Raw genomic sequence first — 93382 nt, 5'->3', positions numbered from 1 at the left:
TTCATAGTGTTTCGGTGGTTATAGCGTGAGGGAAACGCCCGGTTACATTCCGAACCCGGAAGCTAAGCCTTACAGCGCCGATGGTACTGCAGGGGGGACCCTGTGGGAGAGTAGGACGCCGCCGAACTCCTTTTAGAGCTCTGGCTCTTGGGCAACAGCCCAAGAGCCAGAGCTTTTTTGCGTTGAGGTAAGGTCAGGGGGCATCGTTGGCACGTTTCCCACAGGAGGCTCCCGGGTGGAGGTCCAGGAGACCCGCGTCCAGACAGACCGGGTCCTCACCATCCCCAACATCCTCAGCATGGCGCGTCTCCTCGGAGTCCCGGTCTTTCTGTGGCTGATTCTCAGGCCTGAGTTCGGGGGCCCGAACAGTGACGGGTGGGCGCTGCTGGTGCTGGCTCTGAGTGGAGTCAGTGACTACCTGGACGGCAAGCTCGCGCGGCGTTGGAACCAGATCAGCAGCCTTGGCCGGCTGCTCGATCCCGCGGCAGACCGGCTCTACATTCTCTCGACCTTGGTCGGCCTCACCTGGCGCGAGATTCTGCCAATCTGGTTGACTGCTGTACTTCTGGCTCGTGAGCTCGTCCTGCTGATCATGGTGGGCATCCTCCGGCGGCACGGCTATCCGCCGCCGCAGGTGAACTTCCTGGGGAAGGCGGCCACGTTCAACCTGATGTACGCCTTCCCGTTGCTCCTGCTCAGTGACGGAACTACATGGATCTCGTCACTCGCTGCTATTTTCGGATGGGCGTTCGCTGGATGGGGTACAACGCTCTACTGGTGGGCAGGAGTCCTCTACGTGGTACAAGTCCGCCGCCTGGTCCGTGCGGACGCCATGGCCGATTGAACTCGCCGATTGTTGCGGCCGTAGCGGCTCGATGGCCCTCGGCGGAAAAGTGCGGGACAATCTGACGGGTGAAGTCGGCTAGACCGTCGTCTCTTTGAGGAGGACGCTTCCGACATGAAGGCCGTCGTGATGGCCGGAGGCGAAGGCACACGCCTTCGCCCCATGACCTCAAGCATGCCCAAGCCGCTCCTGCCCGTGGCCAACCGCCCGATCATGGAGCATGTGCTGCGGCTGCTCAAAAGGCATGGGCTGAACGAGACCGTCGTAACTGTCCAGTTCCTGGCCTCATTGGTCAAGAACTACTTCGGTGACGGCGAAGAGCTCGGAATGGAGCTCTCCTATGCCAACGAGGAGAAGCCACTCGGTACCGCAGGAAGTGTCAAGAACGCCGAAGAGGCGTTGAAGGACGATGCTTTCCTTGTCATCTCCGGTGATGCCCTGACCGACTTCGACCTCACCGAGCTGATCAATTTCCACAAGGAAAAGGGTGCGCTCGTCACTGTTTGTCTGACGCGTGTGCCGAATCCCCTGGAATTTGGTATCACGATCGTCGACGAAGAAGGAAAGGTCGAGCGCTTCCTCGAGAAGCCCACTTGGGGACAGGTCTTCTCCGACACCGTGAACACGGGCATCTATGTGATGGAGCCCGAAGTCTTCGACTATGTCGAGCCCGATGTGCCCGTGGACTGGTCCGGGGATGTCTTTCCGCAGCTGATGAAGGAAGGCAAGCCGATCTACGGCTATGTCGCGGAAGGGTACTGGGAGGACGTTGGCACGCACGAGAGCTATGTGAAGGCGCAGGCCGACGTCCTGGAGGGCAAGGTCGACGTCGAGATCGACGGCTTCGAGATCTCCCCGGGTGTGTGGGTGGCCGAGGGTGCCGAGGTGCATCCCGACGCCGTGCTGCGCGGCCCGCTCTACATCGGCGACTACGCCAAGGTCGAAGCCGGTGCCGAAATTCGGGAGCACACCGTCGTTGGCTCGAACGTCGTTGTGAAGAGCGGTGCGTTTCTACACAAGGCCGTTGTCCACGACAACGTGTACGTGGGGCAGCACAGCAATCTGCGTGGCTGCGTCGTCGGAAAGAACACCGACATCATGCGTGCTGCTCGGATCGAGGACGGCGCGGTCATCGGCGACGAGTGTCTGATCGGTGAAGAATCGATCGTTCAGGGCAATGTGCGGGTCTACCCGTTCAAGACCATCGAGGCCGGTGCCTTCGTCAACACCTCGGTCATCTGGGAGTCCAGGGGCCAGGCGCATCTGTTCGGCGCTCGCGGGGTGTCCGGCATCCTGAACGTGGAGATCACGCCCGAGCTCGCGGTGCGCCTGGCCGGTGCCTACGCGACGACTCTGAAGAAGGGCTCCACCGTCACCACGGCTCGCGACCACTCCCGTGGCGCCCGCGCGCTGAAGCGGGCGGTCATCTCCGCACTGCAGGCCAGCGCCATCGACGTACGGGACTTGGAGAACGTACCGCTGCCCGTTGCCCGGCAGCAGACCGCGCGGGGCAGCGCCGGCGGGATCATGATCCGGACCACGCCCGGGGTGCCGGACTCAGTGGACATCATGTTCTTCGACGGGAACGGCGCCGATCTGTCGCAGGGCAGCCAGCGAAAGCTGGACCGGGTGTTCGCGCGGCAGGAGTACCGGCGTGCGTTCCCCGGTGAAATCGGAGACCTGCACTTTCCTGCCAGCGTCTTCGACTCGTACACAGGGTCGCTGCTGCGCAATGTCGACACGACCGGGATTGCCGAGTCCGGGCTGAAGGTCGTCGTGGATGCATCGAACGGCAGTGCAGGGCTTGTCCTGCCCAGTCTGCTCGGCAAGCTCGGAGTGGACTCGCTGACCATCAATCCCGGGCTCGACGAATCGCGGCCCACGGAGTCCGCCGATGTGCGGCGGTCGGGGCTGGTGCGGCTCGGTGAGATCGTGGCGTCGTCGCGGGCCGCCTTCGGGGTGCGGTTCGACCCGGTCGGCGAGCGGCTGTCGCTGGTCGACGAGAAGGGGCGGATCGTCGAGGACGACCGGGCGTTGCTGGTCATGCTCGACCTGGTGGCCGCTGAGCGGCGCAGTGGCCGGGTGGCGCTGCCGGTGACCACGACGAGGATTGCCGAGCAGGTGGCGGCGTACCACGGGACGCAGGTGGAGTGGACGACGACCTCGCCCGACGACCTGACCAGGGTCGGAGGCGACGACTCGACCATCTTCGGCGGTGACGGCAAGGCCGGCTTCATCATCCCGGAGTTCAGCAGTGTCTTCGACGGTACGGCGGCCTTCGTACGGTTGATCGGGCTGGTGGCGCGGACACAGCTCACGCTCAGCCAGATCGACGCCCGGATTCCGCGGGCGCACGTCCTCAAGCGGGATCTTGCGACTCCCTGGGCCGTCAAGGGACTTGTGATGCGGCGCGTGGTCGAGGCGGCCGGAGACCGCTTCGTGGACACCACTGACGGTGTGCGGGTGGTGGAGACCGACGGACGCTGGGTGATGGTGCTGCCCGATCCGGCCGAGGCGGTCACCCACCTGTGGGCGGAAGGGCCGGACGATGCCTCCGCCCAGGCCCTGCTCGACGAGTGGTCGGCGGTCGTGGACAGCGCCGGCCGCTGAAAAGCGCAGCACGCGCGCGTGCCGGACAGGTGTCCCCCAGGGGGCCTGTTCGGCACGCCGGTGGGGCCATTCGGAGGTAGTGGTCGCGACATGCGACGATGTGCGGCATGCCGCAGCAGCCCCCCGTTCGGAGCACACCTACGCGCCCCTCGCGCCCGGACGCTTCCATGTCGCTGCTCACCAACGTCATGGACCACAGCCTCGACGACGGTTACGCCGAGGCGGCCGCCAGGAAAAAGGCCGCGGGCAACGGGGGCCTGCCGAAGACCCTCCAGGCGAAGCTCGGCCTGGCCGCCGGGCTGGTGCTGGCGGCTCTTGTTGTGACCGTGGGAGCGGCACAGGCGCGCGTGGCGGCTCCCGTCGTCGCCAAGGAGCGCGAGGAACTGATCGCCCGCATCGACCGGGAGACCACGACGGCGGACAAGCTGGAGGGCTCCGTCGACAAGCTGCGCGACGATGTGAGCGCGCGGCAGCGGGCGGCCTTGAAGAAGAGCGGCGGCGGGGACCAGAGCGAGCTGGTGGGCATCCTGTCGGGCGCGGTCGAAGTGCACGGTCCCGGCGTGAAGCTGGTCGTGAACGACGCCAAGGAAGCCACCAGCGGCGGCAACGGCAACCCGCGCGAGACCTCGGACTTCTCCGACACCGGCCGAGTCCGGGACCGCGACATGCAGCGCGTGGTCAACGGGCTGTGGGAGTCGGGGGCCGAGGCCGTTTCCATCAATGGCCAGCGGCTGACGGCTCTTTCGGCGATCAGGGCCGCGGGGGACGCGATACTGGTCGACAACAAGCCACTGGTTCCCCCTTATACGGTGCTGGCCGTGGGGAACGGCAAACAGCTGAGCAGCAGGTTCCAGAACAGCGCCGACGGACTGTATCTGCATGCCCTGCAGGAGAACTACGGCATCCGGACCAGCATCTCCGTGGAGGGCGACCTCCGGCTGCCGGCCGCACCGAGTGTGATCGTACGTACAGCACAGCCGAAGACCGAGAAAACTGAGAAGGGCACATCGTGATCGCCGTACTGGGCCTCGTCGTGGGAGTCGTGGCCGGCCTGTTGGTCCGGCCTGAGGTTCCGGCGGTGGTCGAGCCTTATCTGCCGATCGCCGTCGTCGCGGCGCTCGACGCCGTCTTCGGTGGTCTGCGGGCCATGCTCGACGGGATCTTCGACGACAAGGTCTTCGTGGTGTCGTTCCTGTCCAATGTGGTTGTGGCCGCGCTCATCGTGTTCCTGGGCGACAAGTTGGGCGTGGGTGCCCAGCTGTCCACCGGTGTGGTCGTGGTGCTCGGAATCCGGATCTTCTCGAACGCCGCGGCGATCCGTCGGCACGTGTTCCGGGCGTGAGGCCGATGAGCGACAAGGAAGAGACGCCGGAGAACAGGCTGCGCAAGGAACTTCCGGAAGAGGTCCCCGCGACGGCTTCCGACGAAGAGATCGCTACGACGGCTTCCGACGTGGCGGAAGCCCCGGCGGAGGACAAGCAGCCCTCTCTTACCGGGCGGCAGCGGCTGGTGAAGGGGCTCTGGCCGCCGCGAGTGACCCGCGCCCAACTCATCGTCGCCGTGCTGCTGTTCGGCCTCGGCTTCGGTCTGGCCGTCCAGGTCGCCTCGAACAGCAACAGCGACAGCGCGCTGCGCGGCGCGCGTCAGGAAGATCTTGTTCGCATCCTGGATGAACTCGATGACCGTACCCAGCGTCTTGAGGACGAGAAGCAGGGACTGGAGAAGCAGCGCGACGAGCTGGAGAACAGCTCCGACCAGGCCGAGGAGGCGCGCAAGCAGACCGTCGAGAAGGAGAAGCAACTCGGCATTCTGGCGGGCACGGTGGCCGCGCAGGGGCCCGGCATCACGATGACCATCGAGGACACGAAGGGGACGGTCCAGGCGGACATGCTGCTCGACGCGATCCAGGAGCTGCGTGCTGCCGGGGCGGAGGCGATCCAGGTGAACAGCGTGCGGGTCGTCGCCGGCACCTATCTCACCGACTCCGGCAAGAGCGTGATCGTCGACGGGAACAAGATCAAAGCCCCCTTTCGTTTCAAGGTCATCGGCAAGCCGGCGGACCTCGAACCGGCGCTCAACATCCCTGGAGGCGTGGTGCAGACTCTTGAGAAGGAGCAGGCCACGGCTACCGTCGAGCGGTCGAACAAGATCATCGTGGACGCCTTGCGAGCGGCGAAGCGGCCTGACTACGCTCGGTCGTCCTCCCAGTGAACCGGGGGTGCATGGGGGACGTCCGGCGAGGGCATGAGGTTGCGGGGGGTCGGCGCACCGAATGGGTGGTGCGTGGTGGAAACTGTCTGGTGGATACGGACGTTGTGAGGATGTCCGGGTCGGCCGGTGTATGCAATCAGGGTTCGTCCTGCCCCACGGGCGGGTCTGTTTCGGTCAAGGGGAATCGCCCGTGAAGTTGTTTGCGAAGTTGTTCGGCAAGAGCGCGCGAGAGGGTAGCGACAACGCGACCGCTCGTCATCGCGCACAGCCCGACGCAGAGGGTCAGCGCCCGCTGTTCCGGGACCAGGTCCCTGGTCCGGGTGGTGACATTCCCGGTGGTCAGGGCGCGCCGTCTGTTGACCCTGCGCAGTCCGGCGGCATAGGTTTCGGGCAACCGTCAACCTCAAGTACGGGTGGAGGGTTTTCCCCAATGTCGGCCCAGGTGTGTACGAGGTGCGGTAACCGCAACGCGGAGAACAGCCGCTTCTGCTCCAACTGCGGCGCGCCCCTGCGGGCCGGCGCCGCGCCCGAGCGGCCGTCCGAGACGACGTCCACGATCTCGATTTCCGGCATCGAGGCCTACGACGCCGAGGTCACCGGTCAGACGCAGATGCCGGCGCTTTCCCCCGAGGCGCAGGCGGCCGTCGACGCGCTGCCGCTGGGCTCCGCGCTGCTGGTGGTGCGCCGCGGGCCGAACTCGGGCAGCCGGTTCCTTCTGGACGGCGACCTGACCACGGCCGGGCGTCATCCGCAGAGTGACATCTTCCTGGACGACGTGACGGTCTCGCGCCGGCACGTGGAGTTCCGCCGTGGTGCGGACGGCTCGTTCACGGTGGCCGACGTGGGCAGTCTGAACGGCACGTACGTCAACCGCGAGCGGATCGACCAGGTCGCTCTGAACAACGGTGACGAGGTGCAGATCGGAAAGTACCGGCTGGTCTTCTATGCGAGCCAGCGGGGCTACTGACCCTTCCCCCAGACCCCGTCCGGGGGGACCCCAAGGGAATGCCCATGCTTCGAACACCGAGCGGCGGTGCCGGGCACGGCACCGCCGCCACGGACAGTGGTCTGATGAGCATCGGCACGGTGCTGAACGTGCTGCGTGACGAGTTCCCCGAAGTCACCATCTCCAAGATCCGTTTCCTGGAGTCGGAGGGGCTTATCGAGCCGCAGCGCACCGCGTCGGGGTATCGCAAGTTCAGCGCGGACGACGTCGAGCGCCTCGGTCACGTCCTGAGGATGCAGCGGGATCACTATCTGCCCCTCAAGGTGATCCGCGAGCACCTGGACGCCATGGAACGCGGTGAGGCGGTCCCGCTGCCCACGGTGGGCCGTCCGCGCGACGGCGAGCCTCTCCTGGAGATCTCCGAGGGGCCCACGGCGGCCCGGATCGGGAAGGCCGAGCTGCTCGCGGCCGCCGGGATCGGCGAGCGGGAGCTCGAGGAATGGGAGTCGTACGGCCTTGTCGCGCCGCTGCCGGACGGGGCGTACGACGCGGAGACGGTGAACGTGGCGTCGCTCGTCGTGGAGCTCGGGCGGTTCGGGATCGAACCGCGGCATCTGAGGGCCATGAAGGCCGCCGCCGACCGTGAGGCCGGGCTCGTGGACCAGGTGGTGGCCCCGCTGAAGCGCCACCGCAATCCGCAGACCAGGGCGCATGCTCAGGCGCGTACGAAGGAGCTGGCGGCGCTCACGGTGAAGCTGCACGCCGCCCTCGTGCAGACCTCGCTCGGCGTGCGACTGCCCTGAGCGCGGCGCGTCCGCGGAGGCCGGATCGGCCTCCCGTTCTCGGCTCGACTACCCAAACGTCCCGGGCAGGTCCTAGGGTTGCTGTGTGAACGAGCTCGATGTCGTAGGTGTCCGGGTCGAAATGCCCTCCAACCAACCGATCGTGCTCCTGCGCGAAGTGGGAGGCGACCGTTACCTCCCCATCTGGATCGGGCCGGGGGAGGCGACCGCCATTGCCTTCGCCCAGCAGGGCATGGCCCCCGCACGACCGCTGACCCACGACCTGTTCAAGGACGTGCTGGAGGCCGTCGGTCAGGAGCTCACCGAAGTGCGCATCACGGACCTGCGTGAGGGCGTCTTCTACGCGGAGCTGGTCTTCGCGAGCGGGGTCGAAGTCAGTGCCCGTCCGTCCGACGCCATAGCGCTGGCCCTGCGCACCGGAACGCCGATCTACGGCAGCGACGGTGTGCTCGACGACGCAGGCATCGCGATTCCGGACGAGCAGGAGGACGAGGTGGAGAAGTTCCGCGAGTTCCTCGACCAGATCTCGCCGGAGGACTTCGGGACAAGCAGTCAGTGAAGCGTGGTCGGCCCGGTGGAGTCAGGCTCCGCGGCGGGCCGGTTCGCCGTCGGTCACGGCTCAAATGCCGGCAATTGCCAACGGCGAGTGAGAGCGTCCTGCGGCCCCCTCCGAGCGCATTCGGCTAGCCTTTCCCCGCGGTTGGGTGCGGGAAACCACTCTTAGGGTGATTATCACTCGGCGTGCCGAGTGTGGCGATCGTTGACGCACCCCTGGTGACTGCCTACCGTCGAGAAGGCAGGTCAAGGACGGAGGTCGGCGTGAGAAGCAGCGGCGACGGTACGGCTGGGGGTGCCCCCGGACGCAGTCTCGGGGAGAGCGGTCCGTACCCGCTTCACGGCAGCGCGGCCGATCACGCTCCGCAGCGACCGGAGGCCGTGCCGAGCAGCGGAGGGGCGACGTCCATGGCGTCCGAGGAGATCGGCTATCGCGGGCCGACGGCCTGCGCGGCCGCCGGCATCACCTACCGGCAACTGGACTACTGGGCCCGCACGGGGCTCGTCGAGCCGAGCGTGCGACCCGCCTACGGGTCGGGGACACAGCGGCTGTACAGCTTCCGGGACGTCGTCGTCCTGAAGATCGTCAAACGGTTCCTGGACACCGGTGTGTCGCTGCAGAACATCCGCACCGCTGTGGTGCACCTGCGTGAGCGGGGCTTCAGGGACCTGGAGCGCATGACGCTGATGAGCGACGGCGCCACGGTCTACGAGTGCACCTCGCCCGACGAGGTCCATGCGCTGCTCCAGGGTGGTCAGGGGATCTTCGGGATCGCCGTCGGTGTGGTGTGGCGGGACGTCGAGAGCGCGCTCTCGCAGCTGCACGGCGAGCGGATCGACACCGGCGAGACCCTGGTCGGGCACAACCCGGCGGACGAGCTGGCGCGGCGGCGGAACCGGGCGGTCTGACCGCTTCTCCTGCGGCTCCGCAGGGGCCCGGGCGGCCGTACGACGGCATTGTCAGTGGCGTAGGGCAGCATCGGAGATGTGAGAAACGCGCCCACGATCCTGCATCTCGACATGGATGCCTTCTACGCCTCGGCGGAGCAGGCATCCAAGCCGAGTCTGCGCGGGAAGGCCGTGGTCGTGGGAGGGCTCGGGCCGCGCGGGGTGGTGGCCACCGCTTCGTACGAGGCGCGGGTCTTCGGGGTGCGGTCGGCGATGCCGATGGCCCAGGCTCGGCGGCTGGCGCCGAACGCCGCGTATCTGGTGCCGCGCTTCGGCTTCTACCGGGCGATCAGCGAGCAGGTCATGGGGCTGCTGCACTCGCTGTCGCCGCTGGTGGAGCCGCTGAGCCTGGACGAGGCCTTTGTGGATCTGGAAGCCGGGGAGGCGGCCTGGGACGCGGCGTCGGCGCGGCTGGTGGGGGAGAAGCTGCGCGCCGACATACGGGTTGGCACGGGGCTCACCGGGTCCGTGGGTCTCGCCGCGTCCAAGATGGTCGCGAAGATCGCCTCGGAGGAGGCCAAGCCGGACGGGCTGGTGCTGATCGAGCCCGGGACCGAGCGGGCGCTGCTCGGTCCGATGTCGGTACGGACGCTGCCGGGGGTGGGACCGGCGACGGGGGACCATCTGCGGCGGGCCGGCATCACGACGGTCGACGAGATCGCCGAGGCCGGTGAGGACGAGCTCGTCCGGCTGCTGGGCAAGGCCCATGGGCATGCGTTGTACGCCATGGCGCTGGCTCACGACGACCGGCCCGTGGTGGCCGAGCGGGAGGCCAAGTCGGTCTCGGTCGAGGACACGTACGACGTGGACATCCATGACCGGGTGAGGGTGGGGCTGGAAGTGCAGCGGCTGGCCGACCGGTGTGTGCGGCGGCTGCGGGGTGCGGGGCTGTCGGGCCGGACCATCGTGCTGAAGGTGCGGCGCTACGACTTCTCCACACTGACTCGTTCCGAGACGCTGCGGGGGCCCACGGACGATCCGGCGGTGGTGCGGGAGGCTGCCGCCCGGCTGCTGGATTCGGTGGACACGACGGGGGGTGTGCGGCTGCTGGGGGTCGGGGTCAGCGGGCTGGCCGACTACACGCAGGAGGATCTGTTTGCGCAGGCTGCGGGGGAGGGGGCGGAACATTCGGTGGAGGAGGGGGACGAGGAGCCCGTCGAGGAGCAGCAGGTGGTGGTCGAGCGGCGGTGGCCCTCGGGGCACGATGTGCGGCATGCCGGGTTCGGGCACGGGTGGGTGCAGGGGAGTGGGCTCGGGCGGGTGACCGTGCGGTTCGAGACGCCGGGGTCGGAGCCGGGGCGGGTGCGGACGTTTCGGATCGATGATCCTGAGCTGGAGGCGGCTGATCCGTTGCCGTTGGTGGCGGGGAGACCGGGGCTGTAGTGGACGGAGTTTCGTGCGTGACCGGCGTTGGGGCTGGGCCGGGGGGTGGGTGCGCAGCCCGGCGCTGCGGGGTGCCGCCTTGCTTTGGGTCGGGAGCCGCCCCTGCGGCACGACTGCCCGCAGGCTACGTGGGTTGCGTCAGGCGTCCGCGTCCTCCGTGCCCGCGAGCTTGCCGAAGTCGCGGTCCGGGAACGGGGGAGGAGCGGCGATGTCGAGGCCGTAGTGGTGGTAGAGCTGGAGCTCCTGTTCGGGGGAGAGATGGCGGCCGACGCCGAAGTCGGGGGCGTCCTTGATGAGGGACCGGTCGAAGGGGACGTGGAGGGTGCCCTCGATCAGTTCGCTGGGCTCCAGAGGGACGAAGGCGTCCCGGGAGAACAGGCCGGTGCGTATGGCCGCCCACTCCGGCACACCGGTCGCGTCGTCGAGGTAGACCTCGTCGATGGTGCCGAGCTTGGTGCCGTTGCGGTCGAACGCCTTGCGGCCGATCAGGTTGCGCGGATCGATGTCGGTCTGCACGGGCCCTCCACTTGGTCGCAACTCATCCGTAAGCACTACAAAAGAGCACATCGGGCAGCGCGGCCACTCGAACGATCGGGTGCTGCGCTCGCTGGTAGGCTGACAGCGGCTGCTGACCCCGTGCGGGAGAGTCCTCCGGACACCATCGGAGGCGCCGAAGGAGCAAATCCTCCCCGGAATCTCTCAGGCCCACGTACCGCGCGGACGAGGTCACTCTGGAAAGCAGGGCGGGTGTCGACGGCTTCCGCTCTCACCGACGGTGAAAGCCGGGCACCCTCGGGTGTTCCGGTGAAGCTCTCAGGTTGAGATGACAGAGGGGGAGGCCGTCCGGGGACCCGCGCCGTGGTGCCCCTCGAAGGTCGTGTCAGACCAGGAGGCCTCCGCAATGACCGCCCATCGCATTCCGCTTTCCGAGCTCGAACAGGGGATCCCCTTCGAGCAGCGCCATATCGGGCCTGATCACGAGGCACGGGCCAAGATGCTCGCGCACGTCGGATACGGCTCGCTGGACGAGCTCACCGCCGCCGCAGTGCCGGATGTGATCAAGAACTCGCATGCCCTGGAGCTTGCGGGCGCGCGTACCGAGGCCGAGGTGCTGGCCGAGCTGCGGTCGCTCGCCGACCGGAACCAGGTGCTCGATTCCATGATCGGGCTCGGGTACTACGGGACCTTCACTCCGCCCGTCATCCTGCGCAATGTCATGGAGAATCCCGCCTGGTACACGGCTTACACGCCGTACCAGCCGGAGATCTCGCAGGGGCGGCTGGAGGCCCTGCTCAACTTCCAGACCATGGTCGCCGACCTGACCGGGCTGCCCACCTCCGGTGCCTCGCTGCTCGACGAGGGCACCGCCGCCGCCGAGGCCATGGCGCTGTCCCGGCGCATGGGCAGGAACAAGAAGGGCCTGTTCCTGATCGATGCGGATGTGCTGCCGCAGACCATCGCCGTGATCGAGACCCGTGCCGAGCCGACCGGTGTGGAGGTCGTGGTCGCCGACCTGAGCGACGGCATTCCGGCCGAGGTCGCGGGGCGTGAGATCAACGGCGTGCTCGTCCAGTACCCCGGCGCCTCCGGTGCCGTACGCGACATCAAGCCGGTCATCGACCAGGCGCACCAGCTGGGTGCGCTCGTCACCGTCGCCGCCGATCTGCTCGCGCTGACCCTGCTGAAGTCGCCCGGGGAGCTCGGTGCGGACATCGCGATCGGGACCACCCAGCGGTTCGGTGTGCCGATGGGCTTCGGCGGGCCGCACGCGGGCTACATGGCCGTACACGAGAAGTTCGCGCGCAGCCTGCCCGGGCGGCTCGTGGGGGTGTCCGTGGACGCGGACGGGCACCGGGCGTACCGGCTCGCGCTGCAGACCCGTGAGCAGCACATCCGGCGGGAGAAGGCCACCAGCAACATCTGCACCGCCCAGGTGCTGCTCGCCGTCATGGCCGGGATGTACGCCGTGTACCACGGCCCGGATGGGCTCAAGGGCATCGCGCGGCGCACCCACCGGTACGCCACGATCCTTGCCGCGGGGCTCGAGGCCGGTGGTGTCGAGGTCGTGCACGGCTCCTACTTCGACACGATCACCGTGCGGGTGCCGGGACGCGCCGGCGAGGTGGTGGCCGCCGCGCGGGAGAACGGCGTCAACCTTCACCTCGTCGACACCGACCATGTGTCGATCGCCTGTGACGAGACCACTGCGCGAGCCCAGCTGGGAGCCGTGTGGACCGCGTTCGGGGTCGAGGGCGACATCGAGGCGCTGGACGCGGCGACCGGGGACTCCCTGCCCGCCGGTCTGCTGCGGACTGACGACTACCTGACCCACCCGGTCTTCCGGCAGTACCGCTCCGAGACCGCGATGCTGCGCTATCTGCGCAGGCTCGCCGACCGCGACTACGCGCTCGACCGGGGCATGATCCCGCTCGGCTCCTGCACCATGAAGCTCAACGCGACCACCGAGATGGAGCCGGTCACCTGGCCCGAGTTCGGTCAGCTGCACCCCTTCGCGCCCGCCGAGCAGGCACAGGGCTACCTCACGCTCATCCGTGAGCTGGAGGAGCGGCTCGCCGAGGTCACCGGATACGACAAGGTGTCGTTGCAGCCCAACGCCGGATCCCAGGGCGAGCTGGCCGGGCTGCTTGCGGTGCGTGGGTACCACCGGGCCAATGGCGACGAGCAGCGGACCGTGTGTCTCATTCCGTCGTCCGCACACGGTACGAACGCCGCGAGTGCCGTCATGGCGGGCATGAAGGTCGTCGTCGTGAAGACCGCCGAGGACGGCGAGATCGACGTCGAGGACCTGCGGGCGAAGATCGAGCAGTACCGCGACGAGCTGGCGGTGCTGATGATCACGTACCCCTCGACACACGGGGTGTTCGAGGAGCACGTCGCCGACATCTGCGCGCAGGTGCACGAGGCCGGCGGGCAGGTGTACGTCGACGGCGCCAACCTCAACGCCCTTGTGGGGCTTGCCAAGCCGGGGCACTTCGGCGGTGACGTCTCGCATCTGAATCTGCACAAGACCTTCTGCATTCCGCACGGTGGCGGCGGTCCGGGCGTCGGGCCGGTCGGTGTGCGTGCGCACCTGGCGCCGTATCTGCCGAACCACCCGATGCAGCCCGCGGCCGGTCCGGAGACGGGCGTCGGGCCGATCTCGGCGGCTCCGTGGGGTTCCGCGGGCATCCTGCCGATCTCGTGGGCGTACGTCCGGCTCATGGGTGGGGAGGGGCTGAAGCGGGCGACCCAGGTGGCGGTCCTGAGCGCCAACTACATCGCCAAGCGGCTCGAGCCGCACTACCCCGTGCTCTACACCGGCCCCGGCGGGCTGGTCGCGCACGAGAGCATCATCGATCTGCGGCCGCTGACCAAGGCGACCGGAGTGACGGTGGACGATGTGGCCAAGCGGCTCATCGACTACGGGTTCCACGCGCCGACGATGTCGTTCCCGGTGGCCGGCACGCTGATGATCGAGCCGACCGAGTCCGAGGACCTCGTCGAGCTGGATCGGTTCTGCGACGCGATGATCGCCATTCGTGCGGAGATCGAGAAGGTCGGGGCGGGGGAGTGGCCCGCGGATGACAATCCGCTGCGGGGCGCTCCGCACACCGCCGCCGCACTGGGCGGTGAGTGGGAGCACGCCTACTCGCGCGAGGAGGCCGTGTTCCCGGCCGGGGTCTCGGCCGCCGACAAGTACTGGCCGCCGGTGCGCCGGATCGACCAGGCCTTCGGTGACCGCAACCTGGTCTGCTCGTGCCCGCCGATGGACGCATACGAGGACTGAGGCAGTAGTAGTGGATGAGGGCCCCGCTTCGGCGGGGCCCTTTCCCGTCATGCCGTCGCGAGTGAGATCTCCGTCGACTTGATCAGGGCCACGACGGGTGTGCCGGCCGACAGGGCGAGGTCCGTGACGGCGTCCTTGGTGATCGCGGAGGTCAGTTCGCCTCCGTCGACGGCGACCTTCACGGAGGCCATCGCGCCGCCGGTGGCCACGTCGGTGACCGTGCCGGGCAGCTGGTTGCGGATGGACAGGCCCTCGACCGGGGCGGTGGCGAGGGAAACCTCGGTCGACTTCACGAGGGCGCGTACGGCAGTGCCCGAGGCGAGGCCGAGGTCCTCGACGGACTCCAGGGTGATTGCCGCGGTGATGTCCTGGCCGCCGGTGAGGCGGACCTTGACGGTGGCCATCACCTCGCCGGGGGTGACGGCGGTGACGGTGCCGGGGATCTGGTTGCGGATGCTCAGGGTCATGAGCATCAACTTACGGCGCTTTGCGAGTCATGCCGGGTATGCATGTGTCTGAGTCGCTTTGACCGTCGCCCAGACCGGTGCGCCCGGGTGCAGGTCGAGTTCGGCGGCGGCGACGGTCGTGAGGTCGGCGGCCAGGGGGAGTTCGCCGGTCAGGTCGGCGCGGATCTGGTCGCCGTGGGTCTCCAGGCCGGCCACCTCGCAGCGCCAGTGGTTGCGGGCGCTGGAGCCGGTGGGCGGATCGCGGAAGAGGGTGACCGCGCTCGGCGGGAACGCCACGAAGGCCGGGCCGGAGAGGATCTCCGTGGTGGTGATGGCGGGGCCGATGTCCAGACGGACGGTGTGGCCGTCCGCGTGGCCCTTGTACAGGTTCAGGCCGACGAGCTGGGCGATGTAGTCCGTGCGGGGGTGACGGGCGATGTCGGAGGGGGTGCCCTCCTGGACTGCGCGGCCGTCCTCGATGACCACCAGGCGGTCGGCCAGCACCATGGCGTCCAGCGGGTCGTGCGTGACGAGGACGGCGACTGCCTCGAACTCGGCCAGATGGCGGCGGAGTTGGGCCCGTACCTCCAGGCGGGTGCGGGCGTCGAGGGCGGCGAGTGGTTCGTCGAGGAGCAGGAGGCGGGGGCTGGTCGCCAGGGCGCGGGCGAGGGCGACGCGCTGGGACTGGCCGCCGGAGAGGTGGCGGGGTTTGGCGGTGGCGTGTTCGGTGAGGCCCATGCGGGCCAGCCACTCGGCGGCCTGGGCGCGGGAGGCCGCCTTGGTGGCGCCCTGGCAGCGGGGGCCGAAGGCGATGTTGTCCAGGGCGGTGAGGTGGGGGAAGAGGAGGTAGTCCTGGAAGACGACGCCGACGGGGCGGGACTCGGGGGGCGTACGGTCCAACTCGGCGCCGTCGAGGCGGAGGTGGCCGGCGGTGAGTGGGACGAGGCCGGCGAGGGCGCGTAGGGCGGTTGTCTTGCCGGCGCCGTTGGGGCCGAGGAGGGCCACTACGTCGCCGGGGGCGGCGGTGAGTTTGATGTCCAGGCGGAAGGTTGTGCGGTTGACTACCAGGTGGGCGTCCAGGCCGTCGGGGGTGCGGTGTGTTTTCGGGTGCGGGTGTGTGGTGGGCACCCGGCCTTCGGCCGGGTTTGTCTTCCCGCCCGCACCGCCCGTACCACTTTCGTGGTTGGGGGCGGGTGGCCCCTGTGGGGGCTCAGCGCCGTCGGCGGCTGCCGCGTGGGTATTCGTCATCAGGCCGTCATCCAGTGCGGGTTCGTCATGGCGCCGTCATCCAGCGGTCCCGCAGCCCCGCCAGCACCGCGATCGACACCGCCAGCAGGACCAGGCTGAGGGCGATGGCGGCTTCCGGGTTGTTCTGCAGGGCCAGGTATACCGCCAGTGGCATTGTCTGGGTGCGGCCCGGGAAATTGCCCGCGAAGGTGATCGTTGCGCCGAATTCGCCGAGCGCCCGCGCCCAGGCCAGTACGGCGCCCGCCGCGATGCCCGGCGCGATCAGGGGCAGGGTGACCCTGCGGAACGCGGTGAAGCGGGAGGCGCCCAGGGTGGTGGCCGCCTCCTCGTAGCGCGGGTCGGCGGCGCGCAGCGTGCCCTCCACGCTGATGACGAGGAACGGCATCGCCACGAAGGTCTCCGCGACCACGACCCCCGCCGTGGTGAAGGGGAGCGTGATGCCGAACCAGGAGTCCAGCCACTGACCGACCACGCCGTTGCGGCCGAGGGCGAGCAGCAGGGCCACGCCGCCGACCACGGGGGGCAGGACGAGCGGCAGGGTCACCAGGGCGCGTACGAAGCCGCGTCCGGGGAAGTCCGCGCGGGCCAGCAGCCAGGCCAGCGGGACGCCGATCACCAGGCTCACCGCGGTCGCCGCCGTGGCGCACACCAACGACAGTCGCAGGGCCTGCCACACCTCGGCGCTGGTCAGCTGGTCGGGCAGGGTGCTCCAAGGGGCCCGTAGGAGAAGGGCGATCAGCGGCAGCAGCAGGAATGCCAGGCCGATCAGCGCGGGCAGCAGCAGGGGCAGCGGAACCCCGCGGCGGGCCGTGCGGACGCGCCCGCGCCGCGGGCCGCCCTGGAGGGTGTCGGCCGCGGCGTCGGACGTGTCGGTCGAGGTCACGGCTTGAGGAACCCGGCCCCGGACAGGACCTTCTGGCCCTCGGTGGACTGCACGAGGGCGATGAACGCCTTGGCGGCCTCGGGGTTCTTCGCGTTCTTGAGCAGGGTGATCGGGTAGGCGTTGACGGCGCTGGTGGACTCGGGGAACTCGACGCCCTGCACCTTGCTGCCCGCCGCCTTCACATCCGTCTTGTAGACGACGGCGGCGTCCGCCTCCTTCAGCACCACCTTGTTCAGGGCGGACTTGACGTCCTCCTCGTAGGAGACCGGGGTGAGCTTCAGCTTGCTGGCGTCCAGCGCCTTCAGGGCGGCGGCGCCGCACGGCACCGTCTTGTCGCACAGCACGACCTTCAGCGAGGACTTGGTGAGGTCCTTCAGGGAGGAGACCTTGTCGGGATTGCCCGGCAGAGTCGCGATCTCCAGCTGGTTGCGGACGAAGGTGGCCGGCTCGGTGGCGTTGTCCTTCTTGTCCGTCACGATCTTCATCGTCTTCGGGCTGGCGGAGGCGAAGACATCGGCGGGGGCGCCGCCGGTGATGCCGGCGGCGAGGCTGTCACTGCCGCCGAAGCTGAAGGTGACCTTCGTGCCGGGGTGGGCCTTCTCGAACTCCTTGCCCAGGGTCGTGAAGCTCTCCTGGAGCGAGGCCGCGGCGAAGACGGTCACGGTGCCGGACAGCTTCGGCGACGAGGACGCCGACGCGGAGGAGTCCGACTTGGCGGACGAGGAGTCGTCGGAGGAGGAGCAGGCGCTCAGGGCCAGCAGCGCTGCGGCTCCTGCACCGGCCACCTGCAGGGTCCGGCGCGCGGAACGGGTCATCACGGGTGCACTCCCTCTGACTTACTTCTACGGGGAAGAGGCCGTCGGTCTCTTCCGATGCGCAGATCATACTGGCGCATATGCGAGGTCTAAGTCTCCTGTCGCATCGCATGAGCTGGGGTGAAGGGCGACTGGGGCCGCATGTGCGTTCGTACGGGAGTGATGTCGTGGGTCAGATGCGGTCGATGTGCACGTTGGTCGACTTCACCCGGGCGGTGGCCTCCATGCCGACCTCGAGGCCGAGTTCCTCGACGGCCTCTCGGGTCAGCAATGAGACCAGGCGGTGCGGGCCGGCCTGGATCTCGACCTGGGCCGCCACGTCGCCGAGTTTGATCGCTGTGACGATGCCGGGGAAGGCGTTGCGGACCGAGGTGTAGGAGGTCTCCTCCTCGGCGCTGCCCGCCTTGGCGAGTTCTACGGAGAAGGCGGCCAGGTCCCGGCCCTCGATCAGCCGCCGACCGCCCTCGTCGCGATGGGTCGCCACCCGGCCGGCGTCCGCCCAGCGGCGGGCGGTGTCCGGGCTCACGCCGAGCAGTCGTGCTGCCTGGCCGATTGTGTAGCTCTGCATGCGGCTCACGATAAAGCCGCGAACGGGCCACGGCGGACGTGGGGTTGAGCGTTGGGTATAACGCGATATAGCGTTAGTCCGGTGAATGGGATTCGGGGTGTGGGTATGTCGGGTGAGCTGTCACGGAGTGGCGAGGCGTCGCTCGAACTGAGGGCCTCGCATGCGGACCGGGACCGGGTCGTGGATGTGCTGCGCATCGCGGCCGGGGACGGCCGGCTGACCGCGGAGGAGCTCGACGAACGTGTGGAGGCGGCCCTGTCCGCCCGCACGATGGGGGAGCTCGCCGTCCTGACGACGGACCTGCCGACGGTGGCAGCCGGGGTCACGGCCGAGGTGAAGGACGTCGACCGCATCGATCAGAAGGGCGGTTCGGCCCGGCGCGGCGACCGGTGGGTGGTGCCGCGGCGGCTGGAGATAGCGTCCGAGTGGGGCGATGTGACGCTCGACTTCACTCATGCGGTGATCACGCACGACACCCTGCACATCGACCTCGACATGCGCGGCGGGGCGCTGCGGCTGGTGACGCGGCCGGGTGTGGTGGTGGACACCGACTCGCTGGTGACCGACTACGCCAGGATCAAGGCGCGTCCGGCCGCCGGCCAGGACGTGCCCGTGGTGCTGCGGGTGGTGGTCGGTGGGCGCAAGAGCTTCGGCCGGGTGGTCGTACGGCCGCAGCGGCGTGGGTTCGTCAGGAGAGACCCGACGCCCTGAGTACCGCCTGTGCGGTCTCGTCGTCGATGCGGTGGCCGAGCGTGCGCAGTACGTCCGTGCCCTGGCGCAGCGTGCCGCGTTCGAGGGAGCGCCGTACACCGGTGTCCAGTTCGTGCCACACCAGCGGGTCGGCGGCCAGGATGCGGGGGTCGAGCTCCAGGCGGTGGCCGTCGGCATCACGCAGGACCAGATGCGAGGAAGGGCCGCTGAACTGGCCCACGGCGACCAGGGCGTCCGTACGGACCGTGCGCCGGCGGCCCAGGCCGCGTACCGCCAGCCAGCCCGGGCCCGCCGTGACCCGGGGCGGGAGCAGGACGGTGAAGACGGCGGCGGACAGCGTGAGCCAGAGCAGGGCGCGCAGCGGGGTGAGGGTGTCGGCGTCCCAGTCGACCAGCATCGTCATGGCGCAGAAGACGAGGGCGCAGCAGGCGGCCAGTCGGGCACTGCCGCGCCAGTGGCGGTCTCCGGCCGGGTTCGGCGGTCTGCTCCGTTGCATGGGGTGAAGGTAAGCCGCCGGGGGCGGGCGGGCGCGGTCGCTTACGGTGCTCTGACGCCGTGGGGGCGGATCTTGACGGGATCCTTACGCGGGGCTGATGATCTGCCGTCGATCGTCTGCGGCGCCGTCGTGGCTGGTCGCGCAGTTCCCCGCGCCCCTCAAAAAACGGGGCGCGGTAGAACCGTGCAGCCGGTGGCTCAGCCCGTGTGGACGCGTGGTCTGCGGGCGCGGTCCGGTTCTGCTTCGCGGAGGACCTCTCGGGTGACCGGGGCGACCTCGCCCTGGCCGAAGAGGAAGAAGCGCAGGAAGTTGGCGAAGGGGTTGCCCTCGGTCCACTCGAAGTAGATGTGCGGGGTGCACTTGGTGGAGTCGCGGACGTGGAGCAGCAGGGCGGCCAGCGCGTTGGGGATGGAGGAGGACTCCAGGGTCAGGACGCGGTAGCGGTTGTGCAGGACCTCGCCGCGTACCGTCAGGCCCGCCTCGAACTCTGAGGGGTCGACGACCGTGACCTCGACGAAGACGAAGTCCTCGCCGGGGAGGTCGTTGTCCTCCAGGATCTGCTGGATCTTGTCGCGGTACTCGGCCTTGTCCCGCTGGTCCGGCTCATTGGCGATGAAGCGGATCTTGCGGCTGGACATGTCCCGGATGAAACGTTCCGCCATGTCGTCCAGTTCCACGTGCGTGACACGGAGCTCGAAGGCGCGGGCGAGCCGGGAGAGGAGGGAGACGAGGATGATGCCCGCGATGAAGCAGGCGCCGATCTTGACGCCGTCGGGGCGCTCGATGACGTTGGCGACGGTGACGTAGAGCAGGACCGCCGAGACGGCGGCGAAGCCGATGGTCCAGTTCCGCTGCTGGGCGCGTCGGGCCGCGATGGTCACCGCGATCGCCGCCGAGGACATCAGGACCAGGACGCCGGTGGCGTAGGCGCCGCCCTGGGCGTCGACGTCGGCGTTGAAGATCCAGGTGACCAGGAAGCCGATCAGCGTGAAGACGATCACCATGGGGCGCACGGCGCGGGCCCAGTGCGGGGCCATGCCGTAGCGGGGCAGGTAGCGCGGCATCAGGTTGAGCAGGCCGGCCATGGCGGAGGCGCCGGCGAACCACAGGATGGCGATGGTCGAGACGTCGTAGACCGTGCCGAAGGCGTTGCCCAGGTACTCGTGGGCCAGGTAGGCGAGGGCGCGTCCGTTGGCCTGGCCGCCGGACTTGAACTCCTTGGCCGGGATCAGCACGGTGGTGATGAAGCTCGTCGCGATCAGGAACACGCTCATGATCAGGGCAGCGGCCGTGAGGAGTTTCTTCGTGTCCCGGATGCGGCCCTTCGGGCTCTCCTCCGTGTCGCCCGTGTCGCCCTGGACGTGCGGCATGACCGCCACGCCGGTCTCGAAGCCGGAGAGGCCGAGCGCGAGCTTGGGGAAGACCAGCAGGGAGACGCCGATCATGGCGAAGACGTTGCCGTGCTCGGCGGTCAGGGCGCTGGTCCAGTCGGTGACCACGTGGCCCGCGGTGACGACGTGCCAGAAGCCCACGGCCACGACGACGACGTTGAGGCCGAGATAGACCACCACCAGCGCGACCGCGACGCCGATCGCCTCAAGGAATCCCTTGAGGAACACCGCGCCGAGCAGGGCGACGAGGATCAGCGTGATCAGCATTTCCTTGCCGTGCAGGACGCTGGTCAGGTGCGGGTTCTCTACGAGGTGGGTCGAGGCGTCGGCCGCCGACAGCGTGATCGTGATCAGGAAGTCGGTGGCCGCGAAGCCCAGCAGGGTCAGGACGAACAGCTTGCCCTTCCAGAAGGACAGCAGTCGCTCCAGCATCGCGATCGAGCCCTCGCCGTGCGGGCTCTCCTCGGCCACGCGCCGGTAGACCGGCAGCGCGCCCGCGAGCGTCACGATCACGAGGACGACGGTCGCCACCGGCGACAGGAGGCCGGCGGCCAGGGCTGCGATGCCCGGCTGGTAGCCGAGGGTGGAGAAGTAGTCGACGCCGGTCAGGCACATCACGCGGTACCAGCGCTGCCCCTTGTGTGCGGGCTCCGGCTCGGCCTGCGGCGCCTTCTGTACGCCCTTGCCCATGTCGGACAGGCCCTCCAGCATCCAGGAGCGCAGGCGACTGGGCGGCGGGTGTTCGGTCGTGGCCATCGGCGTGCTCCTGATGTGCGGCTCAGCGTGTGGGTTCCGGCCATCACGCGGACGGCGGCACCAGCGTAAGCGGAGAGTGACGTGCGGGCCTACGGATCAAGGGGCTGTGCGCGTCAAGCTTCCGTTAAGACGAGCCGTGTCGGCGTTGGCCGCACATCAACAATCGGGCGTCGGCTGCCGCCGGACGTCGATTGCGCTGTATGGGGGAGGACGGCGGTGGGCAGGGGCGGACATCCGGCGTCATGCCGTACGAAGTCTGCCGGTCACCTCGCTGAAAGGTGATCCGGAGACCGGGCTGCCGGCCGGTACGACGGGAGGCGGCGCGTAAAGAGGGCGGGCGAGCGGGAGGCTTGTTGCTCCCGTCGCCCGCCCCCTGCGCATGCGGACGGTGACAGTGCTCGGTCCGGCGGCTCGGTCTAGCGCCGGCCGGGCTTGCTGCCGTGGTTGACGTTCTTCTTGCGGCGGGCCTTCTTCTTGCGGGCTCGCTTCGACATATGGGTCAACTCCGTGGAGGGTATGGGGTGTTCAAGCCGTGCTGCGGCTGACGAGGAGGTCGGCGAGCTTGCCCAGGCGCTTGACCGTGCGCTCCTCGGTCGCGCCGGGGGCGGGGTCGACGCGTGTGTCGCGGTCGTAGTAGGCGCCGTTGACGATCTCGACGGCCGGGTCGCACAGCCGGACCACGTGCGCGGCGCCTTCGCCGGGCGAGATGCCTTCATGGGCGTAGAGGGGCAGCAGCGCTGTGTCACATACCCCCGGGTGCACGGAGACCGCGGTGACGCGCGGGTCGGCTGCGAACACCGTCAGAGCCAGCTGGGACTGGGCGTAGGCGGCGAGGCGGGAGTAGCGGCGGGCGCGGTTCGGGTCGGACCACTGGATGGACCCTGTGCGGTGCAGGGCGGAGGACACGTTGACGACGCGGCCGCCCGGGTCGCTGGTGAGCGCCGGTTCCAGGAGGCAGGTGAGCAGATAGTGGGCGAGGAAGTTGACCTGGAAGGCGATCTCGTTGCCGTCGGCGGTGACCGTGTGCCGCTCCGGGGCGGCCATGCCCGCGTTGTTGACGAGCACGTCGAGGTGCGGGTGCTCGGCGGCCACCTTGCGGGCGAGGGTCTCGACCTCGTCGAGGCGGGCGAAGTCGGCGGCGAACGTGCACAGCCGGTCCCCGTCGATGCCGGCGGTGGCGACCAGGGCGTCGGCGGCGGCGAGGGCATCCTCGGCGGTGCGGCCGTGCAGCAGGACGGTGGCGCCGCGTTCGGCGAGCTGCCGGGCGGTTTCGTAGCCGATGCCGGAGGTGGCGCCGGTGATGAGGACGGTGCGGGAGGAAAGGGTTGAGTCGGACATGATCCCATCCGGGCAGTGGTATGTGACATGGCACTCTGATGAAGGGCGCCGCGTCACATGCGGGAGTGAAAGGAAAGAAGCGGGGCGCCGTGTGGCATCACGGCGCCCCTGGGTTCACGGAAAGCGCGTCAGAACGACGCAGGCGTTTCCGGTCGGCGCGGCGCACGACGGGGCTGCCGAGTGGGACTCGGGGGCCGGTCGAAGAGGAGCCAGGCGCTGTTCACAGACTCCATGGAAGCCGTCCCGCACACCCCGGGCAAGCCCGAACCCCCTTCCCTGACGGGCCTCTGACGTGCGCATACGTGTCCTTGACGGCTGGATACGAGCGGCCGCGGGTGCGGCTCAGCCAAGGCCGGGCACCCCCGAGATCAGCAGGTCGATCAGCTTGATGCCGGCGAAGGGCAGCACCAGCCCGCCGAGGCCGTACAGGAGCAGGTTGCGGCGCAGCAGGTCGTGCGCGGAGGAGGGGGTGTAGCGCACGCCGCGCAGGGCGAGCGGGATCAGCGCGACGATGATCAGGGCGTTGAAGATGATCGCCGAGGCGATCGCGGAGGTCGGGCTGTGCAGGCCCATGACGTTGAGGGACGTAAGCCCCGGATAGGAGCCGGCGAACATCGCCGGGATGATCGCGAAGTACTTGGCCACGTCGTTGGTGATGGAGAACGTCGTCAACGCGCCCCGGGTGATGAGGAGTTGCTTGCCGATCTCGACGATCTCGATGAGCTTGGTCGGGTTGGAGTCGAGGTCGACCATGTTGCCGGCCTCCTTGGCGGCCGACGTGCCGGTGTTCATGGCGACGCCGACGTCCGCCTGGGCGAGGGCGGGCGCGTCGTTGGTGCCGTCGCCGGTCATCGCGACGAGCTTCCCGCCCGCCTGCTCGCTTCTGATCAGCGCGAGTTTGTCCTCGGGGGTGGCCTCGGCCAAGTAGTCGTCGACGCCCGCCTCCTGGGCGATGGCGCGGGCGGTGAGCGGGTTGTCGCCGGTGACCATGACCGTACGGATGCCCATGCGGCGCAGTTCGGCGAAGCGGTCCCGGATGCCCTCCTTGACGACGTCCTTGAGGTGGATGAGGCCGAGGACGCGGGGGCCGTTCCAGTCGTGCACGGCCACCAGCAGGGGCGTTCCGCCGGCGGCGGCCACCGAGTCGGCGAAGTGCCGTGCCTCGGACGGGACTTGACCCCCGTACATCTGCACCCAGTCGATCACCTGCTGGGCGGCGCCCTTGCGGATGGCGCACACGGCGCCGTTGTTCCAGCGCAGATCGACGCCGCTCATGCGGGTCTGCGCGCTGAAGGCGACCCAGCGTGCGTTCGCCAACTCGCCCTCGGCGGGGGCCCGTAGGCCGTACGCGTTCTTGGCCAGGACGACGACCGAGCGGCCCTCGGGTGTCTCGTCGGCCAGTGAGGAGAGCTGGGCGGCGTCCGCGAGTTGCTGCCCGTCGATGCCGGGCAGTGGGACGAAGGCGGCGGCCTCGCGGTTGCCGAGGGTGATGGTGCCGGTCTTGTCGAGCAGCAGGGTGTTCACGTCGCCCGCCGCCTCGACCGCCCGGCCCGACATGGCCAGCACATTGCGCTGCACCAGGCGGTCCATGCCGGCGATGCCGATCGCGGAGAGCAGGGCGCCGATCGTGGTCGGGATGAGGGTGACGAGCAGGGCGACCAGGACGGTCGTCGACTGGGCTGCGTTCGCGTACTCGGCCATCGGCTGGAGGGTGACCACGACCAGCAGGAAGATGATCGTGAGCGAGGCGAGCAGGATGTTCAGGGCTATCTCGTTCGGGGTCTTCTGCCGGTTTGCGCCCTCGACCAGGGCGATCATCCGGTCCAGGAAGCTGTGGCCGGGGCGGGCGCTGACGCGCACGACGATGCGGTCGGACAGGACCGTCGTGCCGCCGGTGACTCCGCTGCGGTCGCCGCCCGCCTCGCGGATGACCGGCGCGGACTCACCGGTGACGGCCGATTCGTCGACCGCGGCGACGCCGTCGACGACGTCGCCGTCCGCGGGGATCATCTCGCCCGCCTCGACGAGTACGACGTCCAGTGGCTTCAGGGCGGTGGCGGCGACGGCCTCGGTGCGGGCGCTGCGCAGGTTGGTGCCCCAGCGCCAGTCGAGCAGCCGCAGGGCGACGGTGTCCGTGCGTGCCTTGCGCAGCGATTCCGCCTGGGCCTTGCCGCGGCCTTCGGCGACGGCCTCGGCGAGGTTGGCGAAGACGACTGTCAGCCACAGCCAGGCGCTGATCACCCAGGTGAAGACGGCCGGGTGGAGCAGGGCCGACAGAGTGGTCAGGACGGCTCCGGCACTCACCACGAACAGCACCGGGTTCCTGGCCAGGACCCTCGGGTGCAGTTTGCGCAGCGCCTCGGGGAAGGAGCGGACCAGCTGGGCGGGTTCGAACAGCCCGCCTGGGGCGCGGCGCCGGGAGCCTCGTGCGGAATCAGGCCCGGGGGCGGGGTGCGGACGGGACGGCGGGGCCTGTTCGGGGGCAGCGGGAAACATGGGGACCTTTGTGAGACGACGGGTGGTCGGCTGTGGGTCCGTGCGGTGCCGGGGCCCCGGCACCGCACGGCGGCGCACGGACGCCTGGGCGTGGGAAGAACGCACGCCGTGCGCCGGCGCCGGTCGGCGGACCGGCACCGGGCCGCCTCGAACGGCCGGACGGGTGTTCCGGCGCCCTCAGATCACGGACACCCGCGGCGGCTTCGGCGGCCGACAGGAAATCTAGCCGCGCCCAGAGCCCCAACCGCCCTGCTCAACGCGGAATTTGCGGCTCCCATACGGGCCCGGCACGACCGCCGTCAAGGTCCCGTCAAACCCGCCTGAGAAGGCGTCAGGAGAACGTCAACGCCACTCATGGGTGGCCGAATCCGGTCGCAGACTGAGCGGCACGGGGGACGGGCGACCGTCCGTGGCGTGACATGGGAGGGACCGTGGCGATCACGGCCGGAACATCGCGGAGACCTCAGCCGGAGGCTGCCGCGCAGCCACGACAACAGGCGGTCGTCCCGCCCGGGGGCAGCCCCGGTCCGCGGCCGCGAGGGGGGTCGCGGACGGGCGCCCCGGGGCAGGACCTTCGGAAACGGGCCGTGGCCGCGCGGGCCGCTCTGCGCCGTCGCTACTGGGCCACCGTGCCCGCGCGACTGCGTCTCCTGCGCGCGGCCACGGTCCTGCTCGCCACCGCGCTGGCCGCGCTGCTGCTCGCCGCCGGTCTCGCCGCCACCGGCACCTGGGACAGCGTGGCCGGACGCGACGCACCCCGCACCACCAGCGCCGCCGACCTCGACCTCGCCCTCAACAACATGGACGCCCAGGCCGCCAACACCCTGCTGTCCAGCGGAAACGCGGGCAAGGGACGCCTGCAGACCCCGTACGAGAAGGCGGCCGGTTTCTACGGCGACGCACGCCGCGCGATCGGGCACGACCTGCGCACCCTCTCCGTCGCCGCCCAGGGGGACCGCACCGACGAGAAGACGGTGGAGTCCCTCACCGACAACTTCGCCGAGTACCAGGAACTCATCGGCCGCGCTCTGGAGAACGACGGCCGGGCCGGCGGCAAGGCGGCCGCGCTCGCCGACTACCGCCGGGCGACGGATCTGCTGAAGAGTCAACTCCTGCCGGATTCAAGGAAGTTGGTGGATTCCAACGACTCGGCGTTCAACGCCGAGTACAGCGCCGCCCGTTCCGCGCTCTCCGGCCGGCTCGCCGCCGTCCTCGCGCTCGGGCTGCTGCTGCTCGCCGTGCTCGGCCTCCTGCAGTGGTACCTGGCGCGCACGTTCCGGCGGATCCTCAACCCCGGCGTGCTCGCCGCCACCGTCTGCACGCTGCTCGCGGTGATCCTCGGCTCGCAGCTGCTTTCCGCCACGGCAGGTCATCTCCGCGGAGCCCGCCGCGACGCCTTCGACTCCGTCGTCGCCCTCTCCCGCGCCCGCGCCATCGCCTACGACGCCAACGCCGACGAGAGCCGCTTCCTCCTGGACCCCCAGCGCCGCGAGCAGTACGCGCGGTCGTACCTCGCCAAGTCCCAGCAGCTGTACGGGATCGAGGGCGCGACCCTGACGTCTTACGACTCCCGACTCGCCACCACCTGGCAGGCGTACCGGGCCGACCGCCACGACCTGCGGTTCACCGGCGAGTTCCGGCGGGAGCTGGACAACGTCACCTTCCCCGGGGAGCGGGCGGCCGCCGAGAAGACCGTCGACACGTACGCCGTCTACCAGAACGACGACCGGCACATCCGCACACTGGTCGCGTCCGGCCGGGAGCGCGAGGCCGTCGCGTTCTGCATCAGCTGGGAGCCGGGGATGTCCAACGAGCACTTCGGGGCATGGATGACCGCCCTCGACAAGGTGACCGACATCAACCGCGCCCACTTCGCGTCCTCGGTGCGGGACGGCCGCTCGGCCGTGAGCGGTCTGCTGCCGTGGACGGGCGGTCTGCTGCTCGCCGCGATGGCGCTCACCGCCCTGGGGCTGCGGCCGCGGCTGGCGGAGTTCCGCTGAGGCGCAGAGCCGTTTAGGCGCCGGCAACTGGCACCTCCCAAGGGGCGCGGGGAACTGCGCGACCAGCCACGACGGTGCTGCAGACGATGGACGACGCACACCGCGTCGCGCTACGCATCCGCCAGCCGCGCCTCCTCCAGGTCCAGGGACCGCTGCAGGCGGCGGCGGGTCGTGTCGCTGATGGCGTGGTCGTCGTAGAGGCGTTGCAGTTCGGCCGCCTCCACCGCTATCAGGTCGCGGCGCAGGTGGCGGTAGACCAGGTCTGCGGACTCGGTCGGTGCGTGGGTGCCGTTGCTGTCGGCGAGCCGGTCGCGGGCGTCGTCGAGGCGGGCGTTGAGGCCCCGGCGGAGTCGGTCCAGGACCACGTCCGGCACCGCCTCCAGCTCCGAGAGCTCCTCCAGCCGCTTGATGCCCGCACCGGCCAGGCTGCAGCGGGCGGCGGCCTCCTCGCGCTCGGTGTGGTCGGGCTCCAGGGCGATGCCGGAGCGGCGGACCACGGGGGCGAGGGTGAAGCCCTGGACCACGAGGGTGACGACCACGACCGAGGTGGTCAGCACCAGCACCAGGGGCCGCTCCGAGAGGGCGGTGCCGTCCTTCGTGGCCACCGGGATGGACAACGCGGCTGCCAGTGGCACCACGCCCCGGGTACCGGCCCAGGTCAGGACCACGGGCACCCGCCAGTTCATCCGCTGGATACCGCCCTTGCGCTGCACCACCGCCGACAGCGGCGCCAGCCACAGCAGTCGTACGGCTATCAGAGTGGCCGCCACCGCCAGCGCGTACAGCGGCCATGCCTGGTCGCCGTGGGACAGCGCCCGTACCTGGGCGGGCAGCGCCAGGCCGATCAGGGAGAACACCACGCTCTCCAGCAGGAAGACCACCGTGCCGTACACCGCGTGCAGCTGGAGGCGGATACGGGCGTTGGTGAGCCGGTCGCCGCGGCCGCCCAGCACCACACCGGCCACCACCACGGAGGTGACGCCGGAGGTGTGGGCCGCCTCCGCCAGGACATAGGACGCATACGGCGTGACCAGGGCTATCACCGTCTCCAGGACCGGGTCCTCGGTGCGCCGGCGGATCAGCGCGACCACGCCTGCGACCGCCGCCCCGATCAGCGTTCCGCCGCCCGCGAGCAGCAGGAACTCGCCGCCCGCGGCTCCCCAGTCGGCCGCCGCCGAGGCCACCGCGACACTTACCGCGACCCGGAAGAGGACCAGCGAGGTCGCGTCGTTGAACAGGCTCTCGGCCTGCACCAGGACCTGCACCTTGGGCGGTAGCGCGAGCCGTCTGCCCAGCGCGGTGACCGCCACCGGGTCGGTGCTGGCCAGGACCGCGCCCAGGACGAGGGCCATCTGCCACGACAGCGGCGTCACCAGCGAGGCCACAAAGCCCACGGCCGCCGCGGAGGCCAGCACCAGGCCCACCGCGAGGACCCCGACGGGCCGCCACACCATCCGCAGCTCGCGCCAGGACAGTTCCTCGGCACTGGCGTACAGCAGCGGCGGAAGCACCACGAGACCGATGATCTCGGGGCTGATCTCGATCTCCGGGGTGCCGGGCAGCAGACTCACCGCGAGACCGGCGACGACCAGGAGCGAGGGGGCGGGAATGCGCCACCGGCGCGCGAACGTCGCGACCACCGTGGCCAGTACCACGAGTGCGAGAACCGTTCCGACGCCGCGCATGCCGTCCCCCTGGACTACGAGGGGAGCCACTGCGGCTCCCTGCCGACCAGACTTCCCGGCACACCGCTTTCACCCTATCCCGGCCGCGGCCCGTCAAGACAGTGTCAACGTCCTCGTGAGCGGCGCCAGGGACGCGTCAAGACGCCTGCCCGAGGGCCCGCGGAGCGCTTCGCTGTGTGGTGATGAATGACGTACGGCGCGGACGGCTGAAGGTCTACCTCGGGGCCGCCCCGGGGGTGGGCAAGACGTACCGCATGCTCGACGAGGGGCGCCGCCGGGCCGGTCGCGGCGCCGATGTGGTGGTGGCGTTCGCCGAGTGCCACAGGCGGCCGCTGACGGAGGCGATGCTCGACGGCCTGGAGACGGTGGACCGGGCCCGGTGCGTCTACCGGGGCGGGCGGTTCGAGGAGATGGACCTCGCCGCGGTGCTCGCCCGCCGCCCCACGGTCGCGATCGTCGACGAGTTCGCCCACACCAACGTCCCGGGCGAGGGCCGCAGTCCCAAGCGCTGGCAGGACATCGAGGAGCTGCTGGCCGCCGGAATCGATGTGATCACCGCGGTCAACGTCCAGCACCTGGAGTCCCTCAAGGACGTCGTAGAGAAGATCACCGGGGTGCCGCAGCACGAGACGCTGCCCGACGAGGTCGTACGCCGGGCCCAGCAGATCGAGCTGGTCGACATCCCGCCCGAGGGGCTGCGCCGCCGTATGGCGCACGGCAACATCTACGCCCCCGAGAAGATCGACGCCGCCCTCGCCAACTACTTCCGGCCCGGCAATCTGACCGCGCTGCGCCAGCTGGCCCTGCTGTGGGTCGCCGACCGGGTCGACGAAGCCCTCAACAGCTACCGGGCCGAGCACGCCATCGGCACCGTGTGGGAGACACGCGAGCGGGTGGTGGTCGCGCTCACCGGCGGGCCGGAGGGCGGCACGCTGATCCGGCGGGCCGCCCGGATCGCCGACCGGTCGGCCGGCGGCGAGCTGCTGGCCGTGCATGTCGCCCGCAGCGACGGTCTGGCCGCGGGCGTCTCGCACGCCTCGCTGGCCCGGCAGCGCCGGCTCGTCGAGGACCTCGGCGGCAGCTACCACTCCGTGGTCGGGGACGACGTCGCCACCACGCTGGTGGAGTTCGCCCGCGCCGAGAACGCCACCCAGCTCGTGCTCGGCGCCAGCCGGCGCGGACGCCTGGAGCGGTTCCTGACCGGCCTCGGCACGGGGGAGACCGTCGTCGCGCTCTCCGGTGACATCGACGTCCACCGGGTCACCCACGAACAGGCCGGCCGCGGCACCCTGCTGCCGTCCCGGCGCCGCACGTTGTCGAGGTCCCGGCGGATCGCGGGGCCCGTCGCCGGACTGGTGGCGCCGTTCCTGCTCACCACCGCCCTGGCCCAGGTGCGCGGGACCCTGGACCTCACCAGCGAGGCCCTGCTGTTCCTGCTCGCGGTGGTGGGCGTGGCCTGCATCGGCGGCGTGGCCTCCGCGGTGATCGCCTCCCTCACGGCGTCCGTGCTGCTCAACTACTGGTTCGTCCCGCCCATCGGCCGGTTCACGCTCAGCGATCCGAACGCGCTGGTGGCCCTGAGCGTCTTCGCCGTCGTGGCCGCAACCGTCGCCGCCGTCGTCGACCGCTCCCTGCGCCAGTCGCGCAGGGCGGCCCGGGCCACCGCCGAGGCCGAGACCATGTCCTCCCTCGCCGGCAGCATCGTGCGCGGCGGCCAGACCATCCCGGCGCTGCTGGAACGGACGCGCGAGACCTTCGGCATGGAATCGGCGGAACTCGTCGACGAACCGCCCGACGCCGACGGGGCGACGGTCGTCCCGGCCGGACCCGGGTCGTTCCTGGTGCTGCACGGCCGCACGCTGTCCTCGCCCGAGCGGCGCGTCCTGGCCGCCTTCGCCGCGCACGTGGGCTCGGCGGTGGAGCGGGCGCGGCTGGCCGAGGCCGCCGCCGAGATAGAACCGGTGCGCGCCGCCGACCGTATGCGTACGGCGCTGCTGCGGGCCGTGGGCCACGATCTGCGCACCCCGCTCGCCGCGGGCTGGGCCGCGGTCACCTCGCTGCGCAGCCGGGACGTCGAGTTCTCCGCCGAGGACCGCGACGAACTCCTCGCCACCGCCGACGAGTCCATGGCCAGGCTCAACCGTCTGATCGAGAACCTCCTCGACCTCAGCCGACTGGAGGCGGGCGTACTCAAGCTCAACCTGCGCGTCACCGCCCTGGAGGAGGTCCTTCCGGCCGCCCTGGTGGATGTCTCCGGCGTCGAGGTCGGGGACGTGGAGGCGATCCCCGCGGTGCTGGCCGACCCGCCGCTGCTGGAGCGGGTGATCGCCAACCTGGTCACCAACGCGGCCCGCCACACTCCGCCCGGGGCCAGGGTGCTGGTGACCGCCAGCGCGCTCGCGGGCCGGGCCGAACTGCGCGTCGTGGACCGCGGTCCCGGCCTCCCGCAAGCAGGCCGGGACCGTCTCTTCGAGCCCTTCCAGCGCCTCGGCGACACCGACAACTCCACCGGCCTCGGCCTGGGGCTCGCCCTGGCCCGCGGTCTGACCGAGGCCATGGACGGCACGCTCACCCCCGAGGACACGCCAGGCGGCGGGCTGACGATGGTGGTGTCGCTGCCGCTGGCCGAACGCGTCGAACACGTCTCCCTCACCGACCGACAGCACCCGAGCGGTGCCCCGAGCGCAGGAGGTGTCGCATGAGCACTGCGACCGGCCCGTGGAAGCTGTACCGCACCACTTCCGGCCCCCGAACGACAGCTTGGCCGGCGCGCGACCGGATCGCCCTGGCCGCCGGCCTGGTCGCCCCGTTCCTGGTGGCCCTCGCGCTCGTGCCGTTCCGTACGGATCTCTCCCGCACCAACGCCGCCCTTGTCCTCGTCGTGGCCGTCGTCGCGGTCTCCGCGCTGGGCAGCCGGACGGCGGGGGTGGTCGCCTCGCTGTCGGCGGCGGCCTGGTTCGCCCGCGGCGGAGCCGCAATTGGGCACAGCTTCCTGACCCGGCCGTACGAGACGTTCGACATCACCGCATCCGCCGATGTCGAAACTGCGGTGCTGCTGCTGGCCGTCGGCCTGATCGTGTCCCAACTCGCCGTGCATGCCCGCCGGTTGGAGGTCGTCACGGTGACGGACGCGGGCTATCTCGCCCGGATCCATGCCACGGCCGACCTGGTGCAGTCCGCCAAGTCCGCGGACACCGTGGTGGATCACGTGCGGCGCGAACTCGCCGGACTCCTCGGACTGCGCGCCTGCCGCTTCGAGTACGGCACACTCCTGGGCCGCCCGCCCCGCCTCCAGGCCGACGGCAGCCTGACCGTCGGCTCCCGGCCCTGGGACGCCGACGCGAGCGGCTGGCCCGAGGGAGAGATCGAGCTGCGGGCGTACGGCAACGGGCACTACCTCGGGCGCTTCATGCTGACGCCGGGTCCCGGCCGGGTGCCGCCCTTGCAGGCACGCCTGGTCGCCGTGACCCTGGCGGACCAGACGGGGGCGGCGCTGGACACGGCGGGGCCGGCACGGAAGGGCTGACGCGGGCCGGGCAGAACGGCTGGCGGGAGCCGGGGCAGAGCGGCTGAGGTCCGCCGGCGCGGCACCGGTGGCGCGTGTCGTTGGCATGTTCTTGACGAAGTCTTGGATCATGTGCGGCCCCTGGCCGGAACAGCCCTGGTGACCCGCGCCGTTCAGCCTGTTGTGACGACAACTCTCCCCGCCTGCCCGGAGCCCGGCCAGCGATCGCAGCACATGGTGATCTGCGGCGACGACGCACTCGCGCACCGGCTCGCCGTCGAACTGGACGCCGTGTGCGGCGAGATCGTCACCGTGGTGCTGCCGTCCGCGAGCGACGAGCGTGGTGCGGAGATCGCCGCGCTGCACGAAGACCCGGACTCACCGGTCCAACTGCACCTCTCCGCCCGTCCCGACGAGCGAGCCCTGCGGGCGGCGGGCGTCGAGCGGGCCGCCGCGCTCGCCCTGACCTACCGTGACGACCAGCTCAACATGACCGCGGCGCTGCTCGCCCGGACCGTCAACCCCTCCGTGCGGCTGGTCGTCCGCATGTTCAACCGCGAGCGCGGCCGCCATCTGGAGCGGCTGCTGGACCGGGCGGCGGGACTGTGCGACGACCTCCCCCAGGACACCTCCACCACCGTGCTCTCCGACGCCGACACCGCCGTACCGGAACTCGTGGCGGCGGCCGCCCTGGGGCACGGACACACCCTCCAGGTGGAGGGCAAGGTCTTCCGCGGAGTCGTACGCCCCGCCGGCACGCCGTCGCACGCCACCGATCTGGCCGCCCTCGCCGTGCTGTCCGGCGCCCACCAGGACGACCCGGCCAGCCAGGACAGCGCGGAGACATCCGGCGAGGACGGCACCCAGCTGCTGCCCGACTCCCGGGCCGCCTATCACCGGCAGTTCACGCACGGGCGGCTGATGCTGGAGGAGGTCACCCACCTCGCGTCCGAAACGGCCGCCCGAGCCCGTCGCCTCCACCCTCGCCGGTGGCTGCGGGCACGGCTCGCCCACCTGCCGTGGAAGGTCTTCCTCTCTCATCAACTCGCGGCCGTCTATGGGGCGTTGACGGCAGTCGTCCTTGTGCTCGCGGCCGCCACCGCGCTCTTCGCGGACGAGCACCCGTGGTGGAAGAACTTCTATCTGCCGATGCTGGACATCTTCACCATGGGCGACCCGGCCACCGAGGAGTCGGTGGCCCGCCGAGTGCTCCAACTCCTTGCCGGTTTCGTGGGGTTGGCCGTACTGCCCATGGTCGTCGCCGCAACCATGAGTGCCACCGAGGCGTTCCGTACCGCCTCGGCGAACCATCCGCCCGAGGACGACGTCAGCGGCCATATCGTCCTGGTCGGCCTGGGCATGGTCGGCACCCGGGTGCTGGCCCGGCTGCGCGCCACCGACCACCAGGTGGTGGCCATCGAGCGCGACCCGCACGCCCGCGGCGTCGCCCTCGCCCGCCAACTCGGCGTACCGCTGATACTGGAGGACGCCACCGCCCCGGGCGTGCTCGAACTGGCCCGCATCCGGCAGAGCGGCTCGCTGCTCGTCCTGACCCGCGACGACGGCCAGAACCTCGACATCGTCATGGCGGTCCGGGAGACGAACCCCGCCGTGCGGGTGGTGACGCGGCTGTACGACGACGCCTTCGCGGCCACCGTCCAACGCACCCTGCGCGCCTCCTACCCGGACGCCCTGACCCGGAGCAGAAGCGTTTCCGCGCTGGCTGCGCCGTCGTTCGCCGCCGCGATGATGGGCCGCCATGTGCTGGGCGTGATGCCGGTGGAGCGGGGCTCGCTGCTGTTCACCTGCGTGGATGTGGCGGGGCATCCCGAGCTGGAGGGGCGCTCCGTGCACGAGGCGTTCCGGGAGAACGAGTGGCGGGTGCTGGCCGTCGGGACGGCCACCGGGCCACTGCCGGTGTCGGAGGCCGTGGACGGCCTCCCCGGACCGCGTCCCGGCCGGACGGGCTTCGACTGGCGTCCGGTGCAGGGGCGGGTCCTGCGGGCGGGCGACCGCGTGGTCCTTGTGACGACGCGGCGCGGCCTGGACATTCTGATGACGGGCGTGCAGCCGCATCCGGCGGACCGGCGGCAGTAGACGGAGCGCTCCGCTGGCAGCGCGGTGACCAATCCGCGGGCCGGTGGGGGCTGGTCGCGCAGTTCCCCGCGCCCCTTACGGGGCGCGGTACCGCCCAGGGGACCGTCATGCCAGGTCGGAGACCCTGAACACCGTCTCCGCCGTCTCGCGCTCCACCCGCTCCGAGACCCGGTCCAGCGCGGTGGTCCCGCACAGCAGGGTGCCCAGGGTCAGGGACTTGCGGGCGTCCTCGTGCAACCGGTGCCAGAGGTCGGGATTGTGGACGAGGACCCGGGGGTCGAGTTCGATGCGCTCGCCGAGGGCGTCCCGGAGCACCAGGCGCTGGGTGATTCCGTCGAGGCAGCGCACCGAGACCAGCAGGTCGGTGCGGACCCTCCGGGTGACCAGCAGCCTGCGTGAGCTCAGCCAGCCCTCGCCGGCGCGGATCCGGTCGGGGCAGAGCAGGAGGAAGAGCAGTGCGGCGAGCGCGGACCACAGCGCACCGCGCCGCAGCGACAGGGTGTCCGCGCCCCAGTCGATCAGGAACAGCAGGCCGAGGAGTACGGCCGCGCAGCGGATCGCGCTGATCAGATCCCCCGCCCAGCGGCGATCGTGGACCACGGGGCCGGATTCCGGTGCGTAGGCGCTGGGTTCGGGGGTCCTGGATCCGTGTCGGCGCGCGTCGTCGCGGTGTCCCATGCACATGACGGTAGAGAGCGCACGGACGAGGAGGAATGGACCTTGACGGGACTCATACGGCCCCGCGCTCCTTCTTGACGGCACCGCAGCGAGGACCGCCCGTTGCCCAAGTCACACCTGCATCAAGGACGCGTCAAAGACGCCGGGTTCGACGCGAAGAACGCGCAAGGGACGCTCGGCGGCCCGGACATCGGGACACAACCTTGATGCATCGGACGCGACGGCCGCGCACGGCCGTCCGTCCCGCACGCAGGTCGTCCTGCAGGTTGTACTAAGGAGCACGCACCCATGTCCGTCCTGACCACCGAACCGGGCGCCGTCCCCGCAGGTGAGGAGCCGCCCGATACCGGCGAGCGCCACCGCCTCACCGCCGTCACCGGCCTCGCCGCCCTGTCGCTGGACGCGATGGCGTCGGTCGCCTACGGACCCGAGGCGATCGTGCTGGTGCTGGCCGCCGCCGGCGCCCACGGACTGGGCTTCACCCTGCCGGTGACCCTGGCCATCGCGGGCCTGCTGGCGGTGCTGGTCGCCTCGTACCGGCAGGTGATCGCCGCCTTTCCCGACGGCGGCGGGTCTTATGCGGTGGCGAAGACGCACCTGGGCGCGCGCACGAGCCTGGTGGCGGCGGCCTCGCTCGTCCTGGACTACGTGCTGAACGTCGCCGTCGCCGTCACGGCCGGCGTGGCCGCGCTGACCTCCGCCTTCCCCGCCCTGTACGGGGAGCGCCTGTGGCTGTGCCTGGCGGTGCTCGCGGTCGTCACCGCGGTGAATCTGCGCGGCATCGTGGAGTCCGCCAAGGCCTTCATCGTGCCGACCGTCGTGTTCGTCGGCTCGATCTTCGTGCTGATCGTCGTCGGACTGTTCCGTTCCGGGCCCGTGAGCACGGCGACCGCGGCCGGTCATGCCTCGGCGCTCGCCGACAACGCCACCACCGTGGGCGCCCTCCTCCTGCTGAAAGCTTTCGCCTCCGGATGCAGCGCCCTGACCGGTGTCGAGGCCATCGCCAACGCCGTGCCCTCCTTCCGCGTCCCGCGCGCCAAGCGGGCCCAGCGGGCGGAGGTCGCCCTCGGCGCGGTGCTCGGCGTGATGCTGATCGGGCTGTCGGTGCTGATCTCCCGCTTCCACCTCCAGCCGGTCGAGGGCGTCACCGTCCTGGCCCAGCTCGCGGACGCCTCGCTCGGCCACAACTGGGCTTTCTACGTCATCCAGTTCGCGACGATGATCCTGCTGGCGCTGTCCGCGAACACCTCGTTCGGCGGCCTGCCGGTGCTGCTGAAGCTGCTGGCCCGGGACAACTACGCACCGCATGTGTTCGCCCTGAAGGCCGACCGCCAGGTGCACCGGCACGGCGTGCTGGCCCTGGCCGCCGTCTCCGCCGCGCTGCTGGTCTTCTCCGGCGGCGACACCAACACCCTGGTGCCGCTGTTCGCGATCGGCGTCTTCGTCGGGTTCACCGTCGCCCAGGTCGGCATGGTCCGGCACTGGCGGCATGAGCACAGCCCGGGCTGGAAGGGCAAGGCGCTGCTCAACGGGTTCGGCGCCGTCCTCACCGGCATCTCGGCGGTCGTCGTCACGGCGTCGAAGTTCGAGGAGGGCGCCTGGCTGATCGTGATCGCCCTGCCGCTGCTGGTCGCGGCCTTCGAGACCGTGCACCGCGCCTACGCACGCATCGGTGAGCGGCTGGGGCTCGGCCGCATCCCCGAGCATCCGCACCGCGACCGCTCGGTCGTGATCGTGCCGGTGTCCTCGATCTCCCGCCTCACCTCGGAGGCCCTGACGGCCGCCGCCTCCCTCGGCGACGAGGTCCGCGCCGTCACCGTCTGCTACCCCGACCCCGAGGACCGGGCCCAGCTGCACGCCCTGGAGCGCGCCTGGGCGCAGTGGGACCCGGGCGTGCCGCTGGTCCGGCTGACCTGCCGGCGCCGCACCCTGGGCCGCCCCATCGCCGCCTACGTCCGCGAGGTGTCCGTGTCCGAGCCGGCCACCCGGGTCACCGTGCTGATCCCGGAGACGGAGCCCGAGCGGCTGTGGCAGCGGCTGCTGCAGAACCAGCGGGGCGCCGTCGTCGCACACGCCGTGCGCAAGGAGACCGATGCGGTGATCTGCCGACTGCGCTTCCGTTTGTTCTGACGCCTGCTCTGACGCCTGTTCGGACCGGGGGCCGCTTCCGACCTGCGGTGATGGTCCAGCCGTAAGAGTTCCGTCAAAGGCGCGCAGCGGGCCGTATGGGAGCCGTCAACGGAGCCGGATTCCGGCCACGAAGGCTGTTTCCTCTAACCGTCCCTGTCCAACGAACCTCTCCTAGGAGTTCGCGATGGCCGATCTGGCCTTCGTCGTAGCCACGATCGCGTGTTTCGCGTTGGTGGCCCTCGTCGCCAAGGGGGTGACGAAGCTGTGACCGCCGAGAACATCGTCGGCCTCGTCGTGGCCGTCGCCCTGCTGGGCTATCTCGTCCTCGCCCTGATCTTCCCGGAGAGGTTCTGAGCCACGACATGGGTCCCGTACTCGCAGGCGTCCTCCAACTGCTCGCCCTCATAGGCGCGTTGGCTCTCGTCTACATCCCCCTCGGCAACTACATGGCCAAGGTCTACTCCTCCGACAAGCACTGGCGCGTCGAGAAGTGGATCTACAAGGGCATCGGTGCCAACCCCGACACCGAGATGCGCTGGACCGCGTACCTGCGCGGCGTCCTCGCCTTCTCCGCGGCCGGCGTCCTCTTCCTCTACCTGCTGCAGCGCATCCAGGGCGTCCTGCCGATGTCGCTGGGCTTCAAGGCCATCGACGCGGACCAGGCGTTCAACACCGCCGCGTCCTTCGTGACCAACACCAACTGGCAGTCGTACTACGGCGAGCAGGCCATGGGCCATGTCGTGCAGACCGCCGGTCTGGCCGTGCAGAACTTCGTCTCCGCGGCCGTCGGCATCGCCGTCGCGGTGGCTCTCGTACGGGGCTTCGCGCGCTCGCGCACCGGTGAGCTGGGCAACTTCTGGTCGGACATGGTGCGCGGTGTGACGCGCATTCTGCTGCCGGGTGCCTTCATCGCCGCGATCGTGCTGGTGGCGTGCGGCGCCATCCAGAACTTCGCCGGGATCCACGAGGTCGGGCAGTTCATGGGCAGCCACCAGCAGTGGAACGGCGGCGCCGTCGCCTCGACGGAGGCCATCAAGGAGCTGGGCACCAACGGCGGCGGTATTTTCAACGCCAACTCGGCCCACCCGTTCGAGAACCCCGGCCCGTTCACCAACCTCTTCGAGATCTTCCTGCTGCTGGTCATCCCGTTCGCCCTGACCCGCACCTTCGGCATCATGGTCGGTTCGGTCAAGCAGGGCTACGCGATCCTTGCGGCCATGGCGAGCATCTGGGTCGGCTTCGTCGCCCTGATGATGTGGACCGAGTTCGCCCACCACGGCCCGGCGTTCCAGCTCGCGCACGGCGCGATGGAGGGCAAGGAGGTCCGCTTCGGCGTCGGCTCCTCGTCGATCTTCGCGGTGTCGACCACGCTCACCTCGACCGGTGCGGTGGACTCCTTCCACTCCTCCTTCACCGGCCTCGGCGGCGGGATCACCATGCTCGGCATGATGCTGGGCGAGATCGCACCCGGCGGTACCGGCTCCGGCCTCTACGGCATGCTGATCATGGCGGTCATCGCGGTGTTCATCGCCGGTCTGATGGTCGGCCGTACGCCCGAGTACCTGGGCAAGAAGATCGGCTCCCGTGAGATCAAGCTGGCGGCCTGCTACATCCTGATCACCCCGGCCCTGGTGCTGATCTTCACCGCGTTCTCGATGGCCCTGCCGACCCCGGGCCACTCGATGACCAACAGCGGGGCGCACGGATTCTCCGAGATCCTGTACGCCTACACGTCCGCCTCCAACAACAACGGCTCGGCGTTCGCCGGTCTGAACGCGGACACCCAGTGGTTCAACAGCACCACGGGCCTGGCCATGCTGCTGGGCCGCTTCCTGCCGATGGTGTTCGTGCTGGCGCTGGCCGGCTCGCTCGCCGAGCAGAAGCCGGTCCCGGAGACCGCGGGCACCCTGCGGACCGAGAAGCCGCTGTTCACCGGCCTGCTGGTGGGCGCGATCCTGATCATCACCGGTCTGACGTACTTCCCGGCGCTGGCGCTGGGTCCGCTGGCCGAGGGGCTGGCGTCATGACCACTCGCACCGAAAACCACGAGGACTCGATGTCCACAGCCACTCCGACCCGGGCGCCGCACAGCGACGTACCCACCGGGCACAAGTCCCCCGAGGGCCGTGTCGGCGCGGGCCTCTTCGATCCGAAGCAGCTGGTCAAGTCGCTGCCGGACGCCTTCCGCAAGCTCGACCCGCGGGTGATGGTCAAGTCGCCCGTGATGTTCGTGGTGTGGATCGGCTCCGTCCTGACCACGGTCTTCTCCTTCAAGGACCCGGGCGACTGGTTCGGCTGGGCGATCAGCCTGTGGCTGTGGCTGACCGTGGTCTTCGCCAACCTGGCGGAGGCCGTCGCCGAGGGCCGCGGCAAGGCGCAGGCCGACACCCTGCGCAAGGCCAAGACCGACACCGTGGCGCGCCGCCTGGCGGGCGACACCGAGGTGCAGGTGCCCGGCACCGACCTGAAGATCGGCGACCTGGTCGTCTGCGAGGCCGGCGACATCATCCCCGGTGACGGTGACGTCATCGAGGGCGTCGCCTCGGTCGACGAGTCGGCGATCACGGGCGAGTCGGCGCCGGTCATCCGCGAGTCCGGTGGCGACCGTTCGGCGGTCACCGGCGGTACGAAGGTCCTGTCCGACCGCATCGTCATCAAGATCACGACGAAGCCCGGCGAGACCTTCATCGACAGGATGATCAACCTCGTCGAGGGCGCCGCGCGCCAGAAGACCCCGAACGAGATCGCGCTGAACATCCTCCTCGCGTCTCTGACGATCGTCTTCCTGCTGGCCGTCGCCACGCTGCCGCCCTTCGCCACCTACGCGGGCACCCACCTGACGATGGTCGTGCTGGTCGCGCTGCTGGTCTGCCTCATCCCGACCACCATCGGCGCGCTGCTCTCCGCGATCGGCATCGCGGGCATGGACCGCCTGGTCCAGCGCAACGTGCTCGCCATGTCCGGCAGGGCGGTCGAGGCCGCCGGTGACGTGTCGACGCTGCTGCTCGACAAGACCGGCACCATCACCCTCGGCAACCGCCAGGCATCCGAGTTCGTGCCGGTCAACGGTACGACGGAGGCCGAGGTCGCCGACGCCGCCCAGCTGTCGTCGCTGGCCGACGAGACGCCCGAGGGCCGCTCCATCGTCGTACTGGCGAAGGAGAAGTACGGGCTGCGGGAGCGCCACCAGGGAGAGCTCGCCGGCGCCGAGTGGATCGCCTTCACCGCCCAGACGCGTATGTCGGGCGTGGACGTCGACGGGCGCAGGATCCGCAAGGGTGCGGCCGGTTCGGTGATCGCCTGGGTCCAGGAGCAGGGCGGCACGGTCGCCGAGGACGCGGACACGCTGTCCAACCGCATCTCCGAGGCGGGCGGCACCCCGCTGCTCGTCGCCGTCGAGGACGACCGGGGCGCTCGCATCCTGGGCGTCATCCACCTCAAGGACGTCGTCAAGGACGGCATGCGCGAGCGGTTCGACGAACTGCGCCGCATGGGCATCAAGACCGTCATGATCACGGGTGACAACCCGCTGACCGCCAAGGCGATCGCCGAGGAGGCGGGCGTCGACGACTTCCTCGCGGAGGCCACTCCCGAGGACAAGATGGCCCTCATCAAGCGCGAGCAGGCGGGCGGCAAGCTGGTCGCGATGACCGGCGACGGCACCAACGACGCCCCCGCGCTGGCCCAGGCGGACGTCGGCGTGGCGATGAACACCGGTACGTCGGCCGCCAAGGAGGCCGGCAACATGGTCGACCTCGACTCCAACCCGACCAAGCTCATCGAGATCGTCGAGATCGGCAAGCAACTCCTCATCACCCGGGGCGCGCTCACGACGTTCTCCATCGCCAACGACGTCGCGAAGTACTTCGCGATCATCCCGGCGCTGTTCGCGGCCGTGTACCCGGGCCTGGACAAGCTCAACATCATGGGCCTGTCCTCGCCGGACTCCGCGATCCTGTCCGCGGTCATCTTCAACGCGCTGATCATCATCGCGCTGGTGCCGCTCTCCCTGAAGGGCGTGCAGTACCGGCCGGTGAGCGCCGACAAGATGCTGCGGCGCAACCTGACGATCTACGGCATCGGCGGGCTGATCGCCCCGTTCATCGGCATCAAGGTCATCGACCTGCTCATCTCCCTCATCCCCGGAATCGGTTGATCGCCATGAACAACTCCGTGACCAACACCGCCCGGTTGCTCGGGGCGGGCCTGCGCGCCCTCCTCGTGCTGACCCTGGTGACGGGCGTCATCTACCCGCTGGTCGTCACCGGCATCGCCCAGGCGCTGTTCCACAACAAGGCGAACGGCTCCGAGATCAAGGCGGACGGCAAGGTCGTCGGCTCCTCGCTGATCGGTCAGGCGTACAACCTGCCGCTGAAGAAGGGCCAGGAGACCCCGGACCCGGACCTGAAGTGGTTCCAGGGGCGCCCGCAGAACGGCCTGGGCACCAACAGCGTCAACACCCAGTACAAGCTGATCCTGTCCGGCGCCACCAACCGTTCCGGTGACAACAAGGACCTGATCGCCTGGGTGAAGGCCGCCCAGTCCGCCGTCATCAAGGACAACTCGGTGTCCGGCTACACGGTCAAGGCCTCCGAGGTCCCCGCCGACGCCGTCACGTCCTCCGGCTCCGGCCTGGACCCGGACATCTCCCCGCAGTACGCGGAGATCCAGGTCCACCGGGTCGCCGCCAAGAACGGCCTGTCGGCCGCCCAGGTCGAGAAGCTGGTCAAGGACCACACCGAGGGTCGCACCCTCGGCTTCATGGGTGAGCCCCGCGTGAACGTCCTGGAACTCAACATCGCGCTCAAGTCCCTTGTGGCCAAGGGCTGATGGGGTTACGCGAACCGAGCGGGAGCCGACGTCCGGAGCCATCCGGCACGTCGGCTCCCGCCGCCGTGAAGAAAGGCGTACAGCCATGACCAGGGTGTTGGTGGTGGAGGACGACCCCCAGCTCGTACGAGCACTCGTGATCAACCTGCAGGCCCGCAAGTACGGCGTGGACGCCGCTCCCGACGGCGCCACCGCACTCCGGCTCGCGGCCGCCCGCCAGCCCGATGTCGTGATGCTCGACCTCGGTCTGCCGGACATGGACGGCGTCGATGTCATCAAGGCCCTGCGCGGCTGGAGCCGGGTCCCGGTGCTGGTGCTGTCCGCGCGTCAGGCCTCCGACGAGAAGGTTGCAGCCCTCGACGCGGGCGCCGACGACTACATCACCAAGCCGTTCAGCATGGACGAGCTGATGGCCCGGCTGCGGGCCGCCGTCCGCCGTGTCGAGGAGACCCCGCTCGTCCCCGAGACGACCCGGGTGGAGACCGACGACTTCACCGTCGACCTGCTGGCCAAGCGGGTCGTGCGCGGACACCGCGATGTGCGGCTGACACCGACGGAATGGCATCTGCTGGAGATCCTGATCACCAATCCCGGCCGGCTCATCACCCAGAAACACCTGCTCCAGGAGGTCTGGGGGGTGTCCCAGAGCAACAAGAGCAACTACCTGCGGGTCTATATGGCCCAGCTGCGCCGCAAGTTGGAGACGGACCCCTCGCACCCCCGCTACCTCATCACCGAACCCGGCATGGGTTACCGCTTCGAAGGGTGAACATGGCACGCGGCAAGCTCCGGATCTACCTCGGCGCGGCCCCCGGCGTCGGCAAGACGTACGCAATGCTGTCCGAGGCGCACCGGCGTCAGGAGCGGGGCACCGACTGCGTGGTGGCCTTCGTGGAGCACCACGGGCGGCCGCGCACCGAGGTGATGCTGCACGGTCTGGAGGAGATCCCGCGCAAGGAACTGGCATACCGGGGCTCCACCTTCACCGAGATGGACATCGACGCCGTCCTGGCCAGCCGCCCCCAGGTGGCCATGGTCGACGAACTGCCCCACACCAACATCCCCGGCTCGCGCAACGCCAAGCGCTGGCAGGACGTGGAGGAACTACTCGCGGCAGGCATCGACGTCGTGTCGACGGTGAACATCCAGCACCTCGAATCGCTCGGCGACGTCGTCGAGTCGATCACCGGCGTACGGCAGCAGGAGACGGTCCCCGACGAAGTGGTGCGCCGGGCCGACCAGATCGAACTCGTCGACATGTCACCGCAGGCGCTGCGCCGCCGTATGGCACACGGCAACATCTACAAGCCGGACAAGGTCGACGCGGCCCTCTCCAACTACTTCAGGCCCGGAAACCTCACCGCGCTGCGGGAGTTGGCGCTGCTGTGGGTGGCCGACCGCGTCGACGAATATCTCAACGAATATCGCAGCGAACACCAGGTCTCCAGGATCTGGGGTTCACGGGAGCGGATCGTGGTCGGCCTGACCGGCGGCCCCGAGGGCAGGACGCTGATCCGCCGGGCCGCACGCCTGGCGGAGAAGGGCGCCGGCGGCGAGGTCCTGGCCGTCTACATCGCCCGCACCGACGGCCTGACGGCCGCCTCCCCGAAGGAACTCGCCGTCCAGCGCACCCTCGTCGAGGATCTGGGCGGCACCTTCCACCAAGTCGTGGGCGACGACGTCCCGCCCGCCCTGCTGGACTTCTCCCGCGGGGTGAACGCCACCCAGATCGTGCTCGGCGTCTCCCGGCGCAAGAGCTGGCAGTACGTCTTCGGACCCGGCGTCGGCGCCACGGTCGCCCGGGACTCGGGCCCCGACCTCGACGTCCACCTGATCACGCACGACGAGGCGGGCAAGGGGCGCGGGCTGCCCGTCAACCGCGGAGCGCGGCTCGGCCGGACCCGGATCATCTGGGGCTGGCTCGTCGGCGCGCTCGGTCCCGCCCTGCTCACCCTGCTGCTGACCAGCGCCGTTCCCGATGTCGGCCTCGCCAACGACATGCTGCTGTTCCTGGCCCTCACGGTCGCGGCGGCGCTGCTCGGCGGGCTGCTCCCGGCGCTGACCTCGGCGGTCGTGGGTTCGCTGCTGCTCAACTGGTACTTCACCCCGCCCGTCCACACCCTGACCATTGCCGACCCCGAGAACATCGTCGCCATAGCGATCTTTGTCGGCGTGGCGGTGTCCGTGGCCTCCGTGGTCGACCTGGCGGCCCGGCGCACCCAGCAGGCGGCCCGGCTGCGCGCCGAGTCGGAGATCCTGTCCTACCTCGCGGGCAATGTGCTGCGTGGCGAGACCAGTCTGGAGGCCCTGCTGGAGCGGGTCCGGGAGACCTTCGGCATGGAGTCCGTGGCGCTGCTGGAGCGGGAGAGCGAAGTGGCGCCGTGGACCTGCGCGGGCAGCGTGGGGCCGGGGCCCGCCCAGTGCCCCGAGGACGCGGACGCGGACATGCCCGTCGGCGACCGCATGGCGCTGGCGCTGACCGGGCGCGTGCTGCCGGCCGCCGACCGGCGGGTGCTGGCCGCGTTCGCCGCCCAGGCCGCCGTCGTCCTCGACCGCCGACGGCTCCAGCGGGAGGCCGACCAGGCCAAGGAACTGGCCGAGGGCAACCGCATCCGCACGGCGCTGCTGGCCGCCGTCAGTCACGACCTGCGCACCCCGCTCGCGGGCATCAAGGCGGCCGTCTCCTCACTGCGTTCGGACGACGTCGAGTGGTCCGAACAGGACCAGGCGGACCTTCTGGAGGCGATAGAGGACGGCGCCGACCGGCTCGACCACCTGGTGGGCAATCTCCTCGACATGTCCCGCCTGCAGACCGGCACGGTCACGCCCATCGTCCGCGAGACCGACCTCGACGAGGTGGTGCCGATGGCGCTGGGCGGAGTGCCCGAGGACAGCGTGGAACTGGACATCCCCGAGACCCTGCCGATGGTCGAGGTCGACAAGGGCCTGTTGGAGCGGGCGGTCGCCAACGTCGTGGAGAACGCGGTCAAGTACAGCCCCGCGGACACACCGGTGCTGGTCTCGGCGAGCGCCATCGCCGAGCGTGTCGAGGTCCGGGTGGTGGACCGCGGCCCCGGCGTCCCCGACGAGGCCAAGGGCCGCATCTTCGAACCCTTCCAGCGCTACGGCGACGCCCCGCGCGGCGCCGGGGTCGGCCTCGGCCTGGCGGTGGCCCGCGGCTTCACCGAGGCCATGGGCGGCACCCTTGACGCCGAGGACACCCCCGGCGGCGGCCTCACGATGGTGCTGACCCTGCGGATGGCATCGGGCCGCCGCCGCGACCACCCCGACCGGCCGGATCTGTCGGCTTCGGCGGTGTCGTAGGCGGGGGCTGGTTCAACTGGGCGGCGTGCGGCTCGGGTTGACTGCTGACCGTGGCCGAACCAGGCGCGGCCCTGCGGTCTGTGCCGGCTCGTACATGCGAGGCGGGCAGCCGGAACGTGCGCCTTCGGCGAAGCCGACCGGCGGTCGGGCTCGGCGGTGCGCGCCCGGGGTTCGGTGCGCCGCCCGGCAGGGCCCGGCGCCCGCTCATGCCCCCGGCGGCACCGTCTCCTTCATGCGAGGCGGGCAGCCGGAACGTGTGCCTTCGGCGAAGCCGTAGGCGATAGGCGATCGGCGACCGGCAATCGGGCTTGGCGGTGCGCGCCCCGGGTTCGGTGCGCCGCCCGTCAGGGCCCGCCGCCCGCGCATGCCCCGGCGGCACCGCCTCCTTGAACACGCCCAGGGCCCCGCGCCCGCTCACGCCCCCGGCGGCACCGTCTCCTTCAGCAAATCCCGGACGTCCAGTCGCAGTCGCCAGGCGTTGCGGCGGTGTACGGCCGTGAGTTGCGACTCCAGGGGGGACGGGGGCACCGCCAGGACCGGGCAGGTGGCGTGGGCCAGGCAGTACCGGCTCACCGAGGGGGCGAGCGTGCGGTGCAGGAGGCTGCGCCGGCCCGCGCCGACGACCAGCAGGTCGGCCTCGCGGTCGGCGGTCTCGACCAGGGCCCGGCCCGGGGCGGCGGCCCTGACGACGAGCGCGCGCATCGGGACGTCCGGACCCGCGTCGCCGAACACGTCCCCGAGCGCGGTGAGCAGCCGCTCCCGCGCCAGGTGCTGCCACTGCCCGACCATGAGGGCAGCGGCGGGCGAGCGGCGCGCCGCGAGTTCCCCGCCCGGCGGCTCCCAGGCCAGCACGGGCCACAGAGAGGCGTCCCGGCGCCGGGCCTCGGCGGCGGCACGGCCCAACGCGGTGAGGCTGCCGAGTGAACCGCTCACTCCCACCACGACCCGGGCGGCCGCGCGGCCGTCGGTATCAGACATGACTCCACCGTTCTTCGGAAGCGCCCACGGGCGGTCTCCCGCGGGCAGTCCAGAGGCCCCGCGAGGCGCCCCGTCCAGGGGCAGGGGCTGCGGGCCTCGTCTCCATCTCACGCCTGGTCCCTGCCCTGCGGCCACCCCGTCCGCCGCTTTTTGGCGCCCCTCTGACGGCCGGTTCCGGCGCCGGCCGTCCGCCGCGTCAACATCCCGTCAGCGTCGGCCCGTTCACCGTCAGCATCGCGTCATGAGGGGGCCTGAACCCCGGGTCGACGGGCATAGCGTCGACGGCAGGCCCCGGTCCGCCTCCCCGCGTCCGGGGCACCCACTCACTCCCCTCGGCGTCACCCGGCTCACCCAGGATCCCGGTCAAACCCTGACGTCGGCCGGGCCGTGGCGAGGCGCCCGCGCTGTCCGTGCGCCGGGCTTCGCCGCCTTGTCCCCGCCCATACAGCCTCGTACAGTCCGCTCCGTAATGTTCGTCATCGGGACCGAATGTTTCGACCACCCGGCGAAGGGCTGACGCACATGCGGACGTACCGAAACCCCGTCATCGGCGGCTTCCATCCCGACCCGAGCGTGTGCCGGGTCGGCGAGGACTACTACCTGGTCTGCTCCAGCTTCGAGTACTTCCCCGGCGTCCCGGTCTTCCACAGCCGTGACCTCGTGCACTGGCGGCAGATCGGCAACGTCCGGCCGCTTCCACATGATCACCACCAATGTCGACGGCGGGGGCAACTTCCTGGTCACCAGTGAGCGACCGGAAGGGCCGTGGTCCGACCCGGTGTGGATCGACCTGCCGGGCATCGACCCCGACCTCGCCTGGGACGAGGACGGTTCGTGCTGGTGCGCCGTCTCCGGGATCCAGGTCGCGCGCATCGACACGGCGACCGGCAAGGTGCTGGAAGGGCCGCTGCCGGTGTGGTCCGGGACGGGCATGCAGCACCCCGAGGCGCCGCACCTCCACCGCATCGGCGACTGGTGGTATCTGATGCTGGCCGAGGGCGGCACCGCCCTCGGCCACAGCGTCTCCATCGCCCGCGCCCGCTCCCCGCGCGGGCCCTACGAACCGGCACCCGCGGGCCCGGTCCTCAGCCACCGCAGCACCGACCTGCCCATCCAGTGCACCGGCCACGCCGACCTCGTCCAGGCGCCCGACGGCACCTGGTGGATGCTGCTGCTGGGCACCCGCCCCCGCGGCTGGTTCCCGGGCTTCCACGTCCTGGGCCGGGAGACGTTCCTGGCCCCGGTGGAATGGGCCGACGGCTGGCCGCAGGCCGGCCCGGTGCGGGAGCAGCACCGGGCGCCGGCGACCTGGCATCCCGTCCAATCCGAGCCGCCGCGCGACGACTTCGACGCCGCCGGCCTGGCCCCGTACTGGATCTCCCCACGCCGCAGGCCCGGCGCTCCTGGTCGCTGGGCGAGCGGCCGGGATGGCTGACCCTGCATGCGACGGGCAGCACTCTCGACCTGCCGGAGCACACCTTCGTCGGACGCCGGCAGCAGCACCCGGAGTGCCGGGTCTCCGCCCGCCTCGATCCCGGGTCGGGCCGCTCGGGGCTCTCGGTGCGCATGGACGAGGCCCACCACTACGACCTCGGATTCGCCGGGGGAGAGGCGAGCGTGATCGCCCGCATCGGCCCCGTACGGCAGGAACTCGCGCGCCGTACGGTGCCGCCCGGCCCGGTCACGCCAGTCGTCGACATCCGTACGGCGGACCTCGGCCCCGACACGATCGCCTTCTCGGTCGAAGGCGGCGAGCCCGTTGCGGAGCTCGACGGCCGCTATCCCTCCACCCAGGTCGCCGGCGGCTTCACCGGCCGGGTGATCGGCATGTACGTCACCGAGGGCACGGCGGCCTTCGACTGGTTCGAGTACCTTCCCGCGACCGACGCCTGAACGGCACCAACGCCCGGCAGGAACGCGCAAGTCGGCCGCAGATTCACCACGTACAGGGGGTTGCCACCGTTTGGGAGCTGTCTCTAGGGTGCGGCAACAACGAACCTTTCTGGACCATCTCCGAAACTTTCGGTCCCAGCGGGCGGTCGTGGACGCGCCGTCCCTACCCAAGGAGCGCATGATGGGCGACCGGGCACTGTCCCGCCGCGGCTTCCTGGCGGCCTCCGCCGCGGCCGGTCTGGGCATGACGGCACTGAGCGCGTGCGGCGGAGACTCGAGCGGAGGGTCGTCGGACGGGACGACGACCATCGAGTGGTGGAACATCTCCACCACCGAGCCTGCGAAGACCGTCTGGGCCGGTCTGGCCAAGAAGTTCGAGGCACAGAACCCCAAGGTGAAGATAAAGATCGTCCAGCTGGAGAACGACGCCTACAAGTCGAAGATGACGGCGCTGACCGCCTCCGGGAAGCTCCCCGACGTCTTCCACACCTGGGGCGGCGGCGTCCTCAAGCAGCAGGTCGACGCCGGTCTCGTCGAGGACCTCAGCGACAACACCAAGCCGTGGGCCGACGGCCTGCTGCCGGTGGCGAAGAAGCCGTACATCCTCGACGACAAGACGTACGCGATCCCCTTCGACATCGGCATGATCGGCTTCTGGTACAACAAGGCGCTCTTCCAACAGGCCGGCATCACCGCGCCCCCGACCACCTGGAGCGGCTTCCTCGACGCAGTGAAGAAGCTGAAGGCCAAGGGCATCACGCCCCTCGCCCTCGCGGGCAAGGAGAAGTGGCCCGGCATGTACTACTGGGCCTACCTCGCGATGCGCACCGCCGGTATCGACGCGCTCCAGAAGGCCAGCGACGCCAAGGACTTCACGGCCCCCGGCCTGGTCCAGGCCGGGCAGCACCTCAAGGACCTGGTCCAACTCCAGCCGTTCCAGAAGGGGTTCCTCGGCGCCGCCTACTCCACGCCGACCGGACAGGCCGCGACCGTCGGCAACGGCAAGGCGGCCATGGAGCTGATGGGCCAGTGGGCCCCGAGCGTGGAGGCCGACGCCGGGAAGGGGCTCGGCAAGAACCTCGGCTTCTTCCCGTTCCCCGCCGTCGAGGGCGGCAAGGGCGCGATCACCGAGGTGTTCGGCGGGGGCGGCGGACATGCCCTGCGCAAGGGCGCCCCGCAGGCGGCCGTCGACTTCCTGAAGTTCTTCGCCTCCGAGTCCACCGACGTCGAACTGGTCAAGAAGACCGGCACCATCCCGGTCGTCCCGGGTGCGGAGAGCGCCCTGTCCGACCCCAACATCAAGGCCGTGCAAGCCCAGTTGAAGGCCGCCACCGGCTTCCAGCTCTTCCTCGACCAGGCCTACGTTCCCGCCGTCGGCCAGGAGGTCAACGACAGCGTGGCCGCGCTCATCGCGGGCTCCAAGTCCCCCGAGCAGGTCACGCAGTCGATCACCAAGACCGCGAAGGAAGAGCAGTAGCCGGACATGACCTCGACCTTCCTTCCGGACAAGCGGACGGGCCCCGACGTCGCCCTCGCCTCCCCGGCCGCCAAGTCGGCCCGGGGACGGGCCCGTCGGCGCCTGCTGAACTGGCTCACCGCGGTCGGCTTCCAGGTGCCCGCCCTGGTGCTGTTCATCGGCCTGGTCCTGCTGCCCATGCTGTTCGCCCTCTACGCCGCCTTCTTCCGCTGGGGCGGCTTCGGCATGCCCTCCGACTACGCGGGCACGGACAACTTCACCCGGCTCTTCCAGGACGACGTCTTCCTCGGAGACCTGTGGCGCTGCCTGGTCCTGGTCGTGCTGTCACTCGCACTGCAGCTGCCGTTCGCGCTCGCCATGGCCGTGGCGCTCAACCAGCGGCTGCGCGGCCGGGCCGTGTACCGGATGCTGTTCTTCGCGCCGTACGTCCTGTCCGAGGCCATCACCGGCGTCCTGTTCAGCATGGTCTTCGCCCCGGGCGACGGACTGGCCGACCATGTCCTCGGCGCCATCGGCCTCGACGGCCTGGGCGGGGAGTGGTTCGCCGATCCCTCCTACGTCATGGCGACCCTGTTCCTGGTCATGATGTGGAAGTACTTCGGCTTCCACATGATGCTCTACCTGGCCGGACTCCAGTCCATCCCGGCCGAGTTGACGGAGGCTGCGCTGATCGACGGGGCGGGTCCCTGGCAGCGGTTCCGCAATGTCACCCTGCCGCTGCTCGCGCCCACCCTGCGCATCAGCGTCTTCCTCTCCGTCATCGGGTCGATCCAACTCTTCGACCTGGTCTGGGTGGTGACCCAGGGCGGCCCCGACCACCACTCCGAGACGATGGCCGTGACCATGTTCCAGTACGGCTTCAAGCGCTACCAGGTCGGCTACGCCAGCGCGATCAGCGTGGTCATGTTCGGCATCTGCCTCGTCTTCGCCCTCGCCTACCAGCGATTCGTGCTCCGCCGCGACCTCGAAGGGGCCACCACGACGATGAGGGGGGACGGCAAGTGACCCGTAAATCCAGGGCTGTACAGACCGTGCCGCTGCACGTGGTCCTCGTCCTCGTCGGTGCGGTGATGGTCGTACCCCTTGTGTACGCCGCCCTCTCCGGCTTCAAGTCCACCGCCGAGCTCTCCCGCAACCCCTTCGGCCTGCCCGAGCACTGGCTGACCGGCAACTACACCGACATCCTCGGCTCGGGCGACTTCTGGCGGCTGGTCGGCAACAGCACGCTGATCGCCGTGGCGACGACCGTGCTCGTCGTTGCCGTGTCCGCGCTCGCGGCCTTCTCCTTCGCCCGATTCGCCTTCCGCGGGCGGGAGTTGCTGTTCACCTTCTTCACGATGGGGCTGATGTTCCCCTTCGCGGTGGCCGCGCTCCCGCTGTTCCTGCTGCTGCGTTCGCTGGACCTGCTGGACAACCCGCTGGGCGTGATCCTCCCGCAGGCCGCCTACGCACTGCCGATGACCATCATCATCCTGCGCGGCTTCTTCCGGCAGATCCCCGGCGAGCTGGAGGAGGCGGCCACCCTCGACGGCTGCAGCTCCTTCGGGTTCTTCTGGCGGGTACTGCTGCCCATGGCGCGGCCCGCGCTCGGCACCGTCTCGGTCCTCGCCGTGGTCACCAGCTGGAACAACTTCTTCCTGCCGCTGCTGGTGTTCACCGACAACACATGGTGGACGCTGCCGATCGGCGTCCAGCAGTTCCAGGGGCAGTACTCGGCGGAGTACGCCCGCGTGTTCGCCTACCTGGTCCTCGCGATGGTTCCCGCCCTCGCCTTCTATTCGGTCGCCGAGCGGCAGCTCGTCGGCGGCCTCACCGCCGGCGCGACGAAGGGATGACGCGCGCCGACACGGCACCGCACCCCACCCAGTGAGGAGTCGCACCATGCCCAAGAACCGCCTCAGACTCGTCGGTGCTCTCGCCACCGCCCTGGTCGCCGCCGGCCTCACCACCGGCACCCCCGCGCAGGCCCATGACCGGCCCGCCACCCTCGCCGAACTGGCGCAGCGCCACGGCCGCTACTTCGGCAGCGCCACCGACAACCCCGAACTCACCGATACCGCCTATACGGCCCTGCTCGGCAGCGAGTTCGACATGATCACGCCCGGCAACGGCATGAAGTGGTACGCCACCGAGCCCCAACAGGGCGTCTTCGACTGGACCAACGGCGACGAGATCGTCAATCTCGCGCACAAGAACCACCAGCGGGTCCGCGCCCACACTCTCGTCTGGCACAGCCAGCTGCCGGGCTGGCTCACCGGCCGCGAATGGACCGCGGACGAGCTCAGGGCCGTACTGAAGAAGCACATCCAGACCGAGGTACGGCACTACCGCGGCAAGGTCTACTCCTGGGACGTAGTCAACGAGGCGTTCAACGAGGACGGCACCTACCGCGAGACCCTCTGGTACAAGATGCTCGGCCCCGGCTACATCGCCGATGCCCTGCGCTGGGCCCACCAGGCCGACCCGCACGCCAAGCTCTACCTCAACGACTACAACATCGAGGCCGTCGGCCCGAAGTCGGACGCCTACTACCAGCTGGCGAAGGATCTCCAGGCGCAGCACGTCCCGCTCGACGGCATCGGCCTCCAGGCCCATCTGGCCCTCCAGTACGGCTATCCGACCACCCTGGAGGACAACCTCCGCCGCTTCTCCCGGCTCGGCCTCGACACCGCGCTCACCGAGGTCGACATACGCATGATCCTGCCCGCGACGGAGGAGAAGCAGGCCCAACAGGCCGACTGGTACCGGGACCTGACCAAGGCGTGCCTGGCCGTCCGCCGGTGCGTCGGCATCACCGTATGGGACTACACGGACAAGTACTCGTGGATCCCGGCGTTCTTCCCCGGTCAGGGCGCCGCGCTGCCCTGGGACGAGCAACTCCGTCCGAAACCGGCGTACTTCGCGATCAGGGATGCGCTGAAGTAGCTCACGGCATCGAGGGTGGTGCGGCGCTGGACCGCACCACCAGCTCCGTGCCCAGCTCCACTCGGGGTGATCCCGCGATGCCCCAGGGACAGCAGGTGCTCGGTGGCCGCCATGCCGCCCGACGAGTTGGCGGCGCCGATGGTGGGGACGTCGAGGGCGGGGGAGGCCGCCGGGTCGACGACCACCCGTGCAGGACCGGCTCCAGCGCCGAGGCGACGAGGATGACGCCGTCGGAGGCGCGGGCCCGCAGGTTCCGCATCCACGCGCGGGCGTCGCCCGAGCGGCCGAGCATCGCGGACACGACCGTGCCTGGCAATTCCCCCATCTCCGTCGACGCATGCCGCGAAGCTTCCAGAAGCCTTCCGGGAAGCGGCTGCCCAGGGGAAGGGTGATCGGGTCGGGGAACGGCCATGACCGCAGTACGCTCACGGAACTACGCGGAGTGATCGCCTCCGGACATGCGTCGGGGCCGGTTCGCAGCGTGTCCTTGCGACCGGCCCCTCAGATCTCCGGACGGTGTGGCGTACCGCCCGGTGCCGCTCAGGCGGCCGTCATCACCTGGCCGGCGCCCACCGGGCGGTGCGGCGCGATGATCTGGCCGTCGGGCAGGAGCTCACCGGTGTCCTCGAAGAGCAGAACGCCGTTGCACAGCAGGCTCCATCCCTGCTCCGGGTGGTGCGCCACAAGTCGGGCGGATTCCCGGTCGGCGGAGTCGGCTGTCGGACACGGTGGCTGGTGCTGGCACATTGATGGGATCTTTCGCTCTGTCGTGAAGTGTGAGATGGCTGTTGTGTCTGTCCCGCGGCTTGAAGCTCCGTTCATGACCGCCCCCCGTAGTGATAAGTCGGTCCAGTCCCAGTGTTGCCCCACGAGCGTCAATCCGCAGGGATTTCGCAGCACCGCTTCTCACAGGTTGAGGACGCATCCCCCGTGCGGACGGTTCAGTCGAAGTGCACTGTCACTTCGGGTGGTTCTCGGTGGCCGGATGGGGCTAGTCCGTACAGGTCAGGCGCCCTATTCGGCTCGTACGAGCAATTGGTTGCTCGTACGAGCGAATTGCCGAGGAGGATGGAGGAGAAAAGCGTCGTACCCCGCTGCCCGGAATTCCGGGGCGGGGTACGAAGGATGTGACGGCGGGGGTGGCGGGGGGTGTTCAGGCGGGCGAGCCCAGTAGCGGGATCGGAGTCACCCGATGGGTCAGGACCGGGAGCAGCTCGGCGACGCGGTGCGGGCGGTGGGCCGCGATGCCGGGCGGCGCCGGCGCCAGCGGGACGAGCAGATCCGTGGCGGCGGGGTGGCCGGTGGCGCCGTCCGCGGTGCAGTCGCCGTGCAGCCACAGCGTGAGCATGTACAGGCTGGGCACCGAGAGCAGCCGCGGCTGGTAGGGCTGTGCCATCGTCTCCGCCTGCCGCAGGGCGCGCTCGGTGGAGGCGATGTAGGGGCCCTCGAAGAAGCGCGAGAAGGCCCAGCCGTCCGGGGTCAGCATGGTGTCGGCGGCGGCCACCGAACGCTCGCCGCAGCGGATCAGGAAGCGCCACCCGGCCAGCCGGGTGGCGGACGCGCCCGCGGGGCTGAGATGGTCCAATACGTGCACGGGCAACGGGAGTTCGGGGGTGGCGGGCCCCTGGGAGTGCAGCAGGGACGGGGTGCGGGCCTCACGGACTGCGGTGGGGGAACCGAGTGCGGTGAGGACGGTGCGAAGCGCGGGCGCGGGAGCCGGGGGGACATGCAGCGGCATGGTGGGTCGCCTCTCATTCGACAGGCACGGTGGCGCGAGGGCGGGGGCGGACGGCGCTGTCTGCTCACGGGGCCAGAGGGGCGGGGGCCGGGGCCTGGGAACGAGGAGTGTGGGTGAGGCCTGCCGCACGTCACCTCGACGGCAGGTTCCATGACCGCGGGCGCCAACCCTCTGTCTTGTTCGCGGAGTTTATACGACCTGTGTTCAGACAGTGTTTCGTCTAGCCGTTTCCGGTGTACTCGACAAGGGCGCATCCGGTCGGCGATACGTGGGAATCATCCCGATTCCGGTCCGGCCTTGCGTCGATGACCTCGCAAAATACCCGGGAAGCGGTCGGCCAATTCTCGTCGGCGTTTTTCACTAGTTCGTCGACGGCCCGAAACTGCGCTGTGCCCCATGCCTGGTGAATGTGCCACCGGTCACGTCAACAGGGTAGCGGGCGGCGGGCTCGCGCGGGGACGTTATCGATCGCTGCGGCTGGGCATCATCCCACGTGACCCGACACCGGCGGCCGGATCCTCGGGCCGCTCATTCGAGGAGGGACGCTTCGATGGGGGAGAAGGTCGTGGCCGGGCGGTTCGACCTGTCCGATCGGCAGCACTACCGCGACAAGCTCCGCCGGTGCCTGACGGGACTGGAGCGGCTCCTGGACCAGAAGCGGTTCGACCGCCCGAAGAATCTCATGGGCCTGGAGATCGAACTGAATCTGGCCGGCGGCGACGGTATGCCGAAAATGCTCAATGCTCAGGTCCTGGAGCGGATCGCAAGCCGTGATTTCCAAACAGAACTCGCCAGGTTCAATCTGGAAGTCAACATAGCCCCACATCGATTGGGCGGTCGGGTATTCGACCGGCTCACGGAGGAACTGAGGACTTCGCTGGCATATGCCCATCGAAAAGCGGGCGAGCTCGACGCGGGAATCGTGATGATCGGCATTCTGCCGACCCTCGACCCGGACGACCTGGTCTCCTCCAACCTCTCCGACGTCGACCGCTACGCCCTGCTCAACGAACAGATCGTGGCCGCCCGCGGCGAGGACTTCGCCCTCGACATCGACGGCGTGGAGCGCCTCACCTGCACCTCGAAGTCCATCGTCCCGGAGGCCGCCTGCACCTCCGTGCAGCTGCACCTTCAGGTCACCCCGGGCCGCTTCGCCGACGTCTGGAACGCCGCGCAGGCCGTCGCCGCCGCCCAGATCGCCGTCGGCGCCAACTCGCCCTTCCTGTTCGGCCGTGAGCTGTGGCGCGAGTCCAGGCCCCCGCTGTTCCAGCAGTCCACCGACACCCGCCCGCCGGAGCTGCAGGCCCAAGGGGTGCGCCCGCGCACCTGGTTCGGAGAGCGCTGGATCTCCTCCGCCCACGACCTCTTCGAGGAGAACCTCCGCTACTTCCCTGCCCTGCTGCCGATCTGCGACGAGGAGGACCCCCTCGACGTCCTCGACGCGGGAGGCATCCCCAAGCTGCACGAACTCGTCCTGCACAACGGCACGGTGTACCGCTGGAACCGCCCGGTCTACGGCATCGCCGACGGCGTCCCGCATCTGCGCGTCGAGAACCGCGTCCTGCCCGCCGGGCCCACCGTCACCGACGTCATCGCCAACGCGGCCTTCTACTACGGCCTTGTCCGCGCCCTCGCCGAGGAGTCGCGGCCGGTGTGGACCCGGCTGCCCTTCGAGGCGGCCGCCGCCAACTTCGACGCCGCCTGCAAGCACGGCATCGACGCCCGTCTGGAGTGGCCGCGGCGCGGCCGGTACGGCGGCACGGCACAGGTCGACGCCGTGAGCCTGGTACGCGACGAGCTGCTGCCGCTGGCCGAGGCGGGCCTGGACGCGTGGGGCGTCGAACCCGCCGACCGGGACCTCTACCTGGGCGTCATCGACGAGCGCTGCCGGCGCCGGGTCAACGGTGCGACCTGGCAGGCGGCGACGTTCCATCGGGCGCTGGAGACGGGGCTGTCGCGCGATGCGGCACTGGCGGCGACGACGCGGAGGTATTGCGAGCTGATGCATCTGGGGGAGCCGGTGCATACGTGGCCGGTGGGGCTGCCGGAGGTTGTGCCGCTGGGTTGAGTGGTGCTCCGGGGAGCTGTGCCATTTGCGGCTCCGCCGCGGGGCCGTCGATCGTGTGCAGCGCCGTCGGGGCTGGTCGCGCAGTTCCCCGCGCCCCTTCAGGGCGCGCTGCCGAACCGTAGCGGAATTTGCCCGCCCCGCTCAGTCGTCGCCTTTCGACCCCGCCGCCACTATCGCCTTCAACATCACCGACTGGATCTGTGAAGGGTTGCTGACCGACTGGCCCGAGCCGCCCGTTGCCTCGGCGATCTGCTCGGCCTCCGAGCGGTCGGCGTCGGGGCCCACGGCGATCATGATGAGCGGTACCGGGCGCGCGGGGTTGGTGAGCTTCTGGAGCTGGGTGATGAGGTCGGGGCGGGAGATGCTGCCCGGGTCCTGGTTGACGCCGTCGGTCAGGATGACCAGGGCGTTGAACTTCCCCTTGGCGTAGGACGACGTTGCCGCCTTGTATGCGGCGAGCGTGGTGTCGTAGAGCCCGGTGGCCCCGTGGGGGACGGGTTCGAGGGCGCTGAAGGCCGCCGACAGCCGGTCGCGCTGGGTGCCGCCGGCCTTCTGGTCGCCGAGGCGCTCGGTCGGCACCAGGACGCGGTAGTCCTTGGCGCCGTCCAGCTTCGTGGAGAACTCCCACAGGCCGATCTCGTCGTCGGGCGTGAAGGTGGCGAGGGCCTGCAGCAGGGACCCCTTGGTGACGTCCATGCGTGACTGGCCGGTCCCCGGCACCGGCTCGGACATCGACGAGGACGCGTCCACGACCGTGGTGATCCGGGCGCTCTGCACGGTGATCGTCCACGTGCCGAGGGTCTCCTGGAGTGCGACGTCCGAGGCCGGCTGGGGAGCGGATTCGGCGTACGGCTGCGGGCTGCTGCCGCCCGCCCCGGCGACCACCGTCTTCGGCGCCTCCTCGTCGGAGGTGCGGAAGCCGTACTTCTCCAGCAGCCGCAGCTGCGCCGGCTGCCGCAGATAGTTGATGAACCGCAGAGCGGCCCGGCTCTCGTCGGTCGACAGGTCGTCGACCGTCGCGAACGGGTAGTCGAGCCGGGGCGAGCCGTCCTTCGGATAGAACATGTCCAGGCTGCTGCCGCTGTCGGCCGAGGCGTTGTACGAGTACGCCGCCTGCTCGGACAGGACCACCGCCTGGTTCCGTTTCGGGTTGCCCAGCTCGGTGCCCGAGGAGTCACGGGGCAGCGTGTCCACGACCTGGCTGTCGCTGTCCGAGGTGCGCTGCGACAGCGTCTTCATCATGGCCGCGGCCTGGGTGTCGCCGCCCTTGTGCCCGGCGGCGGCCGTGCCGAGTTGGGTGAGGGCGAGCAGCCCGGCGGCGCTGCGCGCGGGATCGGCCGCACCGAGCCTGAGCGAGTCGCCCTGCATGGCGGCGCCGACCAGGTCGAGCCAGCTGTACGTCTTCTTCGGCCATCCCAGCGACTTCGCGGCCGTGGGAACCATCGCCACACCGATGGGCGTCGAGGCGACCGCGCCCACCGGAGTCACGTCGATCGGGCCGTTGTCCGCCGTGATCCGGTCGATCCACAGGTCCGAGTCCGGCACCCACAGCTGCGCATCGGGCTTCTTGCCGGCGGCGAGCGCGTCCGCGACCTTGTACGAGTCGCGCGCGGTCACGGTGACCGCGACACAGCGGCCGTCGGAGGTGATGTCGCTGCGCCGGGCCTGCTGCGCCGCGGCCGTGAGGGCGGGCGCGATGTCCGGCGAGGCGGCCAGTTCGAGCCGCACCGGGTCGTCCTGGCAGGAGGAGCCGAACGACAGCAGCCCGCTCTTGACCGCGCCCGCAGTGCCGCCGGCGATGGTGAGGACGAGCACCGTCGCGACGGCCACCGTGCGCAGCCGCGCGCGTGGACGGGGGTCGCTGCCGCCCGCCCCATACTGATCGGGCAAGCTGTGACGTCCCATGACGGTGGTGCCCCTCCCTGTTGAACCTCGTGCCGGATGACGGCCGTATGGCATGCAAAGGGGAGGTACGCCCCGTACGGCGTCCGTCCCCCCTGACGGCCAAGCGCACGATTCTCGTAACTTCTTTCGAGACCCTAGCGGGGCCGCGGTGGGGATGAGGCTGGATTACTCAACTGGAGGCAGGTGTGCAGGCAGAGGCGGGCCCGGTGGCCGATTCTTTTCCGCCGGAGCGGCCCTCGCGACGGATTCTCCGTGACGAGACGCTGCTCGTTCTGGGGCTTTCGCTCGGTGCGAGTGGTGTGTCCGCCCTGATCAGTTTTGTCGGATCGGTCACGAAACCAGGGGGGCTGAAGGAGCAGGCGGCCACCCTCAATGCCTCGGCCGCGCCGGGCCGCCCCTGGCTGGATCTCGCCTGGCAGCTGTTCGGGATCGCATCGGCGCTGGTGCCCGTCGCGCTGGTCGCGCACCTGCTGATCCGGGAGGGGCGGAGCCTGCGCACCATCGGCTTCGACCGCACCCGGCGCTGGTTCGACCTCGGCCGCGGTGCGGGCGTCGCGGCGGTGATCGGCAGCACCGGAATCGCCTTCTACCTGGCCGCACGCGGCCTCGGCTTCAATCTCACCGTCGTGCCGGAGGCGCTGCCCGACGTGTGGTGGAAGTACCCCGTGCTGATCCTTTCGGCGCTGCAGAACGCGATCCTCGAAGAGGTCATCGTCGTCGGCTATCTGCTGCGCCGGCTGGGGCAGTTGGGCTGGACGCCGGGCAGCGCTCTGGTGGCCAGTTCCGTACTGCGTGGCTCCTATCACCTCTACCAGGGCATCGGCGGCTTCGTCGGCAACATGGTGATGGGTGTGGTGTTCGTGTACCTGTACCGGCGTTGGGGCCGGGTGGGTCCACTGGTGGTGGCGCATTCCCTGCTCGACATCGGGGCCTTCGTGGGGTACGCGCTGCTGGCCGGGAAGGTGGGCTGGCTGCCGACGGCGTGAGGCGGCGGCAGCCTGTTTTCTAGGCGAGCAGGTCGCCCTCGATGACCGTGACCGCGCGCCCGCTCAGCAGGGTGCGCTCCCCGCGCAGCTGGGTGCGGACGCGGCCGGAGCGGGGCGAGGCCTGCAGGCCGGTGAGGTCGGGGCGGCCCAGGCGCTCGGACCAGAAGGGGGCGAGGGCCGTGTGGGCGCTGCCGGTGACCGGGTCCTCGTCGATGCCGACGTTCGGGAAGAAGCAGCGGGAGACGAAGTCGTAGCCCCGGGCGGGGTCCTCGGCGCGGGCGGTGGCGATGATGCCGCGCTCGGAGTAGGCGCCGAGCGCCTTGTGGTCGGGGGTGAGGGCGTGGATGGTCTTCTCGTCGGCGAGTTGGAGGACCAGGTCGCCGACGTTCGGCCCGGTGTCGAAGGCGCAGAGCGGCTCGGCGCCCAGCGCCTCGGCGACCCCGGCCGGCACCTCGACCGCCGTCAGCGGCGCCGTCGGGAAGTCGAGGGTGATCGAGCCGTCCTCCCGCGGTGTCGCGACGAGGACGCCGCTGCGGGTGGCGAACCGCACCGTGCCCTGGTGGGCGCCGGTCGTATGCAGGACGTGGGCCGTCGCGAGCGTCGCATGTCCGCACATGTTGACCTCGGTCGCGGGTGTGAACCAGCGCAGCGCCCAGTCGGCCTCGCCGCCCTCGGGCAGCCGGTGCGCGAAGGCCGTCTCGGCGTGGTTGACCTCCAGGGCGATCTTCTGGAGCCGGTCGTCGTCGGGGAAGGCGTCGAGGAGCAGGACACCGGCGGGGTTGCCGCCGAAGGGACGGTCGGTGAAGGCGTCGACGATTCGGATTCGCATGGCTTCGACGCTAGGGCGGGGCGGAGTTTCCCACCAAGTCCAATTCGGGGACGGTGGACCGATTTCCGGGCCATGCGCCTTAGCGAAGCGGCCCTCGGCTGACACCCTGTAGTTGACCGTTCAGCCTTTGCCCAGGAGGCCGTCATGTCCCAGCCGTCCGTGCTCGCCGCCCTTCTCGCCGGACTGCAGGGCGGATCGATCGAAGTCGTCGACCTGACGTCGCCGCTGTCGTCGGCCACGCCGGTGATCCAGCTGCCGCCCCAGTTCGGCCAGACCCAGGTCTTCGAACTGGAGGAGATCAGCCGGTACGACGACCGGGGTCCGGCCTGGTACTGGAACAACTTCCGCAGCGGTGAGCACACCGGCACCCACTTCGACGCCCCGGTCCACTGGGTCACCGGAAAGGACCTCGCCGATGTCGCGTCGGTCCCGGCGGGCCGTTTGATCGCGCCCGCGGCCGTACTGGACTTCTCCGACCACGCCGCCAAGGATCCCGACTTCCTCGTCGAGGTCGACCACATCAAGGCCTGGGAAGCCGACAACGGGCCCTTGCCCGAAGGGGGTTGGCTGCTGCTGCGCACCGGCTGGGACGCCCGCTCGCAGTCGCAGGAGGCGTTCCTCAACGCCGACGAGAACGGCCCGCACACGCCCGGCCTGTCGGCGGAGTGCGCCCGCTGGGTGGCCGAGGAGTCACCCGTGATCGGCCTCGGCACGGAGACGGTCGGCACGGACGCGGGACGGGCGCACTCCTTCGACCCGGCCTTCCCCTGCCACTCCTACCTCCTGGGCGCCGACAAGTACGGACTGACCCAGCTGCAGAACCTCGGCTCCCTGCCGCCGACCGGCGCCGTCGTCATCGCGGGACCGCTGCCCATCGTCGCCGGTTCCGGCGCCCCCGCACGCGTACTCGCCCTGGTGGAGCGGTCGTGAAGGTCGCCGAAGCCGTCGGGCGGGCACTGACCGCGTCGGGGATCGACCATGTCTTCGGCGTGGTCGGCTCGGGGAACTTCCACCTGACCAACGCCATGGTGGCGGCGGGCGCACGGTTCGTCGCCGCACGGCACGAAGGCGGCGCGGCCACCATGGCCGACGCCTACGCCCGCACCAGCGGGACGGTGGCCGCGCTCAGCGTCCACCAGGGGCCCGGCCTGACCAACGCCCTGACCGGTATCACCGAGGCCGCCAAGAGCCGTACACCACTGCTGGTGCTGGCCGCCGAGGCGACCGCGCCGAACTCCAACTTCCGTATCGACCAAGCGGTGTTGGCGCACTCCGTCGGTGCCGCCACCGCGCGCGTCACGACCGCGCACGACGCGGTCGAACAGGCCCGCGCCGCGCTCCGGCGGGCCCGGCACGAGCGGCGCACGGTGCTGCTGAACCTGCCGTTGGAGGTGCAGGCCCTCGACGTGCCCGACGCCTCCCTGCCGGCCGCCCTCCCCATGCCGGTACGGCAGCCGGTCGAGCCGTCCGGGGCCGCGGTGGCGGAGTTGGTACGGGCCCTGGAAGCCGCCCGGCGTCCGGTCTTCGTCGCCGGCCGGGGCGCACGCACCACCGGCAGCCGCGACGCGCTCCTGACCCTGGCCGACCGGTACGGCGCTCTCCTGACGACCTCGGCCGTGGCCCGCGGCCTGTTCCACGGAGGCCCCTACTCGCTCGACGTCTCCGGCGGCTTCGCCTCGCCCCTCGCGGCCGACCTGATCCGGGGCGCCGACCTGATCGTCGGCTGGGGCTGCGCGCTGAACATGTGGACCATGCGGCACGGCAGTCTGATCGGCCCGGACGCGACCGTTGTCCAGGTCGACGACGATCCGGAGGCGCTCGGCGCGCACAGAGAGATCGCCCTGGGCGTCACCGGCGACGTGGAGCGCACGGCGCGACGGGCACTGGAGGCCGGCGGCGGGAGCCGCGAGGGCTACCGGACCCCCGACATCGCCGCCGCCCTCGCCGCGCGGGCGCGGTGGCGGGACGTGCCATACGAGGACGAGGGCACCCGCGACCGGATCGACCCGCGGACGCTGAGCATCGCGCTGGACGACATCCTCCCCGCCGAGCGGGTCGTCGGTGTCGACTCGGGCAACTTCATGGGCTACCCGAGCGCGTATCTCTCGGTGCCGGACCACCATGGGTTCTGCTTCACCCAGGCGTTCCAGTCGATCGGCCTGGGCCTCGCGACCACGATCGGCGCGGCCCTCGCCCAGCCGGACCGGCTCCCCGTGGCCGCCCTCGGCGACGGTGGCGCGCTGATGAGCGCCGTGGAACTCGACACCGTGCGCCGGCTCGGCCTGCCGATGGTGGTCGTCGTCTACAACGACGAGGGATACGGCGCCGAGGTGCACCACTTCGGCCCCGACGGCTTCCCGCTCTCCACGGTCACCTTCCCGGAGACGGACATCGCCGCCGTGGCCCGCGGCTACGGCTTCGAGGCGGTGACCGTCCGCACGCCCGCCGACCTCAAGGCCGTGCAGGACTGGGTCGCCGGGCCGCGCTCGGCACCCCTGCTCATCGACGCCAAGGTGACCCGCGAGCACGGTTCCTGGTGGCTGGAGGAGGCGTTCCGCGGCCACTGAGCGCCGCACGGTCCTGCACGGGCCCGGCTCTGACCTGGGGCCGGGCCCTGTCCATGCACGAATTTCCGCCGCGCCTTGCCATGCGAACTATTCCGATATATCGTTGACGCATCGCGACAGATCAACGATGGAATGGAGTGATTGCGATGCGTTCCCATGGATTCGAACGTGGACACGGTGGACCCGGCTCTCGTGGCCGGGGTGGTTTCGAGGGTCGGCGCGGCGCCTTCGGCCCCTTCGGGCCGGGTGGCCCCGGTGGCGGTCCCGGCCCCGGCTTCGGTTTCGGCGGACCGGGCTTCGGACCGGGCCCCTGGGGCCCGCGAGGGCGTGGCGGACCGCGCGGCAGGGCGCGGCGAGGCGACGTAAGGGCGTCGATCCTGGCCCTGCTGAAGGACCGGCCCATGCACGGTTACGAGATGATCCAGGAGATCGCCGAGCGCAGTGGCGGGGCGTGGAAGCCCAGCCCCGGTTCGGTGTACCCCACCCTCCAGCTGCTGGAGGACGAGGGCCTGATCACCAGCGCGAGCGAGGGCGGCAAGAAGCTGTTCTCACTCACCGAGTCCGGCCGCACCGCGGCCGACGAGGGCCCGGACGCGCCCTGGGAGGAAGCCTCCCGCGGCATCGACTTCGAGGCGCTCGGTGAGATCCGCCAGGCCGGCTTCGGTCTGATGGAGGCCTTCGGCCAGGTCTGGAAGACCGGCAGCAAGGAGCAGCGCGAGAAGGCGCTGGCGGTCATCAACGAAGCCCGCAAGAAGCTGTACCTGATCCTCGCCGACGAGGACTGACGGTCCTGCGGCGACGAAGGCGCCCCGCGGAGTGGTCCGCGGGGCGCCTTCCTGTTTCCGGCGTTCAGGACACCAGCCCGGCGAGCTTTCGCAGTGATTCGTTGAGAGCGGCCGTTCCCGAGTCCTTCAGCTTGCCCGCCATCAGAGTGACCGCGGCGCCCGTGAACTCGCCGTCGATGCGGACCTTCGTGGCATCGCCGTCAGGGGTCAGGGTGTAGCGCGTGGCCAGGCTCACGGCCATCGGTCCCTTGCCCTTGATGACGAAGAGCCGGGCTGGTTCCAGTTCCGAGATGGTCCACTCGACCTCGGCCGGGAAACCCATCAGCTTCATGTTCTCCTGGAACGTCCCGCCCACTTCGAGCGCCGCCGGGCCGCCCTGCGGAAAGCTGGTGTGGGTGGCGTTCCACTCGCCGTAAGCGGGCCAGTCCGTGAGCTGCGCCCACACCTTCTCGGCCGGCGCCTCGATCCGTGCTTCCGCGTTGATTTCGGGCATGCGACCACCTCTTCGTATCGGGCCCTGGTGTCGCGGAAAGTAACCGCAGAGGTCGCAACATTCAATACTGATGAACCGTCAGGAATTGTGGAGGCGGCTCAGCCGACCCGGCGGATCACCGCGGCGTCGAAGAGGTCCCATGCGCGCGGGAAGGTGCTCTCGTCGTGGCAGTGCCAGGCGTCCCAGAACAGGTCGGCGGGCAGTGCGTCCTCCGGGGCGTACACCCGGTATACGTACTGCTTGCCGTCCACGGCCGGCAGGGACACCAGCCAGCTCCTGCCCTCCACGCATCTGATGGACGAGCGACGGGGCGCTGTGGTTGCACGCCTGGCGCACGGCAAACCGGCGCGCGCCCCTAGAGGCAGAACGGCCAGATCTCATCCGTAAGGAGGAGATTGCGGCCCGCCGGGTCCACTCTCTGTGGGACGCCGAAATGCTCCCCCTCGGGGATGACCGGAGCCGAAGAGGTTGATGGGCTAGGGGGTGTGCAACCCCGTATCCCCCGGCAGTCGGCCGGCGAGCAGCCAGTCGGCCCCTGCGTGGACAACGATGCCGGGCTCAGTGCCGAGCTGGCAGCGGTGATCTCCGGTGCCCGCCGCCGGGCGGTGCGCGACGGGGACCGGCAGATCGACACGGCCCATCTGCTGCACTCGCTCCTGGAGCACGACCCCGAGGTGCGGGACGTCTTCGACGACGGGCCCGAGATCGCCCGGCTGCTCGGCTACCTCGTGCAGCGCAGCATCGGCTACGGCCTGCGCTGGCAGGGCTCCGTCGAGGACTCCGGCGCCGTACCCGTGGTGGCGCAGGCCGACGGCCTCTCGCCGCTGGCCGCCGGAGCGCTGGGGCAGGCCTGCGGGCACGCCGCCGCCCGCGGCGCCGAATCGGCCCACGGCATCGACCTCCTGGCAGCGATCGTCGTCGACCCGCAGGCGCGGGCCGCCGAGGTGCTGCACCGGGCCGGCATCGAGACGGCCGCCGTGCTCACACGCATCGAGAACCGGCAGGCGCAGTCGCGGTGGTCCAGCCGCTGAGACAGGTGTCATCGGGGGTGACGCTCATGTCGTCGCCTGTCATCATGTGCCGGTGCATACGTCTGAAAGCAGCCATGGGAGCGGCGGGAGGAGTGTCGGGCTCGGTCTCGCCCTCGGGTCCGCGGTCGCCTTCGGTGGATCCGGGGTCGCGGCCAAGCCACTGATCGAGGCGGGACTCGACCCGCTCCATGTGGTGTGGCTGCGCGTCGCGGGCGCCGCCCTGGTGATGCTGCCGGTCGCCGTGCGCCACCGCGCGCTGCTGCGCCGCCGCCCGGCGCTGCTCGCCGGGTTCGGACTGCTCGCCGTGGCCGGCGTGCAGGCCTGCTACTTCGCCGCGATATCCCGTATACCCGTCGGGGTCGCGCTGCTCGTCGAATACCTCGCGCCCGCCCTCGTCCTGGGCTGGGTGCGGTTCGTGCAGCGGCGGCCGGTGACCCGGGCCGCCGCGCTCGGCGTGGTCCTCGCGGCCGGCGGGCTCGCCTGCGTCGTCGAGGTCTGGTCGGGGCTGCGCTTCGACACCGTCGGCCTGCTGCTCGCGCTCGGCGCCGCCTGCTGCCAGGTCGGCTACTTCGTCCTGTCCGACCAGGGCAGCGACGCCGGCGACGACGCACCCGACCCGCTCGGCGTCATCGCCTACGGCCTGCTGATCGGCGCCCTCGTCCTGACCGCCGTGGCCCGCCCCTGGAACCTGCACTGGTCGGTCCTGACGGGCACGGCCCGGATGAACGGCACCCCGGTCGCCGCCCTCCTCCTGCTGGCCTGGATCGTGCTCGTCGCCACCGTCCTCGCCTACGTCACCGGCGTGCTGTCGGTGCGCCGGCTGTCGCCGCAGGTCGCGGGCGTCGTGGCCTGCCTGGAGGCGGTCGTCGCGACGGTCCTGGCCTGGGTGCTGCTGGGCGAGCATCTGTCGGCGCCGCAGATCGTCGGTGGTGCGGTCGTCCTGGTGGGTGCGTTCATCGCCCAGTCCTCGGCACCCGCCAACAGCTCCCCGCAGCCGGTGGCGAGCGGCGGCCCGGAAAGGGATTTGTCCTCCCGCGAGGCCGCTGCCTAAGCTGCCGACCATGCCTTCGACGCTCGTTCTTCCGCCTCCCGCCGCCTGAGGCGGGCCCTCCGGAACCACGCCCGACCGCAGGTCGGGCCGAACGGTGCTGCCCGCAGAAGCAGTCCACGGCTCGGTCGATCCCTGATCCCGGGCCCCTTCCGAAACTTCTGCGGAGACATTCGTGTCGAATGCTGCTTTCGGCCTGCCCGTCGGGCGAGGCCTGCTCTGTCTGATCGTCGCCGGTGCCGCCTGGGGCACCGCGGGCGTGGCCGCCTCCCTGGTCTACCGGACCAGTGACATGGGCGCCGTCACCCTCTCCTTCTGGCGCTGCGCGGCAGGCTTCGTCCTGCTACTCGCCGCCCGGCTGCTGTGCCCGCGTTCCCGCGTCGCCGGGTCCGAGCCGCTGGGGCGCCGGGTGTTGCGGGCCGTGGCCATGGGCGTGGGCCTCGCCGTCTTCCAGACCGCCTACTTCGCGGCCGTCGCCGCCACCGGGCTCGCCGTGGGCACGGTGGTCACCCTCGGCTCCGGCCCCGTGCTGATCGCGCTCGGCGCCCGGCTGACCCTGGGGGAGCGGCTCGGCCGGGGCGGGGTGGCCGCCGTCGCCGGCGCGTCGGCCGGGCTGGCGGTGCTCGTGCTCGGCAACGGCGGAGCGTCCGTACGGCCGTGGGGTGTGCTGCTCGCGCTGGTCTCCGCGGCCGGGTACTGCATGCTGACGCTGCTGACCCGCTGGTGGGGTCGGCACGGCGAGGCGGACGCGTCCGGCACCACGATGGGCGCTTTCGCGGTCACCAGCCTCTGCCTGCTCCCGTTCGCCCTGGCCGAAGGGCTTGTGCCGCACACGGCCGAACCCGTCCACCTGGTCTGGCTCCTGGCCTACATCGCGACCGTCCCCACGGCCCTCGCCTATGCCCTGTACTTCGCGGGCGCGGCCGTGGTCCGCTCCGCCACGGTCTCCGTGATCATGCTCCTGGAGCCGGTCAGCGCGGCGGTCCTGGCGATCCTGCTGCTGGGCGAACGGCTCACCGCGGCAACTCTCGTGGGCACGCTGCTGATGCTGGGCTCGGTCGCGGGCCTGGCACTGGCGGAGGCACGCCGCACAACGGCGGAGGACCCGGTTCTGGTGTGACCCCGGGGGGCGGGGCCGCCACCGGACCCCGCCCCCATCCAGGTCACCGACCCCGCGCGGACACCCCCTCGCTGCCCACGCATCACCGAGTCGCCGACCCCACCCCCCGCCGCCGCAGCTGGTGCTCCCGGGCCGCCTCGTCCCCGGCGCCGCCCCGCGCCGCGAGTCCCGCGACCACCCGGTCCTGCACCTCCTGCGGCTTGTGGCTCGCGTACTTGAACTTCGCCCGTACGTCGACCACTTCGAGCCGCAGTACGCGGATCCCCGAAAGAAACCTGCCGAACGGCACCTCGCCCACCGCCACAGGCGCGGAACCGCCCTCCGGCTGGAAGTGGCCGACCTGGCGGTTGAGCAGCTCGGCCTTCTCGGCGGGATCGTCCACGACATGGGCCGTGCAGCGCAGTTGGACGGCGGTGTAGAAACTCGTCGGGGTGCCATGCTCGGGCGGGGCGTCCGGCGGGGCCTGCCAGGGCCCGGGGACGTACACATAGTCGTCGACCACGCTCAGTAGCACGTCCGGGTTCGTCTCCAGCGCGGGCCACAGGGGGTTGGGCCTGGCGAGGTGGGTGACGGCCTCGGCGCGCTCGGGGTCGTAGGCGAAGTGCAGTGGCTGGACGAACGGCGGTTCCCCCGGCACGCCGTTCACGGCGAGCTGCCCGAAGTCGTGCGTGCCGAGCCACTGCTGCCACTCGCTGTCGTCGCGGGGCGCGTCCCAGGGGTGGATCAGCATCACGGCACCGCCAGGTAGTCGGGAAGCGCGGTGCCGGGTGCCAGGTCGGCGTCGGGCAGCGGGACTTCGTACCCCTTCCGCAGCGGGACGACACCGGCCCAGTGCGGCAGGGAGAGGTCCTCGGGCTCGTCGTTCACACCGCCTGTGCGGAGCTTGGCGGAGACCTCGTTCAGGTCGAGGCGGATCACGGCGGTGGCGGCCAGCTCCTTCTTGTTGGCGGGCCGGGAGTCGGCCGCGCGGCCCGGTACGACATGGTCGACCAGCGCGTCCAGGGCCGCCCGCTTCTCCTCGGGGTCCGTCACGTCATGGGCGATGCCGTGCACCACCACGGACCGGTAGTTGATCGAGTGGTGGAAGGCCGACCGGGCCAGGATCAGCGCGTCGACATGCGTGACGGTCAGGCACACCGCCAGCCCCGGATCGGCCTTGCCGGTCATCCGCAGCGGACGCGAACCGGTCGAACCGTGCACATACAGCCGCTCGCCGACCCGCCCGTACAGGGTCGGCAGCACCACCGGCGCTCCGTCCCGCACGAAGCCCAGATGGCAGACGTAACCCTCGTCGAGTATCGCGTGCACCAGCTCCTTGTCGTACGACGCCCGGTCCGCGGAGCGGGTGGGGACGGTGCGGTCGGTCGGCGTGTAGGCGGCGGGCTGCGACGTCGGCTGCTGCTGGGTCCCCTGCATTGCATTCTCCATTGCACTAGTGCATAATCTTCTTTGTGCTAGGAGGATATCGGATCGAAGGGCGACGCGCAGCAGACATTGCGGCGAGCGTCGAGAGCGCGGTGGGTTCCGGAGGGCTGGAACCCGGTCAACTGCTGCCGCCGATGAGGGAGTTGGCGGTCGAGCTGGGAGTGAATCCGAACACCGTCGCGTCCGCGTACCGGATCCTGCGGGAGCGCGGGGTCATCGAGACGTCCGGGCGCAGGGGCAGCCGGGTGCGGTCGAAGCCGGCCACCACGGGGCGTGACTACGTCCGGATGGATGTGCCGGAGGGGGTGCGGGACGTGGCGAACGGCAACCCGGACCCGGCGCTGCTGCCGTCGTTGGCGAAGGCGTTCGCGGCGGCGGGCGAGCTGGGCGACCGGGAGCCCGTGCTGTACGGAGACGCCCTTGTCGAACCGGAGCTGCAGCGGATCGCACGCGCGGAACTCGACGCCGACGGAGTGCCGGACGGCCCGCTGACCGTCGCGTCCGGCTCACTGGACGCCATCGAGCGTGTGCTCGCGGCGCATCTCAAGCCAGGGGACACGGTCGCCGTTGAGGATCCCGGCTGGGGCAGCCTGCTCGACCTGGTCCCGGCACTCGGTCTGCGCACGGCCCCGGTCGGCGTCGACGACGAGGGCCCGCTCCCCGACGACGTACAGCGGGCCCTGACGGCCGGCGCCCGCGCCCTGATCGTCACGGACCGCGCGCAGAACCCGACAGGCGCCGCCGTGACCGGCACACGCGCGCGTGCCCTGCGCGCGGTGCTCCGGAAGCACCCGGAGACCCTCCTGATCGAGGACGACCACGGCCACGGCATCGTCGACCTCCCGCTGCACCCCCTGGCCGGCATCACCCGGCACTGGGCCTTCGTACGCTCGGTCGCCAAGGCGTACGGCCCCGACCTGCGCCTGGCCGTCCTCACCGGCGACTCCACCACCGTCGACCGGGTGAGCGGCCGGCACCGCCTGGGCCCCGGCTGGGTCAGCCGTCTCACTCAGCGGGCGGTGGTGCGTCTGTGGGCCGACGGCGCACTGGACACCCACGCGGTGGCGGCGGCCTACCGCACCCGCCGCGACCTGCTCGTCGACGCCCTAGCCCAACACAACATCGAGGCCCACGGCCGCACCGGCCTGAATGTCTGGCTCCCGGTCCCCGACGAAACGGCCGCCGTCTCCCGCCTCCTCCACGCGGGCTGGGCCGTGGCCCCAGGGGCACGGTTCCGTATGAGCGCCCCACCGGGCATCCGCATCACGGTCGCGACCCTCAAGCCAGATGAGGTCGCCCCCTTGGCGGACGCGGTGGCCAAGGCATTGGGCCCGGCACCGAACAGGACTTACATGTAAGGGGCGAGGGCAGCCCCCTTAGGGGCGCGGGGAACTGCGCGACAAGCCACAACGGACCCGCACACGCACAAGAATCCCCGCCCCCACCCCCTTAGGCGCCCCGCCGAACCTGAGTGAGTGCCGCCCCTGCCAGCACCACAACCGCCCCGACGGGCGTCGACCACTTGAGCGACTCCCCAAGAATCGCAACCCCCGCGGCCGTGGCGATGACAGGAATGAAGTACGTCACCATCTGCGCCGTGGTAGGCCCGACTTCAGCAACCAGCCCGTACTGGACAAGAACAGCCAGCCCCGTACCGAGCGCCCCCAACGCAGCGATCGCCAACAACGGCACAGCGGAAAACCGCGCAGGAAACGAGGTGAACAGCGGCGTCACAACACCAAGTTGCACCGTCGCCAGCAACAACTGCGCCCCCGTCATGGACAGATGAGAGTTGCCGGACCCACCCAGGGTCCGCCGGACATAGATCCACCCAATGGGATAACTCAACGACGCCAGCAGAGCCATCACCGTCCCCGTGGCATCCAGCCCGCTGAACCCCTCCCACGCGCCAAGAACCGTCAGCACCCCCAGGAACCCGATCCCCAGCCCCGCAACCCGAACCCGAGTCGGCCGATCCTCCGACAGCGCGACCAGTGACAGTGCCATGCCCCACAGCGGCGACGTCGCGTTGCAGATCCCCGCCAGCGTGGACGGGATCGTCAATTCCGCATACGCGAACAACGAGAACGGCAGCGCATTCAGCAGAAACGCGGCGACCGCCAGATGCCCCCACGTCCGCGCCCCGCGAGGCAACCGCTCCCGCTTCACCGCCATCGCCGCCGCGAGCACCGCGGTACCGAACACCAGCCGCCCGAGCGTGACCTGGAAGGGCGCATACCCCTCGGTGCCGACCTTGATGAGAAGAAAGCTGAATCCCCAGATCAGTGACAGCGCGCCGAAGCGGAGGCGCCAGTCGAGCGCGGGGCGGCGGAAGGGGGCCCGGGCGGCGGTCCGGGTCGTGGTGACGGTGCTCATGGCCACAACAATGGACGCCGAGAACCTCGTAGCACAATCGAGATTTCGCTCCAGGTACCTCGTAGTATTGCTTACATGTTGAATCTGGAGCGTCTGCGCACCCTCGACGCCCTCGCCCGGCACGGCTCCGTCAGCGGTGCCGCCGAGGGACTGCACGTCACGACGTCCGCCGTCTCCCAGCAGCTGGCCAAGCTGGAGCGGGAGGTCGGCCAGCAGCTCCTGGCCAAGAACGGGCGGGGCGTGCGGCTCACGGACGCGGGCCGGCTGCTTGCCGAGCATGCGGCCCGGATCCTCTCGCAGGTCGAGCTCGCCCAGTCCGACCTGGAGGCGCACCGCGGGGAGGTGGTCGGGGAGCTGCGCCTGGCCGCGTTCCCGACCGCTGCGCGCGGGCTGTTCCCGGCCGCCCTGTCCCAGCTGCACAAGGCGCATCCCGGCCTGCGTGTCACCTCGCGGGAGACGGAGCCCGAGCCCGCCGTCCTCGCCGTGATGCGCGGCGACTTCGACCTCGCCGTCGTCCTGGACTGGTACAACAGGCCGCTGCCCATGCCCGACGGGCTGGTCAAGGCCGTCATCCTCGACGACACGGCGGATGTGGCGATGCCTGCCGGGCACCGCCTCGCGGACCGGACCGAGGTGGATCTGGAGGACTTCGCCGACGACGACTGGATCACCTGGGGCGAGAGCGAGTTCTGCCACGAGTGGCTGATCCACACGCTGCGCTCCAAGGGCATCGAGCCGCGTGTCGCCCACCGAGCCGAGGAGCACCCGACCCAACTCGCCCTGGTCGGGGCTGGGTTGGGGGTGTGTGTGGCGCCGAGACTGGGGCGCGGGCCGCTCCCGGAGGGGGTGCGGGCCGTGCCCGTGCGGCAGTCGGTACGACGCCAGATCTACGCCGTCTGGCGTGTGGACGCCGACCGCCGCCCGTCGATCCGGGCGGCGGTGGAGGCACTGCAGGACGCGGCGCGGAAAATGAACTGACCTACGCGGGCCCCAGCTTGCGGAAGTCCCAGGACACTGTCTTCTCCGGCGTCAGCCGCACCCAGGCGTGCCGGCCGTCGTGCGGCATCTCCTCCAGATTGAAGTTCTTGCGGGCGAACAGGGTCTCCGGGACGTCGAGTTCGGCGCACAGCTCCCCGGTGCGGGGGAACTCGCCCACGAACTCCACCGCCCCGGACAGCTCGACGCCGCGCAGCTCGTCGTACTCCTCGCCCGTGTCGACCACGATCGCGACCCGCTGATCGCGCCGCAGGTCGGTCCAGCGCTTGCTGCGGACGACGGAGTACAGCCAGAGCGAGGTGCCGTCCCAGGCGAACCACAAGGTGCTCACGTGCGGAGCACCGCCCGCCGAGACGGTGGCGACCCGGCAGGTGCGCTGGGTGGCGAGGAACTCGTCCAGCTCACCGGGCGTCATCATGATCTTCCGGCCCCGGCGTTGGGTGACGGTCATGCGGCCCCCTCTTTCTCTCACGTCGTGTCAGAGGAACTCCATTGATCCTCTGACATCACGTCAGAAAAGGATGGGACGTCTTCCGTCCACATGCAATGGCCGTTACGCTCGCCCGCTCCGGACCGCCACCGACGAGGGGGACCCGTGCCGTCGTACGAACAGCTCAGCGAACTCCTCGACCCGGCGACCACCGTGCTGCTGACCGTCGAGTGCCAGCAGGGGGTCGTCGGCCCGGACAGCGCGCTGCCCGAACTCGCCCGCGAGGCACGCTCGTCGGGGGCCCTCGCCAACATCGCCCGGCTGGTGGCGGCCGCGCACGAGAGCGGCATCCAGGTCGTCCACGCCGTCGCCGAGCGCCGTCCGGACGGCCGCGGCGCTAACCGCAACGCCCGGCTCTTCCGGGCCGCCGAACGCCTCCCCGTCCAGCAGCTGTCCGGCACGACGGCGGTGCGCGTCGCCGCCCCGATCGAGGTCACCGAGGAGGACTTCGTCGTGCGGCGCCTGCACGGACTGTCCCCGATACAGGGCACCGACGTCGACGCGTTGCTGCGCAACCTGGGCTGCCGCACGCTGGTCGTGACCGGTGTCTCGGCCAACGTGGCGATCCCGAACGCCGTCTTCGACGCGGTCAACCGCGGCTACACCGCCGTCGTGCCGTCCGACGCCGTCGCGGGGGTGCCCTCCGAGTACACCCCCGCGATGATCCGCCACACCCTCGCATTGGTCGCCACGGTCGCGACCACGGACGAGGTGCTGGGCTGTTTCGAACGGCCCCGGCGTGCACGGGTCACGCCAGCGTGATCGAGTCCCCGCTCACGGTGATCTTCTCGGCGGGCAGCGGCTGGGTCGCGGGGCTCTTCTTGACACTGCCGTCGGTCACGGAGAACTCGCTCTTGTGGCACGGGCAGATGATGGCGCCATTGGAGATCTCGGACACCGCGCAGCCCTGGTGGGTGCACTTGGACGAGAACGCCTTGTAGGTGCCCGCCGTCGGCTGGGTGACCACCACGCCCTGGTCCTTGAAGATCTTGCCGCCGCCCACCGGGATGTCGGAGGTCTTGGCGAGGACGGTGCCGCCGGAACCGGACGAGGCGCTGCTGCTCGCGCTGGGGTCGCTCGCGTTGGCGCCGGCCTGTGTGTTCGAGGACGAGGAGTCGGAGGACCCGTTGTCCGATCCGCACGCGGTCAGCGCGACGGCGAGCCCCGTCGCGCCCACCGCCGCCACGACAGTACGGCGGCCGGGTGCCGGAACGGGATGAAGCGGTTCGCTGGTCATGCTGACGTTCCCTTCCATGCAAGCTTCGAAGATCTGTCCAGGGGTACGGTCGCCGAGCAACGGTTGTTCAGACGACGTCGAGAGCTTGACGGGTTCGAGATCAGGAGGAGGTAAGCCAGAGCTGTCGTTTCGCTGTCGGCCAGTAACCTGGGGCGATGCTCAAGGAAGTGATCGCGACCCGCTACATCACGCCCCTGCGGGAGGGCGGATCGCTGCCGGGACTCGTCGAGGCCGACGACTTCGGGACGTACGTCATGAAGTTCACCGGCGCGGGACAGGGCCGCAAGACACTGGTCGCCGAGGTCGTCTGCGGTGAACTCGCCCGCCGGCTCGGCTTCCGGGTGCCGCGGCTGGTGACGGTCGGCCTCGACCCGGTGCTGGGGCTCGGCGAGCCCGAGCAGCAGGTGCAGGACCTGCTGAGGTCCAGCGGCGGCACCAACCTGGGCATGGACTTCCTCTCCGGCGCCCTCGGCTTCGACCCGCTCGCCTTCTCGGTGAGCCCCGAGGAGGCGGGCCGGATCGTCTGGTTCGACGCGCTCGTCAACAACGTCGACCGCTCCTGGCGCAACCCGAACCTGCTGATGGTCCGCGGCGAGCTGTGGCTCATCGACCACGGCGCCACCATGATCTGGCACCACAACTGGCCCGGCGCCGACACCTCCGCGTCCCGTTCCTACGACGCCTCGGACCACGCCCTCGCCCGCTTCCGCCCCGAACTCGCGCGCGCCGCGGCCGAGTTGGCCCCCCGTGTCACCGAGGAGCTGCTCGCCGAGGTCACCGCCGAGATCCCGGACGCCTGGCTGGCGGACGAGCCCGGCTTCGACACACCGGACGACCTCAGACGGGCCTATGCACGGCCGCTGCTCGCGCGGGCCGCAGCCGTCCACGAGCGCATCACCGGAATCGAGGAGGGCAAGTGAGCGAGCGTCACATCCACATGGCGGGCAGTGTGGTCGAACGCCACATCATCAGGGGCAGCGAGTCGAACGACCGGGACGTCTATGAGTACGCGCTCCTGCGCGTCGTACCGCGCGTGGAGCGCGGCGAGTGCATCAACGCAGGCGTGCTGGTGTACTGCCGCGCCAAGGCCTACGTCGGCGCCCGCACCCACCTCGACGAGGCGCGGCTGCTGGCCCTCGACCCGGACGCGGACGTGGCGGGTGTCCGGGCCGCCCTTGCGGCCGTCGAGGGCGTCTGCGGTGGGGGAGAGGCGGCGGGACAGGCCGCCGGGGACGACGCCGGACGGCGCTTCCGCTGGCTGATTGCGCCGCGCTCCACCATCGTCCAGCCGGGGCCGGTGCACACTGGCCTCACCGCCGATCCCGCGGCCGAGACGGAGCGCCTGCTCGACCTGCTGGTGAGGTAATGGATCACACCCGCGCCGCGTGCCGTTGACACCGAGTGCCAGGCCTTCTAGCGTCACGTCTGCCGAAGGTACTAAGCGGTCGCTCACCCAGCGGGCGTAAGGTCGGACGGACGTACTTCCAAGCGGGCGTACTTTTCTCGAGGGCGAGGAGAAGCAGCAATGTCCACCACTGAGCAGCGGGTCGCCGTGGTCACCGGCGGAGCGCGCGGCATCGGTGCCGCCACCGCCGTACGACTGGCCGCAGAGGGCCGAGCGGTCGCCGTGATCGACCTCGACGAGGCCGCCTGCAAGGACACCGTGGAGAAGATCACCGCGGCGGGCGGCCGGGCGATCGCGGTCGGCGCGGACGTCTCCGACGAGGCACAGGTCGAGGCGGCCGTCGCGCGCGTGGTCGCCGAGCTCGGCGCGCCGACGATCCTCGTCAACAACGCGGGCGTGCTCCGCGACAACCTGCTGTTCAAGATGAGCGCCTCGGACTGGGACACCGTCCTGAACGTGCACCTGCGCGGCTCCTTCCTGATGACGAAGGCCGTCCAGAAGCACATGGTCGACGCCGGCTTCGGCCGCGTGGTCAACCTGTCCTCGTCCTCCGCGCTCGGCAACCGCGGCCAGGCCAACTACTCGGCCGCCAAGGCCGGTCTGCAGGGCTTCACCAAGACCCTCGCGATCGAGCTCGGCAAGTTCGGCATCACTGCCAACGCCGTCGCGCCCGGCTTCATCGCCACCGACATGACCGCCGCCACCGCCGCGCGCGTGGGCATGGGCTTCGAGGACTTCAAGGCCGCGGCCGCCACCCAGATCCCCGTCGCCCGCGTCGGCGAGCCGGAGGACATCGCCAACGCCATCGCCTTCTTCACCGGCGAGGCGGCCGGATTCGTCTCCGGCCAGGTGCTGTACGTCGCCGGCGGACCGCTCGACTAGGAGATCACGGACCATGACTGAACTGCCCGCACTCTCCGGCAGGGCCGCCCTCGTCACGGGCGCCAGCCGCGGCATCGGCTACGGGGTCGCCGAGGCGCTCGTCGCCCGCGGCGACCGCGTCGCCATCACCGGCCGCAACGAGGACGCCCTCAAGGAGGCCGTCGAGAAGCTCGGCGCCGAGCGCGTCATCGGCATCGCCGGCAAGGCGCACGACCTGGACCACCAGGCCGAGGCCGTCGAGCGCACCATGGCGGCCTTCGGCCGCGTCGACTACCTGGTCAACAACGCCGGTACGAACCCGGTGTTCGGCCCGATCGCCGACCTCGACCTGAACGTGGCGCGCAAGGTCTTCGAGACCAACGTGATCTCCGCGCTCGGCTTCGCGCAGAAGACCTGGCACGCCTGGCAGAAGGACAACGGCGGTGCGATCGTCAACATCGCCTCCGTCGCGGGCCTCGCGCCCTCGCCCTTCATCGCCGCCTACGGCGTCAGCAAGGCCGCGCTGATCAACCTGACCCAGCAGCTGGCGCACGAGTTCGCGCCCGGGGTGCGGGTCAACGCGATCGCCCCGGCCGTCGTGAAGACCAAGTTCGCGCAGGCCCTCTACGAGGGCCGGGAGGCCGAAGCCGCGGCGGCCTACCCGCTGGCCCGGCTCGGCGTGCCGTCCGACATCGGCGGCGCCGCCGCGTTCCTCACCTCCGAGCAGTCCGCCTGGATCACCGGCCAGACGCTCGTCGTCGACGGCGGCATCTTCCTCAACGCCGGCGTCGCCTGACGCAATCCGTTGCGACCGTAACGATCGGGCACCCAAGGGCGCCGTTTCCTTGACGGAAACGGCGCCCTTGTCATGGCACAAGAAGGGCACAGCGCAATGACAACGTCGTCATAAACAAGCTGATCAAGGGCGTCGTACCGACGGGGTTCAACCTTCGTTGCGCTGCGGTATGGTCTGCCGACCCTTGGTACGGCAGATCGAGGAGCGAGCGCGTGTTCAACCGGAACCGAGGCCTGCGGCAAGCGGCGGCCATCGCGTCCATATCGTCGCTGGTGGCCGGGTGCGGAGTCCTCTCGTCGGACTCCTCCGGCGGCAAGGGCCCCATCGTGGTCGGGACGACCAGCGCGCCCAGCACGCTGGATCCCGCAGCTTCCTGGGACCAGTCCTGGGAACTGTTCCGCAACATTTACCAGACGCTCCTCAGCTACCCCTCGGGAGCGACCACACCGCAGCCGGACGCGGCGGACAACTGTCGCTTCTCGGACAGTTCGAACACGACGTACACCTGTGAGCTGCGCGCCGGCCTGAAGTTCTCCGACGGGCACCCGCTCGACGCCAAGGCCGTCAAGTACTCGATCGACCGGATCGGGAAGATCAATGTCAACGGCGGGCCCGCCGGGCTGCTCGGCAGTCTCGACCGGGTGCAGGTGCTGGGCGACCGGGAGATCGTCTTCCACCTCAACAAGCCCGACGCCACCTTCCCGTTCGTGCTCGCGACACCCGCCATGTCGATCGTCGACCCCGAGGAGTACCCGGCGCGATCCCTGCGCAAGGACAACCAGGTCTACGGATCCGGGCCGTACACGCTCCAGGCGTACGAGGACGGCAAGAAGGCCGAACTCGTCAAGAACGACAACTACCAGGGCTACGCCGAGCGCAAGAACGACGCGGTGACCATCCGCTACTTCCAGGACTCGTCCACGATGGTCACCGCGCTGAAGGACAAGCAGCTCGACGTCGCCTTCCGCGGCCTCAACGCGAACGACATCGTCGACCTCCAGCGGCACGACACGAGCGGGAATCTCCAGCTCATCGAGGGCTCCGGCATCGAGATCAACTACCTGGTGTTCAACCCGAAGGACCCCTGGGCCGCCAAGCCCGCCGTCCGCAAGGCGATCGCCCAGCTCGTCGACCGCGGCGCGATCGCCCACAAGGTCTACAAGGACACGGTCGAACCGCTGTACTCGATGGTCCCCAAGGGCCTGACCGGGCACACCACCGACTTCTTCGACGACTTCGGCAGCCCCAGCACCTCCAAGGCCCGCAAGATCCTCGCCGACGCGGGCATCACCCAGCGGGTACCGCTCACCCTCTGGTACACCACCGACCGCTACGGCTCCGCCACCAAGCTGGAGTTCGCGGAGCTCAAGCGCCAGCTGGAGGACTCCGGCCTGTTCACGATCACCCTCAAGAGCCGCCCCTGGAAGACGTATGTGGCGGGCTATCAGAAGGGCGAGTACCCGGTGTTCGGGCGCGGCTGGTTCCCCGACTTCCCGGACCCCGACAACTTCATCGCGCCGTTCGTCGGCAACCAGAACGCGCTCGGCACGCCGTATCCGGCGCCCGAGATCACCGGGAAGCTGCTGCCCCGCTCCCGCAGCGAGAGCGACCGCGCCAACGTGGTCTCGGACTTCGAGCAGGCCCAGCAGATCCTGGTGAACGACGCACGGCTGCTGCCGCTGTGGCAGGGCAAGCAGTACGTGGCCGCGAGCGACGACATCTCCGGGGCGGAGCAGGCGCTGGACCCGTCGACGATCATGCTGATGGGAGAGCTGTACCGCAAGACCAGCTGGTAGGCGGTGCACTTCGGTGAGCGGAGGGCCGTTGTCAGTGGTCGCCTGTAGGTTTTGAGACCTGGAAGTGACCGCACCCGGTTTACCGCACATCGTAAGGAAGTTGACGTGACCGACATCGCCATGCTGCCCGAGTCCTGGCGCGGGGTCCTGGGCGACGAGCTGCAGCAGCCCTACTTCAAGGAGCTCACGGAGTTCGTCGAGGAGGAGCGGGCGAAGGGTCCCGTGTACCCGCCGCGCGAGGAGGTCTTCGCCGCGCTGGAGGCGACAGCGTACGACCAGGTGAAGGTCCTGGTGCTCGGCCAGGACCCGTACCACGGCGAGGGACAGGGGCACGGCCTGTGCTTCTCGGTCCGTCCGGGCGTCAAGACCCCGCCGTCGCTCCGCAACATCTACAAGGAGATGAAGGAGGAGCTCGGCCTGCCGGTCCCGGACAACGGCTATCTGATGCCGTGGGCCCAGCAGGGCGTGCTGCTGCTCAACGCGGTGCTCACGGTGCGCGGCGGCGAGGCCAACTCGCACAAGGGCAAGGGCTGGGAGAAGTTCACCGACGCGGTGATCCGCGCGGTGGCCGACCGCCCCGACCCGGCGGTCTTCGTCCTGTGGGGCAACTACGCACAGAAGAAGCTCCCGCTGATCGACGAGACCCGGCATGTGGTGGTCAAGGGCGCCCACCCCTCCCCGCTGTCCGCGAAGAAGTTCTTCGGCTCCCGCCCGTTCACACAGATCGACGAGGCGGTCGCGGCCCAGGGCCACCAGCCGATCGACTGGACCATTCCGAACCTGGGCTGACGGTCCTTGGGCGAGGTGGGGGCACCGCCAGTACCAGGTTGCTGACGGTCCTGCGGTTCCCTTTAGGGGCGCGGGGCCGTGTCGATATGCGGCTCCGCCGCGTGGGCGCGACCAGCCCCCACCGACCCGCAGCCGACGACCGGCCCTGTGCCCAACGGCGCAGCCTGCCCAGGAATCCCAACTCTGCCAATTAGCGTCGGTCGGGACAGCTGACGAGTGGCGGAGGACGCGGTGGCCGAAGGACACGAGCAGACGACGCCGGACGCCGTGATGACACGGATCGGCCAGATCGTCATGCTGCACCACGCGGGCGACCGCGAGGAGGCCCGGCACCGCTTCCTCCAGCTGTGGGCCGAGATCGGCGAGGACGGCGACCCGCTGCACCGCTGCACCCTGGCCCACTACATGGCCGACGCCCAGGACGACCCCACGGACGAACTGGCATGGGACCTGCGGGCGTTGACGGCCGCCGAGGAACTCACGGACGGCCGCCTCGCCGAACACGAGGGCACAGTCGCGGTGCGTGCGCTCTACCCTTCGCTGCATCTGAACCTGGCCGCCGACTATGTGAAGCTCGGCCGCAGCGGGGCCGCCCGCACCCATCTGCGCCATGCCCGGCGCGCGGCCGGGGCGCTGACGGACGACAGCTACGGGGACGGGGTGCGGGCGGCCATCGGGCGGCTGGAACTGCGGCTGGGAGAGGAGAGCCGGGACGGCGACGGCCAGTGGGGACCGCCGCGACAGCGGCCCTAGCCGGAGCCGCCGGCCGCCTCAACTCCCGTACGCCTGCTTGCAGATGACCGCCTCCGGACTGTCCGCCCGCCAGCCCCCGTACTCTCTGCCGAGGGCACACACGTCCGTGTTCTTCGGTGCCGACCTGGGCCCGTCGGGGACCTCGGCGCGCGGCTTTCGGTGGTGTCCGGACTCGGGATGCGCCGCCCGTGGACGGGGCCGCGGGTGCGAGTGAGGCGCCGTCGGCTGCTCGGCCGGGGCCGACGGACCGTGCTGCTGCGGTGTCTTCCGCGCCGGTGGCCTGGACGGGCCGGTCCTCTGCAGTGCCTCATGGACCGGCGCCTGCACGATCTGCGGATCCGCCGCGTCGTCCGGGAGCGGTGCCGACGGCCGGGGTGGTGCCGGCGGCGGCCCGGACGAGGGCGGGCGCTGGACCGTCACACAGCCGGTGAGGGCCGAGACGGCCACGGTGACCAGGAGCGTTGCGGTGGTCGTCGTTCGATGCACCCGCGCAACACTGTCGGGTCCGGCGGCCCCCGGGGCGGCGTATGAGCGAAGGATGCCCCGCACGGGTGATCTCCCGCCCCGCCTGGGGGCCGCATGCGTGGTGCGGGTGACGTCAGTCGCCCGTGGCGCCGTCGATGCGCTCGCGGAGCAGGTCGGCGTGGCCGTTGTGGCGGGCGTACTCCTCGATCATGTGGGTGTAGATCCAGCGCAGGTTGAAGCGCTCGCCGGTACGCCGGTGCTTGCCCTCGGAGACGTCGTCCAGGCCGAAGCGGGCCGCGTGATGCCGCGCGGCCTCGATCTCGGCCTGCCAGGTGGCGTGCGCCTCGGCCCAGGTGTCGGCCTCGGTGAGGTGGAACTCGCCGTCGGGGTCTTCGTCGCTGTAGTAGATCGGGTCCACGCCCTCGGCCGCGAGGACCCGGCGGAACCAGGACCGCTCGACCTCGGCCATGTGCCGCACCAACCCCATCAGGGACAGCGCGGACGGCTCCACGGAGGCGGTCCTGAGCTGCTCGTCGGTGAGGCCCTCGCACTTCCAGGCCAGGGTCTGCCGGTGGTAGTCGAGCCAGCCCTCCAGCATGGTGCGTTCGTCGGCGGTGGTCGCGGGTTCACGGCGCTCGGTCGTCATGGCCGCATCCTTTACCAACGGATCCGATCCGACCACGGGATTTCCCCGTCCCGCGAGGAGGCCGGGGCGGTCGAGTCCAGCGCCGGCCGGCGGCCGGCGCAGCAGCCGTATGCTTCCGGCAGGACCCCGGCAGGCAACCGCTAGAGGAGACCACCCCGTGAAGGTCGGCTGCATCGGACTCGGTGACATCGCGCAGAAGGCCTACCTGCCGGTGCTCGGCAGCCTCCCGGGAATCGATCTGCACCTGCATACGCGGACGCCCGCGACGCTCGACCGGGTCGGCGACACCCTCCGCCTTCCGGCGGACCACCGGCACGCCACCCTGGACGCACTGCTCGCCCAGGGCCTCGACGCCGCCTTCGTGCATGCGCCCACCGCCGTGCACCCGCAGATCGTCACCCGGCTGCTTCAGGCGGACGTACCGACCTACGTCGACAAGCCGCTCGCCTATGAACTCGCCGACTCCGAGCGGCTGGTGGCCCTCGCCGAGGAGCGCGAGGTGTCCCTTGCAGTCGGCTTCAACCGGCGCCACGCACCCGGTTACGTGCAGTGCGCCGATCATCCGCGTGAGCTGATCCTCATGCAGAAGAACCGCATCGGGCTGCCGGAGGAGCCGCGCTCGATGATCCTCGACGACTTCATCCACGTCGTGGACACACTGCGCTTCCTGGTGCCGGGGCCCGTCGACGACGTGACGGTACGCGCGCGCGTGCAGGACGGGCTGCTGCACCACGTCGTGCTGCAGCTGGCCGGGGACGGATTCACCGCGCTGGGCGTGATGAACCGGCTCAGCGGTTCGGCGGAGGAGATCCTCGAGGTGTCCGGGCAGGACACCAAGCGGCAGGTGCTCAACCTCGCCGAGGTCATCGACCACAAGGGCCAGCCCACGCTGCGGCGGCGCGGCGACTGGGTGCCGGTGGCCCGGCAGCGCGGCATCGAGCAGGCGGTGCTGGCGTTCCTCGACGCCGTGCGGGCGGGGAAGGTGCTCAGCGCCCGGGATGCGCTGGCGACCCACGAACTGTGCGAGCGGGTGGTACGTGCGGTTCAGGACCGGGCCGCCTGAACCGGACCGCCCGTACGCCCTCGGCCGCGCACCACACGGCGAGGACGAGCAGGGCGGCGTGTACCGGCCAGTCGCCGTAGCGGACGTACGGGGTGGTGCCGTGGGCCAGTGGTATGTCATACACCATCGCCGCGCTGGAGCCCGTGCCGAGCCACGGCCCGAGGCGCTGCCCGCTCGCCCCGTAGACCGCCGACACCCCCGTGAGCGTCGCGTGCACCATCGGCCGCCCGGTCTCCGCGGCGCGCAGTGCGGCGAGCGAGGCATGCTGCTCGGGGGCCCAGCTCTGCTGGAACGTCGACGTCGCCGACTGGGCTATCAGCACCTCGGCGCCGTCCTGGGCGAGATGGCGGCTCATGTCGGGGAATGCCGACTCGAAGCAGACCATCGGGCCGACGCGCAGCCCGTGCCCCACATTCATCACGACCTGCTCCGAGCCGCGCCTGCGGTCCTCGCCGGCCGCCTTGCCGACGGAGGTCGCCCAGCCCAGCACCGAACGGAAGGGGATGTACTCGCCGAAGGGCACGAGCCGCATCTTGTCGTAGCGGTCGCCGGTCAGCCCGGCGGGGCCGACCAGCACCGAACTCTTGTAGATACCGGGCTTGTCGGAGCGCCGGGCGTCCACGTTGACCAGGATGTCGGACCCCGTCTCGCGCGAGAGGGCCGCGATCCGCTTCGTCAGGTCGGGCCGTTCGCCAAGGTCGAAACCGACGCTGCTCTCGCCCCACACGATCAGGTTCAGATGCTGCCCGACGAGGCGCCGGGTGAGCTGTTCCTCGCGGTCGAAGCGCTTGTCGGGGCTGCCGACGCCGTCGATGACGCCCGGCTGCACGACGGCGATCCGCACCCGGCCGTCGACGTCGGGACGCGGTGACCACACCCAGGCAGCCGAGGTCGCGGCGGCGGTCGCGACCAGGCCCGCCACGGCCGGAACACGCGCCCGGCGGACCGACACCAGCACCGCGACGGCGACATTGACGGCCACCACCAGGAAGCTGAGCAGCCACACCCCGCCGACCGAGGCGAGCCGCAACGCAGGCTCCACCTGCCACTGACTGGAGCCGAGCATGCCCCAAGGGCCGCCCAGCCCCTGCCAGGAGCGCACCAGCTCGACCATCAGCCAGGCCGACGGCAGCACGACGAGGGCGGCCAGACCGCGCCCCACCCCGGGCACCCCGCCCAGGAAGCGCCGCACCAGCCAGCCCCACGGCGCCCACAGCGCGCCCAGCAGCGCGGCGATGAGGAAGATGAACACATGCAGGCTCGGCAGCAGCCAGTGGTGCACGGCCACCATGTAGCCGAACCCGCCGCACCAGCCGTCGTAGACCGCCCGCTTCCCGGTGGGCGCGGAGCGGACCAGCACGATCCAGGGGACCAGGGCGACGTAGGCGAACCACCACAGCGACGGGGCGGGGAACGTGAACACGGGCAGGGCGCCCGCCAGCGCGGCCATGGCCGAACGCCGCCACGGGGAGGCGAGCCAGTGACCGAGGGTCTTCATGCGGCGCCTCCCTACCCGGTGGCTCCAGTGTGCGTGCTTTTGGTGATCGTGGACAGGGGGCCTCGGGATCACTCGGCTGCGGGTACCGCGTGCGGCTCGGGGAGGCGCCGCCACTTCTCCTCGACGACGACCTGGCGCAGCCGCCAGCCGTCGTGCGTGCGCAGCAGCCCGAAGGCGTACCGGCCGCCGCACACGAAGTCGGGGGCGGCCGATCCATCTCCGTCCGCCGCGAATCGCATCGGATTGACGTAGTCGGCGTGCACGCGCGCGGTGTCGCCGATGTCCTGCTCCAACATCCCGAACCGCACCCGCCGGTTGACGATCAGATGCTGCCGCATCGGAAACAGCAGCATGCTCTCGGCGAGCCATGTGGCGACCTGCCGCGCACCCCCCTCGATGCCGCCGGCTGAGCGGTAGTCCGCGCGCCCGTCGGGTGTGAACAGCCCGCGATACGCCTCCCAGTCACCGTCGTCCACGGCCGCCGCATAGTCGGTGACCACTTCGTCGACGGCCAGCCGGTCCATCACGGTCGCGAGCTCCACACGCTGCGTCATCGGCTCAGTGTTGGGCATGGGACGTGCCGGGCCAAGGGGCGTGCGGTGATATTCGGCTGTCCGTGGGCACCGTCGCCCGCCACCACGGCTGCAACGGAGGGGGCGGCGCCGGAATCCTCCGGTGCCGCCCCCGCCGGCTGACTGCCCACGTGCTCAGGAGCCCGACATGGTCTCCCCGAACACGGGGTCGTCCCCTGCCTTCCCGATGCCCACGGACGCCGCGCCGAAGCTCACCGCGCCGGTGGCCGTGACGCCTCCGGTGGAGCCGCGCAGGACCCACACGGCGCCGTCGTCGCTGTTCTCGCCGGCCGCGCCCACCGACAGATCGGCGCGGCCGTCCTTGTTGTGGTCGGCGAGGTGGACGGCATCGCCGAACAGGTCCGACGACTCATTGGCGCCCGGGACACCCGAGGTGTCCTGGTTGAAGGACTGGACACCGGTCCCCGTCAGGCCGGAGGCGCCGCCGCGCAGCACCCAGACGCTGCCTGTCTGGGCCGCGGAGCCGATGGTCTCGAAGTTCGCGCCGATGGCGAGGTCCGGGTAGCCGTCACCGTTGACGTCGCCCGCGGCGAGTGCGCCACCGAACGAGTCGTGGTCCTCGTCCGCGCCCGGTACACCGGGGGTGTCCTGGCTGAAGACGGCGCTGCGCGTGGTGTCGACACCCGCCGTACCGCCGTAGAACACGGTGACGTAACCGCCCTTCGCCGTATCGTCCAGGACGTCGACGAAGTCGGTGCCGACGACCAGGTCGTCGTGACCGTCACGGTCGAAGTCGGCCACGGTGAGCGCGCCCGCGTATCCCGGGCCCGCCTCGGTCTGGAGCGTGGGCCCGGTCGAGGCGCCCCGGTAGACGAAGTTGCCCGCGGAGGACCCGACCACCACGTCGTCCGTGCCGTCGTTGTCGAAGTCCCCGGCGGCCAGTTGGACGGCGCCCCTGGGGTACGAGCCGGACTCGATCTGCGCGTCGAAGCGCAGCTTCCCGGCCGCGCCGCCGGACTTGGTGAAGCCGCCCTTGAAGATCCACACGTCCTTGCCGGTGGAACCGACCGCCAGATCGGCCTTCCCGTCACCGGTGAAGTCGCCGACCGCGAGGGACTGGCCGAACCGGTCGTGGCCCGACGGGTTCGGGTCACTGATCGTCGTGCCGCCCGAGAGGCCGGACGAGCTGCCCCACAGGATCGTGACCGAACCGCCGTCGACGTCGCTGCCGACGTCCTCCAGCGGTGTGCCCACGACGAGATCGCCGTAGCCGTCGCGGTTGAGGTCGCCGTGCGCGAGTTCGGTCCCGAAGCGGTCGGAGGTCTCCGAGTCGCCCGGCACACCGGACGAGCTCTGCGATGTGGTCTTGTGGCGCGCGGCGCTGATCCCGCTCGCCGAGCCGTAGTTGACGACCACGGCGCCCGCCTTCGCCTTCCCGCCCGCGACAGCCCCCGGGGCGCCGGTCGCCAGATCGCGGTAGCCGTCACCGTTGAAGTCGTCGGCGAGGCCCGACGCGGCGGCACTCGCGCCGCCGGGCAGGGTGACGAGCAGGCCACCGGCCAGGGCGGCCGCGACGGCGGTGGCGCCCAGGACGACGGGACGCCGGGAGCGCTTGTGACGGGACCGGGACATGAGTTCCTCTCCAGGACATACGTGCGGGCTCGGAGATGACCTCTGGTGAGCCTGAAGGGTTGTACGGGACAGGAGAGGTTTCGGTGCATTGCCTCATCGAGGCCGAGGCCCGGTTCAGGAAACGGCGGACGTCAGGTAGGTCAGCTCCACCTCTCCCTCGCAAGCGGGCAGCTTCCGCAGGGTCCAGCGGCCTTCGACGGTCCTGGAGGAGAAGTTCGACTCGGCGTCGTCCGCCTCCACCTCGCCTTCCTTCAGGGCGTATCCGGTCTCGGGGAGCCGCTTCTGCAGAAACGTCAGCGCGGCCTCGAAGCCGCCCGGCACGACCGTGGCGACGACGAGACGGCCGCCGGTGCGGTGCTCCACCGAGGTCAGGACCGCGCCGTCGGGGACGGGAAGAGTCTCCGGGAAGTCCTTGGGGAGCGGCAGTGCGGGGCCGGTTGGACACACAGCGGCCGTCGACGGTGGCGCGGCCGAGGGCTCGGCGTGCTTCGCCGCCGCCGAACATCCGGTGCCGGCCGCAAGACCCAGGATGACGACCGTCATCACCGCTGCCGGGTACGAGGGCTTCATCGACCGACCTCCTCAGGACTTCTTGTGCTTGCCGCCGGCCACGGCGTCATAAGCGCCGTACAGCGTGTTGCCGGAGGACTGGCGGGCGAGGGAGGCGAGGGCGTCGTAGTTCTGCGCCCCGCCGGTGGCACAGCTGCCGGTACAGCCGTCTGCGTAGGCGGCGAGCACGCGGCCCCGGGAGTCGATGGTGACGTCGTTGAAGTCCAGGAGATTGCGGTCCTTCCCGCAGGTGGTGCCGCCCGTGCAGATCGATCCCTTCTGCACCGGGTCGGTGGGGGTGGCGTCGACGGTGATCCAGGACTGGCCGCCGTCGTAGGTGGTGGCCACGTACAGGTGCCAGACACCCTTGAAGTTGTCCGTGTCCTGGTAGTTGCCGCCGGTGGTGGTGCCCAGGAAGGCGAAGGCGGCGCGGTTGTCGTCGCCCGCGGTCACGGCCGGGAAGACGATGTTCTTGATGCCGAGGGCCGAGCCGACGTTCTGGTCGTACAGCCACGTCCTGCCCTTGTCGTGGCTGACCGCGACACGCGCCGCGCCGTCGCTGTTCTGGTAGCCCATGTAGACGGTTCCGCCGGCCCCGATCCCCACGCTCGGATCGGAGTCACCGGGGGTGCTGGAGAGGTTCGCGCGGACGGTCCACGTCAGCCCGTCGTCCTCGGAGACGGCTACGGCCTGATGGCCGCCGCACCCCTTGTTGGGCACGTACACCGTGCCGTCCGGAGCGACCTTCACATGCCCGTGCAGGCCGCCGCAGTCCAGCAGCGAGTACATCGGAACCGCGGGCCCGTACGTCACCCCGCCGTCCCGGCTGACCGCGCAGGAGGCGTCGGCGATGTCCTGGGAGCAGTAGTAGACGGCGTCGGGGTACGACGTGACGCTGCCCGGCCCGCCCGGGGTGAAGGGGCCGCCGCCGAGGGTCTGATGGTCCACGCCGGAGTTGATGCCGGAGCCGGCCGTCGGGGTCCAGGTCTCGCCGTCGTCGTCGGTGTAGCAGGTCAGGGCGGTCTTGCCGGCGAGCTGGGACTCGAAGGTGCGATGGGTGGCCGGGTCGGTGAACAGGATCGGGTCGAGGCTGGTGGTGCTGCCCTGGGGACAGCCGTTGGCCGCGTTCGCGCTCTTGTCCTGCCAGGTGGCCGTTCCGGCGGCGCCGTAGGTGACCTTGAGTGTCGAGGTGTACGCCTGGAACATCGCGGCGCCGCTCGCCCGGTCGACGCCGATGGAGGGCTCGCCGGCGTTGTGCGCGTCCGTGATGCCGTCGGGTGCCGAGGAGTTCGCGTATGTCGGCGGCACGGCCGTACTCGGCGGTGGATCCACCGGACTGGCGACCAGGCTCGCGGTCGCGGTGAAGCTGTCGCCCAGCGGGGCGTAGGGAACGACGCGCACGGTGTACGACGCCGTCACCGCCGGAAGCAGCATCGTCTCCGGGGCGCCGGCGGAGGCCGAGGCGGCCACCTCATGGCCGTCCGGGTCGAGGACGTACAGGTCGAAGTCGGCTGCGGAGTCGGGCCACTTGACGTCCATGCGCAGGCGGTGACCTGCGTCGTAGCCGACCGGCACCGACACCTTCAGGGCGTAGTCGTCGCAGAGCTGGGGACTTCCGCAGCTCACCGTCCCGGTGGTGCCGGAGACGTTCGGGACGGCGAAGGGTCCCGCGCTCCATGTGGTCGTGGGCGCGGTGTCGGTGACCGATCCGGACGGCGGAGTGGCGGCGTCGACCGACGCACTCGGCAGGGTTCCGGCGAGGAGCGCCAGCAACCCGACGGCGACACGCCCCCGCGACCGCGGGTGATGGAGAAGGCGGAGTGCGGAGAGGAGAGCCACAGGTACCTCGTGTGTTCGCGAATCGGACGGAGGGTGGTGATGCGTGGCGGTACAGAAGCGTCTTTGTCTGCTCTACGGAGAGGCAGAAGGCGTCCGTCGCGAGAAACCGAACGTACTTCTGCGGCAGATGCGTTGCGGCCTGGATCCGTTGTCCGGACCGGGAGCAGCGTCCCGCGGCCGGCACAGTGGCGATCGGCCTTGTACTCAGCGGGAGTTGGCGCTGTCGGGCGATTCCTATACTGACCGAATGATCACCATTCCGATCGGCGCGCTCGAAGTGGCCATGGTCCAGTCGGGCGCCCGAGCCGCGGACACGCTACGGGACACCGCCGAGTTCGCCCGGCGCATCGAAGACCTCGGCTACCTGCGGCTCTGGTACGCCGAGCACCACCATTCCCCGGCCATCGGAGCGTTTCCGCCCGTCGTCCTGACCGCGCACGCGGCCGCGCTGACGTCTTCCATCCGTCTCGGTTCCGGGGGCGTGCTCGCCCCCAACCACGCTCCGATCATGCTGGCGGAGCAGTTCGGCACGCTGGCCGCGCTGCATCCGGGCCGGATCGACCTGGGCATCGGCCGTGGCCCGGGCACCTTCGACGAGCCGACGGCACGGGCCCTGCGGCGCGGGGCCGGGCCGACGACGGACGACGAGTACCGGGACGATGTATCGGCGACCCTGCGTTTCCTGGTGGACGAGGTCGCGCTCGGCCCGCTCCCGGAGCCGTGGCTGCTGGCGTCGAGTACGGCCGGTGCGGCGCTCGCGGCGGAACTCGGACTTCCGGTCGCCTTCGCCCATCACATCCGTCCCGACAACACCCTCGCCGCACTCGATCACTACCGCGCGCAGTTCGCCCCCTCCCGCTGGTGTGCGCACCCCCGCGTGCTGATCTGCGTGGAAACGGTGTGCGCCGAGACGCAGCAGGAGGCGGCCCGGCTCGCGGGCCCGATGGATGTCGTCAAGGCCGGCCTTCTCAAGGGACGGGGCGACATCCCCTTCCCCACTCCCGAAGAGGCAGCAGGCCACTCGTTCACCGGGGAAGAAGAGCGGGGGCTGACGAGCTTCCGCGCGCAGCAGGCACACGGCTCGCCCGACACTGTCACCAAGCAGCTGACGGAGCTGGTGGGCGTGACCGGCGCCGACGAACTCATGCTGGTGACGCCGGTCTACGCGTTGGCCGACCGCCTGAAGTCGTACGAACTCGTCAAACGGCACGCCGTCCAGGCCGTGTGAGCCACGGACGACGCCGAACGCTCAACCGGCCGCGCCCCGGAAGATCCGGTCCAGATGATGGTGCAGCACTTCGGCGGCCGCTTCCGGGCTGCGCTGGCCGACGAGGACGCTGGTGCCTAGCCCCGCAGACATGGCGAGCAGACTGACCGCCTCCAGCCGTGCGTCCACCCCGGGGCACAGCAGACCCGCCTCCCCGGCCTTGCGGAGGAGCACGGTCAGGGCCTCCTCGGCGGCGGCGCCCGGCTCCACTGCCGCTGTCCGACGCCGAGCTGTCCACCGTACGCACCCCGCTGTATCTGGTGCTCGGCAGGCGAAGCCTGCTGGTGCACCCGCAGCGGCAGGTGGAGCGGGTGCCGCGCCTGGTGCCGGGCGCCCGGGCCGAGATCGTCTCAAGTACCGGTCACGGCCCGCAGATCGACCATGCGGACGAGGTGAACCGGCGGATGCTGGACTTCATGGCTGCCGTCGGCTGACAGTGGCAGCCCCTTCAGGCCGCCTTTCAGGCTGCCTTGATGACGTCGCTCTGGATCGCGGCCGCCCACTCGACCACCAACAGCTCGTACTCCGCGCGCTCCTGGGCGGACAGGGAACCGCCCGCGCGCATCCACAGCGCACGAATCTGCTCGTTGACCTCGGCGGCAGAACGCACGGAACCACGGGTTAAGGAATGGGTGGGCATGCGCACAAGCCTAGGGGCAAGCACTGACACTGCGCTACCGGGCGGCTACCCATCCTGTATGTGATTGGTCACGGATTTTCGCAGGGCGCACGGAGTTGCAACTGCCGCATCGCGGCGAACCGTTGAGGCAGGCCGCCGGGCCGCGGATCAGCCCGCCGACTCCGCCGCGTGCGGACTCAGTGCGCCCGCCGTGACCAGGGCGATGATGACGACGCCCAGCGCGATGCGGTACCAGACGAACGGCATGAAGCTCTTCGTCGAAATGAACTTCATGAACCAGTTCGAGCGTCGAGGTCCTGAGCGGCTTTGACCTGCTGTTTCCACCGCTCTTCAAGATCGAATGGGAGAGCAGTGGGAGATGGCACTTTCCAGACTTCTTCTTCACCGGTGATTCGGCCCGTAGGCCGTCATCGACTGCATCGTCCATGAGCATGCTGAACACGAGCCTCCTCACGACCGCCGCCCCGAGCGCGGAGGTCGAGCGCGCGTCTTCGTCGTCGCCGGTCTCCACCGCCAGATAGACGGCGAAGCAGTCGTCGGTATCGCACACGACAGCCACTCCTGTAGGCATTCGATCCCCTCTCCAGCCTCAACTGCGCCCAACAAGACCATCTTGCTGAAGGGAACGTCCTCGCACTGGCGTCCCCACGAAGGCCGGGTCCGCGTGACTCGAATTCGAGTCGGATCCTTCGAATCGGACGCGCGGAATCGAACCCACGAGGGTGGGCAACGCCGCACTGCGCCGCGGCTGCCGGCCTCGAGCTGCTCGGCTACCGCCTGAGCTGAGGAAAGCACTTGGCCTTCCGCCGACGTACCTGCGGCGTAGCCTGCCCGCAGTGCGGAGCGTGACGAAGTGTCTGGTTCGGCTCCACACGCTGCGGGGAGAGGGAAGCCGGACATGGCGAACAACGGGCAGACGGACACGGCCGTACTGGTGGCGATGCTCAGCGAGCGCGCCGCCGTGAACGTCCGGCTGGCACTGGTCGCGGACGCACAACAGTGGCAACTGCACCATGGCCAGGTCACCTTAGACGACGACACCCCGGTGAAGGAGCGGGCCTGGCGCTACAGCACGGCGAGCTTCCTGGAACTGCGCCTGCCCGGCCCGACGGTCGCCGCGCTGCTGCGGGGCGACGAACAGGACATCCGCGGTTTCCACGTCGTCGCCCCCGGCCCGCCGCCCTCCAGCGCTTCCACCTCTCGGCTGCGCGGCCAGCAAGAGTGGGACCGGGTGACCACGCCGTGGCCGCGCACGGAGTGGACCATCAACCGGGACGCCAACACGCTCCAGCCCGGCCACGACCTGCTGGTCGGGGACGGCCCCTCTTTCCTGAACTTCGACCAGGCCCTCAGCGCCTTCCTTCACCAGCGCCCCCACGACAGCAACGCGGGCCGCTCGGACCTGTGGCGTATCGTTCTGCCGCAGCGCGCGGGCTGGCTTACACAGATCACCATCGGGCCCGACCTGCTGACGGCCGTCGTCGACGGCGAGGCCCTGGACGGCGCGGTACTGGAGCTGAGCTGGGCTGCGGGCAACGAACTCCAGTCCGTCGACGGCGCCGGCGCCTACCGCTTCGAGCTGCCCAACGGACTCGCGCCCGACAGCCTGTTGATGCTCCGCCGCGCGGACCAGTCGCTGGACTGGCGCCACTTCCCGGCTCCCATGTACGGGCGCGCCCGCGATGCCTCGGTCGTCTGGGAGCAGCCCGGCCCTGAGCTGGACCTTCTCCTGGCGAACGGTGAGGGGCAACATCTGGAGTGCAAGCGGGAGGTCCCGGAGGGCGACTCGCGGAAGAAGATGCTCAAGACCATCGCCGCCTTCGCATCGCAGGACGGCGGCACCGTCCTGATCGGTGTCCGGGACGACCTGCAGATCGTGGGCCTGCCCGAGGGGGCGAACATAGATAAGCAGGTTCTCCAGGTCGTGGGCATGATCCGGGACAACCTGGAGCCGGTGCCGTCCTACGAGCCACGCGTGATCGAACACGACGGAAAGACGGTCCTCGCGATCGAGGTCTCCGGCGGGGGCCAGATGTACGCCTACCGCGACGGACAGCGCGCGGAGTTCTATGTCCGTGTCGGCCCGAACACGGTGCTCGCACGCCACCATGAGATCGCCGCCGGATTCCGGCAGGCGCCGACCGTCACCACAGCATGAAGTTGAGCGACCTCAGCCCGCTGATGACCCGCCGCCAAGACGGCGGCCTCAGCTTCGCCCGCTTCCGCGCCGACCCGTCGTTGGTCTCCCTGCAGTGGCCGGACGACGTCGTCGAACAGTTCCTCTTCGACCACGGCGACAACGCCGCCTTCGTACACGACTACGGCGGCATCGACCTGCGCGACGTCACGTGGCGGCTGGAGGCGATCCCCACTGCGGACTTCCACGGCATGCCGACCGGAGCGTCCGACGCCGGCTGTATCGAGAGCTACGCCGAGAACCCGGTGCACTGGGTCAGGGTCCGGCCTCCAGAAGTCAGCTGGCACTGGGAAAAGCACGGAACGTGGCTGCGCCCGCCGATCCTCATCGACCGGCGTCTCCTGGATCCGTCGAACAGCGGGCTCCAGGTCCTGGAGGGCCGAACGCGCGTCGGTGTTCTGCGCGGCCGCCTACGCGAGCAACTGCACGTCGCCCCCGACCACAAAGCCTGGGTCGGACGCCCGTGAGAACGTGCCGCGCCTCAGTGCGTACGCTGCGAGCGTTCCAGCCGCTGGGTGGAGACAGGGTTGGCGTACCGCTGCTTCCTCCAACGAGCCCCACCGTCTATCGCCAGAGCTCGTGACTCAGGACTCGGTCGGTGATGACTCGCTTCGCTGCCCATTAGATTTCAGTGTGCTCACTAGGCGTGAAGCCGAGATCGGGATGACGGCCGCTTGTGCGATGTGCTGGTGGGTGGTTGAACCTTTGGGCTATACGGCGTGGCCTCGGGGGTGACTGGCCTGTGGTGACACTTCAGGTGTCGTTGCTGCGGCTGATGCGGCGTGTTCTCAGTAGACCGGTG

The 93382-nt window shown here is 70.2% G+C and carries 83 protein-coding genes, 1 rRNA gene, 5 pseudogenes and 1 riboswitch (1 of these 90 only partly in view); of the genes and pseudogenes, 52 read left to right on the top strand and 37 right to left on the bottom strand.

The genetic code is table 11. The annotated features are described in order from the left end of the window. Positions 1-10: 10 nt before the first annotated feature. The 11 genes from rrf to P2Q00_RS40630 all read left to right on the top strand — a co-directional run bounded on the left by rrf (position 11) and on the right by P2Q00_RS40630 (position 10300). Positions 11-127, top strand: a 5S ribosomal RNA gene (gene rrf / locus P2Q00_RS40680). A gap of 108 nt (positions 128-235) precedes the next feature. Beyond that, complete coding sequence (gene clsA / locus P2Q00_RS40675) at positions 236-844, top strand: cardiolipin synthase ClsA (protein ID WP_275779577.1); 609 nt, start codon at positions 236-238, stop codon at positions 842-844. Between the two features lie 114 nt (positions 845-958). Further along, complete coding sequence (locus P2Q00_RS40670; RefSeq protein ID WP_275779576.1) at positions 959-3454, top strand: mannose-1-phosphate guanyltransferase; 2496 nt, start codon at positions 959-961, stop codon at positions 3452-3454. A gap of 107 nt (positions 3455-3561) precedes the next feature. Continuing rightward, positions 3562-4467 (top strand): DUF881 domain-containing protein, encoded by a 906-nt coding sequence (locus tag P2Q00_RS40665; protein ID WP_275779575.1) that lies wholly within the window; start codon positions 3562-3564, stop codon positions 4465-4467. Then, positions 4464-4796: a small basic family protein gene (locus tag P2Q00_RS40660; RefSeq protein ID WP_003988855.1), complete on the top strand. Its 333-nt coding sequence runs from the start codon at positions 4464-4466 to the stop codon at positions 4794-4796. Before P2Q00_RS40665 ends, P2Q00_RS40660 begins: the two co-directional genes overlap by 4 nt. 5 nt (positions 4797-4801) lie before the next feature. Next, positions 4802-5665, top strand: coding sequence for a DUF881 domain-containing protein (locus P2Q00_RS40655; protein ID WP_275779573.1), 864 nt, complete (start codon positions 4802-4804; stop codon positions 5663-5665). 61 nt (positions 5666-5726) lie between these two features. Next, positions 5727-6632, top strand: coding sequence for a zinc-ribbon and FHA domain-containing protein (locus tag P2Q00_RS40650; protein WP_275779571.1), 906 nt, complete (start codon positions 5727-5729; stop codon positions 6630-6632). Between the two features lie 44 nt (positions 6633-6676). Then, complete coding sequence (gene ftsR, locus P2Q00_RS40645; RefSeq protein WP_275779570.1) at positions 6677-7414, top strand: transcriptional regulator FtsR; 738 nt, start codon at positions 6677-6679, stop codon at positions 7412-7414. Positions 7415-7499: 85 nt separating this feature from the next. Next, complete coding sequence (locus tag P2Q00_RS40640; protein ID WP_004002801.1) at positions 7500-7973, top strand: bifunctional nuclease family protein; 474 nt, start codon at positions 7500-7502, stop codon at positions 7971-7973. Between the two features lie 260 nt (positions 7974-8233). Next, a complete protein-coding gene (locus P2Q00_RS40635) occupies positions 8234-8878 on the top strand; it encodes a MerR family transcriptional regulator (RefSeq protein WP_275779568.1) in 645 nt (214 codons plus the stop codon). Positions 8879-8956: 78 nt separating this feature from the next. Next, positions 8957-10300: a DNA polymerase IV gene (locus tag P2Q00_RS40630; protein WP_275779567.1), complete on the top strand. Its 1344-nt coding sequence runs from the start codon at positions 8957-8959 to the stop codon at positions 10298-10300. Positions 10301-10438: 138 nt separating this feature from the next. On the opposite strand, the gene P2Q00_RS40625 is transcribed toward P2Q00_RS40630, so the two are convergent. Then, on the bottom strand, positions 10439-10816 hold the full coding sequence (locus tag P2Q00_RS40625) for a PRC-barrel domain-containing protein (protein WP_275779565.1): 378 nt from the start codon (positions 10814-10816) through the stop codon (positions 10439-10441). Positions 10817-10929: 113 nt separating this feature from the next. Further along, a riboswitch (glycine riboswitch) is annotated at positions 10930-11025 on the top strand. Between the two features lie 176 nt (positions 11026-11201). Here P2Q00_RS40625 and gcvP point away from each other — a divergent pair. Beyond that, positions 11202-14087 carry an aminomethyl-transferring glycine dehydrogenase gene (gcvP, locus tag P2Q00_RS40620; RefSeq protein ID WP_275779563.1) on the top strand — a complete coding sequence of 962 codons (2886 nt, stop codon included), beginning with the start codon at positions 11202-11204 and terminating at the stop codon, positions 14085-14087. Positions 14088-14134: 47 nt separating this feature from the next. Here gcvP and P2Q00_RS40615 read toward each other — a convergent pair whose 3' ends face one another. From P2Q00_RS40615 to P2Q00_RS40595, 5 genes are all read right to left on the bottom strand, one after another. Next, the gene (locus P2Q00_RS40615) at positions 14135-14554 is read right to left on the bottom strand and encodes a TOBE domain-containing protein (RefSeq protein WP_275779561.1); all 420 of its coding nucleotides are present in this window, start codon (positions 14552-14554) and stop codon (positions 14135-14137) included. A gap of 27 nt (positions 14555-14581) precedes the next feature. Continuing rightward, positions 14582-15781: an ABC transporter ATP-binding protein gene (locus tag P2Q00_RS40610; protein WP_275779559.1), complete on the bottom strand. Its 1200-nt coding sequence runs from the start codon at positions 15779-15781 to the stop codon at positions 14582-14584. A gap of 25 nt (positions 15782-15806) precedes the next feature. Next, positions 15807-16664, bottom strand: coding sequence for an ABC transporter permease (locus tag P2Q00_RS40605; protein WP_275779558.1), 858 nt, complete (start codon positions 16662-16664; stop codon positions 15807-15809). Continuing rightward, complete coding sequence (gene modA / locus P2Q00_RS40600; RefSeq protein ID WP_275779556.1) at positions 16661-17479, bottom strand: molybdate ABC transporter substrate-binding protein; 819 nt, start codon at positions 17477-17479, stop codon at positions 16661-16663. The genes P2Q00_RS40605 and modA overlap by 4 nt, the downstream gene beginning before the upstream one ends. Before the next feature lie 172 nt (positions 17480-17651). Further along, entirely contained in the window at positions 17652-18047 is a 396-nt protein-coding gene (locus tag P2Q00_RS40595) for a TOBE domain-containing protein (protein WP_275779555.1), read from the bottom strand. A 105-nt stretch (positions 18048-18152) separates the two neighbouring features. Between P2Q00_RS40595 and P2Q00_RS40590 the strand changes: the two genes are divergently transcribed. Continuing rightward, positions 18153-18758: a DUF1707 SHOCT-like domain-containing protein gene (locus P2Q00_RS40590; RefSeq protein ID WP_275779553.1), complete on the top strand. Its 606-nt coding sequence runs from the start codon at positions 18153-18155 to the stop codon at positions 18756-18758. On the opposite strand, the gene P2Q00_RS40585 is transcribed toward P2Q00_RS40590, so the two are convergent. The 5 genes from P2Q00_RS40585 to kdpB (P2Q00_RS40570) all read right to left on the bottom strand — a co-directional run bounded on the left by P2Q00_RS40585 (position 18736) and on the right by kdpB (P2Q00_RS40570) (position 25235). Beyond that, the gene (locus tag P2Q00_RS40585) at positions 18736-19254 is read right to left on the bottom strand and encodes a hypothetical protein (protein ID WP_275779551.1); all 519 of its coding nucleotides are present in this window, start codon (positions 19252-19254) and stop codon (positions 18736-18738) included. The two genes, P2Q00_RS40590 and P2Q00_RS40585, sit on opposite strands and share 23 nt — an antisense overlap. Before the next feature lie 197 nt (positions 19255-19451). Beyond that, positions 19452-21401 (bottom strand): APC family permease, encoded by a 1950-nt coding sequence (locus tag P2Q00_RS40580; RefSeq protein ID WP_275779549.1) that lies wholly within the window; start codon positions 21399-21401, stop codon positions 19452-19454. A gap of 416 nt (positions 21402-21817) precedes the next feature. Continuing rightward, positions 21818-21895: a 50S ribosomal protein bL37 gene (locus tag P2Q00_RS51275; protein WP_486389004.1), complete on the bottom strand. Its 78-nt coding sequence runs from the start codon at positions 21893-21895 to the stop codon at positions 21818-21820. Positions 21896-21926: 31 nt separating this feature from the next. Then, complete coding sequence (locus P2Q00_RS40575; protein ID WP_275779547.1) at positions 21927-22739, bottom strand: SDR family NAD(P)-dependent oxidoreductase; 813 nt, start codon at positions 22737-22739, stop codon at positions 21927-21929. A gap of 342 nt (positions 22740-23081) precedes the next feature. Continuing rightward, complete coding sequence (gene kdpB / locus P2Q00_RS40570) at positions 23082-25235, bottom strand: potassium-transporting ATPase subunit KdpB (protein ID WP_275779546.1); 2154 nt, start codon at positions 25233-25235, stop codon at positions 23082-23084. Positions 25236-25822: 587 nt separating this feature from the next. On the opposite strand from kdpB (P2Q00_RS40570), the gene P2Q00_RS40565 reads away from it, so the two are divergent. Beyond that, entirely contained in the window at positions 25823-27235 is a 1413-nt protein-coding gene (locus P2Q00_RS40565; protein ID WP_275779544.1) for a GlnX family signal transduction membrane protein, read from the top strand. A gap of 110 nt (positions 27236-27345) precedes the next feature. Here P2Q00_RS40565 and P2Q00_RS40560 read toward each other — a convergent pair whose 3' ends face one another. Continuing rightward, entirely contained in the window at positions 27346-28920 is a 1575-nt protein-coding gene (locus P2Q00_RS40560; RefSeq protein ID WP_275779591.1) for a Na+/H+ antiporter, read from the bottom strand. Positions 28921-29102: 182 nt separating this feature from the next. Between P2Q00_RS40560 and P2Q00_RS40555 the strand changes: the two genes are divergently transcribed. The 3 genes from P2Q00_RS40555 to P2Q00_RS40545 all read left to right on the top strand — a co-directional run bounded on the left by P2Q00_RS40555 (position 29103) and on the right by P2Q00_RS40545 (position 34522). After that, complete coding sequence (locus P2Q00_RS40555; protein WP_275779542.1) at positions 29103-31622, top strand: sensor histidine kinase; 2520 nt, start codon at positions 29103-29105, stop codon at positions 31620-31622. Next, positions 31619-32446: a DUF4118 domain-containing protein gene (locus tag P2Q00_RS40550; RefSeq protein WP_275779541.1), complete on the top strand. Its 828-nt coding sequence runs from the start codon at positions 31619-31621 to the stop codon at positions 32444-32446. The genes P2Q00_RS40555 and P2Q00_RS40550 overlap by 4 nt, the downstream gene beginning before the upstream one ends. 162 nt (positions 32447-32608) lie before the next feature. Then, entirely contained in the window at positions 32609-34522 is a 1914-nt protein-coding gene (locus P2Q00_RS40545) for an NAD-binding protein (RefSeq protein ID WP_275779540.1), read from the top strand. 105 nt (positions 34523-34627) lie between these two features. Here the strand turns inward: P2Q00_RS40545 and P2Q00_RS40540 are convergent, their stop codons facing one another. Then, positions 34628-35200 carry a hypothetical protein gene (locus P2Q00_RS40540; RefSeq protein WP_275779538.1) on the bottom strand — a complete coding sequence of 191 codons (573 nt, stop codon included), beginning with the start codon at positions 35198-35200 and terminating at the stop codon, positions 34628-34630. Positions 35201-35488: 288 nt separating this feature from the next. On the opposite strand from P2Q00_RS40540, the gene P2Q00_RS40535 reads away from it, so the two are divergent. From P2Q00_RS40535 to P2Q00_RS40505, 7 genes are all read left to right on the top strand, one after another. Further along, positions 35489-37330 (top strand): APC family permease, encoded by a 1842-nt coding sequence (locus P2Q00_RS40535; protein WP_275779536.1) that lies wholly within the window; start codon positions 35489-35491, stop codon positions 37328-37330. Between the two features lie 264 nt (positions 37331-37594). Further along, entirely contained in the window at positions 37595-37684 is a 90-nt protein-coding gene (gene kdpF / locus P2Q00_RS40530; RefSeq protein WP_016434100.1) for a K(+)-transporting ATPase subunit F, read from the top strand. A gap of 8 nt (positions 37685-37692) precedes the next feature. After that, complete coding sequence (gene kdpA / locus P2Q00_RS40525; protein WP_275779520.1) at positions 37693-39357, top strand: potassium-transporting ATPase subunit KdpA; 1665 nt, start codon at positions 37693-37695, stop codon at positions 39355-39357. Then, entirely contained in the window at positions 39354-41486 is a 2133-nt protein-coding gene (gene kdpB / locus P2Q00_RS40520; RefSeq protein ID WP_275779518.1) for a potassium-transporting ATPase subunit KdpB, read from the top strand. The genes kdpA and kdpB (P2Q00_RS40520) overlap by 4 nt, the downstream gene beginning before the upstream one ends. A 5-nt stretch (positions 41487-41491) precedes the next feature. After that, the gene (locus tag P2Q00_RS40515) at positions 41492-42160 is read left to right on the top strand and encodes a potassium-transporting ATPase subunit C (RefSeq protein ID WP_275779516.1); all 669 of its coding nucleotides are present in this window, start codon (positions 41492-41494) and stop codon (positions 42158-42160) included. 85 nt (positions 42161-42245) lie between these two features. Then, on the top strand, positions 42246-42929 hold the full coding sequence (locus P2Q00_RS40510) for a response regulator (RefSeq protein ID WP_275779514.1): 684 nt from the start codon (positions 42246-42248) through the stop codon (positions 42927-42929). 2 nt (positions 42930-42931) lie between these two features. Further along, a complete protein-coding gene (locus P2Q00_RS40505; protein WP_275779512.1) occupies positions 42932-45484 on the top strand; it encodes a DUF4118 domain-containing protein in 2553 nt (850 codons plus the stop codon). Positions 45485-45898: 414 nt separating this feature from the next. On the opposite strand, the gene P2Q00_RS40500 is transcribed toward P2Q00_RS40505, so the two are convergent. Beyond that, complete coding sequence (locus tag P2Q00_RS40500) at positions 45899-46462, bottom strand: universal stress protein (protein WP_275779510.1); 564 nt, start codon at positions 46460-46462, stop codon at positions 45899-45901. A gap of 522 nt (positions 46463-46984) precedes the next feature. Between P2Q00_RS40500 and P2Q00_RS40495 the strand changes: the two are divergent. The 5 genes and pseudogenes from P2Q00_RS40495 (at position 46985) to P2Q00_RS40475 (ending at position 52757) form a co-directional block, all read left to right on the top strand. Next, positions 46985-48355: pseudogene (locus P2Q00_RS40495) on the top strand (glycoside hydrolase family 43 protein). A 181-nt stretch (positions 48356-48536) separates the two neighbouring features. After that, positions 48537-49832, top strand: a complete 1296-nt coding sequence (locus P2Q00_RS40490) for an extracellular solute-binding protein (RefSeq protein ID WP_275779589.1) — start codon at positions 48537-48539, stop codon at positions 49830-49832. Positions 49833-49838: 6 nt separating this feature from the next. Continuing rightward, a complete protein-coding gene (locus tag P2Q00_RS40485; RefSeq protein WP_275779508.1) occupies positions 49839-50837 on the top strand; it encodes a carbohydrate ABC transporter permease in 999 nt (332 codons plus the stop codon). Between the two features lie 65 nt (positions 50838-50902). Next, complete coding sequence (locus tag P2Q00_RS40480) at positions 50903-51667, top strand: carbohydrate ABC transporter permease (RefSeq protein WP_275779588.1); 765 nt, start codon at positions 50903-50905, stop codon at positions 51665-51667. A 46-nt stretch (positions 51668-51713) separates the two neighbouring features. Then, the gene (locus tag P2Q00_RS40475) at positions 51714-52757 is read left to right on the top strand and encodes an endo-1,4-beta-xylanase (protein ID WP_275779507.1); all 1044 of its coding nucleotides are present in this window, start codon (positions 51714-51716) and stop codon (positions 52755-52757) included. Between the two features lie 68 nt (positions 52758-52825). Here P2Q00_RS40475 and P2Q00_RS40470 read toward each other — a convergent pair. From P2Q00_RS40470 to P2Q00_RS40460, 3 genes and pseudogenes are all read right to left on the bottom strand, one after another. Then, positions 52826-53067: pseudogene (locus tag P2Q00_RS40470) on the bottom strand (LacI family transcriptional regulator); the annotation flags it as partial. A gap of 230 nt (positions 53068-53297) precedes the next feature. Further along, on the bottom strand, positions 53298-53504 hold the full coding sequence (locus tag P2Q00_RS40465; RefSeq protein WP_338059398.1) for a DUF5999 family protein: 207 nt from the start codon (positions 53502-53504) through the stop codon (positions 53298-53300). 406 nt (positions 53505-53910) lie between these two features. Further along, positions 53911-54495 (bottom strand): hypothetical protein, encoded by a 585-nt coding sequence (locus P2Q00_RS40460; RefSeq protein WP_275779505.1) that lies wholly within the window; start codon positions 54493-54495, stop codon positions 53911-53913. A gap of 550 nt (positions 54496-55045) precedes the next feature. Between P2Q00_RS40460 and P2Q00_RS40455 the strand changes: the two genes are divergently transcribed. Then, a complete protein-coding gene (locus P2Q00_RS40455) occupies positions 55046-56563 on the top strand; it encodes a glutamate-cysteine ligase family protein (protein ID WP_275779504.1) in 1518 nt (505 codons plus the stop codon). Positions 56564-56704: 141 nt separating this feature from the next. Here the strand turns inward: P2Q00_RS40455 and P2Q00_RS40450 are convergent, their stop codons facing one another. Then, positions 56705-58468: a substrate-binding and VWA domain-containing protein gene (locus tag P2Q00_RS40450; RefSeq protein WP_275779503.1), complete on the bottom strand. Its 1764-nt coding sequence runs from the start codon at positions 58466-58468 to the stop codon at positions 56705-56707. A 185-nt stretch (positions 58469-58653) separates the two neighbouring features. On the opposite strand from P2Q00_RS40450, the gene P2Q00_RS40445 reads away from it, so the two are divergent. After that, positions 58654-59454, top strand: a complete 801-nt coding sequence (locus tag P2Q00_RS40445) for a CPBP family intramembrane glutamic endopeptidase (RefSeq protein ID WP_275779502.1) — start codon at positions 58654-58656, stop codon at positions 59452-59454. Positions 59455-59473: 19 nt separating this feature from the next. On the opposite strand, the gene P2Q00_RS40440 is transcribed toward P2Q00_RS40445, so the two are convergent. Continuing rightward, positions 59474-60283 carry a PhzF family phenazine biosynthesis protein gene (locus P2Q00_RS40440; protein WP_275779501.1) on the bottom strand — a complete coding sequence of 270 codons (810 nt, stop codon included), beginning with the start codon at positions 60281-60283 and terminating at the stop codon, positions 59474-59476. 144 nt (positions 60284-60427) lie between these two features. Between P2Q00_RS40440 and P2Q00_RS40435 the strand changes: the two genes are divergently transcribed. From P2Q00_RS40435 to P2Q00_RS40425, 3 genes are all read left to right on the top strand, one after another. Next, entirely contained in the window at positions 60428-61213 is a 786-nt protein-coding gene (locus tag P2Q00_RS40435; RefSeq protein ID WP_275779499.1) for a cyclase family protein, read from the top strand. Further along, complete coding sequence (locus tag P2Q00_RS40430) at positions 61210-62850, top strand: thiamine pyrophosphate-binding protein (protein WP_275779498.1); 1641 nt, start codon at positions 61210-61212, stop codon at positions 62848-62850. Before P2Q00_RS40435 ends, P2Q00_RS40430 begins: the two co-directional genes overlap by 4 nt. 146 nt (positions 62851-62996) lie before the next feature. Next, positions 62997-63635: a PadR family transcriptional regulator gene (locus P2Q00_RS40425; RefSeq protein WP_275779497.1), complete on the top strand. Its 639-nt coding sequence runs from the start codon at positions 62997-62999 to the stop codon at positions 63633-63635. A 64-nt stretch (positions 63636-63699) separates the two neighbouring features. Here P2Q00_RS40425 and P2Q00_RS40420 read toward each other — a convergent pair whose 3' ends face one another. Both P2Q00_RS40420 and P2Q00_RS40415 read right to left on the bottom strand, forming a co-directional pair. After that, entirely contained in the window at positions 63700-64128 is a 429-nt protein-coding gene (locus P2Q00_RS40420; RefSeq protein WP_275779496.1) for a type II toxin-antitoxin system Rv0910 family toxin, read from the bottom strand. 98 nt (positions 64129-64226) lie between these two features. Further along, on the bottom strand, positions 64227-64394 hold the full coding sequence (locus P2Q00_RS40415) for a hypothetical protein (RefSeq protein WP_275779495.1): 168 nt from the start codon (positions 64392-64394) through the stop codon (positions 64227-64229). 219 nt (positions 64395-64613) lie between these two features. On the opposite strand from P2Q00_RS40415, the gene P2Q00_RS40410 reads away from it, so the two are divergent. The 3 genes from P2Q00_RS40410 (at position 64614) to P2Q00_RS40400 (ending at position 67327) form a co-directional block, all read left to right on the top strand. Beyond that, on the top strand, positions 64614-65159 hold the full coding sequence (locus P2Q00_RS40410) for a Clp protease N-terminal domain-containing protein (protein WP_275779494.1): 546 nt from the start codon (positions 64614-64616) through the stop codon (positions 65157-65159). 46 nt (positions 65160-65205) lie between these two features. After that, a complete protein-coding gene (locus P2Q00_RS40405) occupies positions 65206-66210 on the top strand; it encodes an EamA family transporter (protein WP_275779493.1) in 1005 nt (334 codons plus the stop codon). Positions 66211-66382: 172 nt separating this feature from the next. Further along, a complete protein-coding gene (locus P2Q00_RS40400) occupies positions 66383-67327 on the top strand; it encodes a DMT family transporter (protein WP_275779492.1) in 945 nt (314 codons plus the stop codon). Between the two features lie 82 nt (positions 67328-67409). Here P2Q00_RS40400 and P2Q00_RS40395 read toward each other — a convergent pair whose 3' ends face one another. Together P2Q00_RS40395 and P2Q00_RS40390 are read right to left on the bottom strand one after the other, a co-directional pair. Next, on the bottom strand, positions 67410-68057 hold the full coding sequence (locus P2Q00_RS40395; protein ID WP_275779491.1) for an FMN-binding negative transcriptional regulator: 648 nt from the start codon (positions 68055-68057) through the stop codon (positions 67410-67412). Continuing rightward, complete coding sequence (locus P2Q00_RS40390) at positions 68057-68743, bottom strand: pyridoxamine 5'-phosphate oxidase family protein (protein ID WP_275779489.1); 687 nt, start codon at positions 68741-68743, stop codon at positions 68057-68059. Before P2Q00_RS40390 ends, P2Q00_RS40395 begins: the two co-directional genes overlap by 1 nt. 35 nt (positions 68744-68778) lie before the next feature. On the opposite strand from P2Q00_RS40390, the gene P2Q00_RS40385 reads away from it, so the two are divergent. Then, complete coding sequence (locus P2Q00_RS40385) at positions 68779-70110, top strand: aminotransferase class I/II-fold pyridoxal phosphate-dependent enzyme (protein ID WP_275779488.1); 1332 nt, start codon at positions 68779-68781, stop codon at positions 70108-70110. Between the two features lie 91 nt (positions 70111-70201). Here P2Q00_RS40385 and P2Q00_RS40380 read toward each other — a convergent pair whose 3' ends face one another. After that, entirely contained in the window at positions 70202-71128 is a 927-nt protein-coding gene (locus P2Q00_RS40380; RefSeq protein WP_275779487.1) for a DMT family transporter, read from the bottom strand. Between the two features lie 75 nt (positions 71129-71203). On the opposite strand from P2Q00_RS40380, the gene P2Q00_RS40375 reads away from it, so the two are divergent. Continuing rightward, complete coding sequence (locus P2Q00_RS40375; protein ID WP_275779486.1) at positions 71204-72106, top strand: LysR family transcriptional regulator; 903 nt, start codon at positions 71204-71206, stop codon at positions 72104-72106. A gap of 1 nt (position 72107) precedes the next feature. Here P2Q00_RS40375 and P2Q00_RS40370 read toward each other — a convergent pair whose 3' ends face one another. After that, entirely contained in the window at positions 72108-72575 is a 468-nt protein-coding gene (locus P2Q00_RS40370) for a pyridoxamine 5'-phosphate oxidase family protein (protein WP_275779484.1), read from the bottom strand. A 144-nt stretch (positions 72576-72719) separates the two neighbouring features. On the opposite strand from P2Q00_RS40370, the gene P2Q00_RS40365 reads away from it, so the two are divergent. Beyond that, a complete protein-coding gene (locus P2Q00_RS40365) occupies positions 72720-73376 on the top strand; it encodes a cysteine hydrolase family protein (protein ID WP_275779483.1) in 657 nt (218 codons plus the stop codon). On the opposite strand, the gene P2Q00_RS40360 is transcribed toward P2Q00_RS40365, so the two are convergent. After that, positions 73363-73851 (bottom strand): Rieske (2Fe-2S) protein, encoded by a 489-nt coding sequence (locus P2Q00_RS40360; RefSeq protein ID WP_275779482.1) that lies wholly within the window; start codon positions 73849-73851, stop codon positions 73363-73365. The two genes, P2Q00_RS40365 and P2Q00_RS40360, sit on opposite strands and share 14 nt — an antisense overlap. Before the next feature lie 155 nt (positions 73852-74006). Between P2Q00_RS40360 and P2Q00_RS40355 the strand changes: the two genes are divergently transcribed. The 7 genes from P2Q00_RS40355 (at position 74007) to P2Q00_RS40325 (ending at position 80251) form a co-directional block, all read left to right on the top strand. Continuing rightward, the gene (locus tag P2Q00_RS40355; protein ID WP_275779480.1) at positions 74007-74771 is read left to right on the top strand and encodes a HipA family kinase; all 765 of its coding nucleotides are present in this window, start codon (positions 74007-74009) and stop codon (positions 74769-74771) included. Beyond that, entirely contained in the window at positions 74768-75217 is a 450-nt protein-coding gene (locus P2Q00_RS40350) for a DUF3037 domain-containing protein (RefSeq protein ID WP_275779478.1), read from the top strand. The genes P2Q00_RS40355 and P2Q00_RS40350 overlap by 4 nt, the downstream gene beginning before the upstream one ends. Positions 75218-75376: 159 nt before the next feature. Next, the gene (fabG, locus tag P2Q00_RS40345; RefSeq protein WP_275779477.1) at positions 75377-76138 is read left to right on the top strand and encodes a 3-oxoacyl-ACP reductase FabG; all 762 of its coding nucleotides are present in this window, start codon (positions 75377-75379) and stop codon (positions 76136-76138) included. Between the two features lie 13 nt (positions 76139-76151). Further along, entirely contained in the window at positions 76152-76913 is a 762-nt protein-coding gene (locus P2Q00_RS40340) for an SDR family oxidoreductase (RefSeq protein ID WP_275779476.1), read from the top strand. 212 nt (positions 76914-77125) lie between these two features. Next, positions 77126-78709, top strand: coding sequence for an ABC transporter substrate-binding protein (locus P2Q00_RS40335; protein WP_275779475.1), 1584 nt, complete (start codon positions 77126-77128; stop codon positions 78707-78709). A gap of 105 nt (positions 78710-78814) precedes the next feature. Further along, positions 78815-79498, top strand: a complete 684-nt coding sequence (ung, locus tag P2Q00_RS40330; RefSeq protein ID WP_275779473.1) for a uracil-DNA glycosylase — start codon at positions 78815-78817, stop codon at positions 79496-79498. A 231-nt stretch (positions 79499-79729) separates the two neighbouring features. Beyond that, the gene (locus P2Q00_RS40325) at positions 79730-80251 is read left to right on the top strand and encodes a hypothetical protein (RefSeq protein ID WP_425579512.1); all 522 of its coding nucleotides are present in this window, start codon (positions 79730-79732) and stop codon (positions 80249-80251) included. A gap of 18 nt (positions 80252-80269) precedes the next feature. Here P2Q00_RS40325 and P2Q00_RS40320 read toward each other — a convergent pair whose 3' ends face one another. After that, positions 80270-80737, bottom strand: coding sequence for a hypothetical protein (locus P2Q00_RS40320; protein ID WP_275779472.1), 468 nt, complete (start codon positions 80735-80737; stop codon positions 80270-80272). Between the two features lie 112 nt (positions 80738-80849). Further along, positions 80850-81362 (bottom strand): DinB family protein, encoded by a 513-nt coding sequence (locus P2Q00_RS40315; RefSeq protein WP_275779471.1) that lies wholly within the window; start codon positions 81360-81362, stop codon positions 80850-80852. Positions 81363-81519: 157 nt separating this feature from the next. On the opposite strand from P2Q00_RS40315, the gene P2Q00_RS40310 reads away from it, so the two are divergent. Then, positions 81520-82425, top strand: coding sequence for a Gfo/Idh/MocA family protein (locus P2Q00_RS40310; protein WP_275779470.1), 906 nt, complete (start codon positions 81520-81522; stop codon positions 82423-82425). On the opposite strand, the gene lnt is transcribed toward P2Q00_RS40310, so the two are convergent. From lnt to P2Q00_RS40285, 5 genes are all read right to left on the bottom strand, one after another. Beyond that, positions 82349-83923 carry an apolipoprotein N-acyltransferase gene (gene lnt, locus P2Q00_RS40305; protein ID WP_275779469.1) on the bottom strand — a complete coding sequence of 525 codons (1575 nt, stop codon included), beginning with the start codon at positions 83921-83923 and terminating at the stop codon, positions 82349-82351. The two genes, P2Q00_RS40310 and lnt, sit on opposite strands and share 77 nt — an antisense overlap. Before the next feature lie 68 nt (positions 83924-83991). Further along, positions 83992-84477, bottom strand: a complete 486-nt coding sequence (locus P2Q00_RS40300; protein WP_275779468.1) for a nuclear transport factor 2 family protein — start codon at positions 84475-84477, stop codon at positions 83992-83994. A gap of 153 nt (positions 84478-84630) precedes the next feature. After that, on the bottom strand, positions 84631-86088 hold the full coding sequence (locus P2Q00_RS40295) for an FG-GAP-like repeat-containing protein (RefSeq protein ID WP_275779466.1): 1458 nt from the start codon (positions 86086-86088) through the stop codon (positions 84631-84633). Between the two features lie 114 nt (positions 86089-86202). Continuing rightward, positions 86203-86658, bottom strand: a complete 456-nt coding sequence (locus P2Q00_RS40290; RefSeq protein ID WP_275779465.1) for a hypothetical protein — start codon at positions 86656-86658, stop codon at positions 86203-86205. Positions 86659-86670: 12 nt separating this feature from the next. Further along, complete coding sequence (locus P2Q00_RS40285; protein WP_275779463.1) at positions 86671-88476, bottom strand: sialidase family protein; 1806 nt, start codon at positions 88474-88476, stop codon at positions 86671-86673. Between the two features lie 247 nt (positions 88477-88723). On the opposite strand from P2Q00_RS40285, the gene P2Q00_RS40280 reads away from it, so the two are divergent. Then, positions 88724-89704 (top strand): LLM class flavin-dependent oxidoreductase, encoded by a 981-nt coding sequence (locus tag P2Q00_RS40280; RefSeq protein WP_275779462.1) that lies wholly within the window; start codon positions 88724-88726, stop codon positions 89702-89704. A gap of 21 nt (positions 89705-89725) precedes the next feature. Here P2Q00_RS40280 and P2Q00_RS40275 read toward each other — a convergent pair. Continuing rightward, positions 89726-89938, bottom strand: a pseudogene (locus tag P2Q00_RS40275) (TetR family transcriptional regulator C-terminal domain-containing protein); the annotation flags it as partial. Between P2Q00_RS40275 and P2Q00_RS40270 the strand changes: the two are divergent. Continuing rightward, a pseudogene (locus tag P2Q00_RS40270) lies at positions 89932-90177 on the top strand (alpha/beta fold hydrolase); the annotation flags it as partial. The pseudogenes P2Q00_RS40275 and P2Q00_RS40270 sit on opposite strands and share 7 nt — an antisense overlap. Before the next feature lie 26 nt (positions 90178-90203). On the opposite strand, the gene P2Q00_RS40265 reads toward P2Q00_RS40270, so the two are convergent. Further along, positions 90204-90383, bottom strand: a complete 180-nt coding sequence (locus tag P2Q00_RS40265) for a hypothetical protein (RefSeq protein ID WP_275779460.1) — start codon at positions 90381-90383, stop codon at positions 90204-90206. Positions 90384-90530: 147 nt separating this feature from the next. Further along, positions 90531-90662 (bottom strand): annotated as a pseudogene (locus P2Q00_RS40260) (undecaprenyl-diphosphatase); the annotation flags it as partial. A gap of 619 nt (positions 90663-91281) precedes the next feature. On the opposite strand from P2Q00_RS40260, the gene P2Q00_RS40255 reads away from it, so the two are divergent. Beyond that, the gene (locus tag P2Q00_RS40255; RefSeq protein ID WP_275779458.1) at positions 91282-92541 is read left to right on the top strand and encodes an AlbA family DNA-binding domain-containing protein; all 1260 of its coding nucleotides are present in this window, start codon (positions 91282-91284) and stop codon (positions 92539-92541) included. Continuing rightward, on the top strand, positions 92538-93047 hold the full coding sequence (locus P2Q00_RS40250; RefSeq protein ID WP_275779457.1) for a hypothetical protein: 510 nt from the start codon (positions 92538-92540) through the stop codon (positions 93045-93047). The genes P2Q00_RS40255 and P2Q00_RS40250 overlap by 4 nt, the downstream gene beginning before the upstream one ends. A 286-nt stretch (positions 93048-93333) precedes the next feature. On the opposite strand, the gene P2Q00_RS40245 is transcribed toward P2Q00_RS40250, so the two are convergent. Beyond that, positions 93334-93382, bottom strand: the final stretch of a protein-coding gene (locus tag P2Q00_RS40245; RefSeq protein ID WP_275779456.1) for a KAP family P-loop NTPase fold protein. The gene runs 3644 nt beyond the window's last position; only the last 49 of its 3693 coding nucleotides appear in the window; its start codon lies off the right edge, out of view — the gene reads right to left on this strand; the stop codon is at positions 93334-93336.

Source organism: Streptomyces coacervatus, assembly GCF_029223485.1.
GTDB lineage: Bacteria > Actinomycetota > Actinomycetes > Streptomycetales > Streptomycetaceae > Streptomyces > Streptomyces coacervatus.
This window is presented reverse-complemented; position numbering and strand designations above follow the sequence as displayed.

What these genes read in the sequence shown, in the direction of transcription:
- P2Q00_RS40670 (WP_275779576.1), top strand. Translation starts at nt 959, where the DNA reads ATGAAGGCCGTCGTGATGGCCGGAGGCGAAGGCACACGCCTTCGCCCC.
- P2Q00_RS40665 (WP_275779575.1), top strand. Translation starts at nt 3,562, where the DNA reads ATGCCGCAGCAGCCCCCCGTTCGGAGCACACCTACGCGCCCCTCGCGC.
- P2Q00_RS40655 (WP_275779573.1), top strand. Translation starts at nt 4,802, where the DNA reads ATGAGCGACAAGGAAGAGACGCCGGAGAACAGGCTGCGCAAGGAACTT.
- P2Q00_RS40650 (WP_275779571.1), top strand. Translation starts at nt 5,727, where the DNA reads ATGGGTGGTGCGTGGTGGAAACTGTCTGGTGGATACGGACGTTGTGAG.
- ftsR (WP_275779570.1), top strand. Translation starts at nt 6,677, where the DNA reads ATGCTTCGAACACCGAGCGGCGGTGCCGGGCACGGCACCGCCGCCACG.
- gcvP (WP_275779563.1), top strand. Translation starts at nt 11,202, where the DNA reads ATGACCGCCCATCGCATTCCGCTTTCCGAGCTCGAACAGGGGATCCCC.
- P2Q00_RS40615 (WP_275779561.1), bottom strand. Translation starts at nt 14,554, where the DNA reads ATGACCCTGAGCATCCGCAACCAGATCCCCGGCACCGTCACCGCCGTC.
- P2Q00_RS40610 (WP_275779559.1), bottom strand. Translation starts at nt 15,781, where the DNA reads ATGACGAATACCCACGCGGCAGCCGCCGACGGCGCTGAGCCCCCACAG.
- modA (WP_275779556.1), bottom strand. Translation starts at nt 17,479, where the DNA reads ATGACCCGTTCCGCGCGCCGGACCCTGCAGGTGGCCGGTGCAGGAGCC.
- P2Q00_RS40595 (WP_275779555.1), bottom strand. Translation starts at nt 18,047, where the DNA reads ATGCAGAGCTACACAATCGGCCAGGCAGCACGACTGCTCGGCGTGAGC.
- P2Q00_RS40590 (WP_275779553.1), top strand. Translation starts at nt 18,153, where the DNA reads ATGTCGGGTGAGCTGTCACGGAGTGGCGAGGCGTCGCTCGAACTGAGG.
- P2Q00_RS40585 (WP_275779551.1), bottom strand. Translation starts at nt 19,254, where the DNA reads ATGCAACGGAGCAGACCGCCGAACCCGGCCGGAGACCGCCACTGGCGC.
- P2Q00_RS40580 (WP_275779549.1), bottom strand. Translation starts at nt 21,401, where the DNA reads ATGGCCACGACCGAACACCCGCCGCCCAGTCGCCTGCGCTCCTGGATG.
- P2Q00_RS51275 (WP_486389004.1), bottom strand. Translation starts at nt 21,895, where the DNA reads ATGTCGAAGCGAGCCCGCAAGAAGAAGGCCCGCCGCAAGAAGAACGTC.
- P2Q00_RS40575 (WP_275779547.1), bottom strand. Translation starts at nt 22,739, where the DNA reads ATGTCCGACTCAACCCTTTCCTCCCGCACCGTCCTCATCACCGGCGCC.
- kdpB (WP_275779546.1), bottom strand. Translation starts at nt 25,235, where the DNA reads ATGTTTCCCGCTGCCCCCGAACAGGCCCCGCCGTCCCGTCCGCACCCC.
- P2Q00_RS40560 (WP_275779591.1), bottom strand. Translation starts at nt 28,920, where the DNA reads ATGCGCGGCGTCGGAACGGTTCTCGCACTCGTGGTACTGGCCACGGTG.
- P2Q00_RS40555 (WP_275779542.1), top strand. Translation starts at nt 29,103, where the DNA reads ATGAATGACGTACGGCGCGGACGGCTGAAGGTCTACCTCGGGGCCGCC.
- P2Q00_RS40550 (WP_275779541.1), top strand. Translation starts at nt 31,619, where the DNA reads ATGAGCACTGCGACCGGCCCGTGGAAGCTGTACCGCACCACTTCCGGC.
- P2Q00_RS40540 (WP_275779538.1), bottom strand. Translation starts at nt 35,200, where the DNA reads ATGGGACACCGCGACGACGCGCGCCGACACGGATCCAGGACCCCCGAA.
- P2Q00_RS40535 (WP_275779536.1), top strand. Translation starts at nt 35,489, where the DNA reads ATGTCCGTCCTGACCACCGAACCGGGCGCCGTCCCCGCAGGTGAGGAG.
- kdpA (WP_275779520.1), top strand. Translation starts at nt 37,693, where the DNA reads ATGGGTCCCGTACTCGCAGGCGTCCTCCAACTGCTCGCCCTCATAGGC.
- kdpB (WP_275779518.1), top strand. Translation starts at nt 39,354, where the DNA reads ATGACCACTCGCACCGAAAACCACGAGGACTCGATGTCCACAGCCACT.
- P2Q00_RS40515 (WP_275779516.1), top strand. Translation starts at nt 41,492, where the DNA reads ATGAACAACTCCGTGACCAACACCGCCCGGTTGCTCGGGGCGGGCCTG.
- P2Q00_RS40510 (WP_275779514.1), top strand. Translation starts at nt 42,246, where the DNA reads ATGACCAGGGTGTTGGTGGTGGAGGACGACCCCCAGCTCGTACGAGCA.
- P2Q00_RS40505 (WP_275779512.1), top strand. Translation starts at nt 42,932, where the DNA reads ATGGCACGCGGCAAGCTCCGGATCTACCTCGGCGCGGCCCCCGGCGTC.
- P2Q00_RS40500 (WP_275779510.1), bottom strand. Translation starts at nt 46,462, where the DNA reads ATGTCTGATACCGACGGCCGCGCGGCCGCCCGGGTCGTGGTGGGAGTG.
- P2Q00_RS40490 (WP_275779589.1), top strand. Translation starts at nt 48,537, where the DNA reads ATGGGCGACCGGGCACTGTCCCGCCGCGGCTTCCTGGCGGCCTCCGCC.
- P2Q00_RS40485 (WP_275779508.1), top strand. Translation starts at nt 49,839, where the DNA reads ATGACCTCGACCTTCCTTCCGGACAAGCGGACGGGCCCCGACGTCGCC.
- P2Q00_RS40480 (WP_275779588.1), top strand. Translation starts at nt 50,903, where the DNA reads ATGGTCGTACCCCTTGTGTACGCCGCCCTCTCCGGCTTCAAGTCCACC.
- P2Q00_RS40475 (WP_275779507.1), top strand. Translation starts at nt 51,714, where the DNA reads ATGCCCAAGAACCGCCTCAGACTCGTCGGTGCTCTCGCCACCGCCCTG.
- P2Q00_RS40465 (WP_338059398.1), bottom strand. Translation starts at nt 53,504, where the DNA reads ATGTGCCAGCACCAGCCACCGTGTCCGACAGCCGACTCCGCCGACCGG.
- P2Q00_RS40460 (WP_275779505.1), bottom strand. Translation starts at nt 54,495, where the DNA reads ATGCCGCTGCATGTCCCCCCGGCTCCCGCGCCCGCGCTTCGCACCGTC.
- P2Q00_RS40455 (WP_275779504.1), top strand. Translation starts at nt 55,046, where the DNA reads ATGGGGGAGAAGGTCGTGGCCGGGCGGTTCGACCTGTCCGATCGGCAG.
- P2Q00_RS40450 (WP_275779503.1), bottom strand. Translation starts at nt 58,468, where the DNA reads ATGGGACGTCACAGCTTGCCCGATCAGTATGGGGCGGGCGGCAGCGAC.
- P2Q00_RS40440 (WP_275779501.1), bottom strand. Translation starts at nt 60,283, where the DNA reads ATGCGAATCCGAATCGTCGACGCCTTCACCGACCGTCCCTTCGGCGGC.
- P2Q00_RS40435 (WP_275779499.1), top strand. Translation starts at nt 60,428, where the DNA reads ATGTCCCAGCCGTCCGTGCTCGCCGCCCTTCTCGCCGGACTGCAGGGC.
- P2Q00_RS40425 (WP_275779497.1), top strand. Translation starts at nt 62,997, where the DNA reads ATGCGTTCCCATGGATTCGAACGTGGACACGGTGGACCCGGCTCTCGT.
- P2Q00_RS40420 (WP_275779496.1), bottom strand. Translation starts at nt 64,128, where the DNA reads ATGCCCGAAATCAACGCGGAAGCACGGATCGAGGCGCCGGCCGAGAAG.
- P2Q00_RS40395 (WP_275779491.1), bottom strand. Translation starts at nt 68,057, where the DNA reads ATGCTGATCCACCCCTGGGACGCGCCCCGCGACGACAGCGAGTGGCAG.
- P2Q00_RS40390 (WP_275779489.1), bottom strand. Translation starts at nt 68,743, where the DNA reads ATGCAGGGGACCCAGCAGCAGCCGACGTCGCAGCCCGCCGCCTACACG.
- P2Q00_RS40380 (WP_275779487.1), bottom strand. Translation starts at nt 71,128, where the DNA reads ATGAGCACCGTCACCACGACCCGGACCGCCGCCCGGGCCCCCTTCCGC.
- P2Q00_RS40375 (WP_275779486.1), top strand. Translation starts at nt 71,204, where the DNA reads ATGTTGAATCTGGAGCGTCTGCGCACCCTCGACGCCCTCGCCCGGCAC.
- P2Q00_RS40370 (WP_275779484.1), bottom strand. Translation starts at nt 72,575, where the DNA reads ATGACCGTCACCCAACGCCGGGGCCGGAAGATCATGATGACGCCCGGT.
- P2Q00_RS40360 (WP_275779482.1), bottom strand. Translation starts at nt 73,851, where the DNA reads ATGACCAGCGAACCGCTTCATCCCGTTCCGGCACCCGGCCGCCGTACT.
- P2Q00_RS40355 (WP_275779480.1), top strand. Translation starts at nt 74,007, where the DNA reads ATGCTCAAGGAAGTGATCGCGACCCGCTACATCACGCCCCTGCGGGAG.
- fabG (WP_275779477.1), top strand. Translation starts at nt 75,377, where the DNA reads ATGTCCACCACTGAGCAGCGGGTCGCCGTGGTCACCGGCGGAGCGCGC.
- P2Q00_RS40340 (WP_275779476.1), top strand. Translation starts at nt 76,152, where the DNA reads ATGACTGAACTGCCCGCACTCTCCGGCAGGGCCGCCCTCGTCACGGGC.
- P2Q00_RS40315 (WP_275779471.1), bottom strand. Translation starts at nt 81,362, where the DNA reads ATGACGACCGAGCGCCGTGAACCCGCGACCACCGCCGACGAACGCACC.
- lnt (WP_275779469.1), bottom strand. Translation starts at nt 83,923, where the DNA reads ATGAAGACCCTCGGTCACTGGCTCGCCTCCCCGTGGCGGCGTTCGGCC.
- P2Q00_RS40300 (WP_275779468.1), bottom strand. Translation starts at nt 84,477, where the DNA reads ATGACGCAGCGTGTGGAGCTCGCGACCGTGATGGACCGGCTGGCCGTC.
- P2Q00_RS40295 (WP_275779466.1), bottom strand. Translation starts at nt 86,088, where the DNA reads ATGTCCCGGTCCCGTCACAAGCGCTCCCGGCGTCCCGTCGTCCTGGGC.
- P2Q00_RS40290 (WP_275779465.1), bottom strand. Translation starts at nt 86,658, where the DNA reads ATGAAGCCCTCGTACCCGGCAGCGGTGATGACGGTCGTCATCCTGGGT.
- P2Q00_RS40280 (WP_275779462.1), top strand. Translation starts at nt 88,724, where the DNA reads ATGATCACCATTCCGATCGGCGCGCTCGAAGTGGCCATGGTCCAGTCG.
- P2Q00_RS40265 (WP_275779460.1), bottom strand. Translation starts at nt 90,383, where the DNA reads ATGCCCACCCATTCCTTAACCCGTGGTTCCGTGCGTTCTGCCGCCGAG.
- P2Q00_RS40255 (WP_275779458.1), top strand. Translation starts at nt 91,282, where the DNA reads ATGGCGAACAACGGGCAGACGGACACGGCCGTACTGGTGGCGATGCTC.
- P2Q00_RS40250 (WP_275779457.1), top strand. Translation starts at nt 92,538, where the DNA reads ATGAAGTTGAGCGACCTCAGCCCGCTGATGACCCGCCGCCAAGACGGC.